This is a genomic window from Bacillus sp. EAC (assembly GCF_002156875.1).
Classification (GTDB): Bacteria; Bacillota; Bacilli; order Bacillales; family Bacillaceae_G; genus Gottfriedia.
Window position 1 is genome coordinate 576,717 of record NZ_NCSY01000001.1, and the last position, 102,425, is coordinate 679,141.

Annotated in this window: 102 protein-coding genes and 1 pseudogene (1 of these 103 only partly in view); 2 read left to right on the top strand and 101 right to left on the bottom strand. The window is 33.7% G+C overall.

Translation table 11 applies throughout. From position 1 onward, the window contains the following. Positions 1-107: the 5' portion of a hypothetical protein gene (locus B7R65_RS02575; protein ID WP_088041179.1), read on the bottom strand. Its footprint begins 76 nt before the window's first position; 107 of the gene's 183 nt are visible here — the first part of the coding sequence; its start codon is at positions 105-107; its stop codon lies beyond the left edge, outside the window. A 150-nt stretch (positions 108-257) separates the two neighbouring features. On the opposite strand from B7R65_RS02575, the gene B7R65_RS02580 reads away from it, so the two are divergent. Continuing rightward, complete coding sequence (locus B7R65_RS02580) at positions 258-1,754, top strand: recombinase family protein (protein ID WP_088041180.1); 1,497 nt, start codon at positions 258-260, stop codon at positions 1,752-1,754. Positions 1,755-1,781: 27 nt separating this feature from the next. On the opposite strand, the pseudogene dpaB reads toward B7R65_RS02580, so the two are convergent. The 90 genes and pseudogenes from dpaB to B7R65_RS03030 all read right to left on the bottom strand — a co-directional run. Continuing rightward, positions 1,782-2,213 (bottom strand): annotated as a pseudogene (dpaB, locus tag B7R65_RS02585) (dipicolinate synthase subunit B); the annotation flags it as partial. Then, positions 2,210-3,112 carry a dipicolinic acid synthetase subunit A gene (gene dpaA, locus B7R65_RS02590; protein ID WP_088041182.1) on the bottom strand — a complete coding sequence of 301 codons (903 nt, stop codon included), beginning with the start codon at positions 3,110-3,112 and terminating at the stop codon, positions 2,210-2,212. The pseudogene dpaB and the gene dpaA, both read right to left, overlap by 4 nt. A 182-nt stretch (positions 3,113-3,294) precedes the next feature. Beyond that, entirely contained in the window at positions 3,295-4,533 is a 1,239-nt protein-coding gene (locus B7R65_RS02595) for a M16 family metallopeptidase (protein WP_088041183.1), read from the bottom strand. A 98-nt stretch (positions 4,534-4,631) separates the two neighbouring features. Next, positions 4,632-5,621: a polysaccharide deacetylase family protein gene (locus tag B7R65_RS02600; protein ID WP_256941127.1), complete on the bottom strand. Its 990-nt coding sequence runs from the start codon at positions 5,619-5,621 to the stop codon at positions 4,632-4,634. A gap of 279 nt (positions 5,622-5,900) precedes the next feature. Beyond that, positions 5,901-8,015, bottom strand: a complete 2,115-nt coding sequence (gene pnp / locus B7R65_RS02605) for a polyribonucleotide nucleotidyltransferase (protein WP_088041184.1) — start codon at positions 8,013-8,015, stop codon at positions 5,901-5,903. A gap of 237 nt (positions 8,016-8,252) precedes the next feature. Continuing rightward, entirely contained in the window at positions 8,253-8,522 is a 270-nt protein-coding gene (rpsO, locus tag B7R65_RS02610; protein WP_087998503.1) for a 30S ribosomal protein S15, read from the bottom strand. Between the two features lie 134 nt (positions 8,523-8,656). Continuing rightward, positions 8,657-9,601, bottom strand: a complete 945-nt coding sequence (gene ribF / locus B7R65_RS02615) for a bifunctional riboflavin kinase/FAD synthetase (protein ID WP_088041185.1) — start codon at positions 9,599-9,601, stop codon at positions 8,657-8,659. Between the two features lie 72 nt (positions 9,602-9,673). Then, the gene (gene truB / locus B7R65_RS02620) at positions 9,674-10,585 is read right to left on the bottom strand and encodes a tRNA pseudouridine(55) synthase TruB (protein WP_088041186.1); all 912 of its coding nucleotides are present in this window, start codon (positions 10,583-10,585) and stop codon (positions 9,674-9,676) included. An 84-nt stretch (positions 10,586-10,669) separates the two neighbouring features. Then, complete coding sequence (gene rbfA / locus B7R65_RS02625) at positions 10,670-11,017, bottom strand: 30S ribosome-binding factor RbfA (protein WP_088041187.1); 348 nt, start codon at positions 11,015-11,017, stop codon at positions 10,670-10,672. Positions 11,018-11,275: 258 nt separating this feature from the next. Beyond that, entirely contained in the window at positions 11,276-13,456 is a 2,181-nt protein-coding gene (gene infB, locus B7R65_RS02630) for a translation initiation factor IF-2 (protein ID WP_088041188.1), read from the bottom strand. Positions 13,457-13,479: 23 nt separating this feature from the next. Next, a complete protein-coding gene (locus tag B7R65_RS02635; RefSeq protein WP_088041189.1) occupies positions 13,480-13,779 on the bottom strand; it encodes a YlxQ family RNA-binding protein in 300 nt (99 codons plus the stop codon). Then, positions 13,776-14,045, bottom strand: a complete 270-nt coding sequence (rnpM, locus tag B7R65_RS02640; protein WP_088041190.1) for an RNase P modulator RnpM — start codon at positions 14,043-14,045, stop codon at positions 13,776-13,778. The genes B7R65_RS02635 and rnpM overlap by 4 nt, the downstream gene beginning before the upstream one ends. An 8-nt stretch (positions 14,046-14,053) precedes the next feature. Next, the gene (nusA, locus tag B7R65_RS02645; protein ID WP_088041191.1) at positions 14,054-15,175 is read right to left on the bottom strand and encodes a transcription termination factor NusA; all 1,122 of its coding nucleotides are present in this window, start codon (positions 15,173-15,175) and stop codon (positions 14,054-14,056) included. Between the two features lie 16 nt (positions 15,176-15,191). Further along, positions 15,192-15,665: a ribosome maturation factor RimP gene (gene rimP / locus B7R65_RS02650; protein ID WP_088041192.1), complete on the bottom strand. Its 474-nt coding sequence runs from the start codon at positions 15,663-15,665 to the stop codon at positions 15,192-15,194. 244 nt (positions 15,666-15,909) lie between these two features. Continuing rightward, the gene (locus B7R65_RS02655) at positions 15,910-20,217 is read right to left on the bottom strand and encodes a PolC-type DNA polymerase III (protein ID WP_088041293.1); all 4,308 of its coding nucleotides are present in this window, start codon (positions 20,215-20,217) and stop codon (positions 15,910-15,912) included. Positions 20,218-20,298: 81 nt separating this feature from the next. Next, positions 20,299-21,996 (bottom strand): proline--tRNA ligase, encoded by a 1,698-nt coding sequence (locus B7R65_RS02660; RefSeq protein WP_088041193.1) that lies wholly within the window; start codon positions 21,994-21,996, stop codon positions 20,299-20,301. A 24-nt stretch (positions 21,997-22,020) separates the two neighbouring features. Further along, entirely contained in the window at positions 22,021-23,277 is a 1,257-nt protein-coding gene (rseP, locus tag B7R65_RS02665) for an RIP metalloprotease RseP (RefSeq protein WP_088041194.1), read from the bottom strand. A gap of 13 nt (positions 23,278-23,290) precedes the next feature. Beyond that, positions 23,291-24,442 (bottom strand): 1-deoxy-D-xylulose-5-phosphate reductoisomerase, encoded by a 1,152-nt coding sequence (dxr, locus tag B7R65_RS02670; RefSeq protein ID WP_088041195.1) that lies wholly within the window; start codon positions 24,440-24,442, stop codon positions 23,291-23,293. A 33-nt stretch (positions 24,443-24,475) separates the two neighbouring features. Further along, positions 24,476-25,264, bottom strand: a complete 789-nt coding sequence (locus B7R65_RS02675) for a phosphatidate cytidylyltransferase (protein ID WP_088041196.1) — start codon at positions 25,262-25,264, stop codon at positions 24,476-24,478. 17 nt (positions 25,265-25,281) lie between these two features. Next, a complete protein-coding gene (locus tag B7R65_RS02680) occupies positions 25,282-26,061 on the bottom strand; it encodes an undecaprenyl pyrophosphate synthase (protein ID WP_088041197.1) in 780 nt (259 codons plus the stop codon). Positions 26,062-26,254: 193 nt separating this feature from the next. Continuing rightward, positions 26,255-26,812, bottom strand: a complete 558-nt coding sequence (gene frr, locus B7R65_RS02685) for a ribosome recycling factor (RefSeq protein WP_088041198.1) — start codon at positions 26,810-26,812, stop codon at positions 26,255-26,257. 2 nt (positions 26,813-26,814) lie between these two features. Then, a complete protein-coding gene (pyrH, locus tag B7R65_RS02690) occupies positions 26,815-27,537 on the bottom strand; it encodes a UMP kinase (protein ID WP_088041199.1) in 723 nt (240 codons plus the stop codon). A gap of 90 nt (positions 27,538-27,627) precedes the next feature. After that, positions 27,628-28,512, bottom strand: a complete 885-nt coding sequence (gene tsf / locus B7R65_RS02695; protein WP_088041200.1) for a translation elongation factor Ts — start codon at positions 28,510-28,512, stop codon at positions 27,628-27,630. Between the two features lie 123 nt (positions 28,513-28,635). Next, positions 28,636-29,334, bottom strand: a complete 699-nt coding sequence (gene rpsB, locus B7R65_RS02700; RefSeq protein ID WP_056470859.1) for a 30S ribosomal protein S2 — start codon at positions 29,332-29,334, stop codon at positions 28,636-28,638. Between the two features lie 157 nt (positions 29,335-29,491). Further along, positions 29,492-30,052: a hypothetical protein gene (locus B7R65_RS02705; protein ID WP_088041201.1), complete on the bottom strand. Its 561-nt coding sequence runs from the start codon at positions 30,050-30,052 to the stop codon at positions 29,492-29,494. 45 nt (positions 30,053-30,097) lie between these two features. Then, entirely contained in the window at positions 30,098-30,865 is a 768-nt protein-coding gene (locus B7R65_RS02710) for a FliA/WhiG family RNA polymerase sigma factor (RefSeq protein ID WP_088041202.1), read from the bottom strand. A gap of 22 nt (positions 30,866-30,887) precedes the next feature. Continuing rightward, the gene (locus B7R65_RS02715; protein ID WP_088041203.1) at positions 30,888-31,385 is read right to left on the bottom strand and encodes a chemotaxis protein CheD; all 498 of its coding nucleotides are present in this window, start codon (positions 31,383-31,385) and stop codon (positions 30,888-30,890) included. Then, positions 31,378-32,019 (bottom strand): chemotaxis protein CheC, encoded by a 642-nt coding sequence (locus tag B7R65_RS02720; RefSeq protein WP_088041204.1) that lies wholly within the window; start codon positions 32,017-32,019, stop codon positions 31,378-31,380. Before B7R65_RS02720 ends, B7R65_RS02715 begins: the two co-directional genes overlap by 8 nt. Next, the gene (locus tag B7R65_RS02725) at positions 32,019-32,480 is read right to left on the bottom strand and encodes a chemotaxis protein CheW (protein ID WP_306298428.1); all 462 of its coding nucleotides are present in this window, start codon (positions 32,478-32,480) and stop codon (positions 32,019-32,021) included. Before B7R65_RS02725 ends, B7R65_RS02720 begins: the two co-directional genes overlap by 1 nt. A gap of 21 nt (positions 32,481-32,501) precedes the next feature. Further along, entirely contained in the window at positions 32,502-34,529 is a 2,028-nt protein-coding gene (locus B7R65_RS02730) for a chemotaxis protein CheA (protein WP_088041206.1), read from the bottom strand. Between the two features lie 15 nt (positions 34,530-34,544). Continuing rightward, on the bottom strand, positions 34,545-35,618 hold the full coding sequence (locus B7R65_RS02735; RefSeq protein ID WP_088041207.1) for a protein-glutamate methylesterase/protein-glutamine glutaminase: 1,074 nt from the start codon (positions 35,616-35,618) through the stop codon (positions 34,545-34,547). A gap of 8 nt (positions 35,619-35,626) precedes the next feature. After that, entirely contained in the window at positions 35,627-36,481 is an 855-nt protein-coding gene (locus B7R65_RS02740) for a P-loop NTPase (RefSeq protein ID WP_088041208.1), read from the bottom strand. Then, positions 36,478-37,665, bottom strand: a complete 1,188-nt coding sequence (flhF, locus tag B7R65_RS02745; protein WP_088041209.1) for a flagellar biosynthesis GTPase FlhF — start codon at positions 37,663-37,665, stop codon at positions 36,478-36,480. The genes B7R65_RS02740 and flhF overlap by 4 nt, the downstream gene beginning before the upstream one ends. Continuing rightward, the gene (gene flhA, locus B7R65_RS02750) at positions 37,662-39,698 is read right to left on the bottom strand and encodes a flagellar biosynthesis protein FlhA (protein ID WP_088041210.1); all 2,037 of its coding nucleotides are present in this window, start codon (positions 39,696-39,698) and stop codon (positions 37,662-37,664) included. The genes flhF and flhA overlap by 4 nt, the downstream gene beginning before the upstream one ends. A 12-nt stretch (positions 39,699-39,710) precedes the next feature. Continuing rightward, a complete protein-coding gene (flhB, locus tag B7R65_RS02755; protein WP_088041211.1) occupies positions 39,711-40,793 on the bottom strand; it encodes a flagellar biosynthesis protein FlhB in 1,083 nt (360 codons plus the stop codon). Between the two features lies 1 nt (position 40,794). Next, a complete protein-coding gene (gene fliR, locus B7R65_RS02760; protein WP_088041212.1) occupies positions 40,795-41,571 on the bottom strand; it encodes a flagellar biosynthetic protein FliR in 777 nt (258 codons plus the stop codon). Positions 41,572-41,575: 4 nt separating this feature from the next. After that, a complete protein-coding gene (fliQ, locus tag B7R65_RS02765) occupies positions 41,576-41,845 on the bottom strand; it encodes a flagellar biosynthesis protein FliQ (protein WP_088041213.1) in 270 nt (89 codons plus the stop codon). 11 nt (positions 41,846-41,856) lie between these two features. Further along, on the bottom strand, positions 41,857-42,522 hold the full coding sequence (fliP, locus tag B7R65_RS02770) for a flagellar type III secretion system pore protein FliP (RefSeq protein WP_088041214.1): 666 nt from the start codon (positions 42,520-42,522) through the stop codon (positions 41,857-41,859). Next, positions 42,515-43,165, bottom strand: coding sequence for a flagellar biosynthetic protein FliO (locus B7R65_RS02775; RefSeq protein WP_088041215.1), 651 nt, complete (start codon positions 43,163-43,165; stop codon positions 42,515-42,517). The genes fliP and B7R65_RS02775 overlap by 8 nt, the downstream gene beginning before the upstream one ends. A 34-nt stretch (positions 43,166-43,199) precedes the next feature. Beyond that, complete coding sequence (gene cheY, locus B7R65_RS02780; RefSeq protein ID WP_087998534.1) at positions 43,200-43,562, bottom strand: chemotaxis protein CheY; 363 nt, start codon at positions 43,560-43,562, stop codon at positions 43,200-43,202. Between the two features lie 22 nt (positions 43,563-43,584). After that, the gene (gene fliY / locus B7R65_RS02785) at positions 43,585-44,805 is read right to left on the bottom strand and encodes a flagellar motor switch phosphatase FliY (protein WP_088041216.1); all 1,221 of its coding nucleotides are present in this window, start codon (positions 44,803-44,805) and stop codon (positions 43,585-43,587) included. Next, a complete protein-coding gene (fliM, locus tag B7R65_RS02790) occupies positions 44,798-45,796 on the bottom strand; it encodes a flagellar motor switch protein FliM (RefSeq protein ID WP_088041217.1) in 999 nt (332 codons plus the stop codon). Before fliM ends, fliY begins: the two co-directional genes overlap by 8 nt. Before the next feature lie 28 nt (positions 45,797-45,824). Next, complete coding sequence (gene fliL / locus B7R65_RS02795) at positions 45,825-46,253, bottom strand: flagellar basal body-associated protein FliL (protein ID WP_088041218.1); 429 nt, start codon at positions 46,251-46,253, stop codon at positions 45,825-45,827. 4 nt (positions 46,254-46,257) lie between these two features. After that, positions 46,258-46,467 (bottom strand): flagellar FlbD family protein, encoded by a 210-nt coding sequence (locus B7R65_RS02800; RefSeq protein ID WP_088041219.1) that lies wholly within the window; start codon positions 46,465-46,467, stop codon positions 46,258-46,260. Positions 46,468-46,510: 43 nt separating this feature from the next. After that, positions 46,511-47,776, bottom strand: a complete 1,266-nt coding sequence (gene flgF, locus B7R65_RS02805; protein ID WP_088041220.1) for a flagellar basal-body rod protein FlgF — start codon at positions 47,774-47,776, stop codon at positions 46,511-46,513. 73 nt (positions 47,777-47,849) lie between these two features. After that, complete coding sequence (gene flgD, locus B7R65_RS02810; RefSeq protein WP_088041221.1) at positions 47,850-48,290, bottom strand: flagellar hook assembly protein FlgD; 441 nt, start codon at positions 48,288-48,290, stop codon at positions 47,850-47,852. 3 nt (positions 48,291-48,293) lie between these two features. After that, positions 48,294-49,592, bottom strand: coding sequence for a flagellar hook-length control protein FliK (locus B7R65_RS02815; protein ID WP_088041222.1), 1,299 nt, complete (start codon positions 49,590-49,592; stop codon positions 48,294-48,296). Between the two features lie 30 nt (positions 49,593-49,622). After that, positions 49,623-50,231, bottom strand: coding sequence for a MotE family protein (locus B7R65_RS02820; RefSeq protein WP_088041223.1), 609 nt, complete (start codon positions 50,229-50,231; stop codon positions 49,623-49,625). Between the two features lie 14 nt (positions 50,232-50,245). After that, a complete protein-coding gene (fliJ, locus tag B7R65_RS02825) occupies positions 50,246-50,686 on the bottom strand; it encodes a flagellar export protein FliJ (protein WP_088041224.1) in 441 nt (146 codons plus the stop codon). A gap of 2 nt (positions 50,687-50,688) precedes the next feature. Beyond that, positions 50,689-52,005 (bottom strand): flagellar protein export ATPase FliI, encoded by a 1,317-nt coding sequence (gene fliI, locus B7R65_RS02830; protein WP_088041225.1) that lies wholly within the window; start codon positions 52,003-52,005, stop codon positions 50,689-50,691. Continuing rightward, complete coding sequence (fliH, locus tag B7R65_RS02835; protein WP_179194742.1) at positions 51,992-52,771, bottom strand: flagellar assembly protein FliH; 780 nt, start codon at positions 52,769-52,771, stop codon at positions 51,992-51,994. Before fliH ends, fliI begins: the two co-directional genes overlap by 14 nt. After that, positions 52,764-53,783, bottom strand: coding sequence for a flagellar motor switch protein FliG (gene fliG / locus B7R65_RS02840; RefSeq protein WP_088041227.1), 1,020 nt, complete (start codon positions 53,781-53,783; stop codon positions 52,764-52,766). The genes fliH and fliG overlap by 8 nt, the downstream gene beginning before the upstream one ends. A 10-nt stretch (positions 53,784-53,793) precedes the next feature. Then, positions 53,794-55,389 carry a flagellar basal-body MS-ring/collar protein FliF gene (gene fliF / locus B7R65_RS02845; RefSeq protein ID WP_088041228.1) on the bottom strand — a complete coding sequence of 532 codons (1,596 nt, stop codon included), beginning with the start codon at positions 55,387-55,389 and terminating at the stop codon, positions 53,794-53,796. A 64-nt stretch (positions 55,390-55,453) separates the two neighbouring features. Beyond that, positions 55,454-55,756 carry a flagellar hook-basal body complex protein FliE gene (gene fliE, locus B7R65_RS02850; protein ID WP_088041229.1) on the bottom strand — a complete coding sequence of 101 codons (303 nt, stop codon included), beginning with the start codon at positions 55,754-55,756 and terminating at the stop codon, positions 55,454-55,456. Positions 55,757-55,772: 16 nt separating this feature from the next. Beyond that, on the bottom strand, positions 55,773-56,231 hold the full coding sequence (flgC, locus tag B7R65_RS02855; RefSeq protein WP_179194743.1) for a flagellar basal body rod protein FlgC: 459 nt from the start codon (positions 56,229-56,231) through the stop codon (positions 55,773-55,775). A 3-nt stretch (positions 56,232-56,234) separates the two neighbouring features. Next, positions 56,235-56,630, bottom strand: a complete 396-nt coding sequence (flgB, locus tag B7R65_RS02860) for a flagellar basal body rod protein FlgB (RefSeq protein WP_088041230.1) — start codon at positions 56,628-56,630, stop codon at positions 56,235-56,237. Positions 56,631-57,094: 464 nt separating this feature from the next. Continuing rightward, positions 57,095-57,874: a GTP-sensing pleiotropic transcriptional regulator CodY gene (gene codY / locus B7R65_RS02865; RefSeq protein ID WP_088041231.1), complete on the bottom strand. Its 780-nt coding sequence runs from the start codon at positions 57,872-57,874 to the stop codon at positions 57,095-57,097. 34 nt (positions 57,875-57,908) lie between these two features. After that, positions 57,909-59,300, bottom strand: a complete 1,392-nt coding sequence (hslU, locus tag B7R65_RS02870; protein ID WP_088041232.1) for an ATP-dependent protease ATPase subunit HslU — start codon at positions 59,298-59,300, stop codon at positions 57,909-57,911. Positions 59,301-59,311: 11 nt separating this feature from the next. After that, the gene (gene hslV, locus B7R65_RS02875) at positions 59,312-59,857 is read right to left on the bottom strand and encodes an ATP-dependent protease subunit HslV (RefSeq protein WP_088041233.1); all 546 of its coding nucleotides are present in this window, start codon (positions 59,855-59,857) and stop codon (positions 59,312-59,314) included. A gap of 48 nt (positions 59,858-59,905) precedes the next feature. Next, the gene (xerC, locus tag B7R65_RS02880) at positions 59,906-60,805 is read right to left on the bottom strand and encodes a tyrosine recombinase XerC (RefSeq protein WP_088041234.1); all 900 of its coding nucleotides are present in this window, start codon (positions 60,803-60,805) and stop codon (positions 59,906-59,908) included. Positions 60,806-60,869: 64 nt separating this feature from the next. Continuing rightward, positions 60,870-62,174 (bottom strand): FADH(2)-oxidizing methylenetetrahydrofolate--tRNA-(uracil(54)-C(5))-methyltransferase TrmFO, encoded by a 1,305-nt coding sequence (gene trmFO, locus B7R65_RS02885; protein WP_088041235.1) that lies wholly within the window; start codon positions 62,172-62,174, stop codon positions 60,870-60,872. Positions 62,175-62,289: 115 nt separating this feature from the next. After that, positions 62,290-64,365, bottom strand: coding sequence for a type I DNA topoisomerase (gene topA / locus B7R65_RS02890; RefSeq protein WP_088041236.1), 2,076 nt, complete (start codon positions 64,363-64,365; stop codon positions 62,290-62,292). Positions 64,366-64,789: 424 nt separating this feature from the next. Then, the gene (dprA, locus tag B7R65_RS02895) at positions 64,790-65,668 is read right to left on the bottom strand and encodes a DNA-processing protein DprA (protein ID WP_088041237.1); all 879 of its coding nucleotides are present in this window, start codon (positions 65,666-65,668) and stop codon (positions 64,790-64,792) included. A 62-nt stretch (positions 65,669-65,730) separates the two neighbouring features. Next, a complete protein-coding gene (gene sucD, locus B7R65_RS02900) occupies positions 65,731-66,645 on the bottom strand; it encodes a succinate--CoA ligase subunit alpha (RefSeq protein ID WP_088041238.1) in 915 nt (304 codons plus the stop codon). A gap of 24 nt (positions 66,646-66,669) precedes the next feature. Further along, a complete protein-coding gene (sucC, locus tag B7R65_RS02905) occupies positions 66,670-67,830 on the bottom strand; it encodes an ADP-forming succinate--CoA ligase subunit beta (RefSeq protein WP_088041239.1) in 1,161 nt (386 codons plus the stop codon). 170 nt (positions 67,831-68,000) lie between these two features. Further along, entirely contained in the window at positions 68,001-68,279 is a 279-nt protein-coding gene (locus tag B7R65_RS02910; protein WP_088041240.1) for an EscU/YscU/HrcU family type III secretion system export apparatus switch protein, read from the bottom strand. Beyond that, the gene (locus B7R65_RS02915; protein ID WP_088041241.1) at positions 68,276-70,153 is read right to left on the bottom strand and encodes a hypothetical protein; all 1,878 of its coding nucleotides are present in this window, start codon (positions 70,151-70,153) and stop codon (positions 68,276-68,278) included. Before B7R65_RS02915 ends, B7R65_RS02910 begins: the two co-directional genes overlap by 4 nt. Positions 70,154-70,167: 14 nt before the next feature. Further along, positions 70,168-70,929 (bottom strand): ribonuclease HII, encoded by a 762-nt coding sequence (locus tag B7R65_RS02920; protein WP_088041242.1) that lies wholly within the window; start codon positions 70,927-70,929, stop codon positions 70,168-70,170. Positions 70,930-71,002: 73 nt separating this feature from the next. Continuing rightward, positions 71,003-71,902: a ribosome biogenesis GTPase YlqF gene (gene ylqF / locus B7R65_RS02925; protein WP_088041243.1), complete on the bottom strand. Its 900-nt coding sequence runs from the start codon at positions 71,900-71,902 to the stop codon at positions 71,003-71,005. A 45-nt stretch (positions 71,903-71,947) separates the two neighbouring features. Next, positions 71,948-72,502: a signal peptidase I gene (gene lepB / locus B7R65_RS02930; RefSeq protein WP_373419540.1), complete on the bottom strand. Its 555-nt coding sequence runs from the start codon at positions 72,500-72,502 to the stop codon at positions 71,948-71,950. A 155-nt stretch (positions 72,503-72,657) separates the two neighbouring features. Continuing rightward, entirely contained in the window at positions 72,658-73,002 is a 345-nt protein-coding gene (gene rplS / locus B7R65_RS02935) for a 50S ribosomal protein L19 (RefSeq protein WP_088041245.1), read from the bottom strand. Positions 73,003-73,130: 128 nt separating this feature from the next. Then, positions 73,131-73,877 carry a tRNA (guanosine(37)-N1)-methyltransferase TrmD gene (trmD, locus tag B7R65_RS02940; protein WP_088041295.1) on the bottom strand — a complete coding sequence of 249 codons (747 nt, stop codon included), beginning with the start codon at positions 73,875-73,877 and terminating at the stop codon, positions 73,131-73,133. Beyond that, positions 73,877-74,392 (bottom strand): ribosome maturation factor RimM, encoded by a 516-nt coding sequence (rimM, locus tag B7R65_RS02945; RefSeq protein WP_088041246.1) that lies wholly within the window; start codon positions 74,390-74,392, stop codon positions 73,877-73,879. The genes trmD and rimM overlap by 1 nt, the downstream gene beginning before the upstream one ends. 117 nt (positions 74,393-74,509) lie before the next feature. Continuing rightward, the gene (locus B7R65_RS02950; RefSeq protein WP_088041296.1) at positions 74,510-74,737 is read right to left on the bottom strand and encodes a KH domain-containing protein; all 228 of its coding nucleotides are present in this window, start codon (positions 74,735-74,737) and stop codon (positions 74,510-74,512) included. Between the two features lie 14 nt (positions 74,738-74,751). Continuing rightward, a complete protein-coding gene (gene rpsP / locus B7R65_RS02955) occupies positions 74,752-75,024 on the bottom strand; it encodes a 30S ribosomal protein S16 (protein ID WP_025569022.1) in 273 nt (90 codons plus the stop codon). Between the two features lie 135 nt (positions 75,025-75,159). After that, on the bottom strand, positions 75,160-76,503 hold the full coding sequence (gene ffh, locus B7R65_RS02960; protein WP_088041247.1) for a signal recognition particle protein: 1,344 nt from the start codon (positions 76,501-76,503) through the stop codon (positions 75,160-75,162). 13 nt (positions 76,504-76,516) lie between these two features. After that, positions 76,517-76,849 carry a putative DNA-binding protein gene (locus B7R65_RS02965; protein ID WP_088041297.1) on the bottom strand — a complete coding sequence of 111 codons (333 nt, stop codon included), beginning with the start codon at positions 76,847-76,849 and terminating at the stop codon, positions 76,517-76,519. Positions 76,850-77,077: 228 nt separating this feature from the next. Beyond that, positions 77,078-78,070: a signal recognition particle-docking protein FtsY gene (gene ftsY, locus B7R65_RS02970; protein WP_088041248.1), complete on the bottom strand. Its 993-nt coding sequence runs from the start codon at positions 78,068-78,070 to the stop codon at positions 77,078-77,080. Between the two features lie 14 nt (positions 78,071-78,084). Continuing rightward, positions 78,085-81,657 carry a chromosome segregation protein SMC gene (gene smc, locus B7R65_RS02975; protein ID WP_088041249.1) on the bottom strand — a complete coding sequence of 1,191 codons (3,573 nt, stop codon included), beginning with the start codon at positions 81,655-81,657 and terminating at the stop codon, positions 78,085-78,087. 113 nt (positions 81,658-81,770) lie between these two features. Next, positions 81,771-82,514: a ribonuclease III gene (rnc, locus tag B7R65_RS02980; protein ID WP_088041250.1), complete on the bottom strand. Its 744-nt coding sequence runs from the start codon at positions 82,512-82,514 to the stop codon at positions 81,771-81,773. Positions 82,515-82,607: 93 nt separating this feature from the next. Next, entirely contained in the window at positions 82,608-82,841 is a 234-nt protein-coding gene (gene acpP, locus B7R65_RS02985; RefSeq protein WP_088041251.1) for an acyl carrier protein, read from the bottom strand. Between the two features lie 67 nt (positions 82,842-82,908). Next, entirely contained in the window at positions 82,909-83,652 is a 744-nt protein-coding gene (gene fabG / locus B7R65_RS02990; protein WP_088041252.1) for a 3-oxoacyl-[acyl-carrier-protein] reductase, read from the bottom strand. Next, entirely contained in the window at positions 83,646-84,596 is a 951-nt protein-coding gene (gene fabD / locus B7R65_RS02995; protein ID WP_088041253.1) for an ACP S-malonyltransferase, read from the bottom strand. The genes fabG and fabD overlap by 7 nt, the downstream gene beginning before the upstream one ends. A gap of 13 nt (positions 84,597-84,609) precedes the next feature. Further along, positions 84,610-85,608, bottom strand: coding sequence for a phosphate acyltransferase PlsX (gene plsX / locus B7R65_RS03000; protein ID WP_088041254.1), 999 nt, complete (start codon positions 85,606-85,608; stop codon positions 84,610-84,612). A gap of 13 nt (positions 85,609-85,621) precedes the next feature. Beyond that, a complete protein-coding gene (fapR, locus tag B7R65_RS03005; RefSeq protein WP_088041255.1) occupies positions 85,622-86,188 on the bottom strand; it encodes a transcription factor FapR in 567 nt (188 codons plus the stop codon). 101 nt (positions 86,189-86,289) lie between these two features. Continuing rightward, positions 86,290-88,338, bottom strand: a complete 2,049-nt coding sequence (gene recG, locus B7R65_RS03010) for an ATP-dependent DNA helicase RecG (RefSeq protein ID WP_088041256.1) — start codon at positions 88,336-88,338, stop codon at positions 86,290-86,292. Further along, positions 88,338-89,219 (bottom strand): L-serine ammonia-lyase, iron-sulfur-dependent, subunit alpha, encoded by an 882-nt coding sequence (gene sdaAA / locus B7R65_RS03015; RefSeq protein ID WP_088041257.1) that lies wholly within the window; start codon positions 89,217-89,219, stop codon positions 88,338-88,340. Before sdaAA ends, recG begins: the two co-directional genes overlap by 1 nt. Positions 89,220-89,237: 18 nt before the next feature. Further along, a complete protein-coding gene (gene sdaAB / locus B7R65_RS03020) occupies positions 89,238-89,900 on the bottom strand; it encodes an L-serine ammonia-lyase, iron-sulfur-dependent subunit beta (RefSeq protein ID WP_088041258.1) in 663 nt (220 codons plus the stop codon). A gap of 221 nt (positions 89,901-90,121) precedes the next feature. Continuing rightward, the gene (locus B7R65_RS03025) at positions 90,122-91,807 is read right to left on the bottom strand and encodes a DAK2 domain-containing protein (protein ID WP_088041259.1); all 1,686 of its coding nucleotides are present in this window, start codon (positions 91,805-91,807) and stop codon (positions 90,122-90,124) included. A 22-nt stretch (positions 91,808-91,829) separates the two neighbouring features. Beyond that, positions 91,830-92,192 carry an Asp23/Gls24 family envelope stress response protein gene (locus tag B7R65_RS03030; protein ID WP_088041260.1) on the bottom strand — a complete coding sequence of 121 codons (363 nt, stop codon included), beginning with the start codon at positions 92,190-92,192 and terminating at the stop codon, positions 91,830-91,832. Positions 92,193-92,540: 348 nt separating this feature from the next. On the opposite strand from B7R65_RS03030, the gene rpmB reads away from it, so the two are divergent. Continuing rightward, complete coding sequence (gene rpmB / locus B7R65_RS03035; RefSeq protein ID WP_025568947.1) at positions 92,541-92,729, top strand: 50S ribosomal protein L28; 189 nt, start codon at positions 92,541-92,543, stop codon at positions 92,727-92,729. A gap of 322 nt (positions 92,730-93,051) precedes the next feature. On the opposite strand, the gene spoVM is transcribed toward rpmB, so the two are convergent. From spoVM to def, 10 genes are all read right to left on the bottom strand, one after another. Then, positions 93,052-93,135, bottom strand: coding sequence for a stage V sporulation protein SpoVM (gene spoVM, locus B7R65_RS03040; protein ID WP_088000358.1), 84 nt, complete (start codon positions 93,133-93,135; stop codon positions 93,052-93,054). Positions 93,136-93,229: 94 nt separating this feature from the next. Beyond that, positions 93,230-93,871, bottom strand: a complete 642-nt coding sequence (locus B7R65_RS03045; protein WP_088041261.1) for a thiamine diphosphokinase — start codon at positions 93,869-93,871, stop codon at positions 93,230-93,232. A 45-nt stretch (positions 93,872-93,916) separates the two neighbouring features. Then, positions 93,917-94,561, bottom strand: coding sequence for a ribulose-phosphate 3-epimerase (gene rpe, locus B7R65_RS03050; protein ID WP_088041262.1), 645 nt, complete (start codon positions 94,559-94,561; stop codon positions 93,917-93,919). A gap of 2 nt (positions 94,562-94,563) precedes the next feature. Continuing rightward, positions 94,564-95,445, bottom strand: a complete 882-nt coding sequence (gene rsgA / locus B7R65_RS03055; RefSeq protein ID WP_088041263.1) for a ribosome small subunit-dependent GTPase A — start codon at positions 95,443-95,445, stop codon at positions 94,564-94,566. Positions 95,446-95,465: 20 nt separating this feature from the next. Then, positions 95,466-97,439, bottom strand: coding sequence for a Stk1 family PASTA domain-containing Ser/Thr kinase (pknB, locus tag B7R65_RS03060; protein WP_088041298.1), 1,974 nt, complete (start codon positions 97,437-97,439; stop codon positions 95,466-95,468). A gap of 8 nt (positions 97,440-97,447) precedes the next feature. Beyond that, positions 97,448-98,200, bottom strand: a complete 753-nt coding sequence (locus tag B7R65_RS03065) for a Stp1/IreP family PP2C-type Ser/Thr phosphatase (protein WP_088041264.1) — start codon at positions 98,198-98,200, stop codon at positions 97,448-97,450. A 4-nt stretch (positions 98,201-98,204) separates the two neighbouring features. Continuing rightward, on the bottom strand, positions 98,205-99,296 hold the full coding sequence (gene rlmN, locus B7R65_RS03070; RefSeq protein ID WP_373419544.1) for a dual-specificity RNA methyltransferase RlmN: 1,092 nt from the start codon (positions 99,294-99,296) through the stop codon (positions 98,205-98,207). Between the two features lie 2 nt (positions 99,297-99,298). Continuing rightward, entirely contained in the window at positions 99,299-100,645 is a 1,347-nt protein-coding gene (gene rsmB / locus B7R65_RS03075; protein WP_088041265.1) for a 16S rRNA (cytosine(967)-C(5))-methyltransferase RsmB, read from the bottom strand. 1 nt (position 100,646) lies between these two features. Beyond that, on the bottom strand, positions 100,647-101,591 hold the full coding sequence (fmt, locus tag B7R65_RS03080; protein ID WP_088041266.1) for a methionyl-tRNA formyltransferase: 945 nt from the start codon (positions 101,589-101,591) through the stop codon (positions 100,647-100,649). Between the two features lie 10 nt (positions 101,592-101,601). Beyond that, positions 101,602-102,075 (bottom strand): peptide deformylase, encoded by a 474-nt coding sequence (gene def / locus B7R65_RS03085; protein WP_088041267.1) that lies wholly within the window; start codon positions 102,073-102,075, stop codon positions 101,602-101,604. Between the last annotated feature and the right edge of the window lie 350 nt (positions 102,076-102,425).

Consider the following 102,425-nt stretch of genomic DNA (forward strand, 5'->3'; position numbering starts at 1 on the left):
TCTAGTACTTTTTGTTTTATTTCTTCGGTTACATTTTTGGGTGTTATTATATTGACAGTTGTTTTTCCAAAATGATAGGTTGCAGCAAATTCTGCCTGATTCTCCAATATCACCACCCCCATGTTAAATTATATGATTTTCTTACTATAGGACTAACCAAGTAAATATTGTATTTAATTAGTACAACCAGAATGTCTAAGTGACAAAAGGCTACTAATATTAAATTTCTGCAAATATATATAATATGAGGTGGTTTTATGGAGAAAATTGCACTATATCTTCGTAAGAGTCGTGCCGATTTAGATGCAGAAGCTCGTGGTGAAGGGGAAACGCTGTCAAAGCATAAAGAACAGCTCTTAAAATTTGCAAAAGATAAAGACTTAAATATTGTGTGTATTCGTCAAGAAATTGCATCCGGCGAATCTTTAGTATATCGACCAGAAATGTTAAAGCTTTTACAAGAAATTGAAGAATTAAAATATGATGGTGTTCTTGTCATGGATATGGATCGTCTTGGACGTGGGAATATGAAAGAGCAAGGTATCATTTTGGAGACGTTTAAAACGGCAAAAACAAAAATTATTACACCTAGAAAGACATATGATCTCCATGATGAATTTGATGAAGAATATAGTGAGTTTGAGGCATTTATGGCGAGAAAGGAATTAAAAATTATAACAAGGCGTCTTCAACGAGGTAGAATTTTATCAGTTGAACGTGGAAATTACATCGGGACTTATGCACCTTATGGATATGATTTATTCGAAACAAAAGAATATCGATCATTATCGATTAATGAGGAACAGGCTAAAGTTGTTCGATGTATTTTTGAGTGGTATACAAAAGAGTTAATTGGTGCTAATGAAATAGCGAATCGATTAAATGAAATGAGTATCCTTTCTTTAACGGGTAAGAAATGGAGTTATCATTCAATTTTAGAAATGATTAAAAATCCAACTTATACAGGCAAAGTAACTTGGAACAAGAAATCACATGGTGGAATCAGAAAACCTAGACATGAATGGCTTGTAATCGATGGAAAGCACAAAGCCATAATTAATAACGAACTTTTTAGTAAAGCACAAGATATTTTAAAAAGTAGATATCATGTTCCTTATAACACTAAATTAAGTAATCAACTCGCTGGACTTATTTTTTGCAGTAAGTGTGGTTCAAAATTACAACAGCGTTATCCAAAAAATAAACCGAGACAAATCGTTTGTACAAATAATCAATGTAATACTAAATCTTCTTATACTCATTTAATTGAACAAAAACTACTCGCAGGTTTATCTAATTGGTTGGGAGATTTCAAATTATCGTTTACAAACCAATCAGTTATTGAAGATAATGAAATCATTAAACTTAAAAAACAAGCATTGAAAAATTTTGAAAATGAATTAAGCGAATCCATTAAACAAAAAACAAAGCTATTTGATTTACTTGAAAGAGGAGTCTATGATGAAAATACCTTCCTAGAAAGATCACAAGAGCTTGAAAATCGGATAATTGAACTTAATAGCACAATGCTATCTATCATAGATGAAATTAAAAACTATGAAGAGCATGAACTTGTTAATGCACTCATCATACCTAAACTCGAGAGTGTATTAGATTTATATCATCAAACAAGTAATATTGAATTAAAAAATCGTCTGTTAAAGTCCGTACTATATAAAGTTGAATACAAAAAGGATCCCAATCAAAAACTCGATGAGTTCCAATTAACTCTATATCCAAAACTCATTAATTAATTCGGCTCGGCTCTGGTATTACCCTCTTAGCCACATTAAATTTGTTCCATTTAAACCTAAAGCATCATTTGTCGAAATACCTAATACAATTGGCTTGCCGTTTCTTAATGTTGCTTTTGCTGCCATTAGAACTGGACTATCAGTTTGTGCATTTGCAAATTTACTCATCGAATTACCTGTTAATGGTGCGATAACCATACAGTCTAATTGAACTTTAGGCCCAAATGGTTCTGCCCCAACGATTGAATCAACTGTTTTACGACCAGTGATTTCTTCAATTTTTTCAATCCAGTCTTCACCTACACCAAATCTAGTTGTTGTACTTTTCACCGTAAACGTCACGACTGGATAGACATCTGCTCCATCATCAACAAGTTTTTGTATTTGAGGCACGACCTCTTCATACGTACAATGTGATCCTGTTATTCCAAAACCAATTTTTTTCCCTTTTAAAGTCATTTCGGTTGCTCCTTTCTTTTATCTAATTCTTCCTTTAGAAGTTGCGTTAGTACATTGGCAATAATTTGACCAGCCGTTTTAGGAGCAACTATTCCTGGTAATCCTGGTGCTAATAATGCTTTTATACCTCTCTTTTCAGCATAACGAAAATCCGTTCCACCAGGTTTTGATGCTAAATCAATTATAAGTGCATGTGATTGTAATTTCGAGATTACACTTGCAGTAACGATAAGAGTTGGAACTGTGTTAATGACAACATCAACATCTTTTAAAGCATCTTCAATATTCTTAAATTCAAATGCTTCAACACCCATCTCTACAATACGAGCGATATGTTCTGATCTACGAGCCCCTACTTTTACTTTTGCACCTAAATTATGAAATGTTCGAGCAACACTCATACCGGTGCGACCTAATCCTAGTACTGCAACTTTGGAATTATGAATCGTGTATTCCGTATGTTGAATAACCATCATGATTGTTCCCTCAACAGTTGGAATACTGTTATAAATCGCTACATCATCTCTTTCAAACAACTTAACTAACTTTCGATTTGATGCTGCAATGATTCCATCCAAGTAAGAATTACTAATTCCAGAGTAGATTATACAATGTTCTGGTGTTCTTTCTAATAATTCTTTCGTCAAAACGACTTTTTCGTTTGAAAATATTGTATCGACGACTCCTTCATTATTTGTCCCTGGAACTGGTAATAAAATCGCATCCAGTTCTTCAAAACTTGCATCTGCAATTAATTCTTTTGATGCGCTTGTGAAACCACTATCTAATTGTTCAAAACCAATTAATGTTACTTTAGCATCTAACTCTGTTAACTTACGAATAACTTCCAGCTGTCTGGCATCCCCACCGATCACAGCTATATGCAAGCCAGTTAACATGCAGCATTCACCTTCTTTACTTCACTATGGTAAATGGAAAATTAATATCTATAAGCAGGACTACCGCCTAACATCTTTCTCCTAAATATCTTATGAATTATCTATTGCATTGGTGAAAGTTCTTTATTAAAAATAAAAAAGAGGAAACCTCAACTTCTATTGAAGGTTCCTCTTTGTTTAAATTATTTGATGTTTGACGGGATTACTCCATCAGGGCTTACTAATGATACAGCATAATCATCTGTAAATACGAAACGTGCAATATCATTTACATTTTTCATGGATACACCATCAATTAATTGAATGATATCGTCTAACGTACGATGTTCTCCGAGCATTAATTCATTTTTTCCATTTCTGCTCATTCGACTATTTGTACTTTCTAACCCTAGCATTAAATTACCTTTAAGTTGTTCTTTGCAATTCTTTAGTTCTTTTTCTGTAATGCCATCTACTTTTAATGTATTCAAAGTATCTTGGATTGTTTCAAATAATTGATTTACTTGGTTTTTACCAGTACCGGCGTAAATGGCTACCATACCGCTGTCTTGGTATGCTGAATGATAGGAGAACACTGAGTATGCGAGACCTTTTTGCTCGCGTACATCCTGGAATAGACGGCTACTCATACTGCCACCAAGTATATTGTTTAACGTAATCAAAGAATATAAATCATCATGTCCTAATTCAAGTCCTCGATAACCTACACAAAGATGAGCTTGTTCCGTTTCTTTTTTACGAGCAATATTTCCAAAGTGTAGCGTAGGAATACCAAAGCTAATTTCTTTCTTTTTCCCTTCATAGCTTCCAAATAATTGCTCTACTCTTTGAATGAATTTATCATCTATATTTCCTGCAATCGAAACGACTACTTGATCAGGCGTATAAAAATCATTCATATACTGACGTAATGTTTCGCTATTAAACGTTTTTAACGTATCTTCCGTTCCCAATATTGGATATCCTAGCGGATGCTTTTCATACATTATATTACTTAGTAAGTCATGTACTAAATCATCTGGAGTATCATCATACATTTTTATTTCTTCAAGTACTACATTTTTTTCTTTTTCTAATTCACCTTCATCAAATAGTGAATTAAAGAACATGTCGCCTAAAACATCTAATGCATAGTCTGCATGTGTGTCTAATACTTTCGCATAATAGCATGTGTATTCTTTTGATGTAAATGCATTTACTTGACCACCAATTGAATCAAAGCTTTCTGCAATTTCTTTTGCATTACGTGTTTTTGTACCCTTGAAAAACATATGCTCAAGAAAATGTGATACACCATTTAATTCGGGTGTTTCATTACTTGAACCTGTTTTTATCCAAACACCAATCGCTACTGAGCGAACTGTTGGAATATTTTCTAAAACAATTCTTACACCATTTTTACAAGTATGTCTAACAATCATGTACTGCCTCCTATGTATGAACCATCTTTTTACAATTGTAATAAGATTGAAAAATTTACTTTATTTTACAATCATCTTAACAAAGGTGAAATCAATTGTCATTTGTTTTCAACTTTTTTAATTGTATCGTACCTTTTTTCGTCTAATAAGGTTGAAATGTTAACGACCTTACGACCAGATGCTTCTATCTTAGTTAGTAGTTCATCAAGTGCTTCTGAAGTAGGTGCTGTCGGATGCATTAGTACAATTGTCCCGTTTTCCACTTTTTTCATTACTCGATTAATTATTACTTCTTTAGGAGGTTTTTGCCAATCAATTGTATCAGCAGTCCACATAATTGTACTTAATCCTAAATTTGAAACGATTTTTATTACCTCATCTCGAAAACTACCGCTAGGAGGTGCGAACCATTCTACTTTTTTATCAGTTGTTGCTAATATGATAGAGTTTGTTTTTTGGATTTCATTGCTTATCGCATCTGTACCGAGTCTTGCCATATCTGGATGTGTATAAGAATGATTGCCAATTTCTTGATTTGCTGCTGAAATTAACTGAGCAACTGTTGGATTATTTTTCACCCATCTACCTTCTAAAAAGAAAGTCGCTTGCGCATTATGTTTCTTTAATACCTCAAGCATACGTGGAATATATTCATTCCCCCATGCAACGTTGATCGTAAATGCTACCATCGGTTTATCAGGGTTCCCTTTATAAACAGGTGATGGTTGTAAATCTTTTAAATGAACCTTAGGAGAGACTTCCTTAAAAACAAGTTTTTTTTCATTAAACTTCCCTTGTTTTTTCATTTTCTTATATGAACTTTCAATATCTACATTTAACCCATTGTATCCAGGGATTGCTTTCCACACCTTATCAATATAAGCATCTTTAGGAGCTATTTCATATGAAGTGGCTTTCATTTTAATTTCTTCATATAATGGGTCAGTTTTACCAGATGCTACTGAAGTAGACTCAGTAATACCTGATATAAAACGATTAGTGTATTGATTATTAACGACGAATACAGCGATTATTAATGCCATCAATAAAGCAATGGTTTTTAATTGATTTCTACGATTATGACTCATTTTCCGGACACCCTCCTACTAGAGGAATATGATTTTTTAAATCTAAATAGAACAAGCTTTCTACAAAATATTAACACATTGCAAATCTATAGAAGTTTAATGATAAAGTTAGTTTAACCAAAAAAAAGCCAGGCAATCATAGGAATTTTCCTATTTATACCTGACTTTTTTATTTAATACGATGTTTAGTTACGTTGCATAGCTTCTTTTAAGTAACAAACAAATTCTACGTTTACAATAAAATGTAAATGAATATGCTTGTTGGAGCTAATCGAAATATTATTGTTGTTCAGCTTTTTCTTTTTGCTCTTTTAATACTGCTTTGCGGGATAAGTTTACTCGTCCTTGCTTATCGATTTCTGTTACCTTTACAAGGAATTCATCGCCAATTGCGATTACATCTTCAACTTTTCCTACACGCTCTTCAGCAAGCTCAGAAATGTGAACTAAACCATCTTTACCTGCAAAAATTTCAACAAATGCTCCGAATTTCTCAATTCGTTTTACTTTACCCATATATAATTGTCCAACTTCGACTTCGCGAACAAGATCTTCAATAATTTGTTTTGCACGATCATTCATTGGTTGATTAACAGATGAAATGAATACTGTTCCATCTTGTTCGATATCAATTTTCACGCCAGTTTCTTCAATGATTTTATTAATTTGTTTTCCACCAGGTCCAATAACATCTTTAATTTTATCTGGTTTTATTGTCATCATTAAGATTTTAGGTGCAAATTCAGATAAATCTTTTCTTGGCTCACTAATTGTAGCAATCATAGATTCAAGAATTTGCATACGTCCTATTTTTGCTTGTTCTAATGCTTCTTTTAGAATTTCTCTTGATAAACCTTCAATTTTAATATCCATTTGAAGAGCTGTAACACCTTTAGCTGTACCAGCAACTTTAAAATCCATATCTCCTAAATGATCTTCCATTCCTTGAATGTCAGTTAAAACTGAATAATGTTCACCAGATTTAATTAGACCCATCGCAATACCTGCTACAGGTGATTTAATCGGTACACCAGCATCCATCATTGCTAAAGTACTAGCACAGATACTTGCTTGTGATGTAGAACCATTTGATTCAAGAACCTCAGATACTAGACGGATTGTATAAGGGAAATCTTTTTGATCAGGAAGACTTGGCTCAAGAGCTTTTTCACCTAAAGCACCATGTCCAATTTCACGACGTCCTGGTCCACGAATTGGTCCAGTTTCCCCGACACTAAATAACGGGAAATTATAGTGATGCATGAAACGTTTTGATTCTTCAATTCCTAATCCATCAAGAATCTGTACATCACCTAGTGCTCCTAAAGTACAGATACTTAAGGCTTGAGTTTGTCCTCGTGTAAATAGTCCAGAACCATGTGTACGTGGTAATAGTCCTACCTGTGAAGATAAAGGACGTATTTCATCTAATTTTCTTCCATCAGGACGCACTTTTTCTACTGTAATTAAACGACGAACTTCTTCTTTTACAAGTTTAGAAAGAATTTCTTTTACTTGTCCAATTGTTTGTTCATCTGCTTCATTTTCTTCAAACTGAGCAATTACACGATTTTTCACTTCTGTAATTGCTTCTTCACGTGCATGCTTTTCATGTACTTGAATTGCTGAATTTAATTCTGTTTCACAATAGTCACGAACTTGTTTTTCTATATCTGAATCTAATTGATGTAGTTTAACTTCAGTTTTTTCTTTTCCTACTTTAGCAACAATTTCTTCTTGGAAAGCAATTAATTTTTTAATTTCTTCATGTCCAAACATAATTGCTTCTAACATCACATCTTCAGGCACTTCATTAGCACTAGCTTCTACCATGTTTATAGCATCTTTTGTCCCTGCTACAGTTAAGTTAATGTCACTGTTTTCTGCTTGTTCAACAGATGGATTAATAATAAATTCACCATTAATACGACCTATTACAGCTCCAGCTATTGGTCCATTAAAAGGAATATCTGATACCGAAAGGGCTAATGAACTACCGAACATTGCTGCCATTTCTGAAGAATAGTTTTGGTCAACACTCATTACCATGCTGATTACTTGTACTTCATTACGGAATCCATCAGCAAATAGTGGACGAATTGGACGGTCAATTAAACGACTTGCTAAAATTGCCTTTTCACTTGGTCTTCCTTCACGTTTAATAAAACCACCAGGAATCTTACCTACTGCATATAAACGCTCTTCATAGTTTACAGTTAATGGGAAAAAGCTAAGATTTTTTGGTTCTTTTGATGCTGTTACAGTTGATAGTACGACTGTATCACCATATCTAACTAATACTGCTCCATTCGCTTGCTTTGCTAGTTGACCTACTTCGACTGTAAGTGTTTTCCCTGCAAGCTCTGTGGAAAAAACGTGCTTTTGTTGTTCCATATGGTATAAATACCCCTCTCTAAATTACAATTCATTGTTTTGAATGAGAAATTATGTAAAAAATCATTATATTGTCTATTATCTCCCATGTTTAGTAAAGAAATCAACCAACGTGAAGAGATTAAAAAAATTTATTAATAGTAAAATTCGATTGACCTTATTAAAAGTAACCATATGTATAAGAAAAAGCGGGAAGAATCCCGCTTTTTTCTAGTAGTATACAATTGATACTCGAAATTAACGACGTAAACCTAATTTAGTAATTAATTCACGGTAACGAGTAATATCTTTGTTACGTAAGTAGTTAAGTAAGTTACGACGCTTACCAACCATTTTTAATAAACCACGACGAGAGTGGTGATCTTTTTTGTGAGTACGTAAGTGCCCATTTAAAGAGTTAATGTTTTCTGTTAAAACTGCGATTTGAACTTCTGGAGAACCAGTATCGTTCGCATGAGTTTTGTAAGTGCTGATAATTTCGTTTTTACGTTCTTGAGTTAATGCCATGTTTTTTCACCTCATATAATTATTGTTGAACACCTATCACCTAGCAGTCGTCGGTGAATCGATTAGCCAAGCAACGGTTTTTCAAATACGTTGTTAAGTGTACTATGTTTTAGTAATAAAAGCAAGTACTCTACTTAGTTAGCTCCAAAATAACTCTTTACCGTTTCGCGGTCTTTTTGAAGTTGTTCAATTAATTCGTTAATCCCATTAAATTTCTTTTCATCACGAATTCTAGTAAACCAAAAAATATCAACTTCATTTCCATAAATATTTTCATCAAAATCAAAGATATTTACTTCGATGGTTTGTTTTTGGAATTCATGATAAAAAGTTGGTTTATAACCGATATTACACATTCCATCGTAAACTTCACCATTTACAATACATTTTACAGCATAAACACCAACTGATGGTAATGCATAAGGAACCGATACAGATATGTTAGCAGTAGGGAAGCCAATCGTTCTGCCACGCTTATCACCATCTACAACTGTGCCTTTTATTTGATAAGGACGGCCAAGCAAATGAGTTGCTTCATCCATCTCTCCTGCCTTAATTGCTTCGCGTATGCGCGATGAACTTACTTTCTCATCATCTAGATCAAATTTAGAAACTGTAGTTTGTGTAAACTCTTTTCTAGAGTGGAAAGGTAACGATTCCATCGTTCCTTTTCCGTATTTACCGAATGAAAAATCAAAGCCAGCTACAACATGTTTCACATTTAAAGCGATAATATATTGATCGACAAATTCTTGTGGTAAGAGATTTGCAAACTCCTCTGTAAATTGAACAATAAATAATTGATCTACTCCAAGTTTTTCCATCCACTTCACTTTTAGTTCCAAAGGCGTCAAATAGGAAATTGTTTCATCACGATTTCCAAGAATAGCAGATGGATGCGGATCAAATGTCATAACCGATAATAATAATCCTTTATCATCCGCAATTTCTTTTGCAGTTTTAATGACTTGTTGGTGGCCTTTATGTACACCATCAAAAAAGCCAAGTGCTAAGACCGTTTCTTTGCAATCTACTTTTTGTATTGAATGAGGATGGGTGATTTTTATTATTTTTGTCATCTTTATCACCTTTTCTATAATCAAGTCTCTTTTCCCATTATAGAACAATGGATAAAAATTATATAGTTTTTTCTATTGGTTATGAAACACTCTAGTTGGTTTGATGACATGATTATTTTTCGGATTTGGAGTATACATCGCAATGATTCGATTATTTTCGTTATACACAGCAATAAATTCGCCTTCTTTACAATTCATATGATTTGGAAAGAAACTGCCATTAAATACTTTTGCTTCATCCTCTGCACTAACAGTTAATCGAGGATATTCATTAAGTGCTTGTTCCATTGAAAGCATCACCTGATTTATATTTCCTTGTTCAAGTTTTTCTTCTAACTCCTCAAAAGTGACACAATCACTAATTGAAAATGAACCAGCTTTCGTTCTTGTTAAATAAGACATATGAGCTGGAAAACCTAACATTTCACCCATTTGAACTGCTAACGTTCGAATATATGTACCCTTACTACAGAATACTTCAAATCTAAAGGAAATTGTTTCACCTTCGAACGTTTCTCGATCATCAAGTAAATTTATTTCATAAATTGTTACGGTTCTTGTTGGACGCTCTACTTCAATTCCAGCTCTTGCATATTCGTATAGCTTTTTCCCATTCACCTTAACAGCCGAGTACATTGGTGGCGTCTGGCTAATCTCACCTGTTAGTTGGCTTAATACATTTAATATTTCATCACGAGAAATAATTCGTTCAACTTTTTTTTGTTCAATTACCTCACCATGAGCATCTTCAGTTGTTGTAGAAAAGCCTAAAGTTATTTCTCCAACATATTTTTTCCGATCATCTGTTAAGTAAGGTATTAACTTTGTAGCCTCACCAACACATATTGGTAAAACACCGGTAACTTCTGGATCAAGCGTGCCTGTATGGCCAACCTTTTTCGTTTTAAGGATTTTTCTAATCTTAAAAACACAATCATGAGATGTGAGTCCAGTCGGTTTGTTTAATGCTATTACACCATTCATGTTTATCACCTTATTAATCATAATTTTATCAATTGCAGAAAAATGGATAGACGAAAAATCGCCTATCCATTTCATTATCAGTTATTAATTATTTTCTTTATTAATTTGAGTTAGTAAAGATTCGATTCGATTACCATAATCTACTGATTCATCAAATTCAAAAATTAATTCTGGCGTTTTACGTAAACGAATTCGCTGACCAATTTCTGAACGAATAAATCCTTTTGCTTTAGCTAATCCAATTAATGTCTTTTGACGTTGTTCATCGTCACCTAATACTGAAATATAGACTTTAGCTTGTTGTAGGTCACCCGTAACTTGAACATCAGTTACAGTCACGAAGCCAATTCTTGGATCTTTAATCTTTCTACCTATAATTTCACCAAGTTCTTTCTTCATTTGTTCCCCTACACGGTGTGCTCTAACCTTCATACTTTCACCTCTATCTTACAAAGCAAAACATTTCGTGCTTCCATACGATTAGTTTAACTAATTGTACAAATATTATTTATTATACTGTAACAATTTGACTGTTAGAATTGTCCAGTATATTTGCAAATGAACTGTCTAGTTCCAAAAGCTAGCTCTTCGGTAATATTCCAACAACTTTCGAAGTGGAAAACCGCCACTTCTTCAAGTAGTCGGAGATATTCCCTTCAGAGCTGAACAAGCTTTTTCCACTTTTCGTTATTATCGTTTAATTTCTTCCATTACGTAGGCTTCGATAATGTCGCCTTCTTTAATGTCGTTATATTTTTCGATTGTGATACCACATTCGTAGTTTGTTGCAACTTCTTTCACATCGTCTTTGAATCGTTTAAGTGTGTCTAGTTGACCTTCAAATACTACGATTCCGTTACGGATTAAGCGAACTCCGCTGTCACGAGAAATTTTACCGTCAATTACATAACATCCTGCAATTGTACCAACTTTTGATACTTTGAATACTTGACGAACTTCTGCTTGACCGATCACTTTTTCTTCAAATTCAGGGTCTAACATACCTTTCATCGCAGCTTCAATTTCTTCAATTGCTTTGTAAATAATACGGTGTAAACGAATATCTACATTTTCAAGGTCAGCTGTACGTTTTGCATTTACATCAGGACGTACGTTGAAACCAATGATAATCGCATTTGAAGCAGATGCTAAAATTACGTCTGATTCTGAAATTGCTCCAGCACCAGTGTGGATAATCTTAACTTTCACACCTTCAACTTCAATTTTTTGAAGTGAAGCAGCCATTGCTTCTACTGAACCTTGTACGTCTGCTTTTACAATGATATTAATATCCTTTACATTACCTTCTTGAATTTGAGCAAATAAGTCTTCAAGAGATAATTTTGAGCTTTCGCTACGTTGTAGAACCACAGCTTTAGAAGCACGTGCTTCCCCGACTTGACGAGCACGTTTTTCATCAGAGAATACCATAAAGCGATCTCCAGCTTGAGGAACCTCATTTAATCCTGTAATCTCAACAGGCATTGAAGGACCAGCTTCTTTAATACGGCGACCTAGATCATTCACCATCGCACGTACGCGACCAAATGAAGTACCTACTACAATTGGATCTCCAACTTTTAATGTACCGTTTTGTACTAAAAGTGTTGCTACAGAACCTTTACCTTTATCTAACTCAGCTTCAATAACTGTACCAAGTGCATGACGTGAAGGATTTGCTTTGTACTCTTCCACTTCACTTACAAGTAAGATCATTTCAAGTAATTGATCTACACCATCACCATTTAATGCTGAAATTGGAACAAAAATTGTGTCTCCTCCCCATGCTTCAGAAACTAAACCATACTCAGTTAATTCCTGCATTACACGGTCTGGATTTGCAGCTTCTTTATCCATTTTATTCACAGCAATAATGATTGGTACTTCTGCCGCTTTAGCATGATTAATTGCTTCTACAGTTTGTGGCATTACACCATCATCAGCTGCAACAACAATAATTGTAATATCAGTAACTTGAGCTCCACGTGCACGCATTGTTGTAAATGCAGCATGTCCTGGTGTATCTAAGAAAGTAATTTTCTTTCCTTCAATATCAACTTGGTACGCACCAATATGTTGAGTGATCCCACCAGCTTCACCAGCTGTTACTTTTGAGTTACGAATGTAATCAAGTAAAGTTGTTTTACCATGGTCAACGTGACCCATAATTGTTACAACTGGAGGACGTTCTATTAATTGTGCCTCATCATCAGCTTCATCAATAAAGTTCTCGAAATCATTTTCATCAACAATTACTTCTTCCTCAACTTCAACACCATAATCACTCGCAAGTAATTCGATAGTGTCTTTATCAAGATCTTGGTTAATAGTTGCCATGATTCCAAGCATAAATAATTTTTTAATTAATTCAGATGGTTCTTTACCTAATTTTTTTGCAAGCTCTGATACTTTCATTGAGCCTGAAAAGATAATTTTATTTGATGTGTTCTCAGTTGAGTTGTTTTTATGATTCATATTTTGGTTGCCTTTCTTATTCCCATTCGTTTGTCGATCTTCAACTTGACTGCTTTGCTTTAGGCTATCAGTCTTTTTCTTTTTATTACTATTCTTTTTTGACTTTACTTTTGTTTCTTCTTCTAGTTGGTAGTCTACTTCAAAATCAAGCTCATCACTTGTTTCTACATTAAATGCAGGAATTACCTTAATAGAAGGTTTTGATGATGATTTTTGGGGTTGTTTTACCTCAATAGGTTTAGGTTGAAAGCTTATATTTAACTTTTCAACTATTTCTTCTGCAATTGTGGCCATATGATTTTTCACTTCTATTTTTAAATCCTTGAGTCTTTCAATAATTTCTTTACTTGAAACATTTTGCTTTTTAGCATACTCATAAATTCTCATTTTCGTCATACGTTCACCCCCAGATTAGTCCATTAATTTAATAATGTCTGAAGTTTTGTTGCAAATCCTTTATCAGTAATTGCAACGACCACGCGAGCTTCTTTCCCAATCGCGTGCCCTAAATCATATCGATTATCAACAAAACAAAGTGGTGTCTTATAAAAAGTTGTCTTATCTTTTATTTTTTTTGCTGTTAAATCAGAAGCATCTTTTGATAAAATGACTAATTTGGCTCTATTTTGCTGAACCTCTTTCACAACTAACTCCTCGCCTGAAACCACTTTACGAGCTCTAGCTGCAAGTCCTAACAGAGATAATCCTTTATCAATCATGCTTTTTCCTTCTCAATAAATGCTAAAAGTTCATCATATAAACTAGAATCGATTTTAGCATTTAATTGTTGTTCTAATGTATTTTTTTGCTGAGCAAGTTTAACTACTTCAGCTGACTTTGTTAAGTATGCACCACGACCTGATTTTTTACCAGTCGGGTCGATGGATACTTCACCTTCTTTAGAACGAACAATACGTATTAATTCTTTTTTTGGTTTCATTTCTTGTGTAACTACACACTTACGTAATGGAATTTTTCGATTCATGAGTTGGCTCACTCCTCATTAAAGTCTTCAGCGTAAGCATCAAAATCATCATTAGTAGCATTGACTTGAATCGCAGATTTATAATCAATACCTAATTTATCCGCGTCAGATTGGGATTTAATATCAATTTTCCAACCAGTTAAACGTGCAGCTAAACGTGCATTTTGACCTCTCTTACCAATAGCAAGTGAAAGCTGGTGATCTGGTACAACTACAGTTGTTGCTTTCTCTTCTTCGTTAACAAGAACTCGAATAACTTGAGAAGGACTTAAACCATTTGCAACAAACTCAACAGGATCAGAAGACCAACGAACGATGTCAATTTTCTCACCTTTTAATTCGTTTACAATTGTTTGAACACGTTGTCCTTTTTGACCAACACAAGCACCTACTGGATCTAAGTCAGGATTACTTGTATAAACAGAAATTTTAGAACGATCTCCTGCTTCACGAGCAACAGAACGAATTTCAACAATACCATCATAAATTTCAGGTACTTCTGTTTCAAATAAGCGCTTTAATAATCCAGGATGAGTACGTGAAACAAATATTTGAGGTCCTTTAGAGGTTTTCTCAACCTTCGTAACAAATACTTTTATGCGATCATGAATTTTGTATTTCTCTGTAGGGATTTGCTCCGTAACAGGAAGAACTGCTTCTATTTTACCTAAATTAACATAAATAGCACGCGAATCGATACGTTGAACTGTACCAGTCATCATATCCTCTTGACGATCAATGTATTCCGAGTAGATTACACCACGTTCTGCTTCACGAACTCTTTGTGTTACTACTTGTTTAGCAGTTGTCGCTGCAACTCGACCAAAATCTTTTGGCGTTACTTCTAATTCAATCACGTCACCAACAATATAGTTTGGATTATGTTTACGTGCTTCATCAACAGTAATTTCTAAACGAGTATCAAACACATTACTTACTACTTCTTTTCTTGCAAAAACACGAATTGACCCATTATGTAGGTTAAAATCAACTCTAACGTTTTGTGCTTGATTGAAATTACGTTTGTATGCTGAAATTAAAGCTGCTTCAATCGCTTCAATCACGACATCCTTACTAATTCCCTTTTCTTTTTCAATTATTTCCAATGCTGTTAATAACTCCGAACTCATTAAAAGTACCCCCTACTTAGAAAAACGTAACAGCAAGTCTTGCACTTGCAATTTTTTGTGTTGGAATTGTAATAATTTTTTTTCTTGTTTTAATAGTTAATTCTAGTTGAACTTCTTCAGAAGAATAAGCTAATAATTTACCTTCAAACTTTTTCTCATCTTGAATCGGTTCATATGTTTTGATATTAACTTGCTTGCCAATTGCTTTTAAGAAATCTTGTTCTTTCTTTAATGGTCGCTCTGCACCTGGAGAGGACACATCTAAAAAGTACAGATTTTCAATCGGATCTTTTTCATCTAAGATTTCACTAAGTCTTTCACTAACTGCAGCACATTGCTCCAAATCAATTCCAGCCTCATTATCTATAAATACTCGAAGGAACCAGTCTTTTCCTTCTTTTACGTATTCGACGTCAACTAATTCTAATCCTAGTTCTTCAATTATTGGTTGTGCTAATTCTGTTACAACCTCTGTGACCTTCTTACTCAAGAAGAATCCTCCTTCCAAACATTAAAAGATGAAAATACCCTGCCATTTAGCAGGGAAATTATCTTTAGTATTTCCAATTTGCATAATTATTGTATGGTAAATTCATTAACAACAATAATTACGAAAGAGATGAATCGGGTCATTTGGGTAATAAGAAAGAGCAGGTTGCCCCTGCTCTCAAAAAAATTCCCGCGCTAAATACATCTGTACTAACTATACCATAATTCCCAAGTTTTGCAAACCGTTAAAAGCCATCGAATAATGACAATTGATTCTGATCAGGTAAATTTTGTAAACAGCCTTGTTTATCAAGATATTCAAGAACTGTTTTAGAGATTTTACTTCTTTGTTGTAAATCTTCCTTTGATAAGAATTCGCCTTCTTCTCTAGCAAGAACAATATTTTTTGCAGCATTTGTACCTAAACCTGGAATTGAATTAAATGGTGGAATTAATTTATTACCATTTACTAAAAACTCATCTGCACTAGATCGATATAAATCTATTCGTTCGAAAGAAAATCCTCTTTCACACATTTCTAATGCTAATTCTAATACTGTCATTAAACTTCTTTCTTTTACTGAAGCATCTAAACCTTTAATTGCTACTTCATCTATTTTAACTTTAATTGCAGTTGGACCTGCAACCATAGCTTCAATATCGAAATCTTCCGCACGAACTGTAAAATAAGCAGCATAGTACAAAATTGGATGATGTACTTTAAAGTAGGCAATACGAACAGCCATCAATACGTAAGCAGCAGCATGTGCTTTTGGGAACATATACTTAATTTTTTTACAAGAATCGATATACCAAGCTGGAACTTTGTTATTTCTCATTTCCTCTTCCCACTCTGGTGGTACACCCTTACCTTTACGTACAGACTCCATTATTTTAAATGCTAATGAAGGTTCTAATCCTTGATAAATTAAATACACCATAATGTCATCACGACAACCAATTACTTCAGAAAGTGAGCACGTACCGCTGTTTATTAATTCTGACGCATTGCCTAGCCATACATCCGTACCGTGTGAGAGTCCTGAAATCTGAACCAACTCTGAAAATGTTGAAGGTTTTGTATCTTCAAGCATTTGTCGAACAAATTTAGTACCAAACTCAGGAATACCATACGTACCAGTTTTACAACCGATTTGATCTTCTGATACACCAAGAGGTTCTGGGCCAGCAAATATTTTCATTACTTCAGGATCATCAGTCGGAATCGTTTTCGGATCAATCCCACTTAAATCTTGAAGCATACGAATAACTGTTGGATCATCGTGTCCTAGAATATCTAGCTTTAATAAATTATCATGAATCGAGTGGAAGTCAAAATGTGTCGTTTTCCATTCTGATTTTACATCATCCGCTGGGAATTGGATTGGTGAAAAATCATAAATATCCATGTAATCTGGAACTACGATAATACCACCTGGATGTTGTCCAGTCGTTCTTTTTACGCCTGTACATCCCATCGCCAATCGATCAAACTCCGCTCCGCGTAACATTAAATTATGATCATTTGCATAACCTCGAACATATCCATATGCAGTTTTATCTGCAACTGTACCAATTGTTCCCGCTCGATATACATAATCCTCACCAAAAAGTACCTTTGTATAGTTATGAGCAGTAGGCTGATATTCTCCACTAAAGTTCAAATCGATATCGGGTACCTTATCACCTTTAAATCCAAGGAAGGTTTCAAACGGAATATCATGACCATCTTTTTTATATGACGTACCACATTCAGGACAATCTTTATTTGGCAAATCAAACCCTGAACCAACTGAACCATCATTGAAAAACTCCGAATGCTTACAATTCGGACATACATAATGAGGTGGCAGTGGATTTACCTCTGTAATTTCCGTCATCGTTGCAACTAAGGAGGAACCTACTGATCCACGTGAACCTACTAGATAGCCATCATCCAATGATTTCTTCACTAATTTATGAGAAATTAAATAAATAACTGCGAATCCATGACCAATAATACTTTTTAATTCTTTTTCAAGTCTTGCTTCAACAATCTCAGGTAAATCTTCACCATAAATCGAACGGGCCATACTGTAGCTCATCTCACGAACTTCATCCTCTGCCCCTTCAATTTTAGGAGTATATAAGTCATCTTTAATTGGTTTAATATCTTCTATTAAACTAGAAATTTTCTTCGTGTTCGTTACAACAATTTCTTTTGCTTTCTCTTCACCTAAAAATGCAAATGCTTTAAGCATTTCATCAGTTGTTCTAAAGTGAACATCCGGTAATCTATGTCGATTCAGTGGATTTGCTCCACCTTGTGATCCAACTAATATTTTACGGTAAATTTGATCTTCTTTTTGTAGATGATGAACATTACCGGTTCCAACCACAATTTTTTCGACTTTTTCTGCCATTTTAATGAGTTTCGAAATAACTTCTCTTAAATGTTGCTCATTTCGAACGATTTCTAGTTCAACTAAATGTAAAAGTACTTCTGGAGGCATAACTTCAATATAATCATAGAATTCCATTAATTTTTCTGCTTCTTCTGGGGATTTCTGAACACTTGCTTCAAAAACCTCTCCTTTATCACACGCAGAACCTACTAATAAACCTTCTCGATGCTTCATCAGTAACGATTTAGGAACTCTCGGTACTCGGTGATGATAATGAATATGAGAAAACGAAACGATTTTAAATAAATTTTTAAGACCAGTTTCATTTGTTGCCAATAAAGTAGCATGAGATGGTCTTGCTCGCTTATACGCATCTCCTTTACCCATATTGTTATTTAATTCATCATGGTAGTTCATTCCTTGCTCTGAAGCATCTTTAAGCATTTTTATCATTAAAAAACCAGTCGCCTCAGCATCATAAATCGCCCTATGGTGTTGCGTTAAATTGATATCGAACTTTTTACAAAGAGTGTTAAGTCGATAATTCTTAAAATCCGGATATAAGTTACGTGCTAGTTCTAGCGTATCAATAACGCCATTCTCGGTTATTCCGATTTCATATTTTTTAAAGCCCATTTGAATGAAGCCCATATCAAAGGACGCATTGTGAGCAACTAATATGCCATCCTCCATCCATTCTTTGAACTCGCGTAATACGATATCTATATTTGGAGCATCTTTAACCATTTCATCTGTAATCCCAGTTAGTTCAATTGTCGTTGCTGACAATGGATGATGTGGATTAGCGAAACGTTCGAATCGATCAATAATTTCTCCATTACGAATCTTTACACCTGCTAATTCGATGATCGTATCATAAACAGCAGATAAACCTGTTGTTTCAACGTCAAATACAACATAAGTTGCATCATCTAACGATACATGGGAAGGATTGTAAGCTGTTGGTACGCCATCATTTACAAGATTTATTTCCACCCCATAAAGAATTTTGACGCCATGCTTCTTTCCTGCACTAAATGCATCAGGGAATGCTTGTACTACGGCATGGTCGGTAATTGCAATTGCTTCATGTCCGAATTTTCCAGCTTGTTTTACAAGATCACTTGCTGAACAAACTGAGTCCATTGAACTCATATGTGTATGAGCATGTAATTCAATTCTTCGTTCTCCTTCAGGTGCCTCATCTTTACGTTCATCTGGAGTTATTTCATTTATATCATTTGCGATCATTACAAGATCACGTACAAATGTATCGTTTTGAATAGATCCTCTAACTTTTACCCACATTCCTTTTTTAATTTTATTTAACATTGGAATGTCTTCTTTATCACGAGAGAACATTTTAACTAGGATTGAGCTTGTATAATCAGTTATTTTAAATGTAATTAACACACGACCACTTTTTAGTTCGCGGATTTCAGAATCGAATACAAACCCTTGCAGAATTACACGTTTTTCTTCTTCAATTATCGAGGAAATTGTATTGATCTCGTTTTCTTTAATATAATAACCTACAACTATTGGGCCTTGTGGTTCTTCTCCATCAGCTTCTTCGGCTTCTCTCTTATCTAATTCAACTAGAACTTCCATTGCTCTTTGACGATCTTCTTCTGCTTTTTTCTCTAGAAATTCAGCTTTTTCTTCTACATTATCATTTATTTTATTTTCAAAGAAAAGTTTAGGAAAACCAACGTTTTGATATAGTTCTTGAAGCTGGGGAACATATCTCGTAGTAAATGCATTTTCTTCAATCAAACTATTTAAATCAATCATAACTTTATTTTTATCAACAGATGGAATAGTACCTTCAATATGTTGTAAAATTGGAGATTTTGATTCAATCGATTGAATCATATATGACCAATAATCAATTACTTTTTGTTCCTCTACATTCGCATTTTCAGTTTTTATCACTACAGACACATCAGCTATATGCTTAAAAGTTCTTAATAAACTTGTTATAAAAACTTGGAACGTTGAAAAAGGAAGTACATTTTCAACTTTAAATGTAAATTGCCACTTTCTTTCACTTTTATTAACTTCGAGATTTACAATTTCACCATTATTAAAATACATCTCTCGCATTTCTAATGGAAATTGAAGTTGATCCAATAAAAGTTGAAAACGTTCTTGTCGAGTTTGTCCCATTTTTTCACCAGCCTTTCGAAATTGCAACGGAATGTTCAACACATAATAGAAAGTACCCCTAAAAGAGGTACTTTCTATTTTTTATTTTAACATATTTATTTCATTAATTAAGTTAGCAATTTCTACTTCTTTACTAACTTTTCCATCTCTAGTTTTCAATTCTACGATTCCTTCTGGAGCTCGCTTACCTATAGTTACACGAACTGGAATACCAAATAAGTCAGCGTCAGCAAATTTTACGCCTACTCGCTCGTTACGATCATCAAGTAATACATCTTGTCCATTTTCTTTCAGCATTTTATAAATATCATCTGCTAATTGAACTTGATCATCACTCTTTGTGTTTACTGTAATCACATGCACATCAAAAGGAGCTAAGTTTTTTGGCCACAGTATACCTTTTTCGTCATTATATTGTTCAACTATTGCTGCTAAAGTACGAGAAACGCCGATTCCATAGCATCCCATAATAATTGGATTAGATTTACCGTTTTCATCTAAGAAAGTTGCATTCATCGACTCAGAATATTTTGTGCCTAGTTTAAATACATGGCCAACTTCTATTCCTTTGGCAAAGGCAATTATTCCTTTTCCATCTGGTGATAAGTCACCTTCTTGAATAAATCGTAAATCTGCAAAATCCTTAACTGTATAATCACGATTTACTGTTACATTTATATAATGGTATCCTTCTTCGTTTGCTCCACAACATCCATTAACAATACCTTGTATTGCATTATCTGCTAAAACAAGTAGATCAGATTTTACTCCGATCGGACCTAATGAACCAATCTCGCAATTCATTAATTCTTTTACTTCTTCCTTTGTAGCAAGTTCTACTGACAATGCGCCTAAGTAATTCTTCAATTTAATATCATTTATTTCATGATCTCCACGTGCAAGAACAAGAACAAATTTTTCATCCGCTTTAAAAATGATCGACTTAATGCTTTTTTCAATAGGTAAGTTTAAGTAATCAATTACCTCATCAATCGTTTTTTGATTTGGTGTCGATACCTTTTGAATATCTTCCATCATTTCATCTGTTTGTTCATTAACAGTAACAACTGGAGCCATTTCGATATTTGCAGCATAATCTGACTCTGTTGAAAATGCAATCGTATCTTCTCCAATGTCTGATAACACCATAAATTCATGTGTATCTTTCCCACCCATTGCACCTGAATCAGCAACAACAGCTCTAAAGTTTAATCCGCATCGAGCAAATACATTGCTATATGCTTTAAACAAGCGATCATATACTTCATCTAAACTCTCAGAAGATGCATGGAATGAATAAGCATCCTTCATTAAAAATTCACGTCCACGCAACAATCCAAATCGTGGACGTTTTTCGTCTCTGAATTTTGATTGAATTTGATATAGTGTAATAGGTAATTTTTTATATGATTTTAACTCGTCACGGACAATTGATGTTACAACTTCTTCATGTGTAGCACCAAGTGCAAAACCACGTCCATGTCGATCGCGCAATCGCATTAATTCTGGACCAAAATTATCCCATCTACCAGACTCTTCCCATAATTCTTGAGCTTGAAGTGCAGGCATTAACATTTCCATAGCGCCAGCATTATTCATCTCTTCACGAACGATATTCGCGACTTTCTGTAGTACTTTATTCCCTAATGGTAGAAAGCTATATATTCCAGACGCATTTTGTCTAATAAATCCTGCTCTTAATAATAGTTGATGACTTCTAATATCTGCATCAGATGGTACCTCTCTAAGAGTAGGGCTATACACTATACTTTGTTTCAAAAGGATTCACCTCAAATTTCATTCTTATAAAAATAATCTTTTAATATCGTTCCATGTAACTATAATCATTAATAACATTAGTAAAGCAAAGCCAATAAAGTGCACAACGCCTTCTTTTTGACGATCAATTGGTCTTCCACGTAATGCTTCTACAGCAAAGAACGTTAATCTTCCACCATCTAATGCTGGTAATGGAAGTAAGTTCATAATTCCTAAGTTGATACTTAAAAATGCTGCCCATTTCATTAAGTAGAAAATACCAGATTGAGCTGCTTGATCTGTAACTTGATAAATTCCTACTGGACCTGAAAGATTATTTATCGAGAATTTCCCTGTTACAAGTTGCCCAACTGCAAGAACAATTTCTTTTGTCCACCCAACTGTTTCTGTTACACCATATTTAATTGAAGCAAAAACATTCTTTTCAACCGGTGCATATACACCAATTAATCCGTTCACTTTATTATCGATTTTTTCAGCTTTTGGCGTGATAGGTAAATTGATCACTTTATTATCTCGTTTCACTTCAAATAACAATTCTTTACCTGGACTTTCTCTTACTACTTTTACAACTTCAGCCCATTTAGTAACTTCTTTGTTATCAATTGAAAGTACAATATCACCCATTTTAAGTCCTGCAGTTGAAGCTGCTCCATTTGGTAGTAACTTACCAATTTTGGCATCATCTACAGGAGTACCTTGTAATATTCCTAATAGAATAAATATAATTAACGCCAAAATAAAATTCATCATTGGACCAGCAAAAATTGCAATTGCTCGTTTACCAACTGATTTACTATTAAACTGGCGATTATAAGGTGCAATTTGATGGCCTTGACCTTCACTATATACAAACGCTTTTTCGTTAACAATAAACGTTGTAGGTTCTTCAGTTCCCTCTTCAATACCGATTATTTCCAACTTATGTTCTAAATCAAGTGAATCTACTTCTACAAAACGAAGATCTTGAAAACGATCAAATTGATCAACAACAATCTTTGTCACTTCACCGATATTGTTAAATTGTAATCCAATATGTGATCCAGGCTTAACTTGTACCATTTCTGGGTCTTCGCCTGCATAACGAACATATCCACCCAATGGTAGTAATCTAATTGTATAAGTCGTTTCATTTCGATAAAAAGAAAATACTTTAGGACCAAATCCAATTGCAAATTCTCTACATAATATGCCTGCTCGCTTTGCAAAGTATAAATGTCCTAATTCATGGAAGAATACTAGAACTCCAAAGATCACAATAAACGCAATGACTGTATTCATATTATTACCACCCTTACTTTATTTGTGATGAAACGAATTGTCTTGTTTGGACATCAATTGCTCGAATTTCTTCTAATGAAGGCTTGCTTATTACATTGTGTTTTTCGAGAGCATCTTCAATTAAATTTTCGATTTGTAAGAATGATATTTTATTTTGAAGGAAGGCACTAACGGCTTCCTCATTTGCAGCATTTAAAACGGTAGGAAGACTTCCACCAATTTTCCCTGCATGAAATGCAAATTCTAAACATTTAAATCTGTTAAAATCCATTTTTTCAAAGTGGAGCTTTCCAAATTTAATCAAATCAAGTGAATTATGATTTTTAACTGGTTTTCGAGATGGATAGTTTAGCGCATAGGCTATTGGTACTCTCATATCTGGTGTACCAAGTTGTGCCATAACACTTCCATCTTGAAATTCAACCATAGAATGAATTACACTTTCACGATGAAGTAGAACTTGAATCTTTTCATAAGGCATATTAAATAACCAATGCGCTTCAATTACTTCTAATCCTTTATTCATCATTGTCGCTGAATCAATCGTAATTTTAGCTCCCATTGACCAGTTTGGATGATTCAGAGCATCCGCTACTGTAACATTTTCTAACTGATCTCTAGTTTTATCTCTAAAACTCCCACCTGAAGCTGTAATAATTAATTTATGTATTTCTTTTGTATTTTCTCCGTTCAAACACTGAAAGATAGCTGAATGCTCACTATCAACCGGTAAAATTGAAACACCATACTTTTCTGCTTCAGCCATTACGATATGACCAGCAGTAACTAATGTTTCTTTATTTGCTAATGCAATTGTTTTCTTATTTTGGATTGCTTTCATTGTTGGAACTAGACCTACACTTCCAACGACTGCATTTACTAATATCGTACTATCTTGGTGAACTGCTACTTCAATTAGTCCTTCTTCACCATATAAAATTTTAGTAGCTGAAGGAATATCTAATTTTTTAAGTTTTTCAGCTTCTTCTTTGCTTGCCACTGAAACTAGTTTTGGTTGAAATTCTAAAATTATTTTGTATAATTCTTCAATATTTTTACCGGCAGAACATGCTACTAGTTCAAAATCATTAGATTGATTTCTAATAATATCAAGAGTCTGTATGCCTATTGAACCAGTTGCTCCAAGTAAGCTGATTTTCTTCATTTGGTATGTCTCCTTAACTACTTAAAACTAACCCTAAATTACATATAGTAAATAAACGATTGGCAATGTAAAAATGATACTATCAAATCTGTCTAAAATACCACCATGACCAGGTAATAATTGACCCGAATCTTTTACTCCGTAATATCTTTTATATGCAGATTGTACAAGATCTCCTAATTGACCAAAAATTGATACTAGTATAGCTACTAATATTAAATAGAATATCGAATAATCTAAAGTTAACACAATCGATAAAATAATCGCAACTACAATGGCACATATAATTCCCCCAATAGAACCTTCAATCGTTTTGTTTGGGCTAATATCTGGCCAAAGTTTAGTTTTACCTGTTGCTTTTCCAATAAAATAAGCGCCAGAATCAGTTGCCCAGATAACAAATAATGGGAAGAAAAAGTATGAAAGACCCATATTTCTTATTTCATACATATAATGGAATCCTAAGCCTACATATAAACTAGATAGGATTACAAATGAAGCATCTTCAAAAGTAAATGTATTCTTTGTAATTACTGTATATGATAAAAGTAATAGGATTAGCACGATCGAAATTTCAGTTTTCCCAATTAGTTCTGGAAAAATCAGATCCGATAGCTCAGTTGGAGTAATTGCTACCCATGTTAATATCAATCCAAGTACACATTGTGCACTATTTAGATTAAATTTCTTCATGCGCATTAATTCAAAATAACCAATTGATCCTAAAGCAAAAACTAGTAAACCAAATGGCCATTTTCCGAAATAAACTAACCCTAAAAATAATGCTCCAGCTATAACTCCTGTTATAATACGCTGTTTCAATTTCGTTCACCACTTTCTTAAATACCGCCATATCTTCTTGCTCGATTTTGATATTCTTTTACTGCTTCGATTAACGATTCTTCAGTAAAATCAGGCCATAATACATCTGTAAAATATAATTCCGAATAAGCAATCTGCCATAACATAAAATTACTAATTCGGAGTTCCCCACTCGTACGAATTAACAAATCGGGATCTTTTAAATCACTTGTCATTAAATAGTCATTAAACAATTGATCATTAATATCTTCATGATTTAATTTTTTATTTAATACATCTGTAGAAATATTTTTAACTGCAGAAATAATTTCATCTCTCGATCCGTAATTTAAGGCAAAGTTTAAAATCATCCCTGTATTATTCTTTGTTTCTTCTACTGCTTTTAATACTGCATCTATTGTATAACTTGGAAGTTGTTCTTTATTTCCTGTCAGTCTCACTTGAACATTTTCTTCAATTAATTCAGGTAAAAACGTTCCTAAAAATTCTTGTGGAAGTTTCATTAAAAATTCCACTTCAGTTTTAGGTCTTTTCCAATTTTCAGTAGAAAATGCATATAAAGTTAGGGTTTTAACACCTAAATGACTCGCAGTTCTAGCGATCGTACGAACAACCTTCATTCCCTCATAATGGCCTTTAATCCTCGGTAGATTTCTTTTTTGTGCCCATCGACCGTTTCCATCCATAATGATTGCAATATGTTCTGGTATTACTCCATTCTCACCAATTACTTGTGAATTTGGAGGTACACTCTTCTCTCGCTTTTTTCTTTTCAAGAAAGAAAATAATTTAAACATCTTTAATCCTCCGTTTAAGTACATCTAATTACAATATTGAGTAAAAAAACCCCCTTAAACAGAGGGTCTTTTTACTCAAAGCGCTTAGTCAATTTAATTATATGATATAAAAGAAAATATTTAATACCATTAATACGAATAATTTAGGAACAATTACTAAGCGCTATAGTAAGATATACCTTGCAAAGCAGTATTAAACTTCCATTATCTCTTTTTCTTTATCTTTAGTGATTCCATCGATTTTTTCGATATGAGAATCAGTTTGTTTTTGAATATCCTCTACAAGACCACGTAGTTCGTCTTCAGTAATATCGCCATTTTTCTCAGCTTTTTTAAGATCGTCATTTGCATCACGACGAATATTACGTACTGCAACTTTTGCATCTTCAGCTGATTTTTTGACTACTTTAACTAAATCACGACGACGCTCTTCAGTTAAAGGTGGGAATGCGATTCTGATAACTGTTCCATCATTAGATGGATTTAAACCTAAATCAGCTTTTTGGATTGCTTTATCCATTTCAGAAATCATTGTTTTATCGTAAGGTGTAATTAATAATAATCTAGCTTCAGGTACTGATATATTAGCCATTTGGTTTAATGGCGTTGGAGCACCATAATATTCAACTGAAACTTTATCTAAAATAGCTGGATTCGCGCGACCCGCACGAACAGTTGCTAACTCTCTTGAAAATGCAGAAACTGCTTTAGTCATTTTTTCTTTTGCTAAAGAGATGATTTGATTTGACATCGTTATTTCCCCTTTACTATAGTTCCGATATTTTCGCCTAATACGGCACGTTTAATATTTCCTTCTTCCATAATTGAGAATACAATTAAAGGAATGTCATTGTCCATACATAATGAAGATGCAGTTGAATCCATAACACCTAAGCCTTCTTTAAGGACATCTAAATATGTAAGAGTTTCGTATTTAACTGCATTTTTATCGATTGATGGGTCTGCAGTGTATACTCCATCTACATTATTTTTCGCCATTAAAATAACATCTGCCTCAATCTCTGCAGCACGTAACGCAGCTGTCGTATCTGTTGAGAAGTACGGATTTCCAGTACCAGCAGCGAAAATAACTACGCGTTTCTTTTCTAAATGACGAATTGCTTTACGGCGAATATATGGTTCTGCAACTTGACGCATTTCGATAGATGATTGAACACGAGATTGAACACCTAATGTCTCAAGGCTATCTTGAAGTGCTAATGAGTTCATGACAGTACCTAACATACCCATATAATCTGCTGTAGCTCTATCCATGCCCATCTCACTACCAGTTTTCCCACGCCAAATGTTACCTGCACCAACTACGACAGCAACTTCAACATCAAGTTCTGCAATTTCTTTTACCTGTTCAGCAATTGATTTAATAACTGAAGGATTAATACCAAATCCTTGACCTCCAGCTAAAGCTTCTCCACTAAGCTTTAATACTACGCGATTATACTTTGCATTACTCATAATTACCTCCATATGCGTACTTACTTATGTATTCTCTAGCTTTAAAAAATAGGGAACACTAAGTGTCCCCTATTCATTCATCGTAACTAATTAGTTACCTTTTACTTGATTCATTACTTCTTCAGCAAAGTTATCTTCACGTTTTTCTAAGCCTTCTCCAACCTCAAAGCGAACAAATGATTTAACTGTTCCACCAGCAGATTTTACGAATTGACCTACTTTAACATCTGGGTTTTTAACGAAAGATTGATCTAATAAACAAATTTCTTCAAAATATTTACCAATACGGCCTTCAACCATTTTAGCAACGATATTTTCAGGTTTTCCTTCGTTTAATGCTTGTTGAGTTAAGATTTGACGCTCATGCTCAACTTCTTCTTGAGAAACAGCATCACGAGAAATGTATTTAGGGTTGATAGCTGCAATGTGCATTGAAACATCTTTCGCAACTTCTTCATTTGTAGTTCCTTCAACAACTGTAAGAACACCAATACGACCACCACTGTGTAAGTATGCACCGAATGCATCAGCATCAGTTTTTGAAACTTGTTCAAAACGACGTAAAGAGATTTTTTCTCCGATTTTAGCGATTGCATGGTTGATGAAAGTTTCAACTAGTTCACCATTAGCCATTGTTTGAGCTAAAGCTTCTTCAACAGTAGCAGGTTTGTTAGCAACGATGTGTTTTGCTAAAGCAGAACCTAATTCTTTAAAGCCTTCGTTTTTAGCAACAAAATCAGTTTCTGAGTTAACTTCTAAAAGTACAGCTTCGTTACCAGCAACTTCTACGAAAGTTAAACCTTCAGCAGCGATACGATCGTTTTTCTTAGCAGCTTTTGCGATACCTTTTTCACGAAGGTAGTCAATTGCTTGATCCATATCTCCGTTTGTTTCAGTTAACGCTTTTTTACAATCCATCATACCAGCGCCAGTTTTTTCACGTAATTCTTTTACCATTTGTGCAGTAATTGCCATTATATTCATCTCCTATATGTAAGCTTATTTTATTCAATCATTTATAAAGGTAAACATATTATTAATAGTTCACCTTAAAAAAAGGTGATAAAAGGCTAAACCCTCTTATCACCTTTAACTTCATTAAGCAGTTGTTTCTTCGCCTTGTTTCGCTTCAAGAATCGCATCTGCCATTTTTGATGTAAGAAGTTTTACAGCTCTAATAGCATCGTCGTTTGCTGGGATAACGTGATCGATTTCATCTGGATCACAGTTAGTATCAACAATACCGATGATTGGGATGTTTAACTTACGTGCTTCAGCCACTGCGATACGCTCTTTACGAGGATCAACAACGAATAATGCATCTGGAAGTTGCTTCATGTCTTTGATTCCGCCTAAGAACTTTTCAAGACGCTCTAATTCTTTTTTAAGTTGGATAACTTCTTTTTTAGGTAATACTTCGAAAGTACCATCTTCTTGCATTCTTTCGATATCTTTTAAACGTTTAACACGTTTTTGGATTGTTTGGAAGTTAGTTAAAGTTCCACCTAACCAACGTTGGTTGATGAAGTACATACCTGAACGGATAGCTTCATCTTTGATTGCTTCTTGAGCTTGTTTTTTTGTACCTACGAAAAGAATATTTCCGCCTTCAGCAGCAATACCTTTCATTACGTTGTAACATTCTTCAACCTTTTTAACTGTTTTTTGTAGGTCGATGATGTAGATACCGTTACGCTCTGTAAAGATGTAACGCTTCATTTTTGGGTTCCAACGGCGAGTTTGATGACCGAAGTGAACACCAGCTTCTAATAATTGTTTCATAGAAATTACTGACATGTTTTTTCCTCCTAATGGTTCTTTTTCCTCCGCTTGCTTCATCTTTTCCTATAACTCCCATACTGGGTAGCACCAATAAGAAAATCGGCTAGCGTGTGTAATAACACCATGGACTACTATAGCATAAGCAAATTATTTTATCAAGTGAAATCAGAAATTATTGTCGAAGTTTCAACATTAATTCAACTTCTGTTTTCCCTTTATCTAGTTTTTTTGCTATTTCATCAATAGTAAAACCATCTTTTTTAAGAAATAAGATCTCTTCCAAAATATTTTCTGTCGAATCGGTCATTAATCGATTTTCACTAGCAAAAGTTTTTATTTCATTAGAAAAGATAGGAATTTGTTCATTACTTTTTTGTTCATTATGAACTTTTTCATTTAATAAAAGATCACTATAATCAATCTCTGAATCCTTCTCAACAAAATCAATTCGATTTTGTTGAGGAAGATTACTTTCTGGTATCGAATCTGTTTTCACAGTAGATTTTTTAGCCTGTTTATTATTATTGGAATTATTGCTTAATTTATTCAAGAATTCGTCATTTTCTTCTTTCCATTCTTCCATAAATGAATATAGTACATCCTCAGTTTCCTGTTTGATGGCAAATAACGACTTCTCTATTTCTTTATATCTTGATAATTGCATTGTTAAGTAAATATTCCAAACACATAATACTAAGAATAAAACAAAACATAAGAATATAAGACCGGTCAATATTTTCACTTCCTAAAATTAGATAGATATATAGGCAACAATTACTTAGATTTTACTTAATAAGTCTCTAAGTTTAAAAATTGCCTTTGCATGGATTTGTGAAACCCTAGAAGTTGAAAGCTTTAATACCGTTCCAATTTCTGTGAATGTTAATTCTTCATGATAAAATAAACTAATCACTAATTGTTCTTTTTCATTTAGTTCCGTAACAATTGTTTTAGCAAGTTGCTCAATTTGTTCTTCCTTAAGTAACGCTTCTTCAGGTGTTAACGTTCCATTATCTTTTAATGTTTGGATAAAGTTAACCTGGCCATCGCCATCATCTTTAATTTGTTCATCAACAGATAACATATTAGAGAAAAATACATCATTAACTACATTGACTACTTCACTTGAAGAATAGCCTGTATATTGTGCAATTTCCTCAGGTGTCGCTTTTCGTTGAAGAGATTGTTCTAGCGTTTCAATCGCATAGTCAATCTTTTTCGCTTTATCTCGTGTTGTTCTTGGTAGCCAGTCCTCTTTACGAAGACCGTCCATTATATTTCCTCTTATTCTTATCGAAGCATATGTTTCGAATTTTAAATCCCTATTGGGATCAAATTTTTCTAAAGCGTCATATAGTCCCATCATTGCGAAACTTCGTAAGTCATCTCTACTGACATTCGAAGGTAAATTTTGAGAAATACGATTTACTTGAAAATGAACTAAAGGCATATAGATCCGAATTAGAGCATCACCAGCATGAATATCGCGATCTTCTATCCACTTTTTCCAATAACTTTGTGAATCATTTTTTTGAATTTGCGACACAGTCTTTCACCTCAGCTACTTACTAAATTATGATAACACCTTGATTTACAATTCTTATGTTCAATAGTGAGTTTTCTGGTGAAAATTCAATCGTTCGGCCCTTATTGCCACCTACATCTGAACCCAGCACTCGAATTTGAAGTTTTTCTAATTGTTGTAACACTGCTTCTACGTTTCTGGGACCAATCCGCATCATTTCATTCGATGAATTAAATTGAAACATTTGTGATCCACCAGCTAGTTTTGCTTTTAAATTTAATCTTCTTCCACCATTTAAAACTACTTTATTTACTAATTCACTTATGGCTGTATCTGCAAATTTTGCCTTATTCAATTGGCCTTCTTTTGCAAGACTTGAATCTGGAAGCATGACATGTACCATGCCCCCGACATGTTTTTCTTCATCATAAATAACAACACCTACACAAGAACCTAACCCAGAAGTTCTTATGATTTGAGATCCTTTTACAATACCCATCTCGGCTATGCCGATTTTGGTTAGTTGAATAAGATTATCCATTAGACCCTAAGCCTAAAGAATGAAAGATTTTTTGAAAGCTATCTGGATCAGGAAGTAAAAAGAAATGACCATTTAATTCTTTATCTTCTTTGTCACCATCTGCAAAGAAAATCGTATCAATAACAATCGCTTCGTCACTAACTTGTCCAATTTCGATTAAACCGTAAGAAATAATTGCTCCAAACATATCAATAGCTAAGGCTGGTACTGTTGGATAAATATTTAAGTTCGTAAAATCTGAAAAAGATGATAAATATGAACCTATTAAAATATTTCCGACCTCTTGTAATACAGATTCAGCTAATGGATTTTGTTCAAGATCTTCAATTTGAAATTCAGGGTTATTAATTAATTGTTTTATGATTTTAGTTGCTTGTTCTAAGCTTGTAACAAAGTACATACTTCCCGGTGCATCACCTTCTATTCGAAAATAGACAGATGCTACAACATTTTCTGCACCACCAACAAGCTCCATCATTTCATTAAAAGGCATTATTTTTACATTTGGCACACTCATGTCGATCTTAGTATTTAAAAGATTCGAAAGAGCCGTTGCAGCATGACCTGCACCGATATTACCTATTTCTTTAAGGATATCTAAATGAAGAGATTTAATTTGCTCTTGAAATGACATTATTTAACCTCAACACTAGTCAGTTCTATTTCATCGCTCATATTTAACACATTTTCAAGATCTAATAGTATTAATAATCTTTTATCTAATTTAGCGATTCCTTCAATATAATAATGTTCTTGTTCACCGACAACCTCTGGTGCACTTTCAACACAATCCATTGGAATATCAATTACATCATTCGCAGAATCAACAATAAAGCCTACTTCTTTATCTGAAAAAGTTACAATAATAATTCGTGTGCGTTCGTTATATTCTTTCTCTTTGAAATTAAATCGAAGTCTTAAATCGATAATTGGTGTTACAACCCCACGTAAGTTAATAACCCCTTTAACAAATTCATTTACCTTTGGAACTCGAGTAATGAACTGTATTTTTTCAATCGATTTAACGTTTTTAACAGGAATACCATATTCCTCATTATTCAAATCAAACACAATTACTTTTTCTACTTGAGACATCATCCATTTATCTCCTAACAGTTATTTAATTAAAGCGTTACAATCTAAAATTAATGCAACTTGTCCATCGCCTAAAATTGTTGCACCAGAAATCGCGAAAACATTTGTTAAATAATTTCCTAATGATTTTAAAACGATTTCTTGTTGACCAATGAAAGAATCAACAACTAACCCAGCTAACTTGTCACCTTTTCTTACAATTACAACAGAAATTCCATCTGTAGTATTCGTAGTCTCTGTCGGTACATTAAATAGATCATTTAAGTACAGAAGTGGCACTACTTTACCACGAAAATCGATTACTTTTTGATTGTGTGCACTCATAATATCTGTCTTTTTAATAAACGCTGTTTCGATAATTGATGATAATGGTATTGCATATTTTTCTTTTTGGAGTTCAACTAACATGACTGAAATAATTGACAGGGTAAGTGGTAATTGCACCGAGAATGTTGTTCCATGTCCTAATACAGAATCAACTGAAACTGTTCCACCTAATGATTCAATTTTGCTTTTTACAACATCTAAACCTACTCCACGTCCAGAAATATCAGATAATACTTCAGCAGTAGAGAACCCAGATGCAAATATCAATTCATATACCTGCTTATCTGTAAGTGTTGAAGCTTGTTGTTCTGTAATGATTTTATTTTTTAATGCCTTCTCAAGGACTTTATCACGATTAATTCCTGCACCATCTTCTTTAACTTCAATGAAGACATGGTTTCCACTATGGAATGCCTTTAACTGTACTGTGCCTGTTTCTGGTTTACCTTTCGAAACACGCACTTCTGGCGTTTCGATACCATGATCAAGTGCATTTCGAATTAAATGCACTAAAGGATCTCCAATTTCATCAATTACAGTACGATCTAGTTCCGTTTCAGCACCAAATATTTGCAAATCAATTTTTTTATTCAAATCTTTCGATAATTGACGAACCATTCGTGGGAAACGGTTAAATACAGTATCAATTGGGATCATTCGCATGTTCAAGATGATACTTTGTAAATCACTAGACACACGAGTCATTCTTTCAACTGTTTCTTGTAGCTCGACATGACTTAAATCTCTTGAAATTTGTTCAAGTCTTCCACGATCTATAACTAGTTCTTCAAATAAATTCATTAATATATCTAATCTTTCGATGTTTACACGGATTGTTTTACTATTTGCTTGATTTGCTGCTTTATTTTTAGGCTGATCATTTGTTTCTACAACCGTAGCAGTTGCGGCCACTTCATTTTCAGCTGCAGCAATTACTTTAGCTGCTTCATTATGTTCCACTTCTTGTTTCATACGGCTTAAATCAAAGCTAGTAATCTCAACACTATTAATCTCAGAAATCTTCATTATTACATTTTTTACATCGGAAAAATCGATTTTTGTAACAAATGTTACATAAAAAACGGCATCAAATTGCTCGGTTTCTAATTTATCAACCGAGGGATTACTTTTTAATATTTCACCATTTTGTTCTAAAGCTTCAAAAACCATAAATGATCTAGCAGCTTTTAAAATGCATGAAGATGTTAATTCAATTCGAATCTCATATACATTAAACCCTTGTTCCATTGACTGCTCGATTACTGCATAATCATAGTCATCGTATTGAAGAGTTAATTGACCTGAATCATTTTTAACTGTTTCTTGCTCATCAGTAAAATCAGTACCTTTTTCAATTGCTGCTAATTTCCGAACGATTTCTTTTACATCACGCTTGCCGTCTCCACCAGTTGCAATCGATTCAACCATTGCTTCCAAATCATCAATTGATTGGAATACGACATCTAATATCGACGAATTAACTGTTAATTTGTTATTTCTAATAGCATCTAGTACATTTTCCATTTGATGAGTTAAATTTGCTAAATCTTCATAACCCATTGTTGCAGACATACCTTTTAAAGTATGAGCACTTCGAAAGATTTCATTTACTATTGCTAAATTAGTAGGATCCTTTTCAAGCTCTAATAAATTTTCATTAATATTTTGTAAATGTTCTCTGCTTTCATCTATAAATAAATCTAAATATTGATTCATTTCCATAGTCTTACTCCCCTATTATTTGGAATGTTTAATTATGGTGTCAGCTACTTGTTGAATTGGAACTATTTCATCTACTATATTTAATAAAACTGCTGCTTTTGGCATTCCAAAAACAACTGATGTTTCTTCTGATTCTGCAATAGTTGTGCCTTTACAATGTTGTTTAATTAATTTCATACCCTTAGCGCCATCTGCCCCCATACCTGTTAAGATCGCCGAAGTAATTTCATAGTTTACTAAATTACTAATCGACTCAAATAGTACATCTACTGATGGGCGATGACCATTACAAGCTGGCTCCTCAGTTAGTTCAATGAATAGTTCGTTATTTTTTTGGATTACTTTCATGTGATATCCACCAGGAGCTATATAGGCAGTGGAAGTTACAACCTTTTCATCATTTTCAGCTTCTTTTATATGAATAGTAGAAAGCTTGTCTAATCTCATTGCCAAAGAATTAGTAAATCCAGCTGGCATATGTTGTACGATAAAGATTGGTGGAATAAAACCTCTTGGAATGTTTGTAAGAACTTCCTGTAATGCCCTAGGACCACCTGTTGATGTTCCAATACACACAATTTGATTCGAACTTTTTGTAGCAGAGTCTTTTATTGTAATTGGCTCGGGTTTATTTTCATTTAAGATAGGTGTTTTTATAGTTTTTACTGGAGCTTTTAATTTTTTCAAATTAACAGTAATTGCTATTTTCACTTTCTTAATTAATTGTTCTGAAATGAGATCTATATCTAATGAGATTGAACCTGATGGCTTTGGTACAAAATCAACCGCCCCATAATCCAATGCTTTAAAAGAACTAATTGCACCCTCTTGTGTCAAACTCGATAACATAATTACTGGAACTGGAAATTCCTTCATGATTACTTTTAATGCCTCTAAACCGTTTAGTACTGGCATTTCGATATCAAGTGTAACAACATTCGGTTTTAACTTTATTACCTTTTCAATTGCTTCTTTCCCAGTTTTAGCTGTTCCGATTACATTAATGTCATCATCTGAATTTAATATATTACTGATCATTTTTCTCATAAAAGCTGAATCGTCAACAACTAGAACATTGATCTTTTTCATTTAAATCACTACCTTTTTAAAAATAGGGATTTCATACGATGAATAAAGGAATGTGAATTTGAATCTTCAATGTCCTCATTTACGTACTTTTTACTAATTGACTCTATACTTCTTGCTGGAAGACTTGATGGTGCGAGTAAGATAAAAGGTTTTTGAGTAATAACCGCTTTTCTTACGATGGCATCATCAAAAATCATTCCTAATCGATTTACATCAACATTCATAAAATGTTTTATTGCCCGTTCTAATCTAAATAAGACCGATTCTCCCTCTTTGAGAGAACTAATTCGATTAATAACGATGGACAGTTTTGATGTAACTTCATTTAGTACTAAGTGCTTAATCATTGCATAAGCATCTGTTATAGCAGTGGGTTCGGGTGTCGTTATAACAATCACTTCATGCATCGCAGTAAGTAGTTTAACTGTTTGTTCACTGACTCCAGCACCCATATCAAAAATTATATAATCAAAATCATTCATAATTCCTTCTAATTCATTAAATAATTGTGATAATTTATCTTCACTTAATGAAAAAATTGTCGATAAACCTGAGCCTCCAGATATATACTTCAACCCATTCGGACCTATATTCATAATATCATGAATCGTCAAACTTTTACCAAATATGTCAATAATTGATAAATTAGTCACGGTTCCTAATAGGACATCGATATTACCCATTCCAATATCTAAATCTAGTAAAAGAACTTTCTTTTTTTTCTGGCAGAGGGATATCGCAAAATTCAAACTAAAATTCGACTTTCCAACTCCGCCCTTTCCACTTACAATACCTATCACTTTACTCTTTGATTGACTCGTATTTTGCAATTGTTCCCTTAATCTAGCAGCTTGGTCACTCATATCTGGACTTCCTTTGCTAAGATCGAGTAAATTTTGTTCGGGCTTCCTTCCACAATATCATCAGGAACATTTTGACCATTTGTTAAGTAGGCAACCCCAACTTGTTTTTCAATCATAAAGTTTAAAATTGAGCCAAAAGACTCAGTTTCATCAACTTTAGAGAAGATTACTTTTTTAATAGGTATTGAGTGAAATTGTTCAAATATTTTTTTCATATCTTTATATTTTGAAGTTAATGCAAGTACAAGATAAGTTTCTAATTCGTTAAAATCTATAATCTTTTTCAATTCTGAAACATACTTCTCATCTCGGAAGTTTCTACCTGAAGTATCTATTAATACTAAATCATATTTTTGGAATTTTTCTTTTGCTAGTTTAAAATCTTCTAAGTTATAACAGACTTCAATTGGAACATTAAGAATTGTTGCATACGTCTTTAATTGATCAATAGCAGCAATCCGATAAGTATCAGTCGTTATAAAAGCAACCTTCTTACGATATTTCAGTACTGCTTCCGCAGCAATCTTTGCTAGAGTTGTCGTTTTTCCTACTCCTGTTGGCCCAACTACATTTACATAGCGAATATCATCATGTTTATGTCCGAAATCTAACTCACTAATTTTTGATACAATCGAACGATTTAACCAATCATTAATTTGTTCATTTGTGACTTGATTTGATTGTAACGCCATTCTAGGTTTTATTTCATTGATGATTTCTTCTGTCAACTCTTCTAAAATATCTTGTTCTAAAAGATTTGTTTTTAATTCTTCTAAAAGTGGATGAAGTACTTCTTCATCAGAATTTTCTACATTCATTTTAGAAATCATAGACTTTAATTGTTTCATTTCTTTTAATAGATGCTCTTGATCGTTTACTAGCTTAGGAGGCTCCATTGTTTGGAATGGAACCTCCTTCTCTTGTAATTTTAACGGTACCAATTCATCAATTTGACTTTTAATGGTAGTCTGATCGATATGTTCTTTTGGAGTAAACGATTTTTGACTGACTTTATTTTGATCTAATGCAGCGATTAACTCGATTTTTTTCCTCGAAAAGAAACCAAAAACTCCGCCTTCTTGAATTACTCGTGAATTTAAAATAACAGCATCTTGTCCAAGCTCTTCAGTTACTTTTTTCATAGCTTCTGCCATCGTTGGTGCAATTATTTTTTTAACTCTCATCCTATTCTCACAACTCCTACGCTTTGGACTTCAAGATCTGCGTCCAATTCATTATATGAAAGGACAGGTAGTGTTGGCATAAACCTTTCTACCAGTTGTTTAACATACATTCTTATTGCAGGAGAACATAATAAAATTGGTTGTTGTTGTTGAATTGACATCTCTTCAACTTCTTTGTTAACGGCACTAATAAATTCATTAGATGAGTCTGGATCGATTGATAAATATGAACCATGTTCTGATTGAGTAATCGAATCTGCAATAATTTTTTCTACTTTACCTGAAAGAGTGATTACTTTAAGAGATTCGTTTGATTGACTATATTGACTTGTAATTTGTCTTGCCAAAGCCTGTCTTACATATTCAGTCAATACCTCAGGATCTGTTGTATATCTACCATAGTCTGCTAATGCTTCAAAAATAACTGGTAGATTTCTGATTGAAACTTTTTCTTTTAATAGTTTTGCAAGGACTTTTTGTATATCACCAATTGAAAGCGGATTTGGTGTTACTTCATCAACTAGAATTGAATAACTTTCTTTTAAGTGATCAATTAAGTTTTTCGTTTCTTGACGTCCGATTAACTCGTGAGCATAGTTTTTAATTATTTCAGTTATATGTGTAGAAACAACAGAAGGTGGATCTACAACTGTATAATTAAACATTTCAGCTCTTTCTTTCATTTCTTCGGATATCCATTTCGCTGGTAATCCAAACGAAGGTTCAAACGTATCAATTCCAACAACTGATGCCTCATCGTATCCTGGACTTAACGCTAAGAAATGATCAAGTAAAAGCTCACCATGTGCTACTTCATTTCCTTTTATCTTTAATATATATTCATTAGGTTGAAGTTGAATATTATCGCGAATACGAACAACTGGGATAACTAACCCAAGTTCGATTGCTAATTGCCTTCTAATCATTACGATTCGGTCTAATAAATCTCCGCCTTGATTTGTATCTGCCAATGGAATTAATCCATATCCGAATTCAAATTCAATTGGATCAACCTGTAGCAATTTCACAACACTCTCTGGCGCTTTTAAATCGTTCGTCACGATTTCTTCTTGTTGTTCCTCGATTAATGTATCGTCGATAACCGGCTTTTTAGATAATTGATATGCTCCAAATGCTAAAACTAATCCGATTGGAATTGTAACAATATCATTTAAAGGCGTAACAAGACCTAATAATGTAATTGCACCAGCGGAAATATATAATAGACTAGGATAAGAAAGTAACTGATTTGTTAAATCCGACGCTAAATTATCTTCCGAACCTGAACGTGTAACCATAATTCCAGTAGCAGTTGATATCAGAAGTGCAGGAATCTGACTCACGATCCCATCACCAACTGTTAATGTCGTAAATTGCTTTGCAGCTTCTGCCACACTTAAATCTAATTGTAAAACCCCAATAATCATACCTACTGCAATGTTGATGATTACAATAATGATTGTCGCTATTGCATCTCCTTTTACGAATTTGCTTGCTCCATCCATTGATCCATAAAAATCAGCTTCTCTAGATACTTTTGTTCTTCTTTCCCTAGCCTGAGATTCTGTTATCATTCCTGCGTTTAGATCAGCGTCAATACTCATCTGTTTACCTGGCATCGCGTCCAATGTAAATCGTGCAGCAACCTCAGAAACACGCTCAGAACCCTTTGTTATAACGATAAATTGGATAATGATAAGGATTAAGAATACAACAAATCCGACAATCGCATTTCCGCTTGTTACGAAACTTCCAAATGTTTCAACTACATTACCAGCATGACCGGTTGTTAAAATCGCTCTAGTAGTGGAAACATTCAGGCCTATTCTAAACAGTGTTAGTAGTAGTAATAGAGATGGAAACACTGAAAATTCTAGTGGTTCGTTTACATTCATAGAAAGTAATAGAACTACGAGTGCTATTGACATATTTATCATAATTAGGAAACTAATTAACCATGTTGGTAAAGGAATAACTAACATGACAACGATAAATATGACACTTATTAGCACAGCTAAGTTTTTTGCTGACATTAGTTTCTCCCCTTAAATCTTTCTTTTCAACTTATAAACGTAAGCCAGAATTTCGGCAACAGCCTTAAAAAATTCTTCTGGAACTTCATCCCCAATTTCTGCCTGAGCATAAAGTGCTCTAGCAAGTGGGCGATTTTCAATTGTAATAATGTCATGTGCTTTCGCAATTTCTCTAATTTTTAAAGCTAGGAAATCCACACCTTTTGCAACAACAAAAGGTGCATCTCTTTTTTCTTCATCATATTTAAGTGCTACAGCATAATGAGTTGGATTCGTAATAATAACGTCTGCTTTTGGTATTTCTTGCATCATTCGTCTCATTGCAATTTCTCTTTGTTTTTGTTTAATCTTTGATTTGATCAGTGGGTCCCCTTCGGACTTTTTATATTCATCTTTAATATCTTGTTTAGACATTCGGATATTTTTTTCGAAGTCAAATCGTTGATAAAACAAATCAAGTATTGCTAAAACCAGTAATGAGCAAGAAGCATATAGTCCACTTTTGACAACTAGCATATAGATTGTTTCAGCAACAGCTCTAATTCCTATATAAGGTAAGTTTAAAATATCCTGCTTACTTTGCCATATCACAAAAAATGTTGCAGCCCCTACAATTGTTATTTTTAATAGTGATTTAACTAATTCAACAACAGCTCGCAAAGAGTAGATTTTTTTAAATCCCTGAATAGGATCCAGTCGATCAAATTTGACATTAATTGCTTCGGCTGAAAACGTGAATCCAACTTGAGATACATTTGCAACAATAGCTGCAATAAAAGCAACTCCTAAAAAAGGACCAATTAATATTAATATTTGCATGTAAATTTTTGATAGCAAGTTACTAGCATTTTGATTTGTTAAATCTTTTAATAAATAATGTTGAAGAAAATCCTTCATCACATGCTCAAATTGGTCAAAAAGAAACTGTCGACCAAATAGTAAAAAGAGAAACATGGATAGTAAAATCACAGCTGTATTAATCTCTACGCTTTTTGCTACCTGCCCTTTTTTTCTCGTTTCTTCCCTCTTTTTGGGGGTTGCTTTTTCAGTTCGTTCCCCAGAAAAAAGTTGTAAATTAAGTTTAATTCTTGCCATTTTAAATTCCTCCAATTAATCGAATGAGGGAATTTGTTGATTGTACAACTAATTCAAATAAATGCTGAACTAATACCATCATTGTTGGTAATCCAATTAGTAAAAGTCCAAATGCAATAATGATTTTTAATGGTAAACCAACAACAAAGATATTTAATTGAGGTACAATCCTAGTTAAAATACCTAATGCAATATCAACTAAAAATAATGATGCAATGATTGGTAATGCCATCTGAAAAGCAATAACAAACATCGAAATAAAAATTTTCACAATTTCTAACACAAATTGTTCGTGACCAATTGGGATTCCTGTCGAATTAACAGGAATAATTTTATAACTATTAATGATCCCCTGTAGTAAAAGATGATGCGCATTGACCGATAATAAAAATAGAATGGTAATTGTATTTAACAATTGTGCTGTTATAGGATTCTGCATACCAGTTTGCGGATCAAAAATACTTGCTATTGAGAAACCAACTTGAAAATCAATTAATCCCCCTGCAATTTGAATTCCAGACATTACGATAAAAGCAATTAACCCCAGAGCTAAACCTATAATCGCTTCCTTCATTAAAAGGAATATGAAATTATCGATATTTCCTAATGGTTGTTGGTCGATCAGAAAGAAAACAATATAACTTGTAAAAAATGAAAATCCTACTTTATGAACTGTAGGTATTGCCCGATTCGAAAAAATTGGTACTGAAACAAAGAAGCTAGTCATACGGACGAAAATTAATAGAAATGCAGGTAAGCTTTGAAATAATGTATCCATTCTATTACCCTACAAAATTATTCAAATTACTAAATATTTGAAATGTAAATTCTACTAGTTTTGTTAGCATCCAAGGGCCAAAGAATATCAAAGCTACTAATATGGCTACTATTTTCGGAATAAATGCTAAAGTTTGTTCTTGAATTTGAGTGGTCGCCTGAAAAATACTTACTATTAATCCGATAACTAGAGCGATTATTAATAATGGTCCACTCACCATAAATAATGTATAGATTGCTTTTTGAGCAATTGTAATAACAAATTCTTGACTCATTTAGTTCACCCCTAGAAGCTCTCGAGCAATGATTTGACCACTAAATACCATCCATCTACCATGATAAATAACAGAATTTTAAAAGGCAGTGAAATCATAACTGGTGGTAACATCATCATCCCCATTGACATAAGTACACTCGCTACAACCATATCTATTACAAGAAAAGGTATGAATATCATAAATCCCATTTGAAATGCTGATTTCAATTCACTAATTGCATAAGCTGGAACCAAAGTAGTTAATGGTACATCATTAATTGTCTTAGGCTTTTTTAATCCTGAATAACCCATGAATAATTCTAAATCTTTTTGCCTTGTATGCTTGCTCATATACTGCTTTACAGGTACAGATGCACGATCATACGCTTGTTCTAGTGTAATTTTATTATCAAAAAGCGGTGTTAACGCTTGTTTATTCACTTCATGAAATGTCGGTGCCATAATAAAAAACGTTAAAAACATTGCTAATCCTAATAGAACTTGGTTAGGTGGTACGCCTTGGGTACCGATTGATGTTCTAACAAAAGATAGAACAATAATAATTCTTGTAAAACAAGTTGTTAATATAATAATTCCCGGTGCAATCGATAAGACCGTTAATAATAATAATAATTTTACTGATGTTGTAACCGTTTCTGGATTACTAGAATTTAAGTATTGAACTACATCATTCATTCTTGTCGATCCCTTTCTCATCAATTCTAGTAAGTAATGAATTTTTCTTTCCTTTTATTGACTGGACTTGTTGATTAAATAGATTTTTAAACGAGTCTTTTGTCGTATTTAAATTTTTATTTTCATTATTCATCACATGTTGAAACCATTTTGAAACTTTTATTTCAGCCTGATATCGTTGTTCCGATTTTTGTTCAATAACTTGTATCTCATCGGAATCTTGAATTTCTTTTAATAAAGTAATATTTTCTCCTACACCTACTACATATAACGAATTACCAATCTTGATAATTTGAACGGATTTATTCGATCCAACTGAAGTACCGCCAATAGAAGTTATTAAACTATTCTTATTAAAAGAATTACCATTTCTTTTGATCCAGTACAGTACTAAATATAATAATCCAATCACAATCCCAAAAGAAAAGATCATCTTAACATAATCTAAAAATGTAAGTTTAGAAGATTTTAATGCAGTTATCTCTTGTTGTGACTGCTTTTTTGTATTGTCATCACATAATTTTGGCTTATCTAAACACTCTTGAGCTGATAGATCTGATTGCGCCGCTAAACTATTAATCTGTTTATACGGCGCCATCACCATGATCATTGACAACAACGTTAAAAAAAGTAGTTTTTTCATTCGTTGTCACCTTCTTTTTATTCAATACACTGCATTAAGCTAATGTTTTTGAAATAGCTTCTATTACACGGTCTGCTTGAAATGGTTTAACAATAAAATCTCTTGCTCCAGCTTGAATCGCATCAATAACCATCGCTTGCTGTCCCATTGCTGAACACATAATTACTTTCGCATTTGGATTAATTTTTTTAATTTCTTTTAAAGCAGCAATTCCATCCATTTCTGGCATTGTAATATCCATTGTTACAAGATCAGGTTGGTGCTCCTTATATTTTTCAACAGCCTGTGCTCCATCAGCAGCCTCAGCTACTACATTAAACCCATTTTTAACTAAAATATCTTTAATCATCATTCGCATAAATGCTGCGTCATCAACTATAAGAATATTATTTGCCATTTTCAAATTCCTCCAAAATATATTATTTTAAATTATTTAATCGATCACTTTTACTTACTATATCTGTTACACGAACTCCAAAATTCTCATCAATTACAACTACTTCACCTTTTGCAATTAATTTAGAGTTTATTAAAATTTCAACAGGTTCTCCGGCAAGTTTGTCCAACTCTAAAATCGAGCCTGTCGTTAACTCTAGAATTTCTTTAACAGAACGTTTAGTTCTACCTAATTCAACAGTTACATTTAAAGGTATATCGAATAACATATTTAAATTTCTAGCTTCATTTTCAGTAATTGAAACTGGTTGAAGTTGCGAGAAAGCAGCTGGTTGTACAGTTTGGTTACTAATCGGACTAGACCCACCTATCATTTGATTTCCAAGAGACGGACTTGAAGGAGTAATATATACCTCTTGTTGATGTTCCACTCTTTCATTTTGAATCGGTTGTTGATAAGTTTGTGCTGACGGTTGTGAAACCTGTTGAGTAACCTGTTGTTGTGTTACTGCTGCAACAGGTTGTTCAACTTGTTGTTGAGCTGGTTGATTTAAACTAAATAACTCATCAACTAATTGCTTACCAAAATCAAATGGTAAAAGCTGCATGATATTAGAATCAATTAGCTCTCCTACTTTTAATCTAAATGATACTTTTATTAAGTACTCATCTTCAGGAACTCTATTTGTTCCTTCACCGATTTGGAAATCGATTAATCCAATTGTTGGGGGCGAAATATCTACCTTTTTCTTGAAAATTGTACTCATTGACGTAGCAGCTGAACCCATCATTTGGTTCATCGCTTCTTGAACTGCACTTAAATGAATCTCATCTAACTCAGTATCCTCAACAATTCCATCTCCGCCTAACATAAGGTTTGCAATTATTGAAGCGTCTCTAGTATCAATTACAAATAAATTCGCACCCATAAAGCCCACTGTATATGCAACTTGAACAGCTACATATGGAGATTTAAATTCATCCCCTAAGCTTTGACGATGTAATACAGACAAACTCGGAGTCGTAATTTCTACTTTTTGGTTCAGTAAAGTTGATAAAGCTGTTGCTGAACTTCCAAATGAGATATTACCAATTTCTCCTAAAGTGTCCATTTCAATTGAAGACAATAAATCCTCCAAAGGGGGTAAATCTTCTGTTGTATCTGTTTCAATTGGCTCTTCATCTAAAGAGCCACCTTTTAATAGTAGTTCAATTTCTTCTTGAGATAGGATTTTATCACTCATCGCTATTTCCTCCCCCTTTCAACTCATCTAATATTTGAATGGCTATTTTCTTTCCTACGACACCTGGTTGAGCATTAAATTTATAGCTTTCGCCAATTTTAATATCCAGTGGCTGTTCCGTATTTTTGTCCAATACAATTACGTCTCCAACATCTAAATTTAATAAGTCATTAATTGAAATGGTTGTCTTACCTAATTCAGCGATAACATTTAAATTGGTTGTATTAATGCGTTTTTTGATAAATTCTGTTTCCTCAACATTTTTAGGTTTTGTATTTGGTTGCATCCAATAACGTACAGATAACTTTGGTATCATTGGTTCCAATACAACGTGAGGAATACAAATATTGATCATACCAGTCGTATCACCGATAACAGTATTAAATGAGATAACGACCACTGTTTCATTAGGTGAAACAGTTTGTAAAAATTGAGGATTTACTTCAAAATCCGTTAATTCTGTTTCGATATCTGCAATTGTACTCCATGCTTCTCGAAGATTTTCAACAGCTCGCTCAAATAATTGAGTCATTATACGCGTTTCTATTTCTGTTAAATTTTCTACTTTATTAATACTACTTCCTTGACCACCTAAAACTCTGTCTAACATTGCATAGGCAATATTCGGATTAATTTCAAAAATTATTCTTCCGTCTAAAGGCGGTACTTCAAAAACGTTTAAGATCGTCATCTTAGGGATGGAACGAATAAATTCCTCATAAGGTATTTGATCTGTAGAAGCTACGCTTATTTGAACATACGTCCTTAATTGCGCTGAAAAATAAGTTGTTAAAAGTCTCGCAAAATTCTCGTGAATCCTTGTTAAACTTCGGATATGGTCTTTTGAAAATCGAAGTGCACGTTTAAAATCATAAACCTTGACTTTTCGTTCACTTTCTTCTTTTTTTAGTTCCTCGGCATCCATTTCACCAGTTGAAATAGCTGAGAGAAGAGCATCAATTTCATTTTGTGATAAAACTTCTCCTGACAAGTAATTCACCTCCTCTTATAGTAATCGACTATTGTAGGATGAATGAGGTGGTGTACACTTTTTCAACTTTTCCATCCTGCATTATTCCATTTAATTTATCTTTTATTGTTTTTTCTAATAAAGAAATACTATCTTTTTGTTTAAATTGTTCGCTATCCATTTGAGCTAACTGTTGAATTATTTCATTTTTCACTTGGAAATCTCTCTTTTCTAGCTCTGTTTTAGCATCTTTACTTGAAGTTTGAATCGTATATGAGATTTTAATAAAATCACCATTTTTTAAATTCGTCGTAATTTCTGGTACATTGACTGAATACTTTATAATTTCATCAATCGATGGCTCACCATTTGATGCTTTTACGTTTACTTTATGAATTATTATGACAGTAACTGTTCCTATAAGCGCAATCGCTAACAGTAGCACGATCATGATATTGACTAACTTATTTTTAAACAATGGACTACGCCTCCATTTTTTTATCTGTACCTAATAATTTAATTGATTGATAATATGCAGTGACTAAATTAACCACTTCTGCTTCAGATTCTTTCACAAAAAACTTATGTCCATTTGTTAATGTAATCGTTGTATCTGGAAACGATTGAATTTCTTCTATATAAATTGCATTTAATGTGAACTTATTACCATTTAGTTTTGTTAAACAAATCATAAAATGAGAGGACTAAGAAGAACTTAATCCCCATTCACCTACCTTAACGTTTTAAGTTAACAAGCTCTTCTAAAATTTGGTCAGAAGTTGTAATAATTCTTGAGTTTGCTTGGAATCCTCTTTGAGCAACGATCATATCTGTAAATTCTTCAGATAAGTCAACGTTTGACATCTCTAATGTACCTGCTTGTACAACACCACGAGAGTTACCTGGAGTCGCAACATTCGGAATACCAGAGTTATTACTTTCTTGGAATGTGTTACCACCAGTTTTAAGTAGACCACCTGGATTAGAGAAAGTAGCTAATGCAATTTGACCCATATTTTTTACTTGACCGTTAGAGAATACCCCTGTAATTTCTCCTGATTGACCAAAAGTAAAACTTGTTAATGACCCTCCTGGATATCCATCTTTATCTTTTACAGATACAGAAGATGCAGCACCAGTCTGATTAATTCCACTAAAGTTAATGTTTGATAAATTAATAGTTTGTGCGCCATTTCCAGGGTTATATGCAACAGGTGTAACAACTGGTGTTGCTGTTAGTTGTCCATTCGTTCCATATGATAGATTCGATGTAGCTAATGTGCTAGCTGGTGTTTTTGTATCAGTTACAGCTACGCTCCAAGTCGAAGGAACTACACCTAGAGCACTCGTTTTTGTAAAAGTTGCATTTAACGGGATCTCATTACCTAATGAATCTCTTATTGATAAATCTAATTTTACAGTTGTTGCTGGAACAGCAGGTGGTCCAGCTACAGCAGTTGTACCATTACTATCTAAGTTTCCAGCTAAATTTATATAAGTAGTTGCCTGCGGTAAAATCGTTGCGTTTTTATCAATAGATAAGCTTACTAATTTACTAGTATTTGGAAGTCCTGTTACAGGATCCATTGCGTACCCTTGAACTTTTAATCCATCAGAGTTAACTAGATTACCAACACTATCAATATCAAAATTTCCAGCACGAGTATAATATTGTTGATTACCATTCTTAACAACGAAGAATCCGTCCCCATCAACACCTAAATCTAGTAATCTACCTGTAGTTTGTAGACTTGAATTTGTCATGATTGTATCAATTGAAGCTAACGCTGAACCTAATCCGATTTGCTTAGCATTTGTACCACCACGATTATTTTGAGCACTACTTGCACCTGACATTGTTTGGCTTGCAATATCTTTGAAAGTTACTCGTCCTTTTTTGAAACCATACGTGTTAACGTTAGCAATATTATTACCAATTACGTCTAGTTTTGTTTGGAAGTTTTTCATTCCACCGATCCCTGAATACATTGAACGAAGCATTACTTTTTCCTCCTCATGTAAGTTAACCCTTACAAACTGTAAAATGTTTTTTATTTTGTTGTCTCTTAATCAGTTAAGTTATGTCACTTATTGTTGAGATATATTCTGTATAAGTAGATTTACCATTTGTTAAATTGACTTTAAACCCATTACTATTGCGCTCAACTGATTTTACAGTTCCTTCTTCAACAGTAGTTGTTTTTCCGTCTTCAGAAACTACAATATAGGACACTTTTTTACCGATTAATTCACTGAATTGTAGTAAGTTTGTTGACATATGTTCAAGGAAGTTGTTCAAAGATGTATTCATATTTGTCATTTGTTCAAGTGAAGAAAATGTCGCTAATTGAGCAATATAATCCTTATCCTGCATCGGATTTAATGGATCCTGATTTCTCATTTGTGCCATTAATAATTTTAAAAAATCATCTTTTCCAAGATTATTTCCATCTTTTGTACTTGTTTTAGAATCCGATTGACTGATTGATTTTAATGCATCTGTAATTGTGTTCATTTTCTAAAGGCTCACTTCTTTCATGAACTCATCTAAAAACGATGAATCCAAATCGTCATCGTTACTAGACTGTTTTGATTGATTTTGTTGTTGGTTTTGCTGCTGATTATCTCGCTCTTTGTTTAAATATGATGAACGATCCGCTTGCAATGATTGATACAGGTCAATCTTTTCAACTTGTAGATTATTTAATTGGAATGCTTGCTTCAGTCCATCCATATTTGATTGCAATAGCTCTTTAGCTTTTGCAGAAGATGCAATAATCGTTGCCATCATTCCATGTTCGTTTTTAACTAGTTCGATTGAAATTCGACCTAGATTTTCTGGGAAAAGTTTAATAAATATTTTCTGTTGCCCCATCTCATTTGAAAAAGCACTTTTCTGAATAATATTCTGGAAGTCTCTTACAAATTGATTTGCCTGCGCTTTATTTGTTGTTTTCCCTACATATAATGCAAATTGCTTTATTGATTCACCTGAAAAGTTTTGATTTGAGAATGAAGAATCTTGATTATCCGTTTCATTCAAACTAATTTTAGTGGTAATCGTCTCATTTTTTGATTCACCATTTAAAACATTAACATCTTTACTATTCGTTGGTGTTTTTATATCAACTTGATTAAATGAGTTTGTTACTATGTTTTCAATTCGATCTGAAAGACTTTTTATTTGGTCTTTACTTATTCCCTTTTCGGATAAATACTGTCCAATTACTGATAAAAAACCCTTTAAATCTTCTTCTGATAATTCAACCTTAGAAGTATCGTCAGTTATATTTTCTGTATTAATTGTTTCATTCATTTTTGATAATATTTTTGTCAGCATGTCTGATAAATCTTCTAAATCATTTAATCCATTTAATTTAAGTTTTTCATCAACTGAAAGGATTGCATTCATAAAACCCTTTGAATCAGTTGTTAAAACTCCTTCTGGCATAATTAGATTTGAATCTACTTTTGTTTGTGAAGGGTCATTAATAAATGATTCAAGTTGTTTTTGAATAATAGATTGTAATAAAGATAGGATATCTAATATGCCACTTGATTCGCCTTTATCATTTGAATCCACATCATTTATCTTTTCATTTAAATCATCAATTAATTTCTCTAGTTTTTTTATATCTGCATTCCCGTCAGTATTTTTAACTAGTTTCGTTTGATCATCTTTCGGTTGAACTGTTTGAAGAGATTGTGAATTCTTCATTATCTTTTCAAAAGATTTATTATTCTTTTGAAAGTATGAAGATTTTGATTTCAATTGATGCACTAAATTAACTACGTTTTTATTATCAATCCCATTCATACTGTTCACCTCCTTCCACTCCTACTTCAGTTATCTAGATTTAGCTGTCATCATAGATGTAAACTTAGCAGCTTTTTTAACATCCATGTTTCCCAAAATGTTTGTTACTGCTTCGTTTTTTAGGTTTGAAAGAATATAGAAAGCCTCGTCATCAGATACTGTTGATAAAATTTGTGCTGCTTGTTTAGCTGACATTTCTTCATAACTCGAAAATAGTTTTTTTGATAAAGCTTTCTTTTCTGCTTCGGAATCAATTGTTGAATTATTTCGTTCTTCTAAATCCTTTATTTGTTGTCTTAATTTTTCTGCTTCGATTCGTAAGCTTGTAATATGCTGTTCCTTTTCTCTCGACTGACTTTTTAAAGTTGTTAATTCTGCTTGAATTTTCGCATTTGTTTCAGTCAGTTTACTTACTTTATCTTTTAATTGATCTTTATCCGATAAAGGGATATCATCCTTTACCAGCGAGTTTACGTAAGGAATGTGTGATGCAATTTTTCTTGCCTCTTTCGATACATTAAAACCTGCAACATTTAAGATCACAGCTGCAATTGCAATCGTAAAAATCATTGGAATCAAAAAGACAAAAATAAAGTATTGAAAGACTCCGTATTCTTTTTCATTAGTTTCAATTTGCATTAGTTCATCACCTATTAGTTTCGATTCACAAATTGTTGAAGAGAAATATCATCCATGAGTTTAGACTCTAAACTAAGTAAATTTGAGTGATGAAGTTTCATCGCTTTTTCCTTCATTTTTTCAAATTTCTTCACTTCGACATTTTGACCAAGTAATTCTTCTTGTTTTTCAAGCATCATACTTCTTGTTCTCATTACATCCACTTGTGCTTTTGAGATATCTTTTTCAAGTGCATCTCTAAACAGTTGCTGCTGTTTAATTCCAATTATTGAAAGACCGTGATTTAATTCAAGCTCAGTATGCTCATCTAACATCTCTTTTTTTCTTAAAAGTTCATATAATTTAGTAGCTTCTCTTTCAAATGTTTTAACAGCAGCCTCATAAGTCATTTGAACCTGTTCTTTTTCTTTTTGCTTTATCGTTAATATTTTCTCAAACCTGAATGGAATCGCCATTTTTAGTCACCTTTACTAACAATTGAAGACAGTAACTGCACTGTTTCTTCAGTTGAAAAATTTTCATGAACAGACTGTTTAAAAAATTCTACTATTTTAGGGTAGTAATAAATTGCTTCATCAATTTCAATACTAGAACCCCGTTTATATGCGCCTATATTAATCAAATCCTCGGAATTTAAATAAGTGGCTAATAAAGTTCGAATTCGGTCAGCTAATTTCATATGAACTTCATTTACTATTGAAGGCATTACCCTACTAACACTTTTTAAAACGTTTATTGCTGGAAATTGGCCCTTATTGGCTAATTCACGATCAAGAACGATATGTCCATCTAATATTCCTCGAACTGTATCAGCAATTGGCTCATTTAAATCATCACCATCAACTAATACGGTATAAAATGCACTAATGGTACCAAGTTCACTCGTACCAGTTCGTTCAAGTAACTTTGGTAAAATTGCAAATACTGAAGGTGTATACCCTTTTGTTGTTGGAGGTTCACCTGTAGCTAATCCAATTTCACGTTGTGCCATTGCTACCCGAGTAACACTATCCATCATGAGCATGACATTTAGACCTCGGTCTCTAAAATACTCAGCAATTGCAGTAGCAGTCATTGCACCTTTAAGTCTCATAAGTGCGGGCTGATCAGATGTTGCAACTACAACGATCGATTTCTTTAATCCCTCTGGTCCGAGATCCCGTTCAATAAACTCTCTCACTTCTCGACCACGTTCACCTATTAAAGCAATTACGTTTAGATCAGCGTTAGAGTTCCTTGCAATCATACCCATTAAAGTACTTTTACCAACCCCACTACCAGCGAAAATACCAATACGTTGTCCATTACCAACACTTAGTAACCCATCAATAATTTTTACTCCAACTTCCACTTGATCTGAAATTGGTGGTCTTTTCATAGGATTAGGTGGTTCATTTTCTGTTGGTACCGACCTTAATCCTTTTGGTAAATTCGTACCATCTAGAGGCTCACCTAATGAATTGACAACTTGTCCTATTAATGAGTTACCAACCTTAACTTGAAGTGGACTACTAGTTGTTTCAACAATACAACCAGGTGAAATATCGTGCACATTCGTAAATGGCATTAATAAAACATTTTCATCATTAAAACCAACTATTTCGGCATGAACTTTTTTTTGTTTGTTTTTATCAAGATAGATATAACATAAGTCTCCAATTGACGCTTTTGGACCTTTTGATTCAATCATTAATCCGATTACTCGTAATACTTTTCCGAATCTTCTATATGAGTCAATTGAAGGTAGTTGTTGAATAACCTTAGTGAGTTCCATCTACTTCCTCCTGACTTAATTGTAGGAGTTTCTTTGAAATTTCACTTAATTGAACATCAACACTTGCATCAATTCTTCCGAATGTTGAATCAATTACACAACTACCGATTGTTAATGTGTCATCAGGATAAATATAGAGCTTTGATTCATTCAATAATATTTTTTCTAATTCTTCACGTTGATTTATTACTAAATCATATTGTGTAGGATGAACAGTCAATCGAATATCTTTTTCTTCCCTAATTTCATGCAATACTTTTTTTACGATTGGAATGATATGCTCCTGGTTTTGATCTATTTCATGTAATAGAATATGGCCTGATACAGCTAAGCCTAGTTTTAGGATTGCTTCTTCACTTTCTTCTATTCTATTTAAGTAATCTACTTTTGAAGCTTCTACCACTTCTTTTGCTTCGTTTAGTAGACTCTCATATTCATGAAAAGCAATTTGTCTACCCTCTTCTTTACCTAAATTGATTCCTTTTTCTCTAGCTACTTCAATTAATTCAGTCTTTTCTTCAAGCCAATGTTGCTTCATTTGTTCAATTTCTGATTGAGCGTCACTTTTCATTGACTCAATCTCTAATTTCAATTGTTCCAAGTGATTTTGATAGGTTTGAATTTCCTCTTTAATTGTCGCTAATCGTTCATGCTCGGATTCAATCATATTTAGTTCTTCGGGTTGAAAAAATACTCTTTGGATTCCAATTGTTTTTGATGGAGTTGATTCAAGTTGTAATTGTTGTCTTTTTATTAAATTAGACAATGATATCCTCTCCTCCACCTCTTGCAACTACTATAATGCCAGACTCCTCTAATCTACGAATCGTTGAAACGATACGAGTTTGAGCCTCTTCTACATCACGTAATCGAACTGGTCCAAGGTATTCCATTTCTTCCATAAATGTTTCTGCCATACGATTTGACATATTTTTGAAAATAACATTTTTAACTTCTTCACTAGATACTTTAAGTGCAAGCATAAGATCTTCATTTTCAACATCTCTAATAACGCGTTGAATTGAACGATTATCAAGAGTAACAATGTCTTCAAATACAAACATTCTCTTCTTAATTTCTTCTGCTAGCTCCGGATCTTGAACTTCTAATGCTTCTAATATTGTTCTTTCTGTACTACGGTCAACACCATTTAATACATCAACAACTGATTCAATACCGCCAGTTTGAGTGTAATCTTGAGTCACACTAGTTGATAGTTTTCTCTCTAATAGCTGTTCTACTTCATTAATAATTTCCGGCGAAGTAGAATCCATTAATGCGATCCTTTTTGCAATATCAGCTTGCATATCCTGAGGTAGTTCAGAAAGAATCTGACCAGCCTGAATTGAATCAAGATACGATAAAATAAGTGCGATTGTTTGAGGATGCTCATTTTGAATAAAGTTTAATATTTGAGACGGATCCGCTTTTCTAGCAAAATCAAAAGGTTTCACATGTAATGATGAGGTCAAGCGATTGATAATTGTTTGAGCTTGATCTCCACCTAATGCTTTTTCTAAAATTGTCTTTGCGTATCCAATACCGCCTTGTGTAATGTATTCCTGCGCTAATGCAATTTGATGAAATTCTTCAATAATACCTTCTTTATCTCTTGACTCTACTTTTCGTACGCCAGAAATTTCAAGCGTTAATCTCTCAATTTCTTCCTCTGATAAGTGCTTATACACCTGAGCAGATACATCTGGACCAAGAGAGATTAGAAGAATAGCAGCCTTTTGCTTACCTGTTAGCTCATTTGATTTGTCTTTTTTAGCCATTGTTCTCCTCCTAGTCCTCTGAAATCCAGCTGCGTAATAATTTTGCAAATTCTTCAGGTTTTTCTTTAGCTAATTTTTCTAATTGTTTTCTTCTTACTGTACCGTCAGTTTCTGTTTCATTATTAATGTCTGGAACATCAATAATTGGTTGAGATAAGTCTTCAACCGTAATTTCATCTTCACGTCGCTTACGAAGTAATAAGATTAATAGAATGATAATGATTAATAATAAAACGCCACCTGCAATGTACATCCATAATGGAATAGTCGATTGTGTTGTACTCATTGTCGGCTCTTTTCCTTTAAATTGAGTAACTGATACTGCCACTTTATCATTCACTTGAGCTTGACTTAACTCTTGTCCAGCAGGATTGTATCCTTTATCAATCGATGTTTTAACAATTGTGCCAAGCATTTGCTTAATTTCATCAATTGTCTGCTGTGGTAATGAGTTTACATCCTTTGGATTTGGTGGTTCAATCGCAAGTTGAATACTTAAATCACGAATTTTATAAGGGCTTTCTACAATTTCATTTTTTATGTGATTTACATCGTAATTAATTCGATCTTCAGTTTTTGTGTAATCACCATTTTGATTATTATTACTTGCTTGGTAATTAGCAATGTCTTCTTGACCAGTTCCTGCTACTCCACCATTAGTAGGTTTTGAGCCCGCATAAGCTTCTTTAATTCTTTCCGAACTGATTGCAATCCCTTGCATATTTTCTTTGTCTACAGGTTCAACAAGGTCTTGTTTACTCTTCTTTTGAGAAAAATCAATATCAGCAGTTACACCTACAGCAACCTTATCTTGTCCCATCATTTTTCCAAGAAGCTGTTGGACGCGTAGTTGTACATTACGTTCAATATCGTTTTTAATTTTTTGTTGAGATGCATAATCCGATCCATCAGAACCTGGATTGTCACTAGGGTTATTTAATTCAAAACTATCAAAATATTGATTCGTTATGACGATATTAGATGTAGGCAAATTCGGTACACTTTTTGAAACTAAATGAAAAAGTGCAGTCACTTGTTCTTGGTTAAATTTGTAACCAGGCTTTGTATCTAAAACAATTGATGCCGAAGCCTCTGAAGTATCATCTGTCATCCACACACTCGGTTGAGGTAAATTAATCATTACCTTCGCATTGTTAATTCCATCTATTTCTTTCATCAGGTTTGCAAGCTCGTTTTGCATAGCTTCCAACTTAACAACATTAAACTCGCTATCAGTCATGCTAAAATTGCTATTTTTTGTAAAAAATGCATAATCGATTGTTCCTGAGTCTGGAATACCTTTTGATGCAAGATCCACCTTTAACTCATTCACAACATTATCAGGCACATAAATTGTTTTACCATTATCTTTAATTTCTGATGTGATTCCTTTAGCATCTAGAGACTCTTTAATTTGACCAGTTTCTGCAGGAGATAGATTACTATATAAAGGAACTAAATTCTCTTTTGTTAAAAAATAAGTACTTAATGCAAATATAAATACTAATAGAATAGGTAGTCCTACAATCAAAGATTTTTGTTTGAATGTGCGATTACTCCAATAATTCTTTGACTGAGCTAACCATCCTTTCATCTTTTCGTTCATTCCAATCCCCCAGATGTTTCTTCAAAATATGAAAAACATTTTATGTTTATTTTAGTAGATTCGTTTACATCTGCATTCTCATCATTTCTTGGTATGCATCGATGACTTTATTGCGTATTTCCATCGTTGTTTGTAACATAATGCTCGATTTTTCCGACGCAATCATAACATTATGTAAATCGACGTTTTCACCTCTTACTAACTTATTAGTAAGATCATTTGATGCAAGTCCAGCATCATTTACTTCTTTAATCGAATCTTTTAAAAAATTTGCGAATTTAGATTGTACGTCTCCTGATGTGTTTACACTCGATGCTGGCTTTAAAGCTTGTACATTTAAAGAATTAATTTGATTGATAAGAGTCATTTAATATTTCCCTACCTTATTTTCCAATTTCTAGTGCTTTCATTAAAAGCCCTTTAGATGCATTCAATACTGTAACATTAGCTTCGTAAGATCTTGTAGCACCCATTAAATCAACCATTTCTTTTAATGGATCAACATTGGGCATTTGTACGTATCCATTTTTATCAGCATCTGGATGCTCTGGATTATAAACAAGTTTAAACGGCGATTGATCTTCTGATACTTTTGTAACTTTGACACCGTTCCCAGCGCTGCTATTAGCACTGATAGATTCATTAAAAAAAGTAGAAAAACTATTATTTGAATCACTAGAAGAGATTTCAACCATTTTTCTTCTATAAGGTTGCCATACTCCGTTGACCATTTTAGATCTTGTCGTTTCCGCATTCGCCATATTAGATGAAACAACATCCATTCGTAGCCTTTGCATAGTAAGAGCAGAAGCGGATATATTTATACTATTAAATATACTCACTAATTATTTCCCCCCTCTAATAACACTCTTCAATGAATTAAATTGACTATTTAACCTCTCAACTAACGCCTGGTTATAAATTTGATTCTCAGCCATTAATGACATTTCAGTATCCAAGTCAACGTTATTCCCATTATGAGAATACGACGTGTTATCGCGTTCAACCATCGAAGTACCTGAAGCTTGTCCATATTTAAAATCAAAATGTTTACTATTTGTTTTGTTTGCGATAAAGCTCGAATTCATTTCGTTGTCTAAAAAGCTTTTAAATGAAACATCCTTCGCCTTGTAATTTGGTGTATCTGCATTTGCAATATTTTGAGATATTGCATTTTGCTTTTGTACGGAATAATTAAGCCCACTTTCTAATGCAGTAATTGTACTAGAAAATAATTTCATGTGTTCCTCCTCTATATCTATCAAAAAAATGTCATTTTTTTACAAAAAACGTCATATTCTCTTTAATATATTAAAATTTAGACAATTTGTTCCAAACTACTACTTTTAAATTATATCTATGTAAGAGATTCATTGAAACTGTATATTTTCACATATTACAAATGGGTATATAGAACTAAAATATTATGTATTTTGAAGTCATATTGATAAAACGTATGAAATATTTTCTATATAATATGACAATCTATTTCATATTTGAAATATTATCGTAATAATCATACTATATATTACCAGCAATAGACATAATTTGATATACGTTTCATAATAATTTAAATATTTTGTCTAAAACTATTTATGGAAATTTTACAAAAATATGCTTGTTTCTGTATAAATTATACATTTAAGTCAAATCACGACAAAAAAAGCCTTATCCATTTTTGGATAAGGCTTTTTAAATCTATTTATTAGTTTGATTTTAACTTTTCTAATTCTATTAAGAATTTATCATTAAGTACTTTAATGTAAGTACCTTTCATTCCTAATGAACGAGACTCAATTACACCAGCACTCTCTAATTTTCGTAATGCATTTACGATTACTGATCTAGTAATTCCAACTCGGTCTGCAATTTTACTTGCTACTAAAAGACCTTCATAACCATTTAACTCTTCGAAGATGTGCTCAATAGCTTCTAATTCACTATAAGATAGAGAAGAAATCGCCATTTGTACGACAGCTTTACTTCTTGCTTCTTCTTCAATTTCTTCAGCTTTTTCACGAAGAATTTCCATACCTACTACAGTAGCTCCGTATTCAGCTAGAATTAAATCATCGTTTTCAAATTCATGATTGATACGTGCAAGTACTAGTGTACCTAAACGCTCACCACCACCGATAATCGGTACAATTGTTGTTAATCCGCCAGCAAATAATTCTTTATTTTCAACTGGGAATGCAGTGTATTCGCTATTGATATCAAGATTTGAAGATGTTTCATTAATATTAAATAGGCTTTGAGTGTACTCTTCAGGGAACTGACGATCACTGAACATTTTTTGCATACGCTCATTTTCAATTTTCTGATGTAAGCCATAACCTAATAATTTACCTTTACGACTTAAAACAAATACATTTGCTTCAATTACTTCTTCTAATGTATCAGCCATCTCTTTAAAGTTAACTGGCTTCCCTGCTGATTGTTGTAATAACTTATTAATTTTTCTCGTTTTGTCTAATAATTGCATCTTTCTAAATGCCTCCTATTTAATTGTACGATTCCTATAAAATAAACTGACTAATATCTTTATCTTTTGCAATATTTGCGAGTTTTTCATTTACGTACTGTGGTGTGATTAGTATATTTCCCATTTGGATTTCAGAAGCCTCAAAAGACAGGTCTTCAAGAAGTTTCTCCATAATGGTATGTAGTCTTCTAGCGCCAATATTATCAGTTGATTGATTTACATCAAAAGCAATTTCAGCTATTCTACGTATAGCATCGTCAGAAAATTCGATTTGTATACCTTCTGTAGACAATAATGCTTTATATTGTTTAATAATTGAGAAATCAGGCTCAACTAAAATTCGAACAAAGTCATCGACAGATAATTTTCCAAGCTCTACACGGATAGGGAAACGCCCTTGTAGTTCTGGTATTAAGTCTGAAGGTTTTGAGATGTGGAAAGCACCCGCTGCAATAAATAGTACATGATCCGTTTTAACAGGGCCATATTTTGTAACTACAGTACTTCCTTCTACTATTGGTAGAATATCTCTTTGTACCCCTTCTCTAGACACATCTTGATGAGAATTTTGTTTACTAGCAATCTTATCAATTTCATCTATAAAAATAATACCTAATTGCTCTGCTCTATATACCGCTTCTTGCGTAACTTCATCCATATCTATTAATTTCTGTGCTTCCTCATTAGTAAGAATTTTACGTGCTTCTTTAACGGGAAGCTTTCTTGTTTTTGTTTTCTTTGGAAATAAACTTCCTAATGATTCTTGAAAGTTCATCCCCATTTGTTCCATTCCAGTTCCTTGCATAAAATCTAACATTGGAGCCTGTTGTTGCTCAACTTCAATGGATACAAGTTCATCTTCTAGTTTTCCAGATAATAGTTGAAATTCTATGTTTCTTCTCTTTGATGTTAATTCTGTATCATTCTCTTCTTGCTCAGTATTAGCGTTTTGCGAATCTTGACTAAAAAGCATCTCAAGTGGATTTTTAAATGAAGATTGTTTTTTCATGCTCGGCACTAAAATTTTTATTAATCTTTGATTTGCATTCTTTTCAGCTTGATCTTTCACCTTACTCATACGTTCTTCTTTTACAAGTCGAATTGATGTTTGGACTAAATCTCGAACCATAGATTCTACATCTCTTCCTACATAACCAACTTCTGTAAATTTAGTAGCTTCTACTTTAATAAAAGGTGCACCAACCAGTTTTGCCATTCTTCTAGCAATTTCAGTTTTACCTACCCCAGTTGGTCCAATCATTAATATATTTTTAGGTGAAATTTCTTCACGGAATGATTCTTCTAGTAGACTTCTACGATATCGATTACGGAGTGCAATTGCTACTGCTTTTTTCGCTTGATGCTGTCCAACAATATACTGATCCAGTTTTTCAACAATTTGACGAGGCGTGAAAGAAGTACCCATATTACACTCTCCTATTCTAATTCTTCTAAAATTATATTTCCGTTCGTATAAACACAAATATCACTTGCAGTTTTTAAACTAGCATATGCTATTTGCTTTGCTGAAAGATTGTCACCTGCATTTTCCTTTAATGCTCTACCTGCCGCTAACGCATAATTGCCTCCAGAGCCTATCGCAAGTATTCCATCATCAGGCTCAATTACCTCACCAGTTCCTGAAATTAATAATAGAGAATTGTGGTCCATTACAATTAGTAATGCTTCGAGTTTATGTAAAACACGATCTGTACGCCATTTTTTCGCTAATTCAACAGCTGCACGTTGAATATTACCATTATATTCAACTAACTTACTTTCAAATAACTCAAAAAGTGTAAATGCGTCAGCTACAGATCCAGCAAAACCTGCTAAAACTTTCCCATTAAAAAGCTTACGAACTTTTCTTGCCGTGTGCTTCATTACTACTGCATTTCCAAATGTAACTTGACCGTCACCTGCCATCGCACTTTTACCATCGTGTTGAATTGCAAATATCGTTGTAGCATGAAAATTGGACATAAATACCCTCCTTAGAAATATCGATTGATTTCTAAAATTGAGCAAGTTTTAAGCTCTAGGATGATGTAAATTGTATACCTTTTGTAATCTTTCCTTCGTAACATGAGTATAAATTTGGGTAGATGATAAATTCTCGTGCCCTAAAAGTTCTTGAACACTTCGAATATCTGCTCCACTATCTAGCATATGTGTAGCGAATGTATGCCTCAACATATGTGGATGAATCTTATTTGTTAAAGAAGTATCTTTAATCATTTTCTCTAAAATGACTCTTACTCCTCTTGGTGTAAGTTTCATACCGCGATGATTCAAAAAAAGATCATCATTATTTTGCTTATTAGCTACTATCAGTCTATTTCTGCCATCTTCTATATATGTATGAAGTGCTTTTTCTGCAAAACTACCAAATGGAACATAACGTTGCTTGTTCCCTTTACCTGTTACTAAGATCGTTCCAATATGGAAATCTATGTCTTTTAGTTTCAAACTACAGCATTCGCTAACTCGAATACCTGTTGCGTATAGCAATTCTAATAGAGCTTGATTACGTTGGCCAAGCTCTGTATTTAGATCGCTAATTTTAAATAGTTTTTCAAGTTCTTCTTTATATAAAAATCGTGGTATGATACTTTCTTTTTTAGGAAGTGACGCTAAAACAAAAGGGTTTTCTTTTGCTTCGTTTTCACGCATGAGAAAACGATAGAAACTTCTTAAACAAGAAATGTGTTTGGAGACTGAACGTCTCGAAAGCTGTTTATCATGCAAAGTTGTTAAATAGAGACGAACATCAGAATACGTAACTGAAGAAAATGAAGTAATAGATTGTTGCTCCATAAAAACTAGAAATTGTTCAATAATTTTTTTATAACCATTTAATGTGTATTGTGAAGAGTTTTTCTCTAATTGTAAATACTGAATAAATAATTGACACAATATTTTAATATTCAAGGTAATTTCTCCTCACAAGCCACTACATACTAACATAGAAAGTAGCTATTTGCAATTTATTTTCTTAACATTCTACAAAATTCATAATAGAATTTAATGCACGATTCGCGTAAGCTTCATAACGTTCTTGTTTTCTTTTAATTTTTTCTTCAAGTCTTGGGAATAAACCGAAATTCGCATTCATTGGTTGGAAGTGTTTTTCACTTGTCGTCGTAATATAATTCGACATACTCCCGATTGCAGTTTCTGCTGGGAATGTAATTAATTCTTTTTCCATAACAAATCTTGCCGCATTAATTCCTGCAACTAATCCAGAAGCTGCTGATTCAACATAGCCTTCTACCCCCGTCATTTGACCTGCAAAAAACAAATCATTACGACCTTTAAATCGGTATGTTGCTTCTAATAGTTTAGGTGAATTTATGAACGTATTGCGATGCATTACACCATAGCGCACAATTTCAGCATTTTCTAAGCCAGGAATTAATTGTAGAACCTCTTTTTGTGGGCCCCATTTTAAATGCGTTTGAAAACCTACTATATTATATAACGTACCTGCAGAATCATCTTGTCTTAATTGAACAACTGCATGTGGAATTTTACCTGTCTTTGGATCCTCTAATCCAACTGGCTTCATAGGGCCAAATAAAAGGGTTTGTTTTCCGCGATTAGCCATTACTTCAACAGGCATACATCCTTCAAAGAAAATCTCTTTCTCAAATTCTTTTAATGGAACAGTTTCTGCAGTAGTTAATGCTTCATAGAAACGGTCAAATTCTTCTTCAGTCATCGGGCAATTTAAATATGCTGCCTCACCTTTATCATATCTTGATTTTAAATATACTTTATTTAAATCGATGCTTTCTTTCTCAACTATTGGTGCCGCTGCATCATAAAAGTAGAAATAATCTTCACCTGTTAAGTCTTTTAACTTTTGTGACAGTTCTGGAGAGGTTAATGGGCCTGTTGCAATTATAGTCGGTCCTTCTGGAATTTCTGTCATTTCTTCATTATATACAGTTACATTTGGGTGATTTTTAACATATTCTGTTACGCGGTTTGCAAATTCATGTCGATCAACTGCAAGCGCTCCTCCAGCAGGTACCGCACACTCATCAGCAGAACGAATAATAACTGAATCCAGTCTTCTCATTTCTTCTTTTAATACACCAACCGCATTCGTTAAATTATTTGCTCTAAGTGAATTACTACATACTAGCTCAGCAAATTTATCTGTATGGTGAGCAGGTGTTTGTCTTACAGGTCTCATTTCGTATAAGTGAACTTTAATGCCTCTTTTAGCAATTTGATAAGCTGCCTCACTTCCTGCTAAACCAGCACCTATTACATTAACAAATTGTTCTTTCATTAATAACTCCTTCTACGCTGTTAATTCATTTACGTTTTTTATTTTAATATTCTTTTCTTAATTATAACTTAATGAAATTTGCAATATGAAAAGGAAAAGTGAGCAAATTAATTGCTCACACTTGTTGATCCTCTTTGTAATCACATGAAACACATTGAACTTGAATACCTTTTTTCATTTTCTTTTCGACTAATAAGTTTTCACATTTTGGACAAGGTCTTGAAATTGGTTTATCCCACGATAAGAATTCACATGAAGGATAATTCGTGCAACCATAAAAAATTCGATTCTTTTTCGATTTACGTTCAATAATATTCCCGTCTTTGCATGTAGGGCATTTAACTCCTATATCTTTAACGATAGCTTTTGTATTTCTACAGTCTGGAAAGTTTGAGCATGCCATAAATTTTCCATATCGGCCCATCTTAAAGACCATTGGATTCCCACAGAGATCACAATCTTCACCCGCAGGCTCATCTTTGATTTCAACTTTTTGCATTTCTTTTTCAGCTATTTCTAAGTGCTTTTCAAAACCCTTATAAAATTGATCAATAATTTGAATCCAGTTAACATTACCATCTTCAATTTTATCAAGGTCACCTTCCATCTGAACGGTAAATTCAATGTTGATAACCTCAGGGAAAAATTCTAGCACCAAATCAAATACAATCTGACCAAGTTCTGTTGGTACAAATCGTTTATTATCTAACGAAACATATCCTCGCTTTTGAATTGTTTCTAAAGTTGGAACGTACGTAGATGGTCGACCTATACCTAACTCTTCTAACGTTTTTACTAATCTTGCCTCTGTATAACGTGGAGGCGGTTGAGTAAAATGTTGCTCCGGTAAAACATTTTCAAGTTTGACACTCTCACCCTCGACTAATGGAGGAAGAATACGATCTTTTTCTTCAGTTCCGTCATCATTACTTTCAATATAGACTTTCATAAAGCCTGGGAATTTTACGACAGATCCATTCGCTCTAAATATCACATCATTATTTATTAAATCTACTTTTACAGTATCTAAAATAGCAGATGCCATTTGACTTGCAATAAATCGTTCCCAAATTAGTTTATAAAGTCGATACTGGTCACGACTTACATGAGCTTTAATTGTATCTGGTGTACGTAATGTTGAAGTTGGTCTGATTGCTTCGTGAGCATCTTGTACTTTATCAGATTTTTTTTCTGCCTTTTTATTAGTTGCGATATAGTCAGCACCATATGTATCTTTAATAAATGCTTTTGCTTCTTCAGCTGCTACATCCGAAATTCTCGTAGAATCCGTTCTCATATATGTTATTAATCCGACTTGACCTCCGCTGCCTAAAGAGATACCTTCATACAGTTGTTGAGCAATCATCATCGTCTTCTTTGCACGCATATTCAGTTTTCTAGCAGCTTCCTGTTGAAGTAAAGATGTTGTAAACGCCGTTGCTGGATTTCTTCTACGTTCCTTTTTTGTCACACTTTGAACGATAAAGTCATCACCTTTAATTTGCGATAGAACTTTATTTACATCTTCTTCAGATCCAAGTTCTAGCTTTTTACCATTCACCCCATAAAAGAATGTATCAAACGAATCTTTTTTTGAAATCCCATTACTTTTGATCGTCCAGTATTCCTCTGGTTGGAACACATTAATTTCCTTTTCTCGTTCAATAATCAATCTTAATGCAACTGATTGTACGCGACCAGCACTAAGACCTTTTTTTACTTTCTTCCATAATAAAGGGCTGATATTATATCCTACTAAACGGTCAAGTACCCGTCTAGCTTGTTGAGCATCAACTAAGTTCATGTTAATTGGTCTCGGTTTTTTAAACGATTCTTTAATCGCGTCTTTTGTAATTTCATTAAAAACTACACGACAATCAGAAGATGTATCAATATTTAATGTATTTGCTATATGCCAAGCAATCGCTTCACCTTCGCGGTCTGGATCGGCCGCAAGATAGATTTTTTTTGCTTTTTTAGCAGCTGTTCTTAAATCCTTTAATACAGGACCTTTCCCTCTAATTGTAATGTACTTTGGATTGTAATCGTTTTCTATCTCAATCCCCATTTGACTTTTAGGTAAGTCTCGAACATGTCCCATAGAAGCAATTACTTTAAACTTCTTACCTAAATATTTTTCAATGGTTTTGGCCTTTGAAGGGGACTCCACTATAACTAAATTTTCTGCCATTATTTAAGCCTCCTGAGAGTTTATTAATCAAAACCCTCTGTATTCCTATTTCTATCTTTCTTTTATAATTATGAATTATGTAAGACATTCATTATAAGAAGAGTTCAATTAGTTTTTTAATTTTCCTTCATTCAATTTCAAATTGTATAGTTTAATCTATACATTAGTCAAATTAATTTTAGATATAAAATAACACAAGTCGCAATAGTATTGTCAATTTTTTGTAATATAAACTTATTTTTTTATTTTTAACTCTTTTAAACTACATAGTTAATATTCACGAAATTCACTATCCTTTATGATGGACTAAGCGCTAAGTATCAATACTTGTTCCTATTTAATAGGTAGCGACTATACTGAAATGCCGCATATACCTATTTCATAAAACTATTTAAAATACAACAATACTCTTACAGTACGATCTTTAAGCAAAATCTATAAATTCTTCTATAATATCTTTAGAGCATGTGATCAACTTCGCACCTTCTTGAATTAATTGATTGCTTCCCTTATATTCATCCATTATAATCGGACCTGGCACTGCGAATACCTCTCGACCATTTTCAAGTGCAAAATTTGCAGTAATCATAGTACCACTCTTTTCTTTTGCCTCTAATATGATTAACCCTTTTGATAGACCTGCGATGATTCGATTTCTCCTAGGAAAATATCTTTTTTCCGGCTGTATATAATGGGGATATTCACTAATGACTAAGTGATTTGATATCATTTCATTAAATAAATATGAGTTTGCTTTTGGATAAATAGTATTTAACCCACTACCGATGACTGCAATTGTTTTTCCTCCATGATGCATTGCTGCTTTATGAGCTAATGTATCGCACCCAAGTGCCATTCCGCTAACAATAATCCAATTTTCTTTAACAAGTTCCTTAACAAACGAATCACAAGTTAGATTTGCAAATTTCGAAGGTTTTCTAGACCCAATTATACTTAATTTAAAATCTGATTTTAGTAGATTTATATCACCTTTCAAGTACAAAACAAACGGTGGATCATAAATTTGTTTTAATAATTCCGGGTACATATCACTATAGATTGTTATAAACTTACTATTATTTTGAACATTAAAATCAAGAATATCCGAGATAGAAATAGAATGAAGTTGTCTGTACAATTTTTCAGAGGATTTTGCAGTAAGGTGAAATGTAGATTTGAAAAATGAAGGTGAATAGCGATAGAGGTCTTTTAATTCTGGATCAAATTGAAGGATCTTACTCATTGCTAAATAATTATCAAATAAACAAGTATTCAAATGAATTAATCGATTTTCTTTATTCATGTTATCTCCTTTCACGATAGGAAAGTAGCCCCCAATAATGGAGGCTACTATAAAAGTTTTTCTTATACTAAAGCTTCGTGAGTCTTACATTGTTCATATAAGCCACGCTCTTTTAATGCACCAATTAATGTTTCTCCCATAACAGCTGGAGTAACAGCTACTTTAATTCCGCAGCTTTCCATTGTAGCCATTTTTTCTTTAGCAGTACCTTTTCCACCTGCAATGATCGCACCAGCATGTCCCATACGTTTACCTTCAGGTGCAGTTTGTCCACCGATGAATCCAACTACTGGTTTTGTCATGTTCGCTTGAACCCACTCAGCAGCTTCTTCTTCAGCAGTTCCACCGATTTCACCAATCATGATAACTGCGTATGTTTCTGGATCTTCATTAAATGCTTTTAAAACATCGATGAAGTTAGTTCCATTAACTGGGTCTCCACCAATACCTACAGCTGTAGATTGGCCGATACCAGCTTGTGTTAATTGATGAACAGCTTCATACGTTAATGTACCAGAACGTGATACGATTCCAACATGACCTTTTTTATGAATATAACCAGGCATGATACCAATTTTACATTCATCAGGCGTAATAACACCAGGACAGTTTGGTCCAACTAATCTTGTCTTTTTGCCTTCCATGTACTTTTTAACATTTACCATATCAAGTACTGGAATACCTTCAGTAATACAAATTGCGATATCTAATTCTGCATCAACAGCTTCCATAATTGCGTCTGCTGCAAATGCTGGTGGTACGTAGATTACAGATGCATTTGCACCAGTTGCATCTACTGCATCTTTAACTGTATTGAATACAGGTACACCTGCGATATCAGTTCCACCTTTACCAGGAGTTACACCGCCAACAATTTTAGTACCATACTCTAACATTTGAGTTGTATGGAATAAACCTTGTGAACCAGTAATACCTTGTACAATGACTTTTGTATCTTTATTAATAAATACGCTCATTTTTATCCTCCCTTTCCTTTTAGCTTAACCTACAAGTGCAACGATTTTTTGTGCGCCGTCTGCCATAGAATCTGCAGTAACAATGTTTAAGCCAGATTCATTAAGAATCTTTTTACCTAGATCTACGTTAGTACCTTCTAAACGTACAACTAATGGTAAGTGTAAGCCAACTTGTTTAGTAGCTTCTAGAACACCTTGCGCGATTACGTCACACTTCATGATGCCACCGAAAATGTTAACAAAAATACCTTTAACATTTTGGTCAGAAAGGATGATTTTAAACGCTTCTGTTACTTTTTCAGCAGTAGCACCGCCACCAACATCCAAGAAGTTAGCCGGGTCTCCACTGTAGTGTTTAATGATGTCCATCGTTGCCATAGCAAGTCCAGCACCATTTACCATACATCCAATATTTCCATATAAAGAAATATAGTTTAAGTCATATTTAGAAGCTTCTACTTCTTTTGGATCTTCTTCCTCTAAATCACGGTAAGCTAAAATATCAGCATGACGGTATAAAGCATTTGAATCAAAGTTTAACTTTGCATCTAATGCCATAACTTCGCCATCACCAGTTACAACTAGTGGATTAATTTCAGCGATTGAACAATCTTTTTCAACAAACGCTTTGTATAAGCCCATCATGAACTTAACAGCTTTGTTAACTAAGTTACTAGGGATATTGATATTAAACGCAATACGACGTGCTTGGAAGCCTTGTAGACCTACTGCTGGATCAATATACTCTTTAAAGATTTTTTCAGGTGTTTTTTCAGCAACTTCTTCAATTTCAGTTCCACCTTCTTCAGAAGCCATTAATACAACTTGTGAAGTAGCGCGGTCTAAAACTAAACCAACATAATATTCTTTTTTAATATCGCAGCCTTCTTCGATAAGTAAGCGCTTAACTTCCTTACCTTCTGGACCAGTTTGATGAGTAACTAATACTTTGCCTAGTATTTCACTAGCATATGTATTTACTTCATCTAAATTTTTTGCTACTTTTACGCCACCCGCTTTACCGCGGCCACCAGCGTGAATTTGAGCTTTTACTACACATACAGCAGTACCTAATTCCTTTGCAGCTTCAACAGCTTCTTCAACTGTGAAAGCAACTTTTCCATTTGGTACATTTACGCCATAGCTTCGTAGGATTTCTTTCCCTTGATACTCATGGATATTCATGATCCATCCTCCCCTTTTAGAACAAGACAAATTAAAACACATCCCTATTGTATCTCTTACAGAATATACTGTAAATACTTTAGTAGAAAACAAAATAATATTATGCGAATTTATAAAAGAAAACCCTTTCATCTACATTTCATGAAAGAGTTTATCATATTGAAATATTATTATTTTTTCAATTGTTTGTCTGCTCGATAAATAAAAGCGAATAATTCTGCGACAACACCATATAAATCTTCTGGTATCGATTGATTTATATCTAGTTTACTTAACACCTCAATCAATGATGGGTCTTCTTGAATTGGGACTCCAAATTCTTTCGCTTTTGAAACGATTTCATCAGCAATTAACCCCTTACCTTTTGCAACAATTTTTGGAGCTGCATCTGACTCCAAATCATATTTTAATGCAATCGCATCTTTTCTTTTCACTTGGTTATTTTTCATACAAATAAATCGACCCCTGTATATTCACGACTTGATAATAAACTATTATTAAACTTCATTTCACTTACTTTCTTTTCCTGCTCATTATTAAATGGTAAACATTTTAAAGTGGATAAATGAAAATCGTGTTTTGCAAGGCTTTCTTTAATAACTGGTAGCGTAGTTGATATGATCGTATTTAACTGTTCTTCATTATTAAAAATTGTCACATTTACCACTCTATTTTGTATTGATACATCAACCATCGTTTCTTTTAAAGTTTCTAGCTCCAGAAAAAAAAGAATATGACAATAGTTTGACTGAATTTGTTTTGAATCGGTTGAGCTTTCTTTTCCAGTCCATTGAATGGTTAAATCTGTTGACCAATTATTAAGGAAGATTGGAAAGGTCGTTGACAAATGGTATTCTGGACCATTTTGATGGACTGAAGTAATTTGCTGATTTGACACTTTTGTAATTAATTGTTCAATCGATTGTTTAAAACTATCGGGTATATTGCTATTCAATGCTTTAAGGGCAATTTCTTTCAAAGTAGGAAATTGTTCACTTAATGCCGATTTATTTAAATTAGTTAAGTGACGTAATTTATTCTCAAAATCCATTCCCATTAAGTCATTATGTTTATTGATTTGTTTTGCAAATTGATCAGAGTTAATGTCTTGTCCGATGAATTCATGTTTATTTAAAAGTTGGAATAAATCATTTGCTGAATCATCTACTGTCGAATTCACTCCATTTAATAGCTGGTTTTGTAGGAATAGCTTCGTCATTTCATTTAAATGATCATTTTCATTTATTGAAGACAATATATTTGTTAAAAGATTAGTTTTAAAATCGCCAGTATTCGAATGATTGGTTATAAAATTTGAAATCTTTACAGTTATTTCTTTTAAGATGTTTTGATTTAATGAAAGTAAATTATTTGCATGATTATTGTTTGTGTCAATTAAACTATCATCTAATTGACTAAATACATGGTTTGCAAGATTCATAGGTATTCGTGACAATTCAGTTTTCACCGAATTAAATTCTGGAAGTTCACTAAATTCATTTAATACCGTCTTAGCAATTGTAGGAGAGTTTCCCGTTAATTTAAACAAATTATTGAATACACTTTCCTTGAATATTGCCGAATTCTCACTATTTTTTACTGCAAATTGATTATTCCATTGAGTGAGAACTTCTGGTTCATCATTTGAAATTAAGATCTGATTTGCAAGATTACTTTGCTCACTTCTAAAATTTGTAATACGATTATTATTTTGTATCAATTTGATCATGGATTGTAATTGTTTGATCGACATATTAGATTGTAGTTCATCAGGTATTTCAGTTAGATTTGATAGTAGATTTGATAGTTCATTCTGTGATCCTTCAACCAATGTTTGTAATAGTTTTTCAGTTATAGGAAAATTCTTTTTGATTAAGAAAGAAATCGAGTCTAATACCAACTGCTTATTTGGCGATTTCATCAATTGATTGATTGCCTCTAGGACTTCCCCTTTATTAATAGGGCGTTCACTTTGAAGGAATAATTTAATAACCGAATCAGATTCTTTCGAAAATGGAATATCTAATTCCTTTAATATTTGCATCGAATTTTTTTGATCATTTTGTTTAATCTCTGAAATGACTTTTAATTCTGCTTTTCCATCCTTAAATTCTTTTACTTCAAAGTAAAATTTCCCTTTTGTAAGTGCTTCTTCTACTACTGTAGCAGTTATTATTTTCCCATTAATAATGATTCTAGCAGTACCGTCTTCAGCAAGTTCATTTACTTTCCCAACAACGATTTGCCCAACTTTTAATTCGTTATTCGGTAGAAAATATTTTGCATTTGTAGCGAGTACTGTTGAAATACCTGCATTTTGCATAATTTATCAATCCTTTATTTTCCCTTTATAGGTGCAAATGATTTACGATGCTCGTGGATAATACCATTTACTTCAATCGCTTCAAGATGTTCTTTTGTCCCATAGCCCATATGCTTTTCAAACCCATACTGTGGATATTGTTTTCCTAGCTCAGTCATTAACGAGTCTCTAGTTTCTTTTGCTAATACCGATGCTGCAGCGATACTGATACTCGTTGCATCACCTTTAATGATCGAAGTTTGAGAAATATTTAACGGCAACTTCATCGCATCAATTAATAAATGCTCTGGCGATTGGTTTAACTGTTCAATTGCTCGCTGCATTGCTAATTTAGTCGCCTCATAAATATTGATATTGTCAATTTCAGTAGAACTGGCAATTCCAACACCATATGAAATTGCCTCGCGCTTTATGCGTTCAACGAAATACTGCCTTTTTTCTTTTGATAATTTTTTCGAATCATCTAACCCTATCAAAGTATTATTCTCATCTAATATAACTGCTGCTGCTACTACAGGACCTGCTAAAGGGCCTCTGCCAACTTCATCTACACCTGCTATTAGTTTAATATTTTTTTTGTACAGATTAGTTTCGTACTCCATCATCGTTTGAAATTTAAGATGAGCTAATTCAATTTTCTCTTGATCTCTAAACCATTTTGCTATTAATTTCTGAACGCCTACTCTTTGATCATTTTGCAATTCATTTAAAATCTCACTTTTTTTATCGGTTAGTCCATTTAGTAGTATTTTTATTTCTTCAATTGTTTGTGTCATAGGTTGAAACTCCTTATAAACATTTTATCGGTTAAAATTGTTCAAATTACATTAAAAAAGAAGAAAGTACGCTCTAGTCACGCGCACTTTCTTCTATTAATTCTTCCTTCACTTCATGCATAGCTGGATTTTCAAAAGATAATCTCCCTAATTTACCTGCTCTTAATTCACGTAAGAACAAATCAGACGTTTTATCATAATCAATTATTCCACCAGACATTAGAAGTCCACGTTTTTTTCCAATATGATCAAATATTGGTACGACATCATCTGAAAATAAAATCTCATCTGCCATATCGTATCTTTCTTTTAAAACTTTTGGATAGTACTCACTTAAGTACTTAATTGCATAGACCATTACTTCTTGTAAATTAATGATACTATCTTTTATCGCACCAGTAGTAGCTAATCTGAGTCCAACTAGTTGATCTTCGAATTTAGGCCATAAAATACCTGGTGTATCAAGTAATTCGATTTCTTTCCCGACTTTAATCCACTGCTGTGCTTGAGTCACACCTGGTCGATCACCTGTTTTAGCAATGTTTTTACGAGCAAGTTTATTAATTAATGTTGATTTACCCACATTTGGAATTCCAACAATTAATGCCCTTATTGCTCTTGGTTTAATACCTTTTGCTATCATCTTATCGAATTTTTCTTTTACTAATAATTGACATGAAGTAATAATTGCTTTTAATCCTTGTCCAGATTGAGCATCTATAGCAATTGCCATTACACCTTGTTTCTCATAATGTGCTAGCCATTGTTGAGTAATTCTAGGATCAGCTAAATCTGCTTTATTTAATAAAAGTAATCTCGGCTTATTTGAAATAATTTCATCGATCATTGGATTTCTTGAAGCAGCCGGTACCCTTGCATCAGCTAATTCTATTACAACATCGATTACTGATAACTTTTCAGTAACTTGTCTTCTAGCTTTTGCCATATGGCCAGGAAACCATTGAATTGTCATGTTGCCACCTTCTTTTACAATATATAATTAACGAGATGCGTTTGGCTATTTCGCCATTTCGACCTCTGATAATGGCCAGAATACAAAACTTGCACGACCTAATATTTCTTTTTGACTAACCGTTCCGATAATGCGACTATCTTTACTTAATCTACGATTATCACCTAATACAAACACTTGGCCTTTAGGAACTGTTTTCTTACCTGTAATTTCTTCTAATTTAAAATCTTCAGTAAGTGGACCATCTGTAGTTTCTTTTTTATATTCATTTAAATACGGCTCTTTGTAAGGCTTACCGTTAACATAAAGTACATCGTTTCTATACTCTACTGTATCACCTGGAAGGCCGATTACTCGTTTAATATAATCTTTCTCTTTTGTTGCATGAAATACTACAATGTCAAATCGCTTAGGTTCATGTAGTTTATAGACAATTTTATTTACAATCATTCTACTTTGATCTTGTAGTGTTGGCATCATTGAAATACCATCTACTAGAACTGGTGTAAATAGGAATGTACGAATTCCTAATGCTAGTACTAGAGCAATAAAAATTGTTTTAATTAATTCCCAAATGCCTCCACCGTTGCTTTCCTTCAAGCTAATCCCTCCAATTATTACCATACCTTTATTAAGGTATTAATGCTCAGTAAATTTACAAATGCTTATGTATTCTATTTTACTTTTTATTATATCCATTATCTACAAAAATTGGAAAAAAAGGAGCTTGTTTAATACAAGCTCCTTTCAAAAGACTATCGAAGTTCTTTAATTCTTGCTTTTTTACCAGTAAGTGCACGTAGGTAGTAAAGTTTAGCACGACGTACTTTACCGCGACGAACAACGTCTAATTTAGCAATTTTTGGAGTGTGTAATGGGAACGCACGTTCAACACCAACACCGTAAGAAATTTTACGAACTGTGAAAGTTTCGCTAATTCCGCCACCACGACGTTTAATAACTACACCTTCGAATAATTGGATACGCTCACGAGTACCCTCAACAACTTTAACGTGAACTCGTACAGTATCACCAGGACGGAATGCTGGTAAGTCAGTTCTAAGTTGTTCTTTAGTAATTTCGTTAATTAAACTTTGCATAATTTATGCTCCCCTTTTCCAACCGATGCTCTTACAAGATTTATCACTCACAGCGGAACACCGAGAATAAAGGCTTAAGTATTACCTAAGCCACAAGTTATATTAACATATTCTATACTTGTATGCAACTAATTTTCAAGTTTCATTTCTTCTTTTACTTGCTGCATCCACTTTGCTTCTTTTTTATCTAATTGGTAGTCTTCTAGCAAGTCTGGTCTACGTTCAAGTGTCCGTTTAAATGATTGCTTTGTTCGCCATTCTTCAATATGTGCATGATTTCCAGATAATAACACATCTGGTACCTTATGACCTCTAAATTCAGCCGGTCTTGTATAGTGAGGATGCTCTAATAGCCCAGTACTAAACGAATCTTCTATTTTAGATGTTGTATTACCAAGTACTCCAGGAAGCAATCTGACAACACTATCAGCGATTACCATAGCCCCTAGTTCCCCACCAGTTAGTACATAATCTCCAATTGAGATTTCATCTGTTACAACATGCTGACGAATACGTTCATCATAGCCTTCATAATGGCCACAAATAAAAATTAAATGATCTTCGCTTGCAAGTTCCTCAGCTTTTTTCTGACTAAAGCGCTCACCTTGAGGGCATAGAAGTACGATTCTAGGCTTATTTTCGCTTTTGGATACTAAATCATCAACCGCATCAAAAATAGGCTGTGGAGCAAGTACCATTCCAGCGCCGCCACCATACGGATAATCATCTACATTTGAATGTTTGTTCGTGGAGTATTCCCTAAAATTAACACAACGGAATTGAACTGCCTCTTTTTCTTGAGCCTTCCTTAAGATTGAGGAATTTAACACTCCTTCAAACATTTCCGGGAAAAGTGTTAAGAAATCTACTTTCATCATAGAAGACCTTCCATTAGTTCTATTTTAACTAATTTATTTTCTACATCGACTTCTTTTACGATTTGCTCGATATAAGGAATTAAAGCATCTTTTTGGCCTTTTCGTTGAATAACCCAAACATCATTTGCACCAGGAGATAAAATTTCTTTGATTTTACCTATTTCTTCACCATCTACCGTTTCCACCATACAACCAACAATTTCATGGTAATAGAATTCATTTTTGCCTAAGTTATGCAATTGATCTTCCGTTATTTTTAAGATGCTATTTTTCAAAGGTTCAACTGCATTTAATGAGTCGAAATTTTCAAAAGTAAGTAAGTCAAAATTTTTATGTACACGATGACTAGTTACTTTTAGTGTAGATGGTGTTTCTTCATTTTGTTTAAATAAGTATAATGTATTGCCCTTTTTATATCGTTTTTCTGGAAAGTCAGTCCGTGAAATAACTCGTACTTCTCCACGAACTCCATGAGTATTAACTATTTTTCCGACATTAAAATATTTCGTCATGTTTTTACCTCTATAAAATTATTTACTATTCTTCATTTTTATTGTAGCCATTCGAAGAGTAGATATGTCTCGTTAATGTTGAAAACGGTCCTTAGCAAGAGCCAAGGACCGTCAGTATTACTGAATATCTAAGTGAATACGTTTAGCGTGTTCATTACTAGCTGCATATACAACCGTACGAATCGCCTTTGCAATTTTACCATGTTTGCCAATCACTCTACCAGCATCTTCAGGATTGACCTGTAAATGAAAGTATAGGTTGTTGTCATCTTCTTTTACTTGAAGTGAAATTTCCTCTGGATGGTCTACAAGACTTGAAACAATTGCGTTAATGAGTGTATTCATCTTTTTTTCCATCATTACTTGCCGTTGCGAGCGTTGTGGAATTTCTCTAAGATACCAGCTTTAGAGAATAAGTTACGAACTGTATCAGATGGTTTAGCACCTGTTCCTAACCATTTTAATGCTGCTTCTTCGTTAATTTTGATTTCAGCTGGTTGAGCAACTGGATTATAAGTTCCAATCTCTTCAATGAAACGTCCGTCACGAGGAGAACGAGCATCTGCTACTACTACACGATAAAAAGGAGATTTTTTAGCTCCCATACGTTTTAAACGAATTTTAACTGCCATTTTTAAAGCACCTCCGAAAATATTTACAACGATTTATATATTATCAAAAACAATAACTGTTTGTAAAGTAAAATTTCTTAACAGCATTATTTTTTTATTAAACAATGTTAAATGTTGGAATTTTATACTAAAAGATTAGAATAGGCCAGGAAACTTAAAGCCCTTTTTCTTCCCTTTTTGCATGCCACCCATCATTTTCATCATTTTTTTCATTTCTTCAAACTGTTTTAATAAACGGTTTATTTCTTGAACAGGACGTCCAGATCCTCTAGCTATACGTTTTCTACGACTAGAATTAATAATATCTGGTTGTATCTTTTCCTGTTTAGTCATTGATTGAATAATAGCCTCTACATGAGCGATTTGTTTATCGTCAATTTGCATATCATTCAGACCTTTAATTTTATTTGCCCCTGGCATCATTTTTAATATATCACCAAGTGGACCCATTTTTTTAACTTGTGAAAGTTGATCTAAGAAATCATCTAATGTAAATGAAGCTGATCTTAGTTTTTGTTCTAATTCTTTTGCTTTCTCTTGGTCAACGGATTCTTGTGCTTTTTCAATAAGAGTTAACACGTCACCCATTCCTAGAATACGCGATGCCATTCGTTCTGGATGGAAAGGCTCAAAAGCATCTAGTTTTTCACCAAGACCAACAAATTTAATCGGTGTATTTGTTACAGCACGAATTGATAAAGCAGCACCACCACGAGTGTCACCATCCAATTTCGTAAGTACAACCCCAGTTAAACCTAATTGATCATTAAAGCTCTGTGCCACATTGACTGCATCTTGTCCCGTCATTGCATCAACAACAAGGAAGATTTCTTCAGGTTTTGAAAGTTCTTTAATTTGTTCAAGTTCTTCCATCAATCCTTCGTCAATATGTAAACGACCAGCAGTATCAATTAAGACATAATCAAGATGTTCATCCTTAGCATGCTGAATTGCTTGTTTAGCAATTTCAACTGGACTAACCTGATCTCCCAATGAGAATACTGGCATATCCAATTGGCTACCTAACGTTTGGAGCTGTTTAATTGCCGCTGGGCGATAAATATCAGCTGCAACTAAAAGTGGTTTACGATTATACTTTTTACGAAGTAAATTTGCTAATTTTCCTGTAGTAGTAGTTTTACCCGCACCTTGTAGTCCAACCATCATAATAACAGTCGGTGGGCGATTTGAAACAGCGATTTTACTCTGTTCACCACCCATTAAGGCAGTAAGCTCTTCTTGAACTACTTTAACAACATGTTGACCAGGTGTTAAGCTTTGTAATACCTCTTGTCCAATAGCACGTTCAGAAACACGTTTCACAAAATCTTTAACAACTTTAAAGTTAACGTCAGCTTCAAGTAAAGCTAGGCGTACTTCTCTCATCATTTCCTTGACATCAGATTCCGTTACTTTACCTTTGCCTCGAACCTTTTGTAATGTCTTTTGAAGTCGGTCGGCTAATCCTTCAAATGCCATAAAACCGTCCTCCTTATTCTAATTTCTCTAACGCTTCGATTGCTCGAAGAAACTCGTCATCTACAACTTTACCCTTTTCAGCGTAAGTTTTCAAATGATTTAAGAGTTCATTTCGTTGTTGAAATTTTTTTAGAAGTAATAATTTTTCTTCATACTCTTCTAGCATTGCTTCCGTACGCTTTATATTATCATAAACCGCTTGTCTACTAATGCTAAACTCTTCCGCAATCTCACCTAAAGAATAGTCATCCAAATAGTACAATGACATATAGCTTTGTTGTTTAGGAGTTAACAGAGATTGATAAAAATCATATAGATAATTGATTCTCATCGTCTTATCTAACATTGTATGATTTGACAACATCAACACTCCCTTGTTAAGTGAATTGCCTTTACATATGCTAGTTTAACCAAAACTCAAACAACTGTCAAGTTATTTACTTGACGAATCGAAAAGTGGAAGGCGTTTGTTCAGCAACAAAAAAAATTAAGACGAAGATTAATGAAAGGTCGTTTTTACTTTCATTAATCTTCGTATCTTAAGTTCAACTTTCAAATACTTCTACTTATTTTCTTAGCCTTGTTTCTCAATTAAGTCCCCAAACAGTCCAAAAACAAATTGTTCGGCATTGAACGGTTGTAGGTCATCCATTTTTTCACCAAGACCTACGAATTTCACAGGTACTTTTAATTCGTTTCTAATAGCTAAAACGATTCCACCTTTAGCAGTACCGTCAAGTTTCGTAAGTACGATTCCAGAAACGTTGGTAGCGTCTGAAAATGTTTTTGCTTGAACTAAACCATTTTGACCAGTTGTTGCATCAATCACTAGTAATACTTCATGAGGAGCTCCTGGTACTTCTCTTGCAATAACATTTTTCACTTTTTCTAACTCTTTCATTAAATTTACTTTATTTTGCAAACGTCCCGCTGTATCACATAATAAAACATCTACTTTACGGGCTTTAGCAGCCTGTACCGCATCAAACATTACAGCTGCTGGATCAGAACCTGCGCCTTGTTTAATTGTATCAACACCTACACGTTCTCCCCAAACTTCAAGTTGTTCAATCGCTCCAGCTCTAAATGTATCTCCTGCTGCTAATAAAACTTTCTTCCCTTCTTGTTTTAGTTTATGTGCAATTTTACCGATAGAGGTTGTTTTACCTACTCCGTTTACACCAACAAAAAGGACAACTGTTAGTCCATCTGGATTCATCTTTAATTCGAAAGATTCATCGTCTAAATTTTCACCCTTATAAAGTTCAACTAATTTCTCTGAGATTACTTCTTGAACTTCTTTAGGGTCTTGAATATTTTTTCGTTTTACTTCTAGTTTAAGTTCCTCTACTAATTCCATTACAGTGTTTACACCAACATCTGCCATAATCAGGATTTCTTCAAGTTCTTCAAAAAAATCTTCGTCTACTTTTCGATATTTAGCAAATAATTCATTTAATCCTTCAGATAAATTATTCCTTGATTTTTCTAATCCACTTTTAAACTTTTGAGTAACGGTCTCCGTTTGTTTTGAGATCGTTTCTTTTAATTTTTTAAAAAAGCTCATAACATCCTACCTTTCTACTTTCCATTCGATAGCAATTCTTCGCCTTCATCTAATCGAACTGAGACTAATGTCGATACACCGTATTCTTGCATTGTTACACCGTACAATACATCGCACTCTTCCATAGTTCCCTTGCGGTGCGTAATAACAATAAATTGTGTGTGATCACTGAAGTACTTTAAGAATTTTGCAAATCGAGCAACATTCGCCTCATCTAACGCCGCTTCAACTTCATCTAAAACACAAAATGGAACTGGACGAACTTGTAATATAGCAAATAATAATGCAATCGCTGTAAGTGCTCTTTCTCCTCCAGATAACAGACCTAAATTTTGAAGTTTTTTACCAGGAGGCTGAGCTACAATGTCAACACCTGTTAATAACAAATTATCCACATCTGTAAGTACTAAATCGGCACGTCCTCCACCAAATAATTGAGCAAAGACAACTTGGAACTTTTCTCGAATCGCAGTGAAGCTTGTTTCAAATCGTTTTGTCATTTCTTCGTCCATTTCACTAATAACACTGTGAAGGGTAATTTTAGCTTCATTTAAGTCTGTACGTTGTTCTTGAAGAAAGTCATGACGTTCTGAAACACGCTCATATTCATCTATGGCACCAATGTTTACATTCCCTAACTCTTCAATCGAACGTTTTAATAATTTGACTCTCTTTCTTGCATCTTCAATCGGCATTTCCAATGTATATTTCATTTTTGCCGCTTCATACGTTGTCATATACGTTATATTTAACTGTTCTAAACGATTTTCAAGTTCAACATCTAATCGATTACTATTTACTTCTTGCTGTTTTAATAACTCAGATAATGATTTATATTGACGTTGCTTTTCACGTAAAGATTGGACATAGTCTTCTAATTCCGTCTGATACGATAAACGTTGTTCACGTCGTTTTGAAATGATTTCACTTGTTTTCGAGAATTCAATTCGAGTATCTGAAATTAATTTCTCAAGCTCTTCTTTACCATTTTCATTTGTCATTATTTCACTCGATAAGAAAACTATTTTATCTTTTGTATCATCAAGTAACTGCTTTTGTTTTGCAAAATTTTCTTCAAATTGTTGGATACGCTCAATACTATAATTTAATTTTTGTATTTCTTGAGCTAAAGAAATTTTTGAATTAGTTAATTTTGACTGTAACTCATCTTTTATTTCTTTTTGATTTTGTTTTCGTTCAGTTAACTCATTAATTTTCTGTTCTTTTAACAGAATAGCTTCTTTAACTTTCGTAGAAAGTGAAGTTAATTCAACTAAGCGATCTTTAACTCTAAGTAAGTCACTCGCTGAACTACCCATCTCTAAATCATAAATTGCAAGTGCATCATTAATATTTTTTTCTTCAAATTCAATACTTTTTAACTGTTCCATAATCGATACAAAAGATTGTTTATCTTTTTGGATCGTCTTATTTAGCAGTTCAATTTCATTTGTTATTGTTTGTTTTATTGATTTTAATGATTGAACATCTCGCTCTACCACAATCGTTTTTTCTTGCATATCTTTTAATTTAGCAGAGATTTCTTCTAATTCCCGTTGTCTTCCAATGAGTGATGAATTTGTCGTGCGAACCGCACCACCTGTCATCGCACCACCTGGATTGACTACATCACCTTCGAGCGTTACAAAACGGTATCGATGTCCTACGATCCTTGCAAGTTCATTTGCACCTTTTAAATCTTCAGCTATTAAAACCGTACCAAGTAAGTTTTGAATGACACTATCATACTCTTTCGAAAAATTAATTAGCGACGAAGCTACGCCAATAAACGAAGGATACTGCTTTAATTGGTGAATCACATTATCAGGAATTGAACGCGCTTTTACAATATTCATTGGTAAAAACGTTGCTCGACCTAATCGTTGTTGTTTTAAAAATTGAATTGCTTTTCTAGCATGTTCATCATTTTGAACAACAATTTGTTGCGTAGCTGCTCCTAACGCTATTTCAATTGCAGTTTCAAATTGTTTATCTGTTGAAATTAGCTGCGCAATTGCTCCTTTAATTCCTTCAAGTTTTGTTCCACTTGCTTTTAAGATTTCTTTAACACCTTGGTTAAATCCAGCGAAGTCCTCTTGAAGTTCTTCTAAAGTTTCTTTACGTGATTTAGTTTGTTGTATATATTGATATGCTTTATAAAGCAACTCTTCTTTTTCTTTTAACTCTTCAGACGTTTTCTCGTTCTTTTTCTCGTTAAGTATTAAACTTTCATTTAAATCTTTAAGTTTCAATTCAAATTCATTTTTATCATTCAGAAGCGACGTTTTTTTACCGTTCAACTGCTCTCTTTGACGGATATATTTTTCATTTTCACTATCTAATCGACTTGATTTAACCGAATATTGTTCTAATTGTTTTTCAAGCATCGTTTTCTCATTGTTAATTGAAGCTTGATTATTTAGTAATTCGATATAGTCGGATTTAATCATTTCGATTTGATCTTCAATATCCCCTTCATATGAAGAGATTTCATTTTCAAGTTGAGTAATTTCAGCATTGTACTGTTTGACATTTTGATTCGAAGTATTTTTATGAGCATTCTCAATTTCAACTAATTTTTGAATCTCACTTAATTGAACTGTAATATCATCAATTTGTTCTTTTAATTGATCAGATTGAGATGAAGTATTTTTTTTCCTTTCCTTCATCAGCTCCTTCTGACCTTCATATTTTTCTAAATTTTTAGTAACAGTCAATAATACTTGTTGCAGTTGATCAATCGATTCATCTAAAGCATTTAACTTCTCTTGTAATTCATGTTGCTTTGATTCCTCTTTTGATATCTCAGTTGATAAACCGATTTCTAAGTCGACATTTTGTTCAATTTCCTGTTTTAATTGCTCCCATTTTTGATGAAGTGACTCGATTTCAAATACTAATAGTGCCGCTTCAACTTTTTCAAGTTCATCTTTATGTTCTATGTATTCCTTAGCAATTGATGCTTGAATTTTTAATGGTTCAATTTGTGAACTTAATTCAAATAAAATATCGTCAACACGATTTAAATTCTCCTGCGTTTCATTCAATTTTGCTTCAGCTTTCTTTTTACGATTTTTATATTTTAACACTCCAGCTGCTTCTTCAAAAATACCTCTTCGTTCTTCAGGTTTACTACTTAGAATCTCTTCTACTTTACCTTGTGAAATGATTGAAAAGGCTTCCCTCCCAAGTCCGGAATCCATAAATAAATCAACAATATCTTTTAAACGGCATGATTGTTTATTTATATAAAAATCGCTATCCCCTGATCGATACACTCGACGCGTAACACTAACCTCACTATATTCGAGTGGTAACTGTTGATCTTCATTATCTAAGGTCAATGTTACCTCAGCGTAATTAAGTGGTTTTCTTCCATCACTACCTGCAAAAATGATATCCTCCATTTTTGCGCCTCGTAATGATTTAACGGACTGCTCTCCTAGTACCCATCTTATCGCATCCGTAATGTTACTTTTTCCACTACCGTTCGGTCCTACAACCGCTGTTACACCTTTTACAAAATCTATAGAAACTCGCTGAGCGAATGATTTAAATCCAATTATATCTAGTCGTTTGAGGAACAACTCAATTCCCCCTTTTTTGATTTAATTATATACACAAAAACTCCCCCATAAAAGGGGGAATTCGTCATTTTAGTCGTTATTTTGACAAGATTCTACTAGTTTCTTTAAAAAAACTATTCACTTGTCTCTTTTAGTTTAATTAACGCCTCTTTCGCTGCATGTTGTTCAGCTTCTTTTTTTGAACGTCCACTGCCAACACCAAGCGTTTCACCATTTAACAATACCTTCGAAACAAACTCTCGATTATGTGCAGGTCCTTTTTCTTGAAGGATTTTATATTCAATTGAACCTGTTGAATCTCTCTGTACATATTCCTGTAATTGACTTTTAAAATCCATCACATGCGAAAAAGCACCATCGTTAATTTTTGGAAATACATGAAGAGATAAGAAATTGATAACAATTTGAAGACCTTGATCTAAATACAAAGCACCAATAAACGCTTCAAAAACATCAGCTAGTAAAGCAGGTCGTGTTCGACCACCTGTCAATTCTTCACCACGTCCTAGTAAAATATAGCGACCGAAATCTAATTCATTTGCAAATTTCACTAGTGACGGCTCACAAACAATCGCAGCACGTAACTTTGTTAAGTCGCCTTCACTCATTGTTAAATATTTTTGAAATAAATATTGTGAAACAGTTAACTCTAAAACTGCATCACCTAAATATTCTAGTCTTTCATTATCTTCATATGGTTTTTTTCGATGCTCATTCACATAGGATGAATGTGTAAATGCCTGAATAAGCAAACTTTCATTAGTAAACATAATATCGATTTGCTTTTGAAACTTTATAAAATTTTCTTTTTCAGTCTCAGATAATTTAAATTCTCTAACTCTTCTTGAATGCGGCATATTTACCTCCACCTAAACCAATTGAATATGCTGCTAAAACTACTTATCAAGAAAATAATGAGAAGTCCCGTACAAAATACGGGACTTTTCTCATTACATGTTGCTCTCTATGTAGTTCACAACATCACCAACTGTGACGATTTTTTCAGCATCTTCGTCTGCAATTTCTAATTCAAACTCATCTTCTAATTGCATTACTAATTCAACAATATCTAATGAGTCCGCATCCAAATCTTCTTTAAAACGACTTGTGATTGCGATTTCAGATTCTTCTACACCTAAACGGTCAACAATAATCTTTGATACACGCTCTAATACGTCTTGCATTATTATTCACCTCCCCCCAAAGATTGTCTACTTATGAATTATACATAAAAATGTGGCAAACGCCAAACTAATTCATTACAAGTCCGCCATCAACATTAATTGTTTGTCCAGTTATGTATCGGCTAGCATCAGTTGCTAAGAAAACAACAGCATTCGCAATATCTTCTGGTTGACCAAAAGATTGTAATGGAATATTAGCTAACATTCCTGTTCTAATTTGCTCATTCAGTTCGCTCGTCATATCAGTTTCAATAAATCCAGGCGCAATTGCATTAACTGTTATATTTCTTGAAGCTAATTCTTTTGCAGCCGTTTTTGTCATGCCTAAAACTCCCGCTTTAGCAGCTACATAATTCATTTGTCCTGGATTTCCAATTTGACCTACTACAGAACTGATGTTTATGATTCGACCATTACGTTGACGTGACATAAATTTAGCTGCTGATTTAATACAATTGAATACACCTTTAAGGTTTGTATCAATTACATCGTCCCAATCAGAATCCTTCATTCGAAGTAATAATCCGTCACGAGTAATACCAGCATTATTTACTAATATATCAATGCTACCAAATTCATCAACAGTATTCTTTATAAGCGTAGCAACTTCTTCGCTATTTGCAACATTTGCTTTATAAGCAATTGCTTTTACACCAAGTGCTGTAATTTCTTCAACGACTTGGTTTGCGGCTGCCTCATTACCAGAGTAGTTTACTACTACATTTGCACCATTTTTAGCTAGAGATAATGCGATTGCTTTACCGATTCCTCTAGATCCACCTGTTACTAGAGCTACTTTCCCTTTTAACATGATTTGATTTCCTCCCACTCATTTAAAAATTGCTTTAATGTTTCAACATCATAAACATTCACTAATTTTGAAGAAGGAGAAATTGCTTTCACTAAACCTGTTAATACTTTACCAGGACCAATTTCAACAAATGTGTCTACCCCAAGGTCAACTAATTCTTGTATTGACTGATTCCATTTTACCGGTGAAAACAATTGTTTCACTAATAACTCTTTTATTTCACTTGCTTCAGTGATTGCTTTAGCTGTTACATTTGAAATAACAGGAATCGAACAAGTATCCACATTTATTTTTCCAAGTTCATTTTCGAATTCCTCACTAGCTGGTTTCATTAATGAAGAATGGAATGGTCCGCTAACTTTCAATGGCAACACACGTTTTGCCCCAGCTTCTTTAATTAAGCCAGATGCTAATTGAACCCCTGCTGCATCTCCAGTAATAACCACTTGTGTAGGCGAATTATAATTTGCAATTCCAACAGAGTGTCCTTGTTTATTGACTTCAGAAATTACTTCTTCAATTTTTTCTGGAGCTAAAAACAATACAGCTGCCATCGCACCTTGGCCAACAGGAACTGCTTTATCCATTAATAATCCACGTTTGTGAACAAGTTTTACACCATCTTCAAAAGAGATCGCTCCCGATGCTACTAGTGCAGAAAACTCTCCTAAACTATGTCCAGCAACGTAATCTGCTTTGATTCCAGCTTCCTTTATCTTTTCAAGAAGCGCGATTGAAGTTGTTAAAATTGCTGGTTGCGCATGATACGTTACAGTTAAATCTTCATCATTCCCATTAAAAATTATGTCAGAAAGATTTAAACCGACTTGAGCGTCTGCTGTTTCAAAAATCGATTTACACCCACGAAATTCTTCAACTAAATCTTTACCCATTCCTACTTTTTGTGATCCTTGACCAGGAAAAATAAATGCCACTTTACCCAATGGAGTGACCCCCTTATGCGTTTGATTCGATATTTTTTTCCATGTGATCACTTACTAATTTAACAACATTATGTTCCACCATTGTTTTTGCTTGTTTAATTGCACTATAAATCCCTTGAGCATCTGAGCTTCCATGAGCTTTAATGACAGGAGATTTTAATCCAAATAAAGCTGCCCCACCGTATTCAGCATAATCCATTTTCTTTTTTACACCTTTTAAGTTTGGTTTTAAAACAGCTGCTGCAAGCTTCGATGTAAAATTAGTTAGCATCGCATCTTTTATTAGAGAAAACATTGCAAGTGCAGTACCTTCAATAGCTTTTAATGCTACATTTCCAGTATACCCATCTGTTACTACTACATCTGCAACTGAATTCATTAAATCCCTTGCTTCAACATTACCAATAAAATTTAAATTACTTTCTTTTAGTAATTGGAAAGTTTGTTTCGCAAGTTCATTTCCTTTTTTATCCTCAGTTCCAACGTTTAGCAAACCTATTGTCGGATTTTTAATTCCTCTTACTTGTTCAGCATAAACTGAAGCCATAATTGCATATTGCAATAAGTGACTTGCTTTTGCATCTACATTTGCACCTACATCGAGAAATACGAAACCTTTTCCATCTAATGTAGGCATAGTTGGCGAAAGTGCAGGACGTTCTACGCCTTCCATTCGACCAACAACAAGTAAACCAGCAGTCATTAGCGCCCCAGTGTTACCTGCAGAAATACAAGCATCAGCATTTCCTTCTTTTACTTCATTTGCCATAAGAACCATCGATGCATTTTTCTTTCTACGCACAGCTCTAACTGGTTCTTCAGACCCTTCAATCACTTCATCTGTATGAATAATAGTGATGTTTTTGTTATTTGTAAGAAACTGCTTAATTTTTGTTTCATCACCTATTAACGTAATATGTAAATCATTTAATTTTTCTATAGCAAGCATCGCACCTTCAACTATTGCTTTTGGTGCATGATCTCCACCCATTGCATCGATTGCTAATTTCATCTGTTGTCACATCCTATTCTTCAATACTTCGATGATACATTTCAAACAAGCCATGAAACACTTGTTCATTTTCAACAAAGCCATTGATATCAACTGTTTTTCTCTTTGGATCACCTGATTGCGGTAAAACTCTTGCTTTGGCAATTACTCGATCATTTGTCTTTACTGGTTTTATAAAAACAAAATTTGATTTAGCTGTTAATGCTAAATCATCGTGAATAACCGCTACTGCTAAAGAGTTTGCTTGAGCAAAAAGATGATGTCCTCGTGCTATGCCATTACGGCTAAATGTATGTTCTTCCTTTACATCAAATATTGAAATAGCACTTTCATTTAATTGAATATCAATTACTTCACCGATTATCTCATCGACAGGTAATGATTTTACATCTTGTAATTGTTGAGTGGCAACATGTTTAATTCGTTCCCTTAACTCAGGAATAGATAATTCAAGACGATCAAGACGAATAGTTTGTATGCTTACAGACAATTGTGAAGCTAAATCTTCATCTGTAATAAATGGATTTTCTTGAATAATTTTTTTTAACAATTCATGACGATCTTTTTTATTTCTTCTCATTTTACATACCTCTATACTAATTTATGACCAGGTATTAAATACAGTGTATATTAAATACCCCTATTATTCAATAGTTTTTTACAAACTTTTAATACCTAGTACTAATCTAATTTTTCTGAATCAAATATTCCTGTTCGATTTAAGTAGTCTCTTAACGCTGTATAATCATTAGCTTTCCAAAAAACATCCGAATTAACTAGCATTGTTGCATCATTTCGAGCAACCTCTAATGCGCGATAATCATGAACCATATCAGCCATCTTAAATTCAGGTACACCACTTTGTTGCTTCCCAAAGAAGTCACCAGGGCCTCTTAGTTCTAAATCTTTTTCAGAAAGTTCAAAGCCATCATTTGTTTCCGTCATGATTGTTAATCGTTCTTTTCCTACTTCACTTTTAGGATCTCCAACTAAAATACAATAAGATTGATCTGAGCCTCGTCCTACTCGTCCTCTAAGTTGATGCAACTGGGATAAACCAAATCGATCTGCATCATAAATGACCATCACTGTTGCATTTGGTACATTAACCCCAACTTCAACAACAGTTGTTGAAACTAATATTTGAACCTCATTAGCCGAAAAAGCTTTCATTACATCATCTTTTTCAGAAGATGAAAGCTTCCCATGCATCAATCCTACTTTTGCCATGCTTTTATAATGAAATGAAAGTACCCCATGCAGGTCTAATGCGTTTTGAAGATCTAATTTTTCTGATTCTTCTATTAGAGGGCAAATTACATAGGCTTGTCTACCTTTTTGAATTTCTTTTTCAATAAAATTTAAGACTCGATCAAACATTTCTTGTTTTACCCAATACGTTTCAATCTTTTTTCGGCCAGCTGGATATTCATCAATAATTGAAACATCCATTTCCCCAAATGCTGTGATCGCTAATGTTCTTGGAATAGGCGTAGCTGTCATAAATAAAACATCTGGAAAGTATCCTTTTTCCCTTAATATTCTACGTTGTCCTACTCCAAATCGATGCTGCTCATCAGTAATAACTAGTCCAAGCTTATTAAATACAACTTCATCTTGAATTAACGCATGAGTACCAACTAATATATGTACTTCGGCGTTTTTTAACCTTTCAAGTATTTCACGACGCCTCTTACCTTTTACAGAACTAGTAAGAAGTTCAACATTTATATGTGTATTTTGAAGTAATTTAGAAAGGGATTCAAAATGTTGTTCGGCAAGTATTTCTGTAGGAACCATTAATGCACCTTGATAGCCATTAAGTGCACTTGCGTATAGAGCGATTGTTGCAACTACAGTCTTCCCAGAACCTACATCACCTTGTAACAAACGATTCATACGGTAAGGACTTTTTAAATCATTAAAAATTTCTTGAACTACTCTATTTTGAGCAGAAGTAAGAGGAAAAGGCAGAGACTGGATTAATGCTTGAATTTTATCTTCAAATAAAATTTTCGGCACACCTTTTGATTGATTACGTTGAATTTTTCGAAGTGCTTGCATTTTAAGTTGAAAAAGGAAAAATTCTTCATATACAAAACTTCTTCTTGCTTGCTTTAAACTATTTGCATCAATAGGATGATGCAATAAATTCATAACATCTTTTCGACTAAGTAGTTTATATTTTTGTATTAAGTCATTTGGTACCAAATCTGTGATGAGATGTCCAAATTTTTTAAATGCCTGCTCAACAAATTTTCGCATTGTTTTGACAGACATTTTCCCTTTAATGGAATAGACTGGTTCAATTTCATGCGCACTTGTTCTACTTCCAAAAACAAGATCTGTTAAAGAGATCGTTTGTTTATGTTGATCCCATTTACCAGATACCGTTACTTGCTCATTTAAGTTTAATTTCGTTTTATAATATGGTCTGTTAAAACATATTACGGTAACTAAATAACGATCAACTAATACTCGAAAAGTAAGTCGAGATTTATTTTTACCGAAATATTGCAGAAGAGGAGCGCTATGAACAATGCCCTCCACTGTCACGCGCTCTTCATGTTTTACTTCTGATAAATCTTTGTTTCGATAGTCTTCATATCGATAAGGTAAATATTCAATTAAATCATTTATCGTAAATAAGCCCATTTCATTTAAAAGTGCTTCAGTTTCTTCACCGACACCACTTAATACAGCAACATTTTGTTCAAGTTCGTTACTCACTATTTTTTTAGCGATACACCAAATATTTTCGCTTCCAATTCTCGACCAGTTGGTGTAGCCGCTAATCCTCCTTCTGCAGTTTCTCTAAGTGCAGATGGCATTGTTTGTCCAATTCTATACATCGCATCAATTACTTCATCACACGGTATGCGGCTTGTAATCCCTGCTAAAGCCATATCTGCTGCAACCATCGCATTTGCTGCACCCATCGCATTACGTTTTACGCAAGGTACTTCAACCAAACCGGCAACAGGATCACATACTAATCCAAGCATATTTTTTAATGTGATTGCAAATGCTTCCGCACTTTGACTCGGTGACCCTCCAGCAATTTCTACTATAGCTGCTGCAGCCATTCCACTTGCAGAACCTACCTCGGCTTGACATCCACCAGCTGCTCCAGAAATCGATGCATTATTTGCAACTACGAATCCAAAAGCACCTGAGGTAAATAGAAATTCGATCATTTGCATACGAGTAGGATTCAATTTTTCCTTTACAGCAAATAAAGTTCCTGGTACTACACCTGCTGAACCTGCTGTAGGTGTTGCACAGATTGTCCCCATCGCAGCATTCACTTCGTTAGTTGCAACCGCTTTACTTACTGCATCTAAAAGAAAATGTCCTGAAAGCATATTTCCTTTTGCAATATAATTCTGTAGAAGGACAGCATCCCCACCTGTTAAGCCCGTTGGAGAATGAACGCCAGCTAGACCTCTTTCTACAGCTTTTTCCATCACGACTAGATTTTGATCCATTTTATCGATAATTTCCTGGCGGCTTCTTCCAGTAAATTGCATTTCTTGTTGAATCATTATTTCTGATATCTTTACGTTTTTTGATACAGCTAATTCGACTAATTCAGCTACATTTTTAAACATTGTATTGCCCCCCTCTCTTTAGTCCACCATTTTTGTTACGCGAATAATATGTGGTAAAGATTCTATTTCTTTTAGTATTTTATCGTCTAAATCCTGGTCGACCTCTATTGCCATCAGTGCTATTTGTCCAACTTCTTTTCTCGATACTTCCATGTGACCAATGTTGACAGCATATTTCATTAATACATTTGTTACACCTGCAATCGAACCAAATCGATCATTATGAACAACTAGGATAGCAGGATAGTTACCAGAGAGCTTCAATTCAAAACCATTTAGTTCAACGATTTCGATTTTACCACCACCGATTGAAATTCCTACAAGCTCAAACGGCTGTTCATCATCAATTATTGAGATCTTAACTGTATTTGGATGCTCCGTAATCGCATCTTCAACAATAAATTCCACGCTCATTCCTTTTTCATTCGCGATATCGATTGATTGAGGAATACGTTCATCAAATGTATCAAAGTCCAATAAACCACCAACTAGAGCTACGTCAGTTCCGTGTCCTCGATAAGTTTTAGCAAAAGAACCATATAAAGAAATAATCGTCTTTTTCGGTTCCTTTCCATATAAATTTCTTGCTACACGGCCGATTTTGGCTGCCCCTGCTGTATGTGAACTCGATGGTCCAATCATAATTGGACCAATAATATCAAAAACACTTTTATATTTCATCACGTTTCCCCCATTACTTAATTGTAAAAGCGTGGTTAAATTTAGTTTCTCTATACTAAAAACAATTAGTCTAAGCAAAAGATGTCATTAAAGCATTTAGCTTTCCACCTTATAGTGTAATACGAAATACTAAAGAGTTCTATGATATTTTACATTACAATCAAAATTAATTACACAAAAAAGAAAAGAAGAAGGGTTTCCCGCTTCTTCTTTCATCGTTTTTATTCAATTGAGAAAATGTAAGAATATAATGGTTGATTACCATTATGAACTTCAATTTCAACATGATCGAAGTTCTCTTCCGCAAATGCTACTAATTGCGAAAGTTCATTATCTGTAACATCCTGACCTTGTAAGATTGTTAAGATTTCCGAGTCATCATCAACCATATTTGTTAATAATTTTTTTGCTGCTTCTAATTGATTGGCATCTGTTGTAATAATTTTACTCTCCAGTATGCCCATGAAATGATCTTTTGTAATTTGTACACCATCAATTTCAGTGTCTCGAACAGCATACGTAATTTGACCAGTTTTTACAGTTGTTAATGCATCTTTCATACCATTCTCATTATCCGCTAATGAAGCTGTAGGATTAAATGATAATAAAGCTGTCATACCTTGAGGTACTGTTTTCGAAGGAACAACAGCAACGTTACAATCTGCTACAGACGCAGCCTGTTGTGCAGCCATTACGATATTTCCATTATTAGGAAGAACAATAACATTCTCTGCATTACATTGTTTAATCGCTTTTACGATGTCCTCCGTGCTAGGATTCATTGTTTGGCCGCCTTCGATCACTACTGTTGCACCGATACTCTCAAACAATGTTTTAATTCCAGAACCCATTGCAACTGTAACAATCCCAAAATCTTGCTTTTCAGCAACTGTATTTGTATTTTTAGCAACAGGAGATGTAGCAACATCATCATGTAGTAAATTTGTATGTTGTTCACGCATGTTTTCTGCTTTTAATTTTAAAAAGCTACCGAATCGTTGTCCTAAGTTAAATACTTCGCCTGGGTATTCAGCATGAATATGCACCTTTACAATTTCATCATCAGCTACTACTAATAATGAATCCCCCCACGCACTTAACTCGTTACGGAAAGTATCTATATTAAATGGATGTTTTTTTAATTTTTCATTTTCGAACTTAACCATGAATTCTGTACAGTACCCATAAATTATATCCTCAGTATTTAACATACTTTGAACATTTCGGTGCTCAGCTTCAACAAGTTCTTCAAGCGAAAGTGCTGCTTCTGCACCTTCTAATGAAATTTCTTCACCTTTTAAAGACGCTAAGAAACCTTCATAAACAAGCACAAGTCCTTGACCACCGCTATCAACTACTCCAACTTGCTTTAAAACTGGTAATAAGTCGGGTGTGCGGTTTAAAGAAGCTTTTGCTTCTACGATTGTTTCCTCAAGGAAAGGAATAAATTCTTCGTGTGTTTTTGCAATTTCAACTGATTTTTTAGCTGTTTCTCTAGCAACCGTTAAAATTGTACCTTCAATTGGTTTCATAACAGCTTTATATGCTGTTTCAACGCCCGCTTCAAGAGCAGAAGCAAAATCAGCTGTCGAGATTGTTTCTTTCGACTCAATTGACTTCGAAAAACCTCTAAATAATTGTGATAGGATAACCCCTGAATTACCACGAGCACCCATTAATAGGCCTTTTGCAAAGCTTTGTCCGACTTTACCTACATGGCTATTCGGCTTTTCCTTTACTTCCTTTGAACCAGAAGTAATGGAAAGATTCATATTCGTTCCAGTATCACCATCTGGTACCGGGAATACGTTTAATGAATCTACAAATTTTACATTTTTCGTTAAATTATTTGCACCTTGAATAACCATATCTGCAAATAATTTACCGTCAATACGTTTAATTGACACAAATTCTCCTCCTTAATGCGTCTTACAGGTTTGAAACTTTCACACCTTGAACAAAAATGTTTACAGAATCAACTGACAAACCTAAAGTTTGGTCAAGTGTATACTTCACTTTATTTTGTACGTTGTTTGCAACTTCAGAAATCTTCGTACCATAGCTTACAATTATGTACATATCAATATTAACGTCTTCACCTAATTGGCGTACAATTACACCCTTTGTAAAGTTTTCTTTTTTAAGGATTTCAGTAAGACCATCCTTAATTTGTTTTTTAGAAGCCATTCCTACAATACCGTAACAATCAACGGCAGCACCACCTGCAATTGTAGCGATAACTTCTGTACCAATTTCGATTGTTCCATATTGAGTTTTCATTTCTAAAGACATTTATAGGTCCCCCTTCTTGGATAAAACCAAGTATAGTTAGTTATACTACTTACTTATTATTGTATACCTTTTTCCAAAATAATTCTATTGACTCACTTTTATTATGGACAATTTAAAAATATTCGTGGTTAAAAATAGAAAATACAATTTTTTAAGCTTTTAATCTAAATAAGTCAAAGGTCCCTTTATAATATTTAGTATAACATACAATTTGATGTCAAGGTTTTTTTCTTGAACAACTTGCCAATAACTGTTGCAATCAGAAGGACGGTATGATAAATTATAGTAGTGTTTCTTAATGAAAATGATCATTAAAAGTTATTCCGTTTTTTGTAAGGAGGGAAATAGATGGCTCGTGTTTGTGTAATTACAGGTAGAAAATCTCGTTCTGGTAACAGTCGCTCTCACGCTATGAATGCTTCAAAACGTACTTGGGGTGCTAACCTTCAAAAAGTTCGTATTTTAGTAAATGGTAAACCAAAGCGTGTTTACGTATCAGCGAGAGCATTAAAATCAGGTAAAATTGAGCGCGTTTAATTATTAACGTACTTAAAAGCATAGCTATCAGTAGCTATGCTTTTTTACATTGTCTGTTTTCAAAATGATACTTTTTTTATCAGGTTAATTTAAGCAATCGAATAGTAAAGGATTTGATTGGAACGGAATGTGCGAAACTCCTGTGGGAGTAGAGGGATAGGTGTGACTCACGCAAAGCGTGAATGCGCCGAGGAGGTTATGCGCCTTCCCCGTGGAAAGAAAGCATCCAGGAGTGGAAATCATCCAATATTTTAGATAAATTGATTATCCTAAGAGATCTATTTATTTACACCACAATAAAAAACACCCATAAAGGGTGCCTTTACACATCTTTTTTAAATGTACTTAGCATGGCGCGAACAAGTCCGCCAAGAAATTTTGGTAGTTTGATCGTATAAAATCTCATGCTTTCCCTCCTACAAGCTTACTAGCATTTTTAAGGAAAAGATTAATCCTATTACATTCTACTTGCGATGAGTGAAAACTATGACATGAAATTGTTAATCTTTACTCCTTATTACTAATGCTATGCCACTGCTAAATGAAATAGACCCTTCATTCTCTGCTAGTTCATTGCTCACACATAAGGAAGATCCGATCTGTAAATGATGATTATTTAATGGGTACTTAAACCCTTTTAATGTTAAATCTTTAATGTCTGTTCCGATTGAAAAAAATGATATGTATTTAAAATGAGTCTGTTTACTTATTTGATGGTCTCCTGCTCCGATTATATATAATTCATTATGTTCATCGATAATATACAATGGAATATTACAATCCAAAAACTTTATTAACAATGCGATACTTCCGAATTCATGATCCAATCTTTTCCCTGTTACACAATGCATGTAAATCTTATCTGGCTGTTTCGAAATCGCCCATTGTAATGCTAACTCAAGATCAGTCTCATCTTTTTCTGGAGGATAAATAAATACATGATGCACATTATTCTTTAATTCTGCTAAATCATTCTCACTTAATGAATCAAAATCCCCGAATATAGCTTCTGGAACGATCCCCTCATCCATTAAATATTTAGCTCCATTATCAACCCCAACTAATAAACAATCAGTGTCACTACGATTAATATTCATAAACGTTTTTGTATTAGGACCTGCGCCTATTAAATGAATAATCAAGTCAATTTCACCCCTAAAAAAGAAAATGCAATCAAAATGATTGCATTAACCTCTAATTTTCGCAATTGCTTCTTTGCGATCTTCTTTATTATAGATAGCTGAACCAGCAACTAAAACTGTAGCACCAGCTTCTTTACAAAGAATAGCAGTACGTTCATCAACACCGCCATCTATTTCAATTTCAACAGATAAGTTTCGTTCACTTATCATGTTAGCTACTTGTTTAATTTTAGGAACAACCGAATGGATAAATTTTTGACCACCGAAGCCAGGATTTACTGTCATTAAAAGTACCATATCAATATCATCAATAATATGTTCAATTGTTGAGACTGGTGTTGCAGGATTTAATACAACCCCCGCCTTAATACCAAAAGATTTAATATTTTGGATAGTACGGTGTAGATGTGTACAAGCCTCTACATGGACAGTAATAATATCCGCTCCAGCCTTTACAAATTGTTCGATATATTGATCTGGTTTTTCGATCATTAAATGAACATCTAACGTTAGCTTTGTAATCGGACGGATCGCTTCAACGATTAGTGGACCAATTGTAATATTAGGCACAAAGTGACCGTCCATTACATCGATATGGATATAATCTGCTCCTCCGCGTTCTACATCGATGATTTCTTCTCCAAGTTTTGCAAAATTAGCTGATAAAATAGATGGTGCGATTTTAACCATGACTAATACCTCGGCTTTCTGTCTCTAATTTCTTCTATGAACGATACATAATGATCGTAACGTTCCGATGTAATTTCTCCTCTTTCAACTGCTTCTTTTACAGCACATTTCGGTTCCTTTAAGTGAGTACATCCTCTAAATTTGCAATCATTACTTTTTTCTCTCATTTCAATAAAGCAATACGACAGATCATTTGCTTCGATTCCCATGAATTCCAAAGAACTAAATCCCGGAGTATCCGCAACTAAACCTTTACCTATTTTAATTAGCTCAACATGTCTCGTTGTATGTTTTCCTCGTCCTAAATGAGTCGAAATAATTCCTGTTTTCAAATCTAACTCAGGGTTGATTGCATTAAGTAATGTCGACTTTCCTACGCCAGACTGACCTGCAAAAACTGAAATTTTATTAGCAAGATGAGGTAGAACTTTTTCTACACCCTCTTCTGTTTTGGAAGAAGTTAAACATACTTCATACCCAATTTGGCGATAATATGTAACATATTGATGGATCGAAAGTAATTGTTCTTCGGTACATAAATCTATTTTTGTAATCACAATTAGTGGTTTAATCTCATTAAATTCAATTAAAACTAAAAAACGGTCTAATAAAATTGGTGAAAAACCAGGCTCTACAGCAGAAAAAACCAATATCGCTTGATCTACATTCGCAATTGGAGGTCGAACAAGTTCATTTTTTCTATCTTTTACTTCTAAAAGATAACCTTCTCCGCTTTTTTCAACGCTGTATTCTACTTCATCACCAACTAAAGGTGTAATTTTCTTATTACGAAAATTCCCTCTACCACGACAAGTAACAATAATATCATCTGTTTCGACGTAATAGAATCCACTTAACGCTTTAATTATTTTGCCCTCTGGCATATACTCACTCCTACAGTTCTTTAATTCGATGGATAAGGTACATTTCGTTCTGCAATCACTTGACCATCTTTAACAATTTTATAGGAAGCAGTTTGTCCAGGATCAATTGTCACTTCTACCGGAATTGTAGTTGTTTCTGTGATCGATTTTGAAATTGCAGGCTGGTCACCATTATTATACTTATCCGTAATAAATACCTCAACTAACTGAGGTGCACTTGGAATTGATGGCGTATATGGTACCTGTACATTAATTGTTACTTTTTTAGTTTTTTCTTTTGGTTTACCTGAGGATAAGATTATATTTATTGTCTCGCCTTCTTTTACTTCAGCAGTAGCAGCAGGAGACTGTGAAATAACTGAATCCTTCGGGACCGTTTCAGATTGCTCTTCTTTAAAATTAAGCTTTAATTTATTATCATTTGCATAGTTTTGTACATCTTTTTTTGTTAATCCTGTGAGATCACGTAAGATAATAGTAGATGTGCCCTTACTAATCCAAACTTCTAAACTAGTTTCATCACGAACCACATCAGTTCCTTCGTTCGGAGATTGATCTGTAATTTCTCCTTCAGGAGCATCACTGTCAATATAATGAGTCGTAACTGATTTATATTCTTCTTCTAATCTAAGTTTGAGTGAATTATATTGAAAACCGGTTAGACTCTCCATATTTTCACTTTTCTTACCTTTAGATTTATAAATTGTAATTGATGAATTCTCTTTAACTGTTTCACCTATATTTGGTGAAGTTTTAACGACTTTCCCCTCTTCTATTTCATCGTCATAAATTTCCTTAGGGTCATTTATTTTCAATCCATTAGAAGCAAGTACTGTAACAGCATTCTCGTATGTTAAATTTTTTACATCAGGTATTTTAACATCTTCTGGTAAAAATATAGCCGGAATTAGTGTTATAGCTAATAATCCACCTATTAAAAGTGCAATAAATGTTCCAATAATAAATTTTGCGAACGAATTCTTCTTTTTTCGTTTCATATTATTTTGGGCATTTTTTTTATTATCTTTTGAGTGTTTTGCTAGTTTTGCTTGTTTTTTAGTCGGTATAACAACTGTATCTGCTTCTGATGAGATAGGTACATCTTTGATGATCGGAATTACTTTTGTTTCATCATCATTTGAAGGAATGACAAAAGGTTTCTCATTCAAACGATCACTATCTAAAGCAGTCTGTACATCTAGCTTCATCTCATCCGCAGAATCATATCGATAAAAAATATCTTTAGCAGTTGCTTTTAAGACGATATTCTCAACACTTTGTGGTATTTCTGGATTAATCGTTGTTGGAGGTGGAACTTCACTTTGCAAGTGTTTTAGTGCAATAGAAACTGCACTTTCACCTGAAAATGGTAGTTTGCCAGTCAATAGCTCAAACATCACAATACCTAGAGAGTAGATATCAGACTTCTTATTCGCTACTCCACCTCTTGCTTGCTCAGGTGATAAGTAGTGAACGGATCCTAATACCGAATTTGTTTGAGTAATCGTAGCTGCAGTCGAAGCTGTGGCAATACCAAAATCTGTAACCTTTACATTTCCATCTTTATTAATTAATACGTTTTGTGGCTTAACATCTCTATGAACGATTTGAAAATGATGTGCATGTGCGATTGCAGATGTTAATTGTTCCATAATCCTTAATACTTCTTTTGGTCTTATTGGAGTATGGCTCTGAATATATTCTTTTAATGTTTCCCCTTCAACATATTCCATTACGATATACTGTAATCCATCTTCTTCGCCTACATCATATGAACTTACAATATTAGGATGTGAAAGCGTCGTAACCGAATATGCTTCCCTTTGAAATCTTCTTAGGAAATCTGGGTCATTTGAATAGTCTACACGTAACATTTTTACTGCAACATCTCGATCAAGTATCATATCATGGGCTAAATAAACGTTTGCCATTCCGCCACTACCAATTAATTTTAAAACTTTATATCGGTCGTTAAGGCGTCTTCCAATCATCACGTTCATCATCACCCTTTCTCATTACGACTTGTCCCATGCTTAATAATGGCGATTGTGATGTTATCTTCCCCACCAAGATCATTCGCAAGAGAAATTAGATCATTTCCAATCATCTCTATTGGATTTTCATCTTTAAATTTCTCATCAAGTTGTTGATATGAAACTTTATCAGATAATCCATCCGAACATAAAATGATTAAATCATCTTCTTCCCATGTTAATGTTTTAACATCAACATTAGTCGTTTCCTCAGTTCCGAGAGCTCGAGTAATAACATTTTTACGAGGATGAATTACAGCATCCTCTTGTGAGATTTGCCCAGATTTTACAAGCTCCGCTACTAATGTATGATCATCAGTAATTTGCTTAAATCCTTCACTATTTTTTAAATAGCCTCTGCTATCACCTATATGTGCAATTGTAAAATACAAAGGAGTACAAATAACTGCCTCAAGTGTTGTACCCATTCCTTTGCATTCTTCATTTTGTTCTGCGTGAATAAATAAATTTGTATTTAATTGATTAACAATTGTGTGCAGCCAAGATTCGGCTTCTTTCGGTGTCTCAAAATTACTTGTATTTTTCCATTCTGCTTCGAAGAAATTAACTGCCATTCTACTTGCTACTTCACCAGCTAAATGACCACCAATTCCATCAGCAACTACCGCTAATACGATATCTGATTCGTTACGAAATAAACCTACACTATCTTCATTATGTTGGCGAACTTTCCCCGTATCAGTTTGAAAAAAAGTCTGCATTTCTTCACCTCGTCTCCTCTTTACGCTCCTTTGCACGCAACTGTCCACAAGCGGCATCTATATCATGACCTTGTTCACGACGAATTGTAACATTAATCCCGTTTTGCTTTAAAACTTTTTCAAACGCAAATATTTGTTCCTTAGGAGTTCTTACGTAATTTCTTTCAGGTACATAGTTTACCGGAATTAAATTCACATGACATTTCACACCTTTTAAAAGCTTTGAAAGCTCTTCAGCATGTTCAACTTGATCATTCTCTCCGCCAAATAGTCCGTATTCAAACGTTACACGTCTACCTGTTTTTTCAACATAGTAACGAACTGCGTCCATTAAATCAGGTAATTTATACGCTCTATTAATTGGCATTAATTTTGAACGAAGCTCACTGTTTGGAGCATGAAGTGATATAGCAAAATTAATTTGAATTCCTTCGTCTGCAAAGTTGTAGATTTTCGGAATGATTCCACTTGTTGAAACAGTGATATGTCTTGCACCGATATTTAATCCATTGTCACTATTAACAATTCGTAAGAAATCCATTAAACCATCATAGTTATCAAATGGTTCCCCTATACCCATTACAACAATTGAACTAACTCGTTCATCCACTTCATCAATTGCTCGTTGTACACACAATACTTGTGCAACAATTTCTCCTGCTTCAAGGTTACGTTTTAATCCACCTAATGTAGAAGCACAGAAAGTACAACCAATTCTGCACCCAACTTGAGTTGTTACACATACAGAATTGCCATAATTGTGTCTCATTAAAACAGTTTCGATTGAATATCCATCATGTAATTCAAATAAAAACTTCATTGTACCGTCTGAAGAGGTTTGTTTTACTAATGTTTTAAGCGTTGTAATCGCAAAGTTCTCTTCAAGTAAATTACGTAAATCTTTTGGAATATTTAGCATTTCTTCAAACGTTTCAACTCGTTGTACATAAAGCCAATTATAAATTTGCTTTGCACGGAATGTTGGTTGCTTTTGTTCCTTTAACCAAACTTCTAAATCACTCAATTTTAACGAGTAAATTGAAGCCTTTTGGCTTTTTTCTATTTTGACTGAATTTGTAGTATTTTCTAATTTCAACGTTACACCTTCTTCCTTAATCTTGCAATAAAAAATCCATCCGTTCCAAAATAATGTGGGAGAAGTTGTATAAACCCTTTTTGAACTGTTTTGCTCTCTTTGAGTTTACTAGGTAAATGCTCAATTAAAGACTGATCAAGTTCATAATCATTATGTTCATTTAGGAACGAATTAACTACATCAATATTTTCATCATGACCAACTGTACATGTGCTATATACTAGTGTCCCACCTGGTTTCACTAGTTTAGAAGCCTCATCCAGTATGGATTTTTGGACTCTTTGTAAATTTGATACATCTGAAGCATTTTTCCTTAATAAAATATCTGGTTTGCGTCGAATAACCCCTAGTCCAGAACAAGGAGCATCAACTAAAACTCGATCGAATAATCTTCCTTCAAACTCTTCAGGTGCTTTTCTAGCATCTAATGCTTTTGTTTCTATATTTTCAAGACCCAGACGAGTAGCTTGTTCCTGTATCAACTTTACCTTATGCTTGTGTAAATCTAATGCAGTAACAGAACCTGTTCCATTTAATAATTCAGCAATATGAGTAGATTTTCCACCAGGAGCGGCACATGTGTCTAATATATGCTCTCCTTCGCTTACTCCAAGTGCTTGAGCCACTAACATCGAGCTTTCATCTTGGATTGAAAGATAGCCCTCTTTAAAAGCATTTGTATATGCAACATTTCCTTTTTGGATTTCAATAGCAAATGGTGATAAGTTACCTTCTTCAACTTCAATACCTTCATCTTCTAACATCTTGATTACTTCTTCTCTAGATGCTTTCATTAGATTAACCCTTGCAGTTTGATAAGGAGGTAGGATATTTTCTTCACACATTTTTCTTGTTTCAACTACACCAAATTCTTCTACCCAAGTTTCGATTAACCATTCAGGATGATTTGTTTCAATGGAAAGTTTTTCGATTGGGTCCTTTATACCATCAATAGATCTTAAGCCATTTCTTTGAATATTTCTTAAGACTCCATTAACTAAAGAAGCAATTCCTTTATGGCCGCGCTTTTTAGCAATCTCTACAGCTTCATTTAAAACTGCATGAGCAGGAACACGATCTAAAAAATGCAATTGATATAGAGAAAGTTTAATAAGGATATAAACCCATTCTTCTAATTTCTTCTGATTTTTAATAAATGGTTCAAGATAAAAATCTAATAATTGGTCTCTTTGAATTGTTCCATATATTATTTCAGTTAATAAACCAGAATCGGATGAAGATAAATCATTTTTTTGTATCGTATTATTAACTAGCAAATTACTGTAAGATTGATTCTTATAAACTGAAAGAAGTGCCTCTAAAGCAATCTCTCGTACATTTTTACCCATTTTATTCTCCTAACTTCATTCCACGTTCAATAAAAGACCCTGCACCATTAATGTATTGTTTTGCTTCCATACGTTTTTTACCAGCTGGCTGAAGATCTGTTATTTTAATTGCAGTATTATTCCCAGTAGAAACGATAATTCCATCATTTTGAACTTCAAGTATTACACCTGGAACAGTTTTTTGAGATGAATTGATTTTTTCACTCCACCAAACTTTTAAAACTTCTCCGTTTAATGTAGTATAAGCGACTGGCCATGGGTGTAAACCTCTTACGTGGTTATAAATCTCTTCACCTGTTTTTGACCAATCAATTTGTTCTTCTTCACGCTTTATATTCCAAGCAAATGTAACATTACTTTCATTTTGTTTTTCAGGCGTTAAGTCCCCATTAAGTAACAAAGGTATTGTGTCAGAAAGTAATTTCGCACCAGCAACGCTTAATTTATCATGTAACGTACCTACATGGTCTTTTTCTTCAATAGGTACAACCACTCTAGCCAACATATCACCAGCATCTAATTTTTCAACCATATACATGATTGTAACACCTGTTTCACTTTTCCCTTGAATGATTGAATAGTGAATTGGTGCTCCACCTCTTAGTTCAGGAAGAAGAGATGCATGAACATTGATGCACCCAAACTTTGGTGATTCCAGAATTTCTTTTGGTAAAATTTGACCAAATGCAGCAGTTACGATTAAATCCGGCTCTAATGCTAAAACTTTATCGGTTTCTTCTTTTAAGCGGATTTTTTCAGGCTGTAATACAGGAATATTATGTTTTAATGCCTCTACTTTAACAGGTGGTGGAGTAAGTACTCGTTTGCGTCCAACTGGTCGATCAGGCTGTGTAACGACTCCTACTACTTCATATCCATCTTCTATTATTCTCCTTAATACAGGCACTGAAAAATCTGGTGTCCCCATAAAAACGATCTTTGTCATTAATAATTGCCTACCCTTCTAATTCGCTCTCTTCATAGTATCTAGATACTTTAGAAGTGAATAATACTCCATTTAAATGGTCAATTTCATGTAAAAGAGCACGAGCCAAAAATCCTCTTGCTTCGATGATAAAGTATTTTCCGCGTTTATTTTGAGCTTTTATTTTAGCATAACTTGGTCTATTTACATCACCATATAAATTCGGGAAACTCAAACAACCTTCAATATCAGTTTGTTCACCTTTTGTTTCCATTACGATCGGATTAATTAAATCGATTCGTCCATTTTCATCTTCAACATCAACGACAGCTACTTGTTGTAATATTCCGACCTGTGGGGCAGCTAATCCAACTCCATCGGCAGCTATCATCGTTTCATACATATTATTTAAAAGTTTTACTAAATTTTTATCAAATGTCGTTACCTTTTCACATGGCGTTTCAAGGACTTCATTTGGATGTTCAATAATTGTTAAAATTGTCAATTCCACAACTCCTATCTTGCTGTATAGATCATATACGTTTTATATATCGTTACTCCAATTTGAACAAGCCGCTTCCACTTTTCCTACTGTCTAGCTCCAGGCGTTAGCTGCTCGAGGTCATAAGTCAATGACCATAAAAGGTTAAAAAGACAACCTTTTACAGTCCCTGCCTTATGCTTGTCGCAGCTGAACAAACGCCTTCCGCTTTTCCTACTGTCTAGCTCCAGGCGTTAGCTGCTCGAGGTCATAAGTCAATGACTGTAAAAGGTTAAAAAGACAACCTTTTACAGTCCCTGCCTTATGCTTGTCGCAGCTGAACAAACGCCTTCCGCTTTTCCTACTGTCTAGCT

Excerpts from the sequence above, each read along its gene's own strand:
- codY (WP_088041231.1), bottom strand. The coding sequence starts at position 57,874 with ATGCAATTATTAGACAAAACGAGAAAAATTAATAAGTTATTACAACAA.
- rpe (WP_088041262.1), bottom strand. The coding sequence starts at position 94,561 with ATGGTTAAAATCGCACCATCTATTTTATCAGCTAATTTTGCAAAACTT.
- dprA (WP_088041237.1), bottom strand. The coding sequence starts at position 65,668 with ATGAATAAAGAAAATCGATTAATTCATTTGAATACTTGTTTATTTGAT.
- dpaA (WP_088041182.1), bottom strand. The coding sequence starts at position 3,112 with ATGTTAACTGGCTTGCATATAGCTGTGATCGGTGGGGATGCCAGACAG.
- B7R65_RS02655 (WP_088041293.1), bottom strand. The coding sequence starts at position 20,217 with ATGGGACAAACTCGACAAGAACGTTTTCAACTTTTATTGGATCAACTT.
- B7R65_RS02910 (WP_088041240.1), bottom strand. The coding sequence starts at position 68,279 with ATGAAAAATAACCAAGTGAAAAGAAAAGATGCGATTGCATTAAAATAT.
- fliP (WP_088041214.1), bottom strand. The coding sequence starts at position 42,522 with ATGAATGATGTAGTTCAATACTTAAATTCTAGTAATCCAGAAACGGTT.
- B7R65_RS02775 (WP_088041215.1), bottom strand. The coding sequence starts at position 43,165 with ATGAAAAAACTACTTTTTTTAACGTTGTTGTCAATGATCATGGTGATG.
- flhA (WP_088041210.1), bottom strand. The coding sequence starts at position 39,698 with ATGTCAGCAAAAAACTTAGCTGTGCTAATAAGTGTCATATTTATCGTT.
- rsgA (WP_088041263.1), bottom strand. The coding sequence starts at position 95,445 with ATGCCAGAGGGCAAAATAATTAAAGCGTTAAGTGGATTCTATTACGTC.
- ftsY (WP_088041248.1), bottom strand. The coding sequence starts at position 78,070 with ATGAGCTTTTTTAAAAAATTAAAAGAAACGATCTCAAAACAAACGGAG.
- sdaAA (WP_088041257.1), bottom strand. The coding sequence starts at position 89,219 with ATGTTTAAAAATGTAGCTGAATTAGTCGAATTAGCTGTATCAAAAAAC.
- flgD (WP_088041221.1), bottom strand. The coding sequence starts at position 48,290 with ATGAACACAATTACAGATGCATTAAAATCAATCAGTCAATCGGATTCT.
- pnp (WP_088041184.1), bottom strand. The coding sequence starts at position 8,015 with ATGGAACAACAAAAGCACGTTTTTTCCACAGAGCTTGCAGGGAAAACA.
- fliE (WP_088041229.1), bottom strand. The coding sequence starts at position 55,756 with ATGACTCTTATCAATCAAATTAATTCTTTAAATGTACAAGCTTTAAAG.
- B7R65_RS02730 (WP_088041206.1), bottom strand. The coding sequence starts at position 34,529 with ATGGAAATGAATCAATATTTAGATTTATTTATAGATGAAAGCAGAGAA.
- dxr (WP_088041195.1), bottom strand. The coding sequence starts at position 24,442 with ATGAAGAAAATCAGCTTACTTGGAGCAACTGGTTCAATAGGCATACAG.
- flgF (WP_088041220.1), bottom strand. The coding sequence starts at position 47,776 with ATGCTTCGTTCAATGTATTCAGGGATCGGTGGAATGAAAAACTTCCAA.
- flhB (WP_088041211.1), bottom strand. The coding sequence starts at position 40,793 with ATGGCAAGAATTAAACTTAATTTACAACTTTTTTCTGGGGAACGAACT.
- fliF (WP_088041228.1), bottom strand. The coding sequence starts at position 55,389 with ATGAACGAAAAGATGAAAGGATGGTTAGCTCAGTCAAAGAATTATTGG.
- pyrH (WP_088041199.1), bottom strand. The coding sequence starts at position 27,537 with ATGAGTAATGCAAAGTATAATCGCGTAGTATTAAAGCTTAGTGGAGAA.
- B7R65_RS02595 (WP_088041183.1), bottom strand. The coding sequence starts at position 4,533 with ATGATTGTTAGACATACTTGTAAAAATGGTGTAAGAATTGTTTTAGAA.
- B7R65_RS02715 (WP_088041203.1), bottom strand. The coding sequence starts at position 31,385 with ATGGATAATCTTATTCAACTAACCAAAATCGGCATAGCCGAGATGGGT.
- rbfA (WP_088041187.1), bottom strand. The coding sequence starts at position 11,017 with ATGAAGGTTAGAGCACACCGTGTAGGGGAACAAATGAAGAAAGAACTT.
- B7R65_RS02800 (WP_088041219.1), bottom strand. The coding sequence starts at position 46,467 with ATGATTTGTTTAACAAAACTAAATGGTAATAAGTTCACATTAAATGCA.
- ylqF (WP_088041243.1), bottom strand. The coding sequence starts at position 71,902 with ATGACAATTCAATGGTTTCCTGGCCATATGGCAAAAGCTAGAAGACAA.
- flhF (WP_088041209.1), bottom strand. The coding sequence starts at position 37,665 with ATGAGAGTTAAAAAAATAATTGCACCAACGATGGCAGAAGCTATGAAA.
- truB (WP_088041186.1), bottom strand. The coding sequence starts at position 10,585 with ATGAATGGTGTAATAGCATTAAACAAACCGACTGGACTCACATCTCAT.
- spoVM (WP_088000358.1), bottom strand. The coding sequence starts at position 93,135 with ATGAGATTTTATACGATCAAACTACCAAAATTTCTTGGCGGACTTGTT.
- B7R65_RS02725 (WP_306298428.1), bottom strand. The coding sequence starts at position 32,480 with ATGTCTCAAGTAGAAAAAGTAATTGTGTTTGATTTGAATAATGAGGAA.
- cheY (WP_087998534.1), bottom strand. The coding sequence starts at position 43,562 with ATGGCAAATAATATTCTTATAGTTGATGACGCAGCATTTATGCGAATG.
- topA (WP_088041236.1), bottom strand. The coding sequence starts at position 64,365 with ATGGCAGAAAATTTAGTTATAGTGGAGTCCCCTTCAAAGGCCAAAACC.
- fliQ (WP_088041213.1), bottom strand. The coding sequence starts at position 41,845 with ATGAGTCAAGAATTTGTTATTACAATTGCTCAAAAAGCAATCTATACA.
- B7R65_RS02635 (WP_088041189.1), bottom strand. The coding sequence starts at position 13,779 with ATGATTGATAAAGGATTATCTCTGTTAGGACTTGCAGCTAGAGCTCGT.
- sucD (WP_088041238.1), bottom strand. The coding sequence starts at position 66,645 with ATGAGCGTATTTATTAATAAAGATACAAAAGTCATTGTACAAGGTATT.
- tsf (WP_088041200.1), bottom strand. The coding sequence starts at position 28,512 with ATGGCAATTACTGCACAAATGGTAAAAGAATTACGTGAAAAAACTGGC.
- B7R65_RS02815 (WP_088041222.1), bottom strand. The coding sequence starts at position 49,592 with ATGAATGGGATTGATAATAAAAACGTAGTTAATTTAGTGCATCAATTG.
- rpsB (WP_056470859.1), bottom strand. The coding sequence starts at position 29,334 with ATGTCAGTAATTTCTATGAAACAATTATTAGAAGCTGGTGTTCACTTC.
- B7R65_RS02735 (WP_088041207.1), bottom strand. The coding sequence starts at position 35,618 with ATGAAAAAGATCAATGTTCTAGTTGTTGACGATTCAGCTTTTATGAGA.
- rpsP (WP_025569022.1), bottom strand. The coding sequence starts at position 75,024 with ATGGCAGTTAAAATTCGTTTAAAACGTATGGGAGCTAAAAAATCTCCT.
- plsX (WP_088041254.1), bottom strand. The coding sequence starts at position 85,608 with ATGAAATTAGCAATCGATGCAATGGGTGGAGATCATGCACCAAAAGCA.
- sucC (WP_088041239.1), bottom strand. The coding sequence starts at position 67,830 with ATGAATATCCATGAGTATCAAGGGAAAGAAATCCTACGAAGCTATGGC.
- B7R65_RS02820 (WP_088041223.1), bottom strand. The coding sequence starts at position 50,231 with ATGCAAATTGAAACTAATGAAAAAGAATACGGAGTCTTTCAATACTTT.
- nusA (WP_088041191.1), bottom strand. The coding sequence starts at position 15,175 with ATGAGTTCGGAGTTATTAACAGCATTGGAAATAATTGAAAAAGAAAAG.
- infB (WP_088041188.1), bottom strand. The coding sequence starts at position 13,456 with ATGACGAAAATGAGAATTTATGAGTATGCTAAAAAGCAAAATGTTTCA.
- fliR (WP_088041212.1), bottom strand. The coding sequence starts at position 41,571 with ATGGATACATTATTTCAAAGCTTACCTGCATTTCTATTAATTTTCGTC.
- frr (WP_088041198.1), bottom strand. The coding sequence starts at position 26,812 with ATGTCAAATCAAATCATCTCTTTAGCAAAAGAAAAAATGACTAAAGCA.
- rsmB (WP_088041265.1), bottom strand. The coding sequence starts at position 100,645 with ATGGGTAAAAATGTACGAGAGATTGCTTTAGAGGCACTTCTTTCAGTT.
- B7R65_RS02720 (WP_088041204.1), bottom strand. The coding sequence starts at position 32,019 with ATGTCATTTCAAGAGCAAATTAAATCTCTTCATTTAGATATCCTTAAA.
- rpmB (WP_025568947.1), top strand. The coding sequence starts at position 92,541 with ATGGCTCGTGTTTGTGTAATTACAGGTAGAAAATCTCGTTCTGGTAAC.
- B7R65_RS02915 (WP_088041241.1), bottom strand. The coding sequence starts at position 70,153 with ATGCAAAATGCAGGTATTTCAACAGTACTCGCTACAAATGCAAAATAT.
- B7R65_RS02580 (WP_088041180.1), top strand. The coding sequence starts at position 258 with ATGGAGAAAATTGCACTATATCTTCGTAAGAGTCGTGCCGATTTAGAT.
- trmD (WP_088041295.1), bottom strand. The coding sequence starts at position 73,877 with ATGAAAGTAGATTTCTTAACACTTTTCCCGGAAATGTTTGAAGGAGTG.
- fmt (WP_088041266.1), bottom strand. The coding sequence starts at position 101,591 with ATGACAAAGATCGTTTTTATGGGGACACCAGATTTTTCAGTGCCTGTA.
- B7R65_RS02950 (WP_088041296.1), bottom strand. The coding sequence starts at position 74,737 with ATGAATACACTCATTAACGCAATTGTTTCAAGTCTTGTAGACCATCCA.
- B7R65_RS02680 (WP_088041197.1), bottom strand. The coding sequence starts at position 26,061 with ATGTTTAAATTATTTTCTTTCTTGAAAAGAAAAAAGCGAGAGAAGAGT.
- rnpM (WP_088041190.1), bottom strand. The coding sequence starts at position 14,045 with ATGAATCGAAAAATTCCATTACGTAAGTGTGTAGTTACACAAGAAATG.
- B7R65_RS02920 (WP_088041242.1), bottom strand. The coding sequence starts at position 70,929 with ATGACACAAACAATTGAAGAAATAAAAATACTACTAAATGGACTAACC.
- hslU (WP_088041232.1), bottom strand. The coding sequence starts at position 59,300 with ATGGGTACTTCTTTCACGCCTCGTCAAATTGTTGAAAAACTGGATCAG.
- B7R65_RS02965 (WP_088041297.1), bottom strand. The coding sequence starts at position 76,849 with ATGTTAGATAAGACGATGAGAATCAATTATCTATATGATTTTTATCAA.
- B7R65_RS03030 (WP_088041260.1), bottom strand. The coding sequence starts at position 92,192 with ATGTCTTTAGAAATGAAAACTCAATATGGAACAATCGAAATTGGTACA.
- rseP (WP_088041194.1), bottom strand. The coding sequence starts at position 23,277 with ATGAATACAGTCATTGCGTTTATTGTGATCTTTGGAGTTCTAGTATTC.
- fapR (WP_088041255.1), bottom strand. The coding sequence starts at position 86,188 with ATGAGAAGAAATAAAAAAGATCGTCATGAATTGTTAAAAAAAATTATT.
- fliG (WP_088041227.1), bottom strand. The coding sequence starts at position 53,783 with ATGGCTAAAAAAGACAAATCAAATGAGCTAACAGGTAAGCAAAAGGCT.
- B7R65_RS02740 (WP_088041208.1), bottom strand. The coding sequence starts at position 36,481 with ATGAGTGACCAAGCTGCTAGATTAAGGGAACAATTGCAAAATACGAGT.
- flgB (WP_088041230.1), bottom strand. The coding sequence starts at position 56,630 with ATGAAATTATTTTCTAGTACAATTACTGCATTAGAAAGTGGGCTTAAT.
- hslV (WP_088041233.1), bottom strand. The coding sequence starts at position 59,857 with ATGTCCAATTTTCATGCTACAACGATATTTGCAATTCAACACGATGGT.
- rplS (WP_088041245.1), bottom strand. The coding sequence starts at position 73,002 with ATGCAAAGTTTAATTAACGAAATTACTAAAGAACAACTTAGAACTGAC.
- rnc (WP_088041250.1), bottom strand. The coding sequence starts at position 82,514 with ATGCCGCATTCAAGAAGAGTTAGAGAATTTAAATTATCTGAGACTGAA.
- B7R65_RS03065 (WP_088041264.1), bottom strand. The coding sequence starts at position 98,200 with ATGCAGACTTTTTTTCAAACTGATACGGGGAAAGTTCGCCAACATAAT.
- fliJ (WP_088041224.1), bottom strand. The coding sequence starts at position 50,686 with ATGGCGATTCCATTCAGGTTTGAGAAAATATTAACGATAAAGCAAAAA.
- fabG (WP_088041252.1), bottom strand. The coding sequence starts at position 83,652 with ATGTTAAAAGGGAAAGTAGCTCTAGTAACAGGTGGATCTAGAGGAATC.
- trmFO (WP_088041235.1), bottom strand. The coding sequence starts at position 62,174 with ATGAAAGAACAATTTGTTAATGTAATAGGTGCTGGTTTAGCAGGAAGT.
- B7R65_RS02600 (WP_256941127.1), bottom strand. The coding sequence starts at position 5,621 with ATGAGTCATAATCGTAGAAATCAATTAAAAACCATTGCTTTATTGATG.
- sdaAB (WP_088041258.1), bottom strand. The coding sequence starts at position 89,900 with ATGAAATATAAAAGTGTTTTTGATATTATTGGTCCAATTATGATTGGA.
- rimM (WP_088041246.1), bottom strand. The coding sequence starts at position 74,392 with ATGACGAAATATTTTAATGTCGGAAAAATAGTTAATACTCATGGAGTT.
- fliY (WP_088041216.1), bottom strand. The coding sequence starts at position 44,805 with ATGAGTGATAAAATCCTATCTCAAGAAGAAATTGAACTACTATTAAAA.
- fliI (WP_088041225.1), bottom strand. The coding sequence starts at position 52,005 with ATGGAACTCACTAAGGTTATTCAACAACTACCTTCAATTGACTCATAT.
- ribF (WP_088041185.1), bottom strand. The coding sequence starts at position 9,601 with ATGACAAAAATAATAAAAATCACCCATCCTCATTCAATACAAAAAGTA.
- ffh (WP_088041247.1), bottom strand. The coding sequence starts at position 76,503 with ATGGCATTTGAAGGATTAGCCGACCGACTTCAAAAGACATTACAAAAG.
- rpsO (WP_087998503.1), bottom strand. The coding sequence starts at position 8,522 with ATGGCATTAACTCAAGAACGTAAAAACGAAATTATCAGCACTTACAAA.
- acpP (WP_088041251.1), bottom strand. The coding sequence starts at position 82,841 with ATGCAAGACGTATTAGAGCGTGTATCAAAGATTATTGTTGACCGTTTA.